The 89,419-nt window shown below is 43.4% G+C and carries 75 protein-coding genes, 1 tRNA gene and 2 pseudogenes; 39 read left to right on the plus strand and 39 right to left on the minus strand.

Annotated features, from left to right (window positions below):
• Nucleotides 1-611 precede the first annotated feature (611 nt).
• From V7K50_RS00260 to psb34, 4 genes and pseudogenes are all read right to left on the minus strand, one after another.
• Nucleotides 612-1,211, minus strand: coding sequence for a TIGR02466 family protein (locus tag V7K50_RS00260; RefSeq protein ID WP_334956145.1), 600 nt, complete (start codon nucleotides 1,209-1,211; stop codon nucleotides 612-614).
• A 403-nt stretch (nucleotides 1,212-1,614) separates the two neighbouring features.
• A pseudogene (locus tag V7K50_RS00265) lies at nucleotides 1,615-2,625 on the minus strand (phytase); the annotation flags it as partial.
• 248 nt (nucleotides 2,626-2,873) lie between these two features.
• Nucleotides 2,874-3,686, minus strand: a complete 813-nt coding sequence (locus tag V7K50_RS00270; RefSeq protein ID WP_334956147.1) for a COP23 domain-containing protein — start codon at nucleotides 3,684-3,686, stop codon at nucleotides 2,874-2,876.
• Between the two features lie 412 nt (nucleotides 3,687-4,098).
• A complete protein-coding gene (gene psb34, locus V7K50_RS00275; protein WP_334956149.1) occupies nucleotides 4,099-4,269 on the minus strand; it encodes a photosystem II assembly protein Psb34 in 171 nt (56 codons plus the stop codon).
• Between the two features lie 492 nt (nucleotides 4,270-4,761).
• On the opposite strand from psb34, the gene psaI reads away from it, so the two are divergent.
• Nucleotides 4,762-4,908, plus strand: coding sequence for a photosystem I reaction center subunit VIII (psaI, locus tag V7K50_RS00280; RefSeq protein ID WP_334803455.1), 147 nt, complete (start codon nucleotides 4,762-4,764; stop codon nucleotides 4,906-4,908).
• A gap of 205 nt (nucleotides 4,909-5,113) precedes the next feature.
• Here psaI and V7K50_RS00285 read toward each other — a convergent pair whose 3' ends face one another.
• The 6 genes from V7K50_RS00285 to V7K50_RS00310 form a co-directional block, all read right to left on the minus strand.
• Nucleotides 5,114-5,233, minus strand: coding sequence for a photosystem II reaction center protein J (locus V7K50_RS00285; RefSeq protein WP_012411803.1), 120 nt, complete (start codon nucleotides 5,231-5,233; stop codon nucleotides 5,114-5,116).
• A gap of 70 nt (nucleotides 5,234-5,303) precedes the next feature.
• Nucleotides 5,304-5,426 (minus strand): photosystem II reaction center protein L, encoded by a 123-nt coding sequence (locus V7K50_RS00290; RefSeq protein WP_094332364.1) that lies wholly within the window; start codon nucleotides 5,424-5,426, stop codon nucleotides 5,304-5,306.
• A gap of 8 nt (nucleotides 5,427-5,434) precedes the next feature.
• Entirely contained in the window at nucleotides 5,435-5,572 is a 138-nt protein-coding gene (gene psbF, locus V7K50_RS00295) for a cytochrome b559 subunit beta (RefSeq protein ID WP_012411801.1), read from the minus strand.
• Nucleotides 5,573-5,581: 9 nt separating this feature from the next.
• A complete protein-coding gene (gene psbE, locus V7K50_RS00300; RefSeq protein ID WP_292719831.1) occupies nucleotides 5,582-5,830 on the minus strand; it encodes a cytochrome b559 subunit alpha in 249 nt (82 codons plus the stop codon).
• A gap of 234 nt (nucleotides 5,831-6,064) precedes the next feature.
• Entirely contained in the window at nucleotides 6,065-7,069 is a 1,005-nt protein-coding gene (locus V7K50_RS00305) for a photosynthesis system II assembly factor Ycf48 (protein WP_334956151.1), read from the minus strand.
• 100 nt (nucleotides 7,070-7,169) lie between these two features.
• Entirely contained in the window at nucleotides 7,170-7,505 is a 336-nt protein-coding gene (locus tag V7K50_RS00310; RefSeq protein WP_334956153.1) for a rubredoxin, read from the minus strand.
• Nucleotides 7,506-7,832: 327 nt separating this feature from the next.
• Between V7K50_RS00310 and ndhC the strand changes: the two genes are divergently transcribed.
• The 3 genes from ndhC to V7K50_RS00325 are packed head-to-tail and all read left to right on the plus strand — an operon-like array spanning nucleotide 7,833 to nucleotide 9,446.
• A complete protein-coding gene (gene ndhC / locus V7K50_RS00315; protein WP_334803458.1) occupies nucleotides 7,833-8,195 on the plus strand; it encodes a photosynthetic/respiratory NAD(P)H-quinone oxidoreductase subunit C in 363 nt (120 codons plus the stop codon).
• A complete protein-coding gene (ndhK, locus tag V7K50_RS00320; RefSeq protein ID WP_334956155.1) occupies nucleotides 8,186-8,923 on the plus strand; it encodes a photosynthetic/respiratory NAD(P)H-quinone oxidoreductase subunit K in 738 nt (245 codons plus the stop codon). Before ndhC ends, ndhK begins: the two co-directional genes overlap by 10 nt.
• On the plus strand, nucleotides 8,916-9,446 hold the full coding sequence (locus V7K50_RS00325) for an NAD(P)H-quinone oxidoreductase subunit J (protein ID WP_292754800.1): 531 nt from the start codon (nucleotides 8,916-8,918) through the stop codon (nucleotides 9,444-9,446). Before ndhK ends, V7K50_RS00325 begins: the two co-directional genes overlap by 8 nt.
• Before the next feature lie 101 nt (nucleotides 9,447-9,547).
• Here the strand turns inward: V7K50_RS00325 and V7K50_RS00330 are convergent, their stop codons facing one another.
• Nucleotides 9,548-10,456: an Rpn family recombination-promoting nuclease/putative transposase gene (locus tag V7K50_RS00330; RefSeq protein WP_334956156.1), complete on the minus strand. Its 909-nt coding sequence runs from the start codon at nucleotides 10,454-10,456 to the stop codon at nucleotides 9,548-9,550.
• A 440-nt stretch (nucleotides 10,457-10,896) separates the two neighbouring features.
• On the opposite strand from V7K50_RS00330, the gene V7K50_RS00335 reads away from it, so the two are divergent.
• Nucleotides 10,897-12,780, plus strand: coding sequence for a bifunctional serine/threonine-protein kinase/formylglycine-generating enzyme family protein (locus V7K50_RS00335; protein ID WP_334956158.1), 1,884 nt, complete (start codon nucleotides 10,897-10,899; stop codon nucleotides 12,778-12,780).
• Between the two features lie 490 nt (nucleotides 12,781-13,270).
• Here V7K50_RS00335 and V7K50_RS30610 read toward each other — a convergent pair.
• A pseudogene (locus V7K50_RS30610) lies at nucleotides 13,271-13,760 on the minus strand (hypothetical protein); the annotation flags it as partial.
• A gap of 321 nt (nucleotides 13,761-14,081) precedes the next feature.
• Between V7K50_RS30610 and V7K50_RS00350 the strand changes: the two are divergent.
• Nucleotides 14,082-14,903 carry an alpha/beta fold hydrolase gene (locus V7K50_RS00350; RefSeq protein ID WP_334956160.1) on the plus strand — a complete coding sequence of 274 codons (822 nt, stop codon included), beginning with the start codon at nucleotides 14,082-14,084 and terminating at the stop codon, nucleotides 14,901-14,903.
• A gap of 195 nt (nucleotides 14,904-15,098) precedes the next feature.
• On the opposite strand, the gene V7K50_RS00355 is transcribed toward V7K50_RS00350, so the two are convergent.
• Nucleotides 15,099-16,721 carry a hydantoinase B/oxoprolinase family protein gene (locus tag V7K50_RS00355; RefSeq protein ID WP_334956162.1) on the minus strand — a complete coding sequence of 541 codons (1,623 nt, stop codon included), beginning with the start codon at nucleotides 16,719-16,721 and terminating at the stop codon, nucleotides 15,099-15,101.
• Nucleotides 16,722-17,039: 318 nt separating this feature from the next.
• The gene (locus tag V7K50_RS00360) at nucleotides 17,040-17,576 is read right to left on the minus strand and encodes a P-loop NTPase family protein (protein WP_334956164.1); all 537 of its coding nucleotides are present in this window, start codon (nucleotides 17,574-17,576) and stop codon (nucleotides 17,040-17,042) included.
• A 250-nt stretch (nucleotides 17,577-17,826) separates the two neighbouring features.
• Between V7K50_RS00360 and V7K50_RS00365 the strand changes: the two genes are divergently transcribed.
• The 4 genes from V7K50_RS00365 to V7K50_RS00380 all read left to right on the plus strand — a co-directional run bounded on the left by V7K50_RS00365 (nucleotide 17,827) and on the right by V7K50_RS00380 (nucleotide 21,795).
• Nucleotides 17,827-18,450, plus strand: a complete 624-nt coding sequence (locus tag V7K50_RS00365) for an adenylate kinase family protein (protein WP_334956166.1) — start codon at nucleotides 17,827-17,829, stop codon at nucleotides 18,448-18,450.
• Between the two features lie 333 nt (nucleotides 18,451-18,783).
• Nucleotides 18,784-19,527, plus strand: a complete 744-nt coding sequence (rph, locus tag V7K50_RS00370) for a ribonuclease PH (RefSeq protein ID WP_334956168.1) — start codon at nucleotides 18,784-18,786, stop codon at nucleotides 19,525-19,527.
• A 270-nt stretch (nucleotides 19,528-19,797) separates the two neighbouring features.
• A complete protein-coding gene (pgl, locus tag V7K50_RS00375; RefSeq protein WP_334956170.1) occupies nucleotides 19,798-20,520 on the plus strand; it encodes a 6-phosphogluconolactonase in 723 nt (240 codons plus the stop codon).
• Nucleotides 20,521-20,922: 402 nt separating this feature from the next.
• A complete protein-coding gene (locus V7K50_RS00380) occupies nucleotides 20,923-21,795 on the plus strand; it encodes an FHA domain-containing protein (protein WP_334956172.1) in 873 nt (290 codons plus the stop codon).
• Nucleotides 21,796-22,883: 1,088 nt separating this feature from the next.
• Here V7K50_RS00380 and V7K50_RS00385 read toward each other — a convergent pair.
• Nucleotides 22,884-25,358: a tetratricopeptide repeat protein gene (locus tag V7K50_RS00385; RefSeq protein WP_334956267.1), complete on the minus strand. Its 2,475-nt coding sequence runs from the start codon at nucleotides 25,356-25,358 to the stop codon at nucleotides 22,884-22,886.
• Nucleotides 25,359-25,805 (minus strand): hypothetical protein, encoded by a 447-nt coding sequence (locus V7K50_RS00390; RefSeq protein ID WP_334956174.1) that lies wholly within the window; start codon nucleotides 25,803-25,805, stop codon nucleotides 25,359-25,361. It lies immediately after the preceding gene.
• Nucleotides 25,806-26,124: 319 nt separating this feature from the next.
• Between V7K50_RS00390 and sat the strand changes: the two genes are divergently transcribed.
• The 5 genes from sat to ureG all read left to right on the plus strand — a co-directional run bounded on the left by sat (nucleotide 26,125) and on the right by ureG (nucleotide 31,858).
• Entirely contained in the window at nucleotides 26,125-27,303 is a 1,179-nt protein-coding gene (gene sat, locus V7K50_RS00395) for a sulfate adenylyltransferase (protein WP_334956176.1), read from the plus strand.
• A gap of 371 nt (nucleotides 27,304-27,674) precedes the next feature.
• A complete protein-coding gene (locus tag V7K50_RS00400; RefSeq protein WP_334956178.1) occupies nucleotides 27,675-29,864 on the plus strand; it encodes a caspase family protein in 2,190 nt (729 codons plus the stop codon).
• Nucleotides 29,865-30,029: 165 nt separating this feature from the next.
• A complete protein-coding gene (ureE, locus tag V7K50_RS00405; protein ID WP_334956268.1) occupies nucleotides 30,030-30,473 on the plus strand; it encodes an urease accessory protein UreE in 444 nt (147 codons plus the stop codon).
• A complete protein-coding gene (locus V7K50_RS00410; protein ID WP_334956180.1) occupies nucleotides 30,448-31,140 on the plus strand; it encodes an urease accessory protein UreF in 693 nt (230 codons plus the stop codon). The genes ureE and V7K50_RS00410 overlap by 26 nt, the downstream gene beginning before the upstream one ends.
• Nucleotides 31,141-31,261: 121 nt before the next feature.
• Nucleotides 31,262-31,858, plus strand: coding sequence for an urease accessory protein UreG (ureG, locus tag V7K50_RS00415; RefSeq protein WP_334956182.1), 597 nt, complete (start codon nucleotides 31,262-31,264; stop codon nucleotides 31,856-31,858).
• Between the two features lie 305 nt (nucleotides 31,859-32,163).
• Here ureG and V7K50_RS00420 read toward each other — a convergent pair whose 3' ends face one another.
• The 5 genes from V7K50_RS00420 to V7K50_RS00440 all read right to left on the minus strand — a co-directional run bounded on the left by V7K50_RS00420 (nucleotide 32,164) and on the right by V7K50_RS00440 (nucleotide 39,626).
• The gene (locus V7K50_RS00420) at nucleotides 32,164-34,050 is read right to left on the minus strand and encodes an ABC transporter ATP-binding protein (protein ID WP_334956184.1); all 1,887 of its coding nucleotides are present in this window, start codon (nucleotides 34,048-34,050) and stop codon (nucleotides 32,164-32,166) included.
• A gap of 282 nt (nucleotides 34,051-34,332) precedes the next feature.
• A complete protein-coding gene (locus V7K50_RS00425; RefSeq protein ID WP_334956186.1) occupies nucleotides 34,333-36,567 on the minus strand; it encodes a glycoside hydrolase in 2,235 nt (744 codons plus the stop codon).
• A 78-nt stretch (nucleotides 36,568-36,645) separates the two neighbouring features.
• On the minus strand, nucleotides 36,646-36,876 hold the full coding sequence (locus V7K50_RS00430) for a NifU family protein (RefSeq protein ID WP_012408256.1): 231 nt from the start codon (nucleotides 36,874-36,876) through the stop codon (nucleotides 36,646-36,648).
• Nucleotides 36,877-37,431: 555 nt separating this feature from the next.
• Nucleotides 37,432-39,216, minus strand: coding sequence for an ATP-binding protein (locus V7K50_RS00435; protein WP_334956188.1), 1,785 nt, complete (start codon nucleotides 39,214-39,216; stop codon nucleotides 37,432-37,434).
• Between the two features lie 173 nt (nucleotides 39,217-39,389).
• Complete coding sequence (locus tag V7K50_RS00440) at nucleotides 39,390-39,626, minus strand: hypothetical protein (protein WP_334956190.1); 237 nt, start codon at nucleotides 39,624-39,626, stop codon at nucleotides 39,390-39,392.
• A 633-nt stretch (nucleotides 39,627-40,259) separates the two neighbouring features.
• Here V7K50_RS00440 and lepA point away from each other — a divergent pair.
• The 3 genes from lepA to V7K50_RS00455 all read left to right on the plus strand — a co-directional run bounded on the left by lepA (nucleotide 40,260) and on the right by V7K50_RS00455 (nucleotide 44,966).
• A complete protein-coding gene (lepA, locus tag V7K50_RS00445) occupies nucleotides 40,260-42,071 on the plus strand; it encodes a translation elongation factor 4 (protein WP_334956192.1) in 1,812 nt (603 codons plus the stop codon).
• A gap of 379 nt (nucleotides 42,072-42,450) precedes the next feature.
• On the plus strand, nucleotides 42,451-43,638 hold the full coding sequence (locus tag V7K50_RS00450) for a glycosyltransferase family 4 protein (protein ID WP_334956194.1): 1,188 nt from the start codon (nucleotides 42,451-42,453) through the stop codon (nucleotides 43,636-43,638).
• A gap of 284 nt (nucleotides 43,639-43,922) precedes the next feature.
• The gene (locus V7K50_RS00455) at nucleotides 43,923-44,966 is read left to right on the plus strand and encodes a cyanophycinase (protein ID WP_334956196.1); all 1,044 of its coding nucleotides are present in this window, start codon (nucleotides 43,923-43,925) and stop codon (nucleotides 44,964-44,966) included.
• Between the two features lie 553 nt (nucleotides 44,967-45,519).
• On the opposite strand, the gene V7K50_RS00460 is transcribed toward V7K50_RS00455, so the two are convergent.
• Nucleotides 45,520-46,782 (minus strand): HhoA/HhoB/HtrA family serine endopeptidase, encoded by a 1,263-nt coding sequence (locus V7K50_RS00460; protein WP_334956198.1) that lies wholly within the window; start codon nucleotides 46,780-46,782, stop codon nucleotides 45,520-45,522.
• A 195-nt stretch (nucleotides 46,783-46,977) separates the two neighbouring features.
• On the opposite strand from V7K50_RS00460, the gene V7K50_RS00465 reads away from it, so the two are divergent.
• Both V7K50_RS00465 and fba read left to right on the plus strand, forming a co-directional pair.
• Nucleotides 46,978-47,880: an ATP adenylyltransferase family protein gene (locus V7K50_RS00465; protein WP_334956200.1), complete on the plus strand. Its 903-nt coding sequence runs from the start codon at nucleotides 46,978-46,980 to the stop codon at nucleotides 47,878-47,880.
• A 288-nt stretch (nucleotides 47,881-48,168) separates the two neighbouring features.
• Entirely contained in the window at nucleotides 48,169-49,248 is a 1,080-nt protein-coding gene (gene fba, locus V7K50_RS00470) for a class II fructose-bisphosphate aldolase (protein ID WP_334956202.1), read from the plus strand.
• A 363-nt stretch (nucleotides 49,249-49,611) separates the two neighbouring features.
• Here fba and V7K50_RS00475 read toward each other — a convergent pair whose 3' ends face one another.
• The 6 genes from V7K50_RS00475 to V7K50_RS00500 all read right to left on the minus strand — a co-directional run bounded on the left by V7K50_RS00475 (nucleotide 49,612) and on the right by V7K50_RS00500 (nucleotide 55,311).
• Nucleotides 49,612-50,424, minus strand: a complete 813-nt coding sequence (locus tag V7K50_RS00475; protein WP_334956204.1) for a carbon-nitrogen hydrolase family protein — start codon at nucleotides 50,422-50,424, stop codon at nucleotides 49,612-49,614.
• 509 nt (nucleotides 50,425-50,933) lie between these two features.
• Nucleotides 50,934-51,257 (minus strand): thioredoxin, encoded by a 324-nt coding sequence (gene trxA, locus V7K50_RS00480; protein ID WP_334800291.1) that lies wholly within the window; start codon nucleotides 51,255-51,257, stop codon nucleotides 50,934-50,936.
• A gap of 452 nt (nucleotides 51,258-51,709) precedes the next feature.
• Nucleotides 51,710-52,873 (minus strand): GuaB3 family IMP dehydrogenase-related protein, encoded by a 1,164-nt coding sequence (locus tag V7K50_RS00485; protein WP_334956206.1) that lies wholly within the window; start codon nucleotides 52,871-52,873, stop codon nucleotides 51,710-51,712.
• Nucleotides 52,874-53,114: 241 nt separating this feature from the next.
• The gene (locus V7K50_RS00490; protein WP_334956270.1) at nucleotides 53,115-53,645 is read right to left on the minus strand and encodes a YdcF family protein; all 531 of its coding nucleotides are present in this window, start codon (nucleotides 53,643-53,645) and stop codon (nucleotides 53,115-53,117) included.
• A 470-nt stretch (nucleotides 53,646-54,115) separates the two neighbouring features.
• Nucleotides 54,116-54,189, minus strand: a tRNA-Arg gene (locus V7K50_RS00495).
• Between the two features lie 33 nt (nucleotides 54,190-54,222).
• Nucleotides 54,223-55,311, minus strand: coding sequence for a tocopherol cyclase family protein (locus tag V7K50_RS00500; protein ID WP_334956208.1), 1,089 nt, complete (start codon nucleotides 55,309-55,311; stop codon nucleotides 54,223-54,225).
• A gap of 32 nt (nucleotides 55,312-55,343) precedes the next feature.
• Between V7K50_RS00500 and V7K50_RS00505 the strand changes: the two genes are divergently transcribed.
• Both V7K50_RS00505 and V7K50_RS00510 read left to right on the plus strand, forming a co-directional pair.
• Nucleotides 55,344-55,973, plus strand: coding sequence for a J domain-containing protein (locus V7K50_RS00505; RefSeq protein WP_334956210.1), 630 nt, complete (start codon nucleotides 55,344-55,346; stop codon nucleotides 55,971-55,973).
• A 495-nt stretch (nucleotides 55,974-56,468) separates the two neighbouring features.
• Complete coding sequence (locus tag V7K50_RS00510) at nucleotides 56,469-56,663, plus strand: hypothetical protein (RefSeq protein WP_334956212.1); 195 nt, start codon at nucleotides 56,469-56,471, stop codon at nucleotides 56,661-56,663.
• A 19-nt stretch (nucleotides 56,664-56,682) separates the two neighbouring features.
• Here V7K50_RS00510 and V7K50_RS00515 read toward each other — a convergent pair whose 3' ends face one another.
• From V7K50_RS00515 to V7K50_RS00525, 3 genes are all read right to left on the minus strand, one after another.
• Nucleotides 56,683-57,378 (minus strand): LapA family protein, encoded by a 696-nt coding sequence (locus V7K50_RS00515; RefSeq protein WP_334956214.1) that lies wholly within the window; start codon nucleotides 57,376-57,378, stop codon nucleotides 56,683-56,685.
• Between the two features lie 306 nt (nucleotides 57,379-57,684).
• Nucleotides 57,685-58,305, minus strand: a complete 621-nt coding sequence (locus V7K50_RS00520; RefSeq protein ID WP_334956216.1) for a flavin prenyltransferase UbiX — start codon at nucleotides 58,303-58,305, stop codon at nucleotides 57,685-57,687.
• Nucleotides 58,306-58,322: 17 nt separating this feature from the next.
• Complete coding sequence (locus V7K50_RS00525) at nucleotides 58,323-60,677, minus strand: ribonuclease R family protein (protein ID WP_334956218.1); 2,355 nt, start codon at nucleotides 60,675-60,677, stop codon at nucleotides 58,323-58,325.
• A 1,030-nt stretch (nucleotides 60,678-61,707) separates the two neighbouring features.
• Here V7K50_RS00525 and V7K50_RS00530 point away from each other — a divergent pair.
• Both V7K50_RS00530 and V7K50_RS00535 read left to right on the plus strand, forming a co-directional pair.
• Entirely contained in the window at nucleotides 61,708-62,592 is an 885-nt protein-coding gene (locus V7K50_RS00530; protein WP_334956220.1) for a hypothetical protein, read from the plus strand.
• A gap of 66 nt (nucleotides 62,593-62,658) precedes the next feature.
• Nucleotides 62,659-63,480, plus strand: coding sequence for a hypothetical protein (locus tag V7K50_RS00535; RefSeq protein ID WP_334956222.1), 822 nt, complete (start codon nucleotides 62,659-62,661; stop codon nucleotides 63,478-63,480).
• Between the two features lie 248 nt (nucleotides 63,481-63,728).
• On the opposite strand, the gene clpP is transcribed toward V7K50_RS00535, so the two are convergent.
• Nucleotides 63,729-64,340, minus strand: a complete 612-nt coding sequence (gene clpP, locus V7K50_RS00540; protein ID WP_334731830.1) for an ATP-dependent Clp endopeptidase proteolytic subunit ClpP — start codon at nucleotides 64,338-64,340, stop codon at nucleotides 63,729-63,731.
• A gap of 441 nt (nucleotides 64,341-64,781) precedes the next feature.
• On the opposite strand from clpP, the gene V7K50_RS00545 reads away from it, so the two are divergent.
• The 4 genes from V7K50_RS00545 to V7K50_RS00560 all read left to right on the plus strand — a co-directional run bounded on the left by V7K50_RS00545 (nucleotide 64,782) and on the right by V7K50_RS00560 (nucleotide 68,851).
• Entirely contained in the window at nucleotides 64,782-64,964 is a 183-nt protein-coding gene (locus tag V7K50_RS00545) for a hypothetical protein (protein ID WP_334956272.1), read from the plus strand.
• Nucleotides 64,965-65,232: 268 nt separating this feature from the next.
• The gene (locus V7K50_RS00550) at nucleotides 65,233-67,290 is read left to right on the plus strand and encodes a thioredoxin domain-containing protein (RefSeq protein WP_334956224.1); all 2,058 of its coding nucleotides are present in this window, start codon (nucleotides 65,233-65,235) and stop codon (nucleotides 67,288-67,290) included.
• A gap of 239 nt (nucleotides 67,291-67,529) precedes the next feature.
• The gene (locus tag V7K50_RS00555; RefSeq protein ID WP_334956226.1) at nucleotides 67,530-68,132 is read left to right on the plus strand and encodes a molybdenum cofactor guanylyltransferase; all 603 of its coding nucleotides are present in this window, start codon (nucleotides 67,530-67,532) and stop codon (nucleotides 68,130-68,132) included.
• A gap of 92 nt (nucleotides 68,133-68,224) precedes the next feature.
• Nucleotides 68,225-68,851 carry a chloramphenicol phosphotransferase CPT family protein gene (locus V7K50_RS00560; protein ID WP_334956228.1) on the plus strand — a complete coding sequence of 209 codons (627 nt, stop codon included), beginning with the start codon at nucleotides 68,225-68,227 and terminating at the stop codon, nucleotides 68,849-68,851.
• Between the two features lie 38 nt (nucleotides 68,852-68,889).
• Here V7K50_RS00560 and V7K50_RS00565 read toward each other — a convergent pair whose 3' ends face one another.
• The 3 genes from V7K50_RS00565 to V7K50_RS00575 all read right to left on the minus strand — a co-directional run bounded on the left by V7K50_RS00565 (nucleotide 68,890) and on the right by V7K50_RS00575 (nucleotide 72,597).
• Complete coding sequence (locus V7K50_RS00565; RefSeq protein WP_334956230.1) at nucleotides 68,890-70,389, minus strand: family 10 glycosylhydrolase; 1,500 nt, start codon at nucleotides 70,387-70,389, stop codon at nucleotides 68,890-68,892.
• 458 nt (nucleotides 70,390-70,847) lie between these two features.
• The gene (gene psb27 / locus V7K50_RS00570; protein WP_334956232.1) at nucleotides 70,848-71,252 is read right to left on the minus strand and encodes a photosystem II protein Psb27; all 405 of its coding nucleotides are present in this window, start codon (nucleotides 71,250-71,252) and stop codon (nucleotides 70,848-70,850) included.
• 253 nt (nucleotides 71,253-71,505) lie between these two features.
• Nucleotides 71,506-72,597, minus strand: coding sequence for an NAD(P)/FAD-dependent oxidoreductase (locus tag V7K50_RS00575; protein WP_334956234.1), 1,092 nt, complete (start codon nucleotides 72,595-72,597; stop codon nucleotides 71,506-71,508).
• A gap of 209 nt (nucleotides 72,598-72,806) precedes the next feature.
• Here V7K50_RS00575 and V7K50_RS00580 point away from each other — a divergent pair, with 209 nt between their 5' ends.
• The 3 genes from V7K50_RS00580 (at nucleotide 72,807) to V7K50_RS00590 (ending at nucleotide 75,789) form a co-directional block, all read left to right on the plus strand.
• Entirely contained in the window at nucleotides 72,807-73,649 is an 843-nt protein-coding gene (locus V7K50_RS00580) for a hypothetical protein (protein WP_334956236.1), read from the plus strand.
• The gene (locus V7K50_RS00585) at nucleotides 73,631-74,989 is read left to right on the plus strand and encodes an O-antigen ligase family protein (RefSeq protein WP_334956238.1); all 1,359 of its coding nucleotides are present in this window, start codon (nucleotides 73,631-73,633) and stop codon (nucleotides 74,987-74,989) included. Before V7K50_RS00580 ends, V7K50_RS00585 begins: the two co-directional genes overlap by 19 nt.
• A gap of 281 nt (nucleotides 74,990-75,270) precedes the next feature.
• Complete coding sequence (locus V7K50_RS00590) at nucleotides 75,271-75,789, plus strand: hypothetical protein (RefSeq protein ID WP_334956241.1); 519 nt, start codon at nucleotides 75,271-75,273, stop codon at nucleotides 75,787-75,789.
• Between the two features lie 37 nt (nucleotides 75,790-75,826).
• On the opposite strand, the gene V7K50_RS00595 is transcribed toward V7K50_RS00590, so the two are convergent.
• Together V7K50_RS00595 and V7K50_RS00600 are read right to left on the minus strand one after the other, a co-directional pair.
• Complete coding sequence (locus tag V7K50_RS00595; protein ID WP_334956243.1) at nucleotides 75,827-76,015, minus strand: DUF6887 family protein; 189 nt, start codon at nucleotides 76,013-76,015, stop codon at nucleotides 75,827-75,829.
• Nucleotides 76,008-76,184: a DUF6888 family protein gene (locus V7K50_RS00600; RefSeq protein WP_334956245.1), complete on the minus strand. Its 177-nt coding sequence runs from the start codon at nucleotides 76,182-76,184 to the stop codon at nucleotides 76,008-76,010. Before V7K50_RS00600 ends, V7K50_RS00595 begins: the two co-directional genes overlap by 8 nt.
• Before the next feature lie 221 nt (nucleotides 76,185-76,405).
• Here V7K50_RS00600 and V7K50_RS00605 point away from each other — a divergent pair, with 221 nt between their 5' ends.
• The 5 genes from V7K50_RS00605 (at nucleotide 76,406) to V7K50_RS00625 (ending at nucleotide 81,611) form a co-directional block, all read left to right on the plus strand.
• The gene (locus tag V7K50_RS00605) at nucleotides 76,406-76,927 is read left to right on the plus strand and encodes a Ycf51 family protein (RefSeq protein WP_334956247.1); all 522 of its coding nucleotides are present in this window, start codon (nucleotides 76,406-76,408) and stop codon (nucleotides 76,925-76,927) included.
• 832 nt (nucleotides 76,928-77,759) lie between these two features.
• Nucleotides 77,760-78,950: an iron-containing alcohol dehydrogenase family protein gene (locus V7K50_RS00610; protein ID WP_334956249.1), complete on the plus strand. Its 1,191-nt coding sequence runs from the start codon at nucleotides 77,760-77,762 to the stop codon at nucleotides 78,948-78,950.
• Nucleotides 78,947-80,179 carry an aspartate aminotransferase gene (locus V7K50_RS00615; protein ID WP_334956251.1) on the plus strand — a complete coding sequence of 411 codons (1,233 nt, stop codon included), beginning with the start codon at nucleotides 78,947-78,949 and terminating at the stop codon, nucleotides 80,177-80,179. Before V7K50_RS00610 ends, V7K50_RS00615 begins: the two co-directional genes overlap by 4 nt.
• An 85-nt stretch (nucleotides 80,180-80,264) precedes the next feature.
• A complete protein-coding gene (locus V7K50_RS00620; RefSeq protein WP_334956253.1) occupies nucleotides 80,265-80,408 on the plus strand; it encodes a hypothetical protein in 144 nt (47 codons plus the stop codon).
• 663 nt (nucleotides 80,409-81,071) lie between these two features.
• Entirely contained in the window at nucleotides 81,072-81,611 is a 540-nt protein-coding gene (locus tag V7K50_RS00625; protein ID WP_334956255.1) for a hypothetical protein, read from the plus strand.
• Nucleotides 81,612-81,649: 38 nt separating this feature from the next.
• On the opposite strand, the gene V7K50_RS00630 is transcribed toward V7K50_RS00625, so the two are convergent.
• A complete protein-coding gene (locus V7K50_RS00630) occupies nucleotides 81,650-85,486 on the minus strand; it encodes a hybrid sensor histidine kinase/response regulator (RefSeq protein WP_334956257.1) in 3,837 nt (1,278 codons plus the stop codon).
• 1 nt (nucleotide 85,487) lies between these two features.
• On the minus strand, nucleotides 85,488-85,802 hold the full coding sequence (locus tag V7K50_RS00635) for a helix-turn-helix domain-containing protein (protein ID WP_334956258.1): 315 nt from the start codon (nucleotides 85,800-85,802) through the stop codon (nucleotides 85,488-85,490).
• Nucleotides 85,803-86,132: 330 nt separating this feature from the next.
• On the opposite strand from V7K50_RS00635, the gene V7K50_RS00640 reads away from it, so the two are divergent.
• The 3 genes from V7K50_RS00640 to V7K50_RS00650 form a co-directional block, all read left to right on the plus strand.
• Nucleotides 86,133-87,164: a 1-acyl-sn-glycerol-3-phosphate acyltransferase gene (locus tag V7K50_RS00640; RefSeq protein WP_334956259.1), complete on the plus strand. Its 1,032-nt coding sequence runs from the start codon at nucleotides 86,133-86,135 to the stop codon at nucleotides 87,162-87,164.
• Nucleotides 87,165-87,251: 87 nt separating this feature from the next.
• Nucleotides 87,252-87,710: a hypothetical protein gene (locus tag V7K50_RS00645; RefSeq protein WP_334956261.1), complete on the plus strand. Its 459-nt coding sequence runs from the start codon at nucleotides 87,252-87,254 to the stop codon at nucleotides 87,708-87,710.
• A 69-nt stretch (nucleotides 87,711-87,779) separates the two neighbouring features.
• On the plus strand, nucleotides 87,780-89,419 hold a 1,640-nt coding region (locus V7K50_RS00650; protein WP_334956263.1), incomplete at its 3' end, for an NACHT domain-containing protein.

Consider the following 89,419-nt stretch of genomic DNA (forward strand, 5'->3'; position numbering starts at 1 on the left):
GCCAACAACTGCCTTCAGTAAATTTACTAGTTTAATTAATCTCACGTTCATTTAATTCCGAATCATAATATACCTCACCCCGCATCCGTGATGAGGTTGTTCGATTTTACTAAGTAATTACTCCTGTTTGTATAGTAATTTTACTTGAATATTGCTCAGTATATTGATAAGAAAAGCTTTGTATGTCAAGCTTTTAGGCAGCTTAGTTGTTCAAAAATCAAATTAGGAGTTCTAATATTATGCACCATTGACACTAAAGTTAACTTGCACAATTACATCGTTGTCATCTTTACAGCAGATTTCAGGTAAATGAAGTACATATATAAAACCCAAAACCTTGTAGAGACGTAGCAGTGCTACGTCTCTACGTGTATTCGATTAGAGCGCAATCGGGAGGCATCATTCTAATCGCCAGGGTAGGTGTGTTTTTACACTCATTGAGATGCTCCCGCGCCATCTGCTGTATCACCACCAAATCTACCAAATAAGCGATCGCTAACTAATCCCCCAATCAGAACATCATTCGCACAGCATTAGCGAGTCATATCTGTGACACATTGCGCCAGCTTACCGGAAGAGATCCGACCATTGGAGTCTCCCAGCATACATTATTATTTTTGTTTAACACCAATATTAAAACTGATACTAACTCTTTCTTCGTCCCTCAAATTGGGTTCCACACCATGCGTCAGCCAACTTGGAAATATAATCATTGTTCCTTCCACAGGTTTGTAAGTTACACTCGGCATTGTCCAAGGAGTAAATTCTAAATACGGTGGTAATATCCGGTGAGCGCCAAGTCTAGGGTCACGAAAGAACAGCCCCCCACAATCTTTAGGTGATTTAATATAATAAACACCACTTAATAATGAGTTAGGGTGATCGTGAACTGAGTTGGAAGCAAATTTTCCATTAATTATTGCCCAACAATTATTAATAGTAGGAATTACTTGCTCTAAATCCCACTTCATAAAATTGGCTATTTCCAAAACATTGTTCATAATAATTTGCATAAAATCTTGAAAATCATCACGCTTGTTCAAATTATCGACACTATGCCAACCAAGTAGATTAGACATTTGTATACCTTGTGGATTTTGAGACTTTTCAACCTCAATTAATTTCAGCAATTTCACATTTAAATGTTGATTATTTTCAACATTTAAATGCCATATCGGTGTGGGAAAACAATCATTTCTAGTACCTTTCATGTTGAATATGCAGTTATTAACAAATCTCAAGAACTTGCTTGGTACTGTAAAATTTACATAGAGAATAGTTTATCATCTCCAAAACCCTTGTAGAGACAATTAGGGACTTCTAGAGAATAAATTACCTAATTTATTCAGATGATATTTTTCTTTTACCCCTACTCCCCTGCCTAGACAGCGATTGATTATTTTTTTTAATTGCAAGTCCCTTATTGCTACTACGACTTTTGAGGGTATTTTTGCCTGAGCGACCGAAGGATAGTTTAGAAGAACCAATACAATACTACTAGCCCTTTCAAGGTGAGTAAAAATTTTGGTCAAAGAATCCCTCTTGACTCTGTGTTCTCTGCGCCTAATAAGGTTAGATAAATTACTTTTAAACCGCAGAGGCAGAGAGGAAATCAGAGATTTTATGAGTTGCTAGTTTGTCGTTGTTGCGATCGCTAGCGACAGCAATATCAATAGATTGACCGCCTAATTTAAAACCGTATTGTAGGTCAATGTTGTTGTAGCGAATACCACCAGGATTAATTGTCTGCAACAAATTACTGACAAGTCATAAACCCGCAGTCCGGCATTTTTGACTGAGGTCAATACTAAACTATCAGCAGAATTTGTGGCATTAACATAGATGGCAGGATCATCAGCATCGGCATTTTGATCTACAGCAGTCAGTTGCACCTTGCAAAGAAACTTCGTAGATTTTGATGGTGTCGCCTGCACCGACTGCAAAGGAACGCTCTAACGCCAGTAAGGTTCCCCGGTCGTCGATCGCGAGTAAATCTGCCAAACCATTGTTACTTGAACCTGTGCTAGGGTTGGACGGTTCGGCGATTGCATCAGTAGTATACAGGTATTCTTTTTCTGGTTGTCCAGTCACCAAATTGTATTGCAGAATCCGGGAAGGGCTGCCACTGGTGAGTGAAGCAATTAATCCATCTTGGGTGAGGGCGTTTTCAGTGGCGGTGTATAGGGTTTTTTGGTCAGGTGTAATGGTGAGGCTTTCAAAGGCTAAGTTATTGTAAACGCCTGATGTCTGCGTGTCCCCAGCATCGACAATACCATCACCGTTCCTGCTGGTGCAGCAGGAATAAAGCCAGCAGCTAAAATAGTTTGTCGTTCAAATCCTACACTAGGAATAGTTTTACCTGCTTCCGTCGGTCTAGCTTGCACATCTGCGAACACCAAGCGATGGTCAGAACTGGGGAATGGAAAAGTACCGACTGGGGAGAATGTCGGGTCATATCTCGCCGTTTACTTTAATGGGTATATCCCAGTGACTTTTGGAAGAGAGGCGTAAAACTGCTAATTCCTGCTCAGAATACCAATCATTTGGCTGTGGTGTTGTCGGATCATCGGGAAGCAAAGCATTGGGCATATCCTTCCACAGAAAATTTTGGAAGGTGCGGATGTTGGCTGCTAGCAAAAGGTTAAAAAAATAAATATTCGACTTGTGTGTACACCGTAGCCTGACGAAGGGAAGACTACAGGGGGGTTACAACTATCTCGAATTCTGCGCGTTTGATTTAGGACTGCTATAGATTTTACGAATGCTGTAAAATAGCCTCTGGTCGATATAACTAAACCAGAGGCCATATTTTAATAGAGTAGAATGTCTGATGCCAATTTGGTCTCAACAGTGTTTAAAAACATAACTACTAATTAACGGAAATTACCAGGGTTTAAGCGAACAGAGTTAGGCTGAGACTGACGGCGAATTGCGACTCCATTCTGCAATTTGTTTCCAGTACCGCCATCTTTGCGATCGAGGAAAGGTTTGAGATTAATCCCACTTCTAGATGAACTAACCCGATTATTGCCATTGCCTAGAAGTGTACGTCCTAAATTATATAAGTCGTTGCCTCCACTACTGCGATCGCCATAAGTGTTAACAGCTATAGTCTGTTGTCCACTGTCAGCAGTAGTCAAGTTCTGAAAAATGCTATTGCGGATAACATAAGGATCTTTCCCACGCGGTACTGTCAGCACAATTCTACAGGTCGAGTTAGCTTCAGTTGTGACGCAGACAATGTTTTCGTTATTTTCTGTTGCTGTCTGGAGTTCTTGTAAACCATCTGGGCGATACTGTTCCAAGCGAGTGGCGATCGCTGCACAACGTTTTTGTGAGTCCCAACCACCACCCAAAGCCGCAGGTGCCGCCCAAGGAAAGAATTGTCCTGGTTGACTTTGTGGCTGATACATGACGGTGTACTGTCCATTATAAGTCTGACAGCTAAACCGATTTGTACCGTCAGCTGAAGTTGAAGGTGGTATGCCTGTCGATGTGTCTATTGGAACTGGCGCTGAAGTGTCACCTGTTGGTATTGGTGCCGATGTACTACCTGATGGTATTGTTGGGACTACTACACTGCCATCGCCAGTAGAATCAGATTGCGCCATTGCTGCGGAATTACCCAGACACAAAGATAAACCAAGACTGCCCAAAGATATCAGTCGCAGCAGTTTTGATGACATAAATCATCCTCCAGTAGAAATAGGTAGGGAATTGATAGTTTAAGTGACGAATATTTCTGGTTTTTGATTCATCAAAAACGCTATTTTTTTCCTCTCTTGCTTTTTTCTCTTCGAGTAGCTTTTTCACCCATGCTTGAATTTCTGAATTCGTGACTTTCGTTTCTCAACCAACAACAGTCTCAGCTGTCGATATATAGCGGTTCTCGTTTACGTGAGGTACACCCGTAGGGGCACGGCACTGCCGTGCCCTTACACCTTGCGATATAATCTTGTACCGCATCTGAATGGGAACCGCTATAATACATTGCCCTTTGGGATGGGTAAAATACAAAAAACCCCGGCGAAACTAACCGAGGTAAGAGAGAGAAGTTTGAATGACGATGAGATACAGCGATATTGAAGTCGAAAAATCTTAGCTAACGCTAAAACCAACCAAAACTAAAGTAGTGACAATTAAAGTCGCAAAAAGACTCTGTAAAACGTATTTACGTTGTTCCCAAATTGCTGGGTACTCAGCGTAGTACATTTTGGGTTCAGCTGCGTAGTTGTTGAGAATGCCGTTTTCGTTAGTGGTGGTATACATAGTTTTTTTTCTTGTTTGTTAACTTATGTAACTAAATCTAACAGTTTTGTTACAAATCGTCAACATGACTTGACAAAAGAATACTGATATTGAATATAAAGCTAACTTATCAACGATCTGACTTCTGACGGGATCTGGAAAACCTTACTTCCATTCCTCTCCCCTAAAATAAATACCTTGCAAAAGTTCCCTAAAAGCCCACCCCCTAAGAGCAGGCTCTTAGGAGACTTTGAAGTAAGTCAAAGGCGGGGTTGGTGAATGATGAGCAATAGGGGGATGCCTACGGCGGCTACGCACACGCCGGCGGGGTTGGGGGGGTTAGGTTTAGGCATTAGCGTTTCCCATATATACGAGAACAGCGAGATATCCCCATATCCTGTTCCTTATCTCCCAATATGGGCTGTGTTAAAAATATGAAAGAATTTCAAAAATCTGGCAGAATTTGCAGTAAGCTCATTTTGAATTGTAGTGTGATTAATAGGAACCATTACTATGGCAGCTTCTTTTTTGCCTTCTGTCTTGGCTAGTACTTCGTACTTGTCTTCTATCTTCGTTCCCATAATTGGTTGGGTTTTGCCAGCTGTTACCTTCGCTTTTCTATTTTTATACATTGAAAGCGACGATATCAGCGATATTTAACTGATACTGATGTAGTCATTAGTCATTAGTCATTTCCAAAAGACAAATGACATAGACGCACCAGCGGCTTCCCGCAGGGTAGGACAAATCACTATTGACCAAAATTAATACCGCCTATCTCATAGAGATAGGCGGTTTTTTTTAACGTTGATTTCTCAACAAATGCTAGAAAATTCTAACTTATAGTGTTCGGTTCAAACGAATATTAAATCGAAGAACCGAGTCCGGCGTAGGCACCATAAAAGAAAATGCCCAAGACTGTAATTATACCTAAACCTGCGATCGTAGCGACGACCCACAGGGGAATTCTCCCACTTCCAGACACAGCTTTTATCCTCCCTTAACAACAAATCAACACAGGTTCAATAAACAAAGATTAACAACAGTGCTTCCAGTTAGTTAAAGAAGTAACTAGAAAACAGAATCCCCAGAACGAAAACTAGTAGTAGTCCCAGGTATAAGGAAGTCCGGTTTAGTTCAACCGGCTGATTATTGGGATTGGGCGATCTTTCTGCCATAATTGCTCCTAACGGTGAATAAATTGCATTGCGGCGATCGCGCCTAAAAAGAATACAGTTGGTACACCTAAGGTGTGAACTGCCAGCCATCTAACGGTAAAAATTGGATAGGTAACTGGTTGATTGATGTTATTGCCGCTAGTCATGATCTCAAACTACTTTCCAATAAATTGTTCAACTTGTTTTTTAGCTTCAAAACGGTTCTTCACAATGGGCACTTCTTGCCGCGTTGGTGTGAAATACTCGTTGGGACGGGGTGTGCCAAAGGCATCATAAGCCAGCCCGGTGCTGACAAATAGCCAACCAGCAATAAACAATGCCGGGATGGTGATGCTATGAATTACCCAGTAACGAACGCTAGTAATAATGTCCGAAAACGGACGTTCTCCAGTGGTACCTGACATTTAGATCCCTACCTTCACAAAGAATGTTATAGAGTTTATTATCCTACAAAGTTAAGAAAGAGTTACAAGTTGCAAAGTTCTTCTCAGAAATAGGTACTGGGGATTGGGGATTGGGTACTGGGGATTGGGTATTAGAGATTGGGTATTAGGTATTGGAGATTGGGTATTAGGTATTGGGAAAACTCGTATCCAGTCCCCAGTCCCTAGTCCCCAGTCCCCACTCCCCACTCCCCACTAAGCGGCTTCAGGGTTTGGTAAATATTTGAGCAAAACGCCGCGATCGCCAATTATAAATCCCCGTTCTGGCTCTAAGAACACAATCTTGTACAAATTGGCAGCCACTTCTTCCACCGCACGGTCTTTTTCCCAGGTTTTGCCACCGTCGCCACTGCGTAGCAAATTACCGCTACCGCCACCTATCCAAATTTCATTGGGTGTGCGATATGCCAAATCCAGTAAACCCCAACTTGTAGATAACTCTGGATATTGTGCCTTTTGCCACTCGTCAGGTTTAGTTTCGTCACTAAACTGAATTTGACCTCCTCTAGCTAGCAACCACAATTGACCATTGTTAGCAAAGCCCATGTTTTCTACCCGCCGAGAACTATTGCGGTTATGGGGTACCCAAGCATCTTGTCCCGGTTCCCAAGTCGAGTAGAAACTACCCTTGGCTGAAACCGCAACATATTTACCATCAGCAGAACGTTCTATGTTACGCACCACACCCACTGCTGATTCAACCTGCGCCTTCCAGTTTTTGCCGCCATCTGTAGTCTTATATATGGCTCCGACATCAGTAGCCATCTCAGCTGTACTGTCTGCCACTGCCTTAATTGCGATCGGGCTACCTGGTAGCTTTTCGCTCAGGGGAATACGCGACCAAGAACCACCTTCATCGGTCGTGTGCAGCAACAGTCCAGGCTCACCGGCAATCCAGCCTTCTTTCCCGGCAAAACTTACTGAGTCAAAGCGATACTTTTGATCATCCAGTTGCAGTGTAATTGGTTTCCAGGTATTACCACCGTCATTGGTTTCCAATAAGGTGGCATTGCTACCTACCAAGTAGCCATGCTCAGAGTTATTAGTGAAAGCAATATCCAAGAGATTCGAGTCTGTTGGCACAGAAATGACTTTCCAAGGGTTATAGCTCACAGACGGGATTTTGCTACAACCTATGCATATTACGACTACTATTAACAAGGCAAATATTCGTTGCCAACTTTTCACAAATGAATGCATCAGTATTTCTTATTTGTTTCTAAATTTTTGTAAGAGTCGTTAGTCAGGATGCTGGGCAATCCTGAGTTTTCATTTTGAATTTTGAATTGCTTAACGGCTGTTACTGTAAGCCGTAGAGACTGATAAAAAACAAGAAGCCAAGAGCCAAAGCGCCAAAAATTAGGATATTCTTTTGAGTTGGCGTTAGCTTGTTGACACCCAAACCATAACCGAGATTTTCTTTGAAGCCGGATGCAGTACCCGCAGGGCCGATATTGGCAAAAGCGGTTTTCTTAGCACTACAAACTGGACAGCGCCAAGTTATAGGCAGTTCTGCAAAGAGTGTCCCAGAAGGAATATCATGGGTGTCGTCTCCCTTCTCAGGTTCGTAAACATAACCGCAGGCGCGACACTCGTAGCGGTCTAACACCGGAGTTTCAACAGCTGGTTCGCTCATGGCTAAAGTCTCACAGAGGAGAATTCTTAAATATACGTTAAAAATTATGACATAATTGTTAGACTTTTCTATCACTACCAAAAACGAATCAAATACCTGAAGTGTATCTGTTTCGCAGATTTCAGAAAAACCAAACAGATATAATGTAAAAGAAAGTTACGCAGTTTGGGGATTGGGTGGGGATTTGGGATTGGTTACTGGGGACTGGGTACTGGGCATTGCTTATCCCCCTTGTCCTCCTTATCTCCCTAGTGCCCCAGTCCCTAGTCCCCAGTCCCCAGTCCCCAGTAACCACTTAAAATACTCCATAAGCGGTAGATACTCATTGTGTTTGTCCTCAACGGTTACGAGTACCTTCTAGGCTTCTTCATCATCTGTAGCCTAGTGCCTGCCTTAGCGCTCTCAGCATCCAAGCTCCTACGACCCAGTAGTTACAGCCCAGAACGGCGCACCACTTATGAATCTGGCATGGAACCCATCGGGGGAGCCTGGATTCAGTTCAACATCCGCTACTACATGTTTGCTCTGGTCTTCGTCGTCTTTGATGTGGAGACTGTTTTCTTGTATCCTTGGGCGGTAGCTTTCCACCGTTTGGGATTATTGGCGTTTATTGAAGCGCTAGTCTTTATTGCAATTCTTGTAGTCGCTTTAGTTTACGCATGGCGTAAAGGAGCTTTGGAATGGTCTTGAATTCTAACTTAACAACTCAGGACAAAGAGCGAATCATCAACCCCATTGAGCGTACTAATGTCACTCAAGACCTTTCAGAAAACGTCATTTTGACGACGGTTGATGATCTCTATGACTGGGCGCGGCTTTCTAGTTTGTGGCCGTTGCTGTTTGGTACTGCTTGCTGCTTTATTGAGTTTGCAGCTTTAATTGGCTCCCGATTTGATTTTGACCGTTTTGGGCTAATTCCCCGTTCTAGCCCCCGCCAAGCCGATTTAATTATTACGGCAGGGACGATTACGATGAAGATGGCTCCTCAACTGGTGCGTCTTTATGAACAAATGCCAGAGCCGAAGTATGTAATTGCGATGGGTGCTTGCACAATTACTGGCGGGATGTTCAGCGTTGATTCCCCTACAGCAGTGCGCGGAGTTGATAAACTGATTCCTGTGGATGTGTATTTGCCTGGTTGTCCTCCCCGTCCAGAAGCAATTATCGACGCAATTATTAAGCTGCGGAAGAAAATTTCCAATGAATCGATGCAAGAGCGGTACAAAATTAAGCAAACCCACCGCTACTACAGCACGACTCATAATTTGAAGCCAGTAGAGGAAATCTTAACTGGTAAGTATTTGCAGTCAGAAACTCGCTATGCACCACCGAAGGAATTGGCGGAAGCGATTGGTATGCCAATACCACCTGCACTGCTGACAGAAAAGGCGCAAAAGGAGGAACAAACCCGTGGCTGAAGAAGAATCTAAACCAGTACCAGCAGCGAAAGAAGAGTCATTGGTACAAGCCGGTAAAGTTTCCCAGTGGTTGACGGAAAATGGCTTTGACCATGAGTTTTTAGCACCAGATAAAAATGGTGTAGAGATAATTAAGGTGGCGGCAGATTTCTTGCTTCCTACCGCTACAGCCCTTTATGCCTACGGGTTTAATTATCTCCAGTTTCAAGGTGGTGTTGACCTTGGACCGGGACAGGAATTTGTAAGTGTGTATCACTTGATTAAAGTCGGTGATAATAGCGATCGCCCCGAAGAAGTTCGAGTTAAAGTGTTCTTACCACGGGAAAACCCCGTAGTGCCTTCTGTGTACTGGATTTGGAAGACCGCAGATTGGCAAGAGCGCGAGTCTTACGATATGTACGGCATTATCTACGAAGGACACCCAAATCTCAAGCGAATTTTAATGCCGGAAGATTGGGTAGGTTGGCCTTTGCGGAAGGATTACATCTCGCCTGATTTCTATGAGTTGCAGGACGCTTATTAGAGATTGCTGAATAGAGATGCAATGAATCGCGTCTGTACAAGATAGTTTCGGCAATGATTAACCCCTTTCCGGTGGCGGAGAGGGGTTATGTTTTTGGTGTTTCATGTCAAATTGGTTGATAAAATCTGCTGTAATTCATTGACTGTATTTACAGTTTTAATTGCCTGTTGAATTGTTTTTAATTTCTGCAAGTCCGTAACTTGAGAGATTATCGGCATCAATTCTAAACCTTGATTGCCAAACTTAATTTCTAATGCTAGTTCAATTCCTGAATATAACTCTTCCTTTCTTCCTCGTTCTTCTCCGCGTGCTTCTCCGCGTGCTTCTCCGCGTGCTTCTCCTCGTTCTTCCCCTTTGCTAAAAATTTCTTGATACCAAGGCGACTGTTCTAAGAGTGCCATATCCCACCTCATAATTTGCTGAACTATTGCACTATCTAATACAAAGGTAGCAAAAAATCCTAATACTGTTTCTAGTTGATTCAATTGTTCATCTGCACGTAATATTCGCAATGCGTCCCGAATCGTAGACTCGTTATCACCTCCTTTAAGGATGGGTACAAATGGAAGTAGTGATGGTAATGGTTGTGCAAAGGCAATGTTTACATCGACTTCCCACAGATTAATGACACGGTAATCTTGAATAGCACGTAAACCAGCAATATTTGATGCATAACTTGTCAATATTTCAGCGTCACTTGCCTTGAGGATATTAATTAGTACTGGGTACGTTGGCAAATTATATTTTTCTTCTGCAAGTGCTGCATAAGCACGCATCCTGCGCGGCATTTCTGGTTGATAGCGCAGTTGTAATTCGTTAAGAACGAGAAATTTTCCATGCTGGGGACTTTCGACACGGATTAAAACATCACTTTCTCGACTTATCCACTGAAATTCTGAGTTGAGAATTTCGCCAGCAACAATATCAGGAATTTGTGTTACCCATTTTACCCAGTTATCAGGTGCAAGGCTGATTAGGCGTTTGGTGCTGACATCGGCGGGTTTGATCATGGGGTTGTAAACGCACTGAAGGTTATAAAATAATTGTACTTAAGAGGATGTTTGAAAAGTGGTTTGGCTGTGATTTTAGGTACTTCTAGATCCCCCCTAACCCCCCTTAAAAAAGGGGGGAACCGGAATCAAAGTCCCCCTTCTTTAAGGGGGATTTAGGGGGATCTAAAACTTTTTATACCGAGAAGAGGACTTTTCAAACATCCTCTAAGACTGGATTACAGATATTCAGATTAGCATCGCACCCAATCTGAGATAATTTGAGACTGTGCGATGTCTACGCAATTACTGAGTAGACAAAACTAAGTACCTTAACCAAACCGTATTGAGAGATGTTGCTCCTCTTCTTTGCGCCGTCTGTGCGTGAAAACAATTATCTTGCCCTAACACCCAGAAATTTGGGACAATAAACCAAAATCCCCACTACCAAGTCAAAAACCATGCCTACGACTGGTACAGTCCTCCGTAACCGCTATAAAATAGTCAAAATCCTCGGAAGTGGCGGATTTGGCGACACTTATTTAGCAGCAGACTTAGACCTACCCAACCAACCCCAATGTGTAGTCAAACACCTCAAACCTAACTCCGACCCCGCAGTATTACAAGTCGTGAGAAGATTATTTGATAGCGAAGCCCAAGTTTTATACCGCTTAGGTAATGATAGCGACCAGATACCGCGACTATTTGCCCACTTTGAAGAACAAGGCGAATTTTATTTAGTCCAAGAATTTGTAGATGGGGAAGATTTAAGCTATGAAGTTATTCCCGGTCAAAAGTTAACAGAAATAGCAGTCACCATACTATTAAAAGAAATCTTAGAAATATTAGCAGTAGTCCACAAAAAAAATATCATTCACCGCGACATCAAGCCACAGAATTTAATGCGTCGTCGGCAAGACGGTAAAATAGTGCTAATTGACTTTGGTGCAGTCAAAGAAGTAAACACCATGATGATGAATCTCCAAGGTCAAACTAGTGTCAGCGTTACCATTGGTAGTCTTGGTTATATGCCAAGTGAACAAGCAGCCGGACAACCAAAGTTAAGCAGCGATGTTTATGCGGTGGGGATGTTAGGGATTCAAGCTTTAACAGGGTTACAACCACACGAACTACCAAAAGACCCTAATGATGGTGAAGTGATTTGGCGCAATTGGGCAAATGTCAGTGAGAAACTGGCAGGTGTTTTAAATAAAATGGTGAGTTATTACTTTCGAGATAGATACCCTTCAGCAGTGGAAGCGTTAGAAGCACTCAAACCGTCAGCGCCACAACAGCCACAATCAACACCAACCATAACAACACCAACCATACAAACACCACCGCCAACAAAAATAATCTCCCCTAACTGGTCACGGCGAAAGGTGATTCAAACTGTTGGGTTTGTGGGTGCTGGGTTGGGTTTGGCAATTGTAGTACCACGTTTTTGGCAGTCTGATTCAGGAGGAACTAAACCAACAAGTAGACCAAGTAGGCTACCATCTATACCAGAAATCACAAAACTTGCTAGTAACCTAAAAACCTTTCAATTTGAAACGGTGATTGTGAATGCACAGGGAAATATCACTAATCGCCGTAATGAACAAGCGAACTATTTTGAAGAAGACTTGGGGAATGGTGTCACGTTGGATATGGTGCAGATACCAGGGGGAACCTTTACGATGGGTTCACCGGAAGGAGAAGCAGAGAGAGGTAAAGATGAAAGTCCACAGCATCAGGTAAAAGTACCTGGGTTCTTTATGGGTAAGTATGAAATCACCCAGGCACACTATCAAGCGATTATGGGGACAAATCCTTCTTATTTCAAAGGTGATAAACGACCTGTAGAAGAAGTAACTTGGGATGAGGCGGTAGAGTTTTGTCAAAAGTTGAGTCAGAAGACAGGAAAAAACTACAGGCTACCCAGTGAAGCCGAATGGGAATATGCTTGTCGTGCAGGGACAACTACACCGTTTTATTTTGGTGAAACCATTACCACAGATTTAGTTAACTATAACGGCAATAATCCTTACGGCTCTGCTCCAAAAGGTGAATCTCGTAAAGAAACAACAAATGTAGGAAAATTTCCACCAAATTCTTTCGGTTTATACGATATGCATGGTAATATATGGGAATGGTGTCAAGATGTGTATAATGATAATTATACAGGCGCACCAACAGATGGTAGTCCGTGGTTAAGTAGTAAACATAATGACATAAGACTAGTGCGTGGCGGTGGTTGGATCTTCGTTGCCGTGATTTGCCGTTCTGCCGATCGGGGTCAGTTCACGCGCGGGTCTAGTAGCTACTATGTTGGTTTTCGCGTGGTGGCGGTGGCTGTGGCGTGAGTACTCCCCAAAGTCAGAGTTGATAAATGGGAATTTACCCTGCGTACATCAGGGAGTCCAGACCTGAACCAGCGAGGAAGGCGACAACCTCCGAATATAAAACCGAGTCGGATAGCTTGGTAGGTTGCAAAACCGAACAGTTGTTCGACTCAATTAATTATTTGATTAAGATAAGACGCGATAAATCGCGTCTGTACAATATACTTTCGGCAAAAACATAACCCCTTTCCGGTGGCGGAGAGGGGTTATGTTTTTGGTGTTTTTATATAAAGTTGGTTGACAAAATTTGCTGTAATTCATTGACTGTATTTACAGTTTTAATTGCCTGGGGAACTCCAAGAAATAAATTATCCAATTTCACTCTCACTCCTTCAAAACGGCTTTTTCTCCCCCTGCCCCCTGCTCCCCTGCCTTAAAAGCGATGGGATATTTATCTGGAAGTCCCCTGTTGAATTGCTTTTAATTTCTGCAAATCCGTAATTTGAGAGATTATTAGTACTGGATATGTTGGCAAATTATATTTTTCTTCTGCAAGTGCTGTGTATGCACGCATCCTGCGCGGCATTTCTGGTTGATATAGGAATCCGATTTGATTTCTGAAAAAATCTAAGTATATGTAGGGGAGCCAGCCGCATGGGCGGGTTTCCCGACTTGAGCGGACTGGCGTTGTGTTACCACGAAGTGTAACGCACCGTATTCTGGGCTTTGGTGCGGCGCTTGGCGACAACACACCCTACGTATTCGTTCAAAAATCAAATATGAATCCTATAGCGCAGTTGTAATTCGTTAAGAACGAGAAATTTTCCATGCTGGGGACTTTCGATACGGATTAAAACATCACTTTCTCGGCTTATCCACTGAAATTCTGAGTTGAGAATTTCGCCAGCAACAATATCAGGAATTTGTGTTACCCATTTTCCCCAGTTATCAGGTGCAAGGCTGATTAAGCGTTTGGTGCTGACATCGGCGGGTTTGATCATGGGGTTGTAAACGCACTCAAAGTTATCAAATAATTATACTTAAGAGGATGTTTGAAAAGTGGTGTGTTGTGATTTTAGGCACTTCTAGATCCCCCCTAACCCCCCTTTTTTAAGGGGGGAACCGGAATCAAAGTCCCCCTTCTTTAAGCAGGGCTGATTGATTCCACAAGAGCGAGAAGTTTGTCAATGTCATGAGAGAGAAATCTTGGTGCAATTGTGATGGAAGCATAACCATTTCGACGGAGTATATTAAGAGCGTTGGCGATGCCTTGCCGAAGGCTTCGCTCGCATAATTGAGAGATTTGCAGGAGCTTATTTACTATGCCCAAGGTTAAGATTAACGGGATTGATTTGTTCTACGACATTAAGGGAACGGGTGAGCCTTTGCTATTAATAGCCGGCTTTCTTTGCGATCATACCTATTGGTCGCTGATCATGCCATCCCTGGTTTCCCAGTATCAAGTCATTCGCTTAGACAACCGAGGTATGGGGAGAAGTTCTGCTCCCGAAAATCCCTATTGTTTGAAACAAATGGCTAGTGATGTTGCAGCATTGCTCGATCGCATCGGCATTAATCAGGTACATCTAGTAGGCCATTCAATGGGTGGCCAGATTGCCCAAGAGCTAGTGTTAGCACACCCTAAAAAGGTACAAAGTCTGATTCTACTTTCATCTTTGGCAAAGGGTGATGCATTATTCAACAGCATCATCGAGACTTGGGGCGACCTTGCTAGTAATGTAGATTTTAAACTTTATGAAAAAGTCGTGTTGCCTTGGATATTTACAGATGAATTCTACTCGATTCCTGGAATGATCGAAGGTCTAATTGAATTTGCCATCAGATATCCTTTCGCGCCTCCAACTCATTCACTTTATCATCACAGCCAAGCCATCCTTAGCAGTGACACAATAGACCGCCTTGAACAAATTCATTGTCCTACTTTAGTTTTGGTTGGTAAACAAGATATTCTCACCCCGCTAAAGTTTTCTCAGCAACTTGCTCAAGGTATTCCCAATGCTGAACTTGTAGTCATTGAACGTGGTGGTCATGGCTTCTTAATTGAGTCGCCTGATGTTCTGGTTTCAGCTATGCTCAATTTCCTGGGTAAGTTGAAGCCAGCTTATAGCAATTTTGGATTTTAGATTTTGGATTTTAGATTTCGGTGAAGCTGCGTGGTGAATTCAGTGTTGGAAAAATTTTGGAAAATGGTATTAGGGACTGATAACAAATAAATTATCCAATCTTGTGGGGTGGGCAACATGAGCGCCTTTGGCTATTGGCGCTCATGTTGCCCGCCCCACAAGAAGTAGTTAAGTATTTTTTTATTTGGAAGTCCCTTAAGAAAATTTACCAAATCCACCACCGCCAGGAGTTTCTATCACAAAAACATCTCCAGTTTTCATCTCTACCGTTGCTGTGCTATCTAAATTCTCTTCAATCCCGTTCTGACGTTGTATCCAGTTGCGTCCTACTTTTCCTCCTTCCCCACCATTTAATCCAAAGGGAGGAACAAGGCGATGACCAGAGAGAATATTAGCTGTCATGGGTTCTAGAAATCGAATGCGGCGGATAACTCCATTACCACCCGAATATTTTCCTTTGCCACCGCTATCGGGACGAAGACTAAAGCTTTCTAAAAGTACAGGATAACGGGTTTCTAAAACTTCTGGATCGGTCAAGCGAGAATTCGTCATGTGGGAATGAACACCATCAGTTCCATCAAAATCAATTCCTGCCCCAGAGCCGCCGCAAATAGTTTCATAATATTGATATTGCTCATTACCAAAAGTAAAATTATTCATCGTTCCTTGAGAAGCAGCCATGACACCCAAAGCACCATATAAAGCATCGACAATGGTTTGAGAAGTTTCTACATTACCCGCGACTACTGCGGCTGGATAGGTTGGGTTGAGCATACAGCCAACCGGGATAATAATTTCTAGAGGATTAAGACACCCAGCATTGAGAGGAATATGATCATCAACTAAAGTACGGAAGACATATAAGACTGCTGCTTGAGTTACAGCTTTGGGTGCATTAAAATTACTATTTAATTGTGGAGAAGTTCCAGTAAAATCAATGGTAGCACTCCGGTTTTCTGAGTGAATCGTCACTTTAACTTGAATTTGTGCCCCATCATCCATTTTATAAGTAAATGAGCCATCCTTGAGAACTGCGATCGCAGTTCTTACAGACTCCTCAGCATTAGCTTGGACGAATTTCATATAAGCTTGAACAGTCTCAAACCCATATTGTGAAACCATTTTACGAAGTTCTTTAACTCCAGTTTCATTTGCAGCAATTTGTGCTTTAAAATCGGCTATATTTTGGTCAGGGTTACGAACCGGATAAGTATGATTTGAGAGATACTGTCTGACTACGGTTTCTCGAAAATTCCCCTCTTCAACCAAGAGGAAATTATCAAAAATAATTCCTTCTTCTTCTACTGTCGTACTATGGGGAGGCATTGAACCGGGAGTAATTCCACCGATATCTGCTTGGTGTCCACGAGAAGCAACAAAAAATAGGGGAGTGGGGAATAGGGAATAGGGAACAGGGAATGAGGATGGGGGAGAGACTTCTTGAATAATTCTCTCTTGTCTCCACTCCCCACTCTCTAGAAAAACAGGGGTAATTGCAGTGACATCAGGGAGATGGGTTCCGCCATTATAGGGATTATTAGATAGATAGATATTTCCCCGTTTCAGGGTGTCGCCTTTGTCATTAATTAAACTGCGGACACTTTCACTCATTGAGCCTAAATGTACGGGAATATGAGGAGCATTAGCGACTAATAATCCAGAAGAGTCAAAAATAGCGCAGGAGAAATCGAGCCTTTCTTTGATATTCACAGATGTTGCTGTGTTTTGCAGAACAATGCCCATTTGTTCGGCGATAAATTGATAAAGGTTTTTGAATATTTCTAAACGAACGGGATCGGGTTGAGATATTGTATACATTTTATGAAGAATTCAGAACTCAGGTGGTCACTGAGCGTAGTCGAAGTGAGTCAGAATTCAGTATGAATTCTGTACGACTGGATGATACTTGGCGATTTGTCGCTCACCGCCTAACTTCGTTGTGGCGGGAGTAAGTAGGTAGACATAATTAAATATAAAATAAACTCCTAGTTTGTAGTGAGCGATTTATCGCTCAGAGCAAGGATTATCAGGACTAAAGTCCTTACTACAAACTTTAAATTTATTTATGCCTAGATACTTACCTTGGAGGTTTAGATGGCAACGTATGACGTTGCCAAAATCGGCGATATATCTCTCTTAAGGTCGATGACTGCGGCGGATTTCTGTAATTTGATCTGCCACATCCAAGAGAGATTTCGGCATCTCTGGCCCTGTGAGAATGATATCGACGTGGGGAGGGCGTTTTGCTAGAAACGCTAAAACTTCCGTTTCAGGAATTAAACCAAAGTTAATCGCTAAACTTAACTCATCTAAAACTACGAGAGAATATTTACTATCACTTACTACCTGCTGTGTATACTGCCACAGCTTTTGTAAGCTTTGGTTTTCCGCCTCGTCTAAATGCGGTGTATCAATACAACGAGGCAAATCACAGCGAATCCAATCTAAATTTTGTCCTAGTTGTATGGGTCTTTCCTGTCCTTGGCGAATTCCTCCTTTGAGGAACTGCACTATTAATACTGGCGTTCCTTGTCCGGCTATTCTCAGTGATTGAGCTATTACACTTGTAAAGAAGTTACGATGAGAGCTAGTGAAAACTTGCACTAGCCCTTCAACTGGGTATGGTAAGGTAAGGATTGAATTGATACTTGGGGTTTCTAGCTGGGCAACCATAGGTTAAGTTCAAAAAGATACAATAATTTTAAGTTTTTCTGCTGGTGTTATTTATTCCAAATCCGCCTGTATAATCAATCTGTTTTTCACAGGTGGGGTGGGTTTGGCAAATTGCAATTCTTAGTCAAACACTAGGCTTATGTTGAAGTCAAGAGTTATTGCCCCTCTTGCTAAATGTTAGATTTGCAGGTTGTTTGGGCAAAACAGACTTAGCAGGTAGTGAATTTGACAGGATGAGGAGTAAAATGTTGTGAGATTGGTGATTCTGGGAGGTTCAGGATCGGGTAAAAGCACTCAAGCACAAAGGCTTTGCAGATATTTTGATATTCCTTTGATTTCTACAGGTGAGATTTTACGGGAAGCAATATCTGGCGACAAGCCGCTACGGTCGTTCCAATGGTCGGAAACTGACCCCCGGACTTCTCTTTCGGTTTACGCTAGCCTGAGTGAACTAGGGTATCACGCACACCCCTATATGCAAAAAGGGGATTTAGTTCCAGATGAAATGATCATTGAATTGATCCGAATTCGCCTCAGACAACCAGATATTAACTGCGATTGGGTTTTAGAAGGTTATCCCCGTACTGCCTTCCAAGCTGAAGAATTAGATTTTTTCTTGGATGATTTAGGACAAAGGTTAGATTGGGTAATTTATCTCCAAGTTCCAGAAGCAGTTATGGTTAGCCGATCCTTGGGGCGATCGCTACCAGATGACCAACCAGAAATCGTGCAGCGCCGTGTAGAATTATTCTACGATCGCACCATTCCCATCCTAGAATACTACGACCGTCGTCGCTGCTTGTTGACCATCAACGGCGACCAGTCACCAGAGATGGTACAGCAAAATATTTTGACTCTCCTTTCAGTTCCTTAGAGAGTGCTGAGTGAGAGAGTTAGGAAAAATTCTTTCCAATGCCCAATCCCCTTTAGGAGTGCTGTTATAGCGGTTCCATTCAGATGCAGTACAACGTTACATCACGAGGTGTAGGGGCACGGCAATGCCGTGCCCCTACGGGTGTACCTCACGTAAACGATAACTGCTATAGCGGATAGCTAAGGTTTAGCCCGTGCTGAGTAAAGAAGTGAGATTCCCCACTCAGCACTCGGAACTCGGAACTCGGAACTCGGAACGGTTTTGCCCAATGCCCAATGCCCAATAACACTAAGGTAATCTTAAGGCAGTATTCTAAAATTTGAGGCAACTCCAATGGCTTGGCAGCGTCCAGATGGCCGTCTTCCTTACGAACTACGTCCCATCAGCTTTTACCCCAATTTCACCCGCTTTGCCCCCGGTTCTGTTCTTGCAAGATGCGGTGATACTCAAGTACTTTGTACCGTTAGCGTTAATAAGGGTGTTCCGAAGTTTCTCGAAGGAACTGGTAAAGGCTGGTTAACTGCTGAGTACCGAATGTTACCATCTGCTACTCAAAAACGCCAAGAAAGGGAATTATTGAAATTATCTGGACGGACGCAAGAAATTCAACGTTTAATTGGCCGCAGCTTACGCGCCGCAGTGGATTTTGAGGCACTGGGAGAACGCACCCTAACTGTGGATGCCGATGTGTTGCAAGCAGACGCAGGAACTCGGACAACAGCCATTACAGGCTCCTTTGTGGCCTTGGCTCATGCAATTTCTAAATTGTTGCAAGAGGGGGTATTAGAGCGATCGCCTTTGTGTGGACAGGTAGCAGCAGTTTCCGTAGGATTACTGGAGGGAGAGCCATTTTTGGATCTTAATTATATCGAAGATGTGTCTGCAACAGTAGATTTTAATGTCGTGATGAATCAACATTTGGGAATCATTGAAGTCCAAGGAACAGCCGAAGAAGGCAGCTTTAGCCGTACTCAGTTGGATCAGTTGCTAGATGTCGCCCAAAAAGGAATTCAAGAATTGTTAATTGCCCAACGGGAAGCGATCGCTAACTGGGAAGATTTGTTTGTGATTAATTAGTTTTATTAATTTTCAATAAGAATTAATAAATGTATCCTTTGTGGCCTTAATCAACAAGGTATCAAGTAACTGGGTGTAAATAAAAATAATCATGAAAGTGGTTGGTAGTTAGTATGACTGACTACTGACAACTTGCCGTTGAAAGTGATAAAGCGCGTCTACATTTTTCCAGCCTACCGAATCCGTGATGTTAAATGTTTCAAAAGTTAAAAAGGGGGATTGTAATAAGTTCGGTATTGTATTGCTGGAAGCTAGCAAGATGATGAAGCCATGAACAAAACCGTTGAAGTTCTATCGGATCAGCCAGCGTTGGTTGCACGAGCGCTAGAATTAATTCTGTCTAAGTTAGAAACTGCCATTGAGCAACGTGGGCAGTTTACCATCGCCTTATCTGGCGGTAGTACACCGAAACCGTTATACGAAGCGATCGCTACTCAAAAACTGCCTTGGGATAAAATTCATGTATTCTGGGGTGATGAGCGTTACGTACCACCGACTCATCCCGATAGCAATGAACTGATGACGCGTCGTGCATGGCTAAATCGTGTTGACATCCCAGCGACTAACGTTCACCCCGTACCAACCTTGGAAAGCAGTCCAGAAGTGGCTGCTGCTAAGTATGAACAACAGATCAAAGAATTTTTCAATTCTTCTGGGGTTGAGTTTCCCGCATTGGATGTAATATTACTAGGAATGGGTGATGATGCACATACCGCATCTTTGTTTCCCCACACAGAGGCTCTCAAAGTACGCGATCGCTTGCTGACTGTGGGTAACAAAGACGGAAACCCTCGGATAAGTTTCACATACCCCTTCATCAACTCTGCTCGTAGCGTGATTTTTCTGGTTGCTGGTGCTAATAAACGACCAGCTTTAGCACAAGTCTTTGCACCCGTAGCCGATGACTTCACTTACCCATCCCGCTTAATTCAGCCCCAAGGGGAACTTTGGTGGCTGTTGGATGCAGCAGCAGGTTTGGAACTTCAACATTAAATAATGGGAACGGGGAATCCCTTCTCTGCGAGACGCTACGCGAACGGCTCCGCTCAGGGCAAGTGGGCATTGGGCATTGATTATTCTCCTTGTCCCCTCTGCTCCCCGCTTTCTGGTGTCTAATTCATCGTTCCATCAGCAGTAATTGCTAGAATCTGAAGTTAGGGCTGCCCTCTGCTTGCCAGTCCTACTATTTTGTCAAGTTGGTTTTGAGGGTTTGTAGTAAGCACTTTAGGGCTTAGAAAGTAAGGACTAAAGTCCTTACCCAACGGGAAAGTTAGTCGCTCATGGGGGAAACCCCCAAGACCGCGCTAACTCACTACGAACTTGCTTACCCATCAATTTAAACTTGACAGACTACTACCTATATTTATGATGATCTTGAACAAAGGCTAAATATTGATGATCGTCTGCCCTAATTGCAATCATCCCAACCCTGATGGCGCTGTCCAGTGTGAAGCTTGCTATACACCGTTACCCGCGACTACTAACTGTCCCAGTTGTGGGGCAACTGTGCAGGCAGATGCTGCATTCTGCGGTCAGTGTGGCTATAACCTCCACTCCGCAGGAGTTCCACACGTTCATACCGCAGTAGCTACAACAGTCACTCCCAATACCCCGGTGGAAGTGCCGCCATTAGTTCCACTCGATCCACTGTTAGAACTTTTACAACCAGATGCTTTGGGAATGGGCAAATCTACTAACTCCCATCCCCCCGAATCATCTTTACCACCAACAGAGGTGACAGTTCCCCCAGAACCAGCGCCAGAGGTATCTGTTGCAGAAAGTAGCCCCCCAGAACCAGCGCCAAACGTCACACCTGAACCTGTAGTCTTTGGACAAAGTATTCCGACTCCACCACCTTTGGAACCAGCGCCAGCCTCTGAAGCCGAAGTACCCCCGCCACCAGCACCAATTGCAACTGCTGCCAGAACGCAATTGCAGCAGGTGACGGCGAAGTTAATCCATGTTCAAACTGATCTGCTAATTGAATTGCCGCAAAATCTCTCTGTGATTCATATTGGGAAGTCCAACGATCGCATTCCCCCAGATATAGATGTTTCAGGATTTCCCAATTCCGAAATTGTCTCGCGGATTCATGCAGATATTCGCGTCGAGGGAGATGCTCATTATGTAGAGGATGTGGGAAGTTCTAATGGCACTTATATTAATAATTTGCCGCTTTTACCAGGGAATCGCCATCGTTTAAGACCAGGCGATCGCATCAGCTTGGGTAAAGGAGACTTAATGACATTCCTCTTTCAATTTGCTTAACTGATTCTCGATCAATTGTGACATCAGTTTAGGCATTTTCTGCCCATCCTCCGCCATCCATTTTGGAGGAGAAACAAAGGAACGGCATCAGACAAGGGACGGATAACTATAGTTCTCGTTTACGTGAGGTACACCCGTAGGGGCACGGCACTGCCGTGCCCCTACATCTCGTGATGTAATGTTGTACCGCATCTGAATGGGAACCGCTATATGTTATTCCCTTTAGATAGTTAACGCGGTGTGCAACTTGCTCTCAAACCTAACCCCCAGCCCCTTCCCTTGTAGGGAAGGGGAGCAAGACTTAAAGCCTCTCTCCGCTTCGGGGAGAGGTTTGGAGAGGGGTTTCAAGAATAAGTTGCACATCGCGTTAGTTAAATGCTGTGTAATAACTCCCCTTGATGGGGAGTATTTTTAACTTTATCCAAAATCCAAAATATAAAATTGCTGGTCATATCATGTCGGTATAAATAGTTATGATTCCCACAGTCATTGCACCCCACCCCCAACCCCTCCCCGCTCTTCGGGAGGGGAGACAAAGCGTAGCTTTGGCGGAGTGGGGTTCTTGGGGTTTAATCAGTAATCAAGCGGACATGATATCAATCAAGCAGATAAACAACTATTAATTTCTTTTATTAACAAAAGGCTCTGTTTTATCAACAAAAACATCCGTTTCATTAACAAAAGGCTCTGTTTCATCAACAAAAGGCTCCGTTTCATCAACAAAAGGCTCCATTTCATCAACAAAAGCATCCGTTTCATCAACAAAAGCATCCGTTTCATCACAAAAACTATAATTTTCGTAATAATCGCTTTTTATGGAATTGCCAAACGCTCAACGGATAACTCGAAAATTGTCTTACACCAAGTTTAATTTTTAATTCAGGTAAAATAACTGTTGACTTTTTACCAGTTGACAAGGTATTATCTAGATAATCCAAAAGGTGCGCGCAGGTATACCCCTTTCTCCAAAGATATTGGTTACTAATTTTTGACTCAGCGAGGCAGCAGTAGAAAAGCAATTAAACCAACAAGAAAACAAAACGCGAATTTTACCCAACGCTGCTGGATAAATTGCATGAATCTCTCTTTTAGGTGGGTGTAGAGTTGATTTCGGCTATGCGACTTTGGGCGTATTCTTGGATTGGTGCATAGTTAATGGTGGTGGCGAGTTCAGCCGCATGAGTTAAGCAATTAATTGCAGCTTCTGAGTCTCCCATGTTTAACTGTGCATTGGCGAGAAATAGCAGATTACGACTTTGATTGTAGATACTGCCAATTTGGATGTAGAGGTTTTGTGCTTGCTGGAGATATTCTAGTCCTTGCTGGGGGTTTTCTTGTAACTTACCCAATTCTTGCAGGATATTGGCTTCCCCCAAGCGTGCGCCGATGTCGCGGTAAAATGACAAAGCGGTTTCGTAGCGTTCTAATGCTTCATCACTGCGTTTGAGGAACTGCAATACATCGCCGATGGCTCTTAATGTATTAGCTTCCCCCAAGCGATCGCCGATGTCGCGGTAAAATGACAAAGCGGTTTCGTAGCGTTGTAATGCTTCATCACGTCGGTCGAGGAACTGCAAAACATCGCCGATAGCTTTTAATGTATTGGCTTCCCCCAAGCGATCGCGGATGTCGCGGTAAAATGACAAAGCGGTTTCGTAGCGTTGTAATGCTTCATCACTGCGTTTGAGGAACTGCAAAACATCGCCGATAGCTTTTAATGTATTGGCTTCCCCCAAGCGATCGCGGATGTCGCGGTAAAATGATAAAGCGGTTTCGTAGCGTTGTAATGCTTCATCACGTCGGTCGAGGAACTGCAAAACATCGCCGATAGCTTTTAATGTATTGGCTTCCCCCAAGCGAGAACCAGTGTCGCGGTAAAATGACAAAGCGGTTTCGTAGCGTTGTAATGCTTGATCACTGCGGTTGAGGAACTGCAAAACATTGCCGATAGCTTGTAATGTATTGGCTTCCCCCAAGCGAGAACCAGTGTCGCGGTAAAATGACAATGCGGTTTCGTAGCGTTGTAATGCTTCATCACGTCGGTCGAGGAACTGCAAAACATCGCCGTACACCTTAAGTAAATCACTGTAGCGTTTTAATTCATCTGGATTTTCTGGCTGTTGCCACTCTTGATCTAAACGCTTATATAATGTCAGACAGGCTGGATAGTAGTAATTTTTTCTTAAAAATTCGTCGCAGTTATCATGATTGTTTTCACGATAATAAACGCTAGAAAAAGCCTGAACATATTCCCCAAGTTCACAGTGATGATGAAAAACTTCTAGATATTCCGCCACCTCATCAAGTTTATCTGTAGATAAAAGTTCCGGTTTCCGGCGTTGTTCGTAATAGGCGATGGCGCATTGATGCGCTTCTGGTGAAGAGGAGTTTTGTAAATAGCTTTGAATTAACGGTTGAAAATAAAACTTCCACACCCCTTGCTGTTTCTTCTCTTGTAACAGAGAACGTTTTGCTAGTTGTCGCAGTTGTATTTCTACCTGACTCTTCACCTCATCTGGAGAAGAAGAGACGAAACCTAACCCCCCAGCCCCCTTCCCTACAAGGGAAGGGGGAGAATTCAAAGCCTCTCTCCTCTTAGGAGAGAGGTTTGGAGAGAGGTTTTCCAAGTCTTGTGATTCTACTTGTTCTTCATCAATGAAGCCAGACATCGCCATTGCTGCTGAACAGTCAAAGGGTAAGCGATACACGCTTAAATACTGCAACAGAGTTTGTAACCTGGGTTCTAAACGCTGAAGACTCGCATCTAAGATTTTAGCAATACTCGCCTCTGGGTCATCTCGGTGCAAGCCTAATATCTCGAAAATATCCTGTTTCAAAACACTAATATTCGCCTCTTCTCCCTCTTCAGCTTTCAGCAACCCCGCCACCAGCTTCAATAACAAAGGATGTCCATCAGCACTCTTGACAAATTCTGCTAAATTTGCATCTGAACCTTGAATTTCTAAAGCTTGTAACAACGCCACCCCTGCATCTGTCAAAAGTCCATCCAGTTTTAACCATTGACTTTGGTTTAGGGTATTGTTTGGTAGCGTTGGTTGTTCGCGGCTAGTCACCAAAATCTTACTTTCACTGCTAGAACCGAACCAACGCAATAAAAATTGATCATAAGCCTGATCTCGCCATTGTCCATCATTGTGCAGCAAAGTTTCTAGGTTATCCAACACCAGCAAATATCGTTCTGTTTGCAAACAATCACAAACCGCAATTAATAAATCTTCTGGTTTTTCCGGCGCTGGTTTCTCCAACTTATCCAATAGCCAGCGTCCCCACACAGCAAAAGGATACGCATCACTAAAAGTTGCCCAAATCCTTTGGGAAAAACTCGCTGCAACTGTTTCACATAATTTAGCAACTAATGCCGACTTTCCATAACCTCCTGTAGCCGTCACACCAATTAGACGCACATTATCTGAATGTAACCATTGCTGCATTTGGTCAAGTTCAGCAGTCCGCCCTTGCCAATAGCTAGTATCTGGATGCAGTGAGTTAATCAGGGGACTGTTGGCATTTGAATTTATCCGTTGCTTTACGGACGACTCCAGTCAACCCTGTGGCGGAGTGCCATAGTAGTGATTTGTATTGCCAAATTGATTAGTGTTGTTATCGCCCGTCTTTGTCTGATAACCAGTGCTATGGTCTTTGTTAATCTGTGTAAGTTGGCTGTTATCTTCCACGCGATGAATATTGATTTCATCAGCAATTTTTTGGACATCTGTGGCAAAGTTGCCGTCAGCTTTCATTACATCCAGGAGATAAACCGCTAATCGCTGTAACGCTTCCTGATTACCTTGTTCAACATCGGTTAAAGCATCCTTAGCGCCAGGATTACCACTGAGTCTTTTCCGAATCGTCTGATACAATTCGTCAATCTTCTTCAGTCCCGTCTCAGTAAACTTCTCACCTAACTTACCTACACTCGACTCAAAGAACTTGCCAAAAGCAACTTTTGCGATCGCTTCTGCTGCTGCTAAAGTAATAAGGCTAACCATATCTTGGTAAATTCCTCAACCAACAACTATATTTTATATTTTGTTCTACGTTTAATTACAGTCTCAAGTATCTAAATTCCACAAATCTTTTAAAACAAACGATAAAGGGAATAACTACAAAGCAATGCCCAAAGTCTTTATCTCTACGTATAGCAGTTATCGTTTACGTGAGGTACACCCGTAGGGGCACGGCATTGCCGTGCCCCTACACCTCGTGATGTAACGTTGTACTGCATCTGAATGGGAACCGCTATACCAGCATTTGGTAAGTTAGTACATAATCTGAAACAATAACAGTAAAAGCAGAGAGGGGATTACATTGAGTCAAAATCCAGATGCTATAGCTCCCCACGGTGGACAGTTGGTTAACCGTATCGCCACACCAGAACAAAGGGCAGAGTTTCTCTCAAAAGCCGAGTTTTTGCCGCGAGTGCAACTTGACGATCGCGCCGTTTCTGATGTAGAAATGATTGCGATCGGTGCTTTTAGCCCGTTGACGGGTTTCATGAACCAGGAAGACTACGATCGCACTGTGACAGAAATGCGACTAGCTAACGGTCTTGTGTGGTCAATCCCCATTACACTATCGGTCAGCGAAGAAGTAGCTTCTCCCCTGAAAGAAGGCGACTTAATCCGTCTGGATAATTCCAGAGGTGAATTTATCGGAGTTTTGCAACTCACCCAAAAATATAACTACGACAAAACCCGCGAAGCAATAAAAGTCTACCGCACTGATGATGTTAATCATCCCGGCGTCCAGGTACTCTATAACCAAGGTACTGTACATCTGGCGGGTGATATTTGGCTACTGGAACGCGAACCTCATCCCCAGTTTCCCACTTACCAAATTGACCCAGTTGCTTCACGGCAACTATTTCAAGACAAGGGTTGGAAAACCATCGTTGGCTTTCAAACTCGTAATCCCATCCACCGCGCCCATGAATATATTCAAAAGTGCGCTTTAGAAATCGTTGATGGTCTATTTTTGCACCCATTAGTCGGGGCGACAAAAGAAGATGATATTGCTGCTGACGTGCGGATGCGCTGCTATGAAATTTTGCTGGAACACTACTACCCCTTAGACAGGGTAACTTTGGCAATAAATCCCGCCGCCATGCGCTATGCGGGACCTCGTGAAGCCATATTCCATGCTTTAGTCCGCAAAAACTACGGCTGTACTCACTTTATCGTCGGACGGGATCATGCTGGCGTTGGTGACTATTACGGCACTTACGATGCTCAGTATATCTTTGAAGAGTTTGCACCAAGTGAATTGGGCATTGTGCCGATGAAATTTGAACACGCTTTTTACTGTATGCGTACTAAGCAGATGGCAACATCTAAAACCAGTCCCAGCAAGCCAGAAGAACGCATTCACCTATCTGGGACAAAAGTTAGGGAAATGCTGCGGCGCGGTGAATTACCCCCACCAGAATTTTCCCGTCCAGAGGTGGCGGCAGAGTTAGCGCGGGCAATGCGGATAGAAGTATCGGTTTAGGGGATTGGGGATTGGGGACTTGTACTGAGTTTCGACTACGCTCAACTACCGCGACTTGTGCCGAGCCTGTCCGAGCGTAGCCGAAGGGCGAAGCCGAGGTAAGCCGAAGTATTGGGGATTGGGCACCTGTACTGAGTTTCGACTACGCTCAACTACCGCGTTCGCGTAGCGTCTCGTAGAGAAGTCCTTGGCGCAGCCTCTCGTAGAGAAGTATTGAGCATTGGTTATTTCTCCCTCATCTCCCTCATCTCCCTCATCTCTCAACTCCTAACTCCCCACACTTTGATCAAGCAAAGACCATCTCTAACTTTACACTACAGAGTTCAGCCCTGTAAGCTGCTAGCTGATGGGCTGAAAACTAATAGCTAATTATGAAACGGCGCACGTTTTTACACAGAATTGGCTCAATACTCGCAGTATTGGGGGTAACTGAAGCTGATTGGTTAACTTTGGGAAATCGCTATTACTATGCTTTGGCAGAACCAAGTACGCGTAAATTGGCATTGCTAATAGGTATTAACCAATACCCACAAATTCCCGCCCTCAGTGGTTGCCTGACGGATGTGGAATTACAAAAAGAACTTTTGATTTATCGCTTTGGTTTCCAAGCTTCAGATATCTTGACTTTAACTGAAGAACAAGCTAGCAGGGAATTCATTGAGGCAGCTTTTTTAGATCACCTGGGCAAGCAAGCTAAAGCCGATGATGTGGTAGTCTTCCACTTTAGCGGCTATGGCAGTCGTGTCAAATTGGAAACATCATCAGAGACAATGCAAAATGCTCTGGTGCCAGCTAATGGAAGTAAATATCCACAAAATAAGCAAATAGTCAACTATATATTAGAAGAAACTCTGCTGTTATTATTGCGATCGCTCCCCACAAACCGAGTAACAGCAGTATTGGATACTAGTTATTATCCGCCAAGCCCAATATTAGGATTAAAAAGTCGCACCCTTCAGGAATCAGTAGAAGCAAAGTTAGCAGCTGAGGAACTCGACTTTTTCCAACAACTTAAAACTCAGGAGTTACTCAACAATCCTGTCGTCTTAGCAGCTACCTCAAATCCCAAGCAGTTGGCGAGAGAAGGACTCTTTTCTGGTTTTAGTGCCGGGTTATTTACCTACGCATTGACACAGTATTTGTGGGAATTCACCCCAGCCACGACAATTCAAGTCGCCCTTTCCCATGTTGAAAATTCTCTATGGAAATTGGGTAGTAAACAGCAGCCAGTGTTATTAAGTAGTCAGAAAAATCAACATCTGGAAAACCTCTCTCCTCAGATGAGAGAGCCTTTGAATTCTCCCCCTTCCCTACTAGGGAAGGGGGCTGGGGGGTTAGGTTTCGCCTTGGCTTTTCCAGACAGCACCATTGGTGCAGAAGGGGTGGTGACAGCTATTGAAGATGACGGCAAAACAGTCCATCTGTGGTTGGCAGGATTACCCCCACAAGTGCTGCTATACTATGGAGTTAATTCTCGATTGACGCTGGCAACAAGAGAAGAATTAGTATTGCGATCGCGGACTGGGTTAACAGCAAAAGCGCAAATTGCCAAAATTGAAGGTGCAAATTCCCTACAAGTTGGGCAACTCGTCCAAGAAGCAGTCCGGGTTTTACCCCGAAATGTTAATTTAACAATAGCTTTGGATACTGGATTAGAAAGAATTGAGCGGGTAGACGCCACAAGTGCCTTTGCGGGATTTTCCCGGATGTCCACCGTAGTAGCAGGAGAAAAACCAGCAGATTATCTATTTGGTAAGCTACAAGAAATTCCTAGTCGTTATGGTGTATTTTCTCTTGGTGGCGAGCTAATTCCCAATACCACGGGTGAAGTAGGAGAAGCAGTAAAATTAACAGTGCAAAGGTTAGCGCCAAAATTATCAACTTTGTTAGCAGCCAAGTTATGGCGACTCACAGAAAATCAAGGTTCTTCTGGCTTGGCTCTCAAAGTAACCTTAGAAATAATTAGTGACGTATCGCCTCACGTCGTCATGCAGCGCGAAACAGTCCGAACTTCCAAAACTGAAACTTCGATCAAAAAATCCCTCCCCACTCCCATAGTGCCTATCGGTAGTCGAATGCAATATCGAGTGGAAAACCAGAGCGATCGCCCAGTATATTTAATCTTGGTGGGATTAAACAATAATCATACAGCGATCGCCTTCTACCCTTGGGAAACCCCTCAAGAACCAAATACTGCCGACACCAAGCCCCTGCTGAAAGAAGTCGTCATCGCTCCAGGTGAAACCCTCACCTTCCCCCAAACTAATGCTGTTTCCCAATGGGTAATTTCCGGGCCAGCTTCTGAGTGCGAACACCAACTGATTTTTAGTACCGCCCCCTTTAGCGGAACTCTCGCCGCCTTGAACACTGCTAAGTATTCCACAGCCGAAGAAGGGCCGATTAGCCCATTGTTGAATTCCTTAGAAGTTGCACAAGCCTTGCTACAAGATATACATAATGCTAGCCCCCTCAAAACGGAGATGAACGGCACAGCAGTCGAGTCATATATATTGGATGTGAATAATTGGGCAAGTCTTAGCTTTAGTTTTCAAGTAGTGTAGGCTAAGAGGATGTTTTAAAAGTCCTCTGCTCGGTAGCAAATACTTTGGGATGCTTCCCTAAATCCCCAAAGATGATGAGGTGAAACTAGTTTACTGGCAAGAGAGCATGATTTAATACAGATCCAACTGCTTTAATGAAAAGTGGAAGTTCAGGCGAAACTTTGGATGCTGACATTTACCCAACTTAAACCACCTAATCAAGATGCCACGGTGACTTTGACTCTGGCGCTGACAGCAGAAGAACGCACCCGCAGTCGTCATCGCTTTGAAGTAGATGGTAAGGTTGTGTTTTTACATTTACCTAGAGGAACTGTCTTACACGATGGCGATATTCTGCAAGAAGAAACCCATAGCAGTTTAATCAGAATTACTGCCAAACCAGAACTAGTGCTGACTGCCTTTGCCCAAGCTCCACTATTATTATTACGGGCGGCGTACCATCTAGGAAATCGCCATATACCTGTGGAAATTACTCCCACTTATTTACGTTTGTCCTCAGATTCAGTTTTACGCACGATGTTGGAACAATTGGGGTTAGAAGTTCAAGAGGAAATTTTACCGTTTCAGCCAGAACTGGGAGCTTATGGACAACACCATCATGCTCAGTGATAGCCATCTTTTGAGTATTTTACAACTGGCTAGCCCCGCTTTACCTGTGGGAGCATATAGTTATTCTGAAGGCTTAGAAATGTTGGTAGAAAATGGTACGATCGCTAACCAGATACATCTCAAACATTGGCTAGAAGCAGAGTTGCTCTACGGGGCAATTCGGTTAGAGGCGGCGGTGATGGTACGATCGCAGCAAGCAGTAAAAATAGGTGATGTTGATTCGCTATGCCGTTGGAATCTGTGGTTATCGGCTGCTAGGGAAACAGAAGAATTACGCGCCTCTAGTTGGCAGATGGGGCGATCGCTCATCCAATTACTTGGTAAACTAGATGCACAGATTCTGCCTATTGTCAATTCTATCGGTAATCCTTGCAATTATGCGATCGCTTTTGGGATTGCTATTGCCCATTGGCAAATCAGCATTAAAGCCGCATTACTGGGATATCTGCATAGTTGGGCAAGTAATTTGATTACTGCTGGTGTGAAACTTATTCCCCTTGGACAAACAGCAGGACAGCAGTTATTGCTAGATTTGCAACCATTATTTAGTACTGCGGCATTAGAAATTCTCGCGTTGGAGGATGATCAACTCGTCTGTTGTAGTTGGGGTTTGTCACTGGCGAGTATGCAGCATGAAACGCAGTATACAAGGTTGTTTAGGAGTTAGGGGCAAAAGAATTTTAGATTTTAAATTTTGGATTTTGGATTGAACAATCTACAATCTACAATCTACAATCTACAATCTACAATCTAAAATCTAAAATCCAAAATCCAAAATGGTATGACTTATGAATGCATTTAGAGTGGGGGTTGCTGGCCCGGTGGGTTCGGGGAAGACGGCTTTGGTGGATGCTTTGTGTAAGGGGTTGCGTGAGCAATATCAGATTGCGGTGGTGACGAATGATATTTATACTCAGGAGGATGCTCAGTTTTTAGTGCGTTCTCAGGCGTTGGCTAGCGATCGCATTTTGGGTGTCGAAACTGGTGGTTGTCCTCACACTGCCATCCGCGAAGATGCTTCGATGAATTTGGCAGCAATTGAACAATTAGAAGAACGTTTTATTGATTTGAATTTAGTCTTTTTGGAAAGTGGCGGCGATAATTTGGCTGCTACTTTTAGTCCCGAATTAGTAGATTTAACTATTTACGTCATTGATGTTGCAGCAGGTGATAAAATTCCCCGCAAAGGTGGTCCCGGCATTACTAAGTCTGATTTGTTGGTGATTAACAAAACTGACTTAGCACCCTATGTTGGTGCAGATTTAAGTGTGATGGAACGAGACGCAAAAAAAATGCGCGGCGAGAAACCTTTTATTTTTACTAATTTAAAAACTCAGTCTGGACTTGCAGATGTAATTAACTTTGTTTGTACAAATATCTGTTAAAGAAGAATTCAGAAGTCAGAATGGGCTAAACGCCCCGCTATCGCTAACAGGAGTCAGAATAAAGACAAATAAATAGACCAGGACTTACGCAAAATCATGAAAAAACGAACCGCAAAGGACGCAAAGGACACAAAGGAATAGGAGTTTCAGAGAGCTTTTGCGTAAGTCCTATAGACATAGGAGTGAAAATGACGTAGGGACAATTCATGAATTCTCCCTACCAAGGATTTCGAGCAACGCAGAATTAATTTTCCCAGATGTCTTGTACAGAATTAATGCTGAATTCTGACTCCTGAATTCTGTTTCTATAAAGCCCTCAGATGCCGACTTCGCACACGTTCGGCACTACCAGTAGGAATTGCAGCAATTAATTTTTGCGTGTATTCCTCTTTGGGTTCCAGGTAAATGCTTTCAGCTGTCCCTTGTTCAACAATTTGACCGCGATTCATAACTAAAATGCGATCGCTCATAAATTTAACCACACTTAAATCGTGAGAAATAAAAATATAAGTAAGCTGAAACTCTGACTGTAACTCTTTGAGGAGATTTAATACCTGCGCCTGTACTGAAACATCCAGCGCTGAAACTGATTCATCGCAGATGATAAACTTAGGATTTAATGCCAGAGAACGGGCTATACAAATCCGTTGGCGTTGACCACCAGAAAACTGATGAGGATAGCGGTTAATCGCATCTGCACTCAACCCTACCCGTTCTAAAAGTTCAACTACTCGCTGGTGTCGTTGTTGCTTGGTCTTACCAACAGCGTGAATTAACAACGGTTCCATCACCGCGTCCCCAACCTTCATTCGTGGATCTAGTGAACTGAAAGGGTTTTGGAAGACTATTTGCATTTCTCGCCGCAGTTTTTGCAACGCTTCTCCTTTGAGGCTAGTAATATCTTGTTTCTCAAAGATAATCTGACCACTCATCGGTTCAATTAATCGCAACAAGGTTCTGCCAAGGGTGGTTTTACCACAACCAGATTCTCCCACTAAACCTAGTGTTTCTCCTGGTTTGACATCAAAGGAAACGCCATTAACAGCCATATTGTAGCGTTTTGTTCCACCAAATACCCCGCGCACTGGAAAACCAACTTTCAGATTGCTGATTTGCAACAGGGGTTCCAATTCATTAAAGTTTGCCAATCTTGCAGCAATCTCTTCAGTGGTGACTTCTATGGGTTGTGCGGGTTCTTTCGCCTGAATTATTACTTGTCCCGTTGGTGTCTCTTCTACACTCATGTAGTCGGAAACGGTGAGTAATTTTTGGGGACGGTGGTCAAGTGAGGGACGACAAGCGATCAAACCCTTAGTATATGGATGCTGGGGATTGCTGAAAATTTGCCGAGAAGCACCAGATTCGACAACTTTGCCTTTATACATCACGGCTACTTCGTCAGCAATTTCCGAAATTAGCCCCAAGTCGTGGGTGATGAAAATCATTGCCATATCACGACTTTGTTGTAATTCTCGAATTAACTCTAAAATTGTGGCTTGTACCGTCACATCCAAAGCTGTGGTTGGTTCATCGGCAATTAAGATTAATGGGTTGCAAGAAATTGCCATTGCAATCATCACCCGTTGCAACTGACCCCCAGAAAGCTGATGGGGGTAACGTTCTAGCATGGCTTCTTTGTGTTCTTTAACCAACTGTGGCAACTTTGATGCATCTAGTTTCGAGGAATTGCTGTTGGTTTGATCCCAAGTTTCGATATACTGCTGCTGGATCTCTTCATCGCTAGCTAGAAGCTTTACTTCTTGTAAACCTGCGATCGCAATTTGTCGTGCTTGGGCTGCTGACACATTTTGATGGCGCATAATTGCTTCTGTTAGCTGAAACCCGATGTTATAAACCGGATTGAGCGAACTCATCGGTTCTTGAAAAATCATGGCGATGTCGCCACCCCGATGTAACTGCATTTGCTCAGGAGGCAATTTTACCAAATCAATGGCGTTACCATTCTCCTGCGGGCGAAACCAGATTTCACCGCCAGTCACTATACCGGGAGTTTGCAACAAACCCATCACAGCTAGTGCTGTCACTGATTTACCACTCCCCGATTCTCCTACTATTCCTAGAGTCTCACCTCGATGCAGCGCAAAGGAAATACCATCTAAAGCTCTGACGCTATTGCCATCACTGGGAAATTCAACTTGTATATTGCGAACCTCTAGGACAGTTTCTCTCATAGGAGTTTGGTATGAATCTTAACTTAAAATTATTTGGATTTTAACAATACACCCATTTTCGATGTAGAACTGCCCGTAATTTCTACAAATTTCGCTGGCTGGAAACGATGTTTTAAAGGAGTTTGAGCTTAAGTTTACACCAATGAGCAATGCTCTTTAACCCTACAACTATTATGTGCTTTTCAAAAATCTTTGCAACAGATAAATCGGCTTGAGGGGCGTACATCTATACGCCCCTAATAGGTATTTCGTGAAATGGTATAACCCCAAAAATATTAAGTTCTAAGGCACCTCAATCGGAATCAAAGCATTTTCTGGCAAGTAGTTGCAAAAACGCCCTTCATCTGCAAGCACCAAAATCAGACGTAGGGGATAATCTGGCGGAACTTGCAAATCTGCCCACGGTACTGCCAACTCTAAACAATTATTTAAAGCTACTTGAGCGCGACTGAAACGGGGATGCCATTGATAATTGTCTCCAGCTTCCCGAAACTGAATCGATTGTGTCAGTAAATTAACTTCAAGAAGATGGTGGAAAAGATAATTCATTGGGGCTGTATCTGGTACATCTGCCAAGGGAACTGGGCTATTAACCATTGTTTTTTCTGGATAAAACCACAGCAAATTTAACTCTGTTGGCAAATCCTGTCCTGGTGCAGCACCACTTTTAAAGTCCAGCCGCAAATAGAAATTCAGGTGATCCACCCCATACCAAAGTCGCTGGATGACACTGCTATTGTGCATCGTTCCCCGCGCCCCACCAATTTCTATGCGTCCAGCTTTGTCCCAATCTTGCTCGTCACCCTTACCATCAATGACGGGATGAATAAATCCTTGTGGGGTTTGGTTTGTCTGTGCTTCGTGGATCTCCACTGGTTGCTTGAGATAGGGCGGTATAGGTTCGTTTAATGCCTTATAAATCCCAAACAGGTGTTCTCGAAATAACTGGTCAAAAATGGCATCTTGATTTGAGGAGTGTCCTGCACCAAACCACCAAAACCAGTCTGAACCCTCTGCGGCATACAATGCTTCCCATGCTTCTGGGTTGTTTTCTTCCGTCGCTTCGGGATGACTTGCCAACAGATTCCTGGCTTCTGTCAAGTAATCCCAAGCACGATTTTTGGCGCGATCGCCGATCCAGGTGGTGAAACTGCCATCCACCCAAGAACCACTATGTAGTTGCCCTCCAGGAATGGTGGCCGTGGCGGGGAATTCTTCCAGAAATTCGGAGACGGTGACGAGTTTAAGGCGGGGTTCATCGCTCAAACTTTGATACAAAGCTTCTAAAAAGGGTTTGCCATCTTCGGGATAAAATTCCCAGCAATTCTCGCCATCTAAGGCAATGGTAACTAGCCAAGGTTGCTCGCTTTGACTATCTCTTTGCATTTTAGCGATCGCTTGCAAATGACCCACTAAGTCTGCTGCTGCCTTTTTTGCTGGCATCGCACTATAAGTAAAGCCAATCAAATCTGATAATCTGTGGTCACGAAACACAATTGACAAATCACCCTCTGCGGTTTGCAGGCGATATGGTTGGTACAACAATTCTGGTTGCTGTACATTCCCTGCCCCATCCCGATGAAAAAAGTGTTTTAGCGTCCACCCTAACACGGCTTCATCTGAGCATATCCACTTAAAGCCTTGGTTAATAATGTGTGGAAGTACCGCCGGACTAACTGACTGTTCCGAAGGCCATAAACCACGAGGGATCTGTCCAAAGCGGTCTTGATAAAAGTTCCAAGCTTTCCGCAAGTGACGGGGAATGTCTTCTGCCCACTGAAATCTCTGGTTAGGTAGCGTCATATTGGGCACAGCTACCCGCCCAGAGTTAGTATCAGCTAATAAGGGCAAAATCGGGTGAGTGTAAGGCGTAGTGGTAACTTCTAACTGCCCCGCCTCCTGCATTTTTCGATGTTGGGGGATAATCCGGCTGAGGATTTCTCGCTGTTTGGAATAAATGCGCTGGCGATCGCTTAAAGTAAAATTTCGACCCTGTTTTAACCAAGTAGCAATTTCCGGGTCATCCCAAAACAACGGATCGATCCAAGCCAAATTGTGCCAAGCTAGCAAATCTCCATAATCTGGCAGTTCCCAATTTGCCAAACACCAAGCTTGTCCTTTTTCCTGCCTTTGCTGATATAACTCAGAATAGCGGGGATGAGGGTCAATCAGGGTATGGTGATTGGCATCGAAAAAGTGTTGGATAATAAACTCACGCTGTTGCTGGGTGAGTTGTTCATCTGGTGTCAAGCTGGCTGTGAGATAAGGGTCAAAAGCAGTGCCAGCAACATAATCTTCCAGTTGCAATATCAGCGATGGAACTAAATTCACCGTTTGGTGTAACTTAGGATAGCGCTCTAAGAGCAATACCAAATCCAAATAATCTTTAGTCCCATGCAAACGCACCCAAGGTAGACGGTAGTGCTGACTCGAAGATAGCGAAACCTCACTACCAGGAGATTTGTACAGTGGCTGATGTTGATGCCAGATAAAAGCAATGTACAGAGGATGGGACATAGAAATAGTTAGGAGTTAAGAATGAGGAGTTAGGAGTTGATTCAAAACTCATAACTCCTAACTCCTAACTCCTAACTTTTACACGACTTGCTCAATTTCTGCAATTTCGGGAATCATTTCCTTCAGGCGGCGCTCAATACCCATTCTCAGGGTCATTGCCGAACTGGGGCAGGAACCACAAGCACCTTGCAACCGCAGTTTTACCACAGGCCCATCAAGTTCTACGAGTTCCACATTGCCGCCATCAGACATGAGATAAGGGCGCATTTCATCTAAGACTGTTTCAACGTTGTCAATTGTAAGTTCCATAGTTTTAGACCTGCTAAGTTAGTGACGGGCATTGGGAATGGGGCATTGGGCATTGGGCATTGGGCATTGAATAATAATCATTCCTGTGCCAGACGCGCCGTTACTCATTAACCATTATCCAAAATTTTATTTTCCAGCTTTGTTAAATCGATCCTAAATCTAATTGCCGCTAGATTGTCAGATGTCAGTTTTTAATGACTTTTGACTAAACCGCTACTGGTTTGAGCAACTTGATATTAGATTAACTAAACAAAGTTTTCGTGTGAGCCTCCTACTTCACTCTAGCCTTTAGGTTCGGCTTTGCAGTCCGACTAAAGGCAGGATTTAACGCTCGTAAGTACATATCCGTAAAAAGAGGTTAATTAAATATCAATTTTTCGTAGGTTGAGTAGAGCAGAGCAAAAGCCAACATTTAGGCGTTTTTTATGTTTTCTTCTTTAACCGAATCTATAATTATACAACTCTGTGGGCCAGAAACAGAATTTTTCCCAGTCTCCAATGTCCAATTTAGTTATTAAAGGAAAAATCTAAATCTAAAATCCTTCGATTGAACGCCTAACTCCTAACTCCTAACTCCGTACTGTTTGTTGAGTCGCTATCGCCAGATAAAAGCATGACTGGTTGTTGATATAGTGGCACTGTAAATGTGACTGTTGAGCCAAGTCCTTCACCCAGACTATAAAAATGTACCTCGCCGCCCATTGCCTCTACTAGCTTCTGGGATATTGCTAGTCCTAAACCTGTACCGCCGTACTGACGAGTGCGGGAGCCATCCACCTGAGAAAATAATTGAAACAGTTTATCTTGTTTATCTAAAGAAACACCTATACCAGTGTCTGCCACACGTACTTTCACCATTCCCGGAAATTCCTGACCTTGAAAGTTCGGCTTCGCTTTTTTGAGTACTAAATCGGCGCTGACGGTGACACCGCCCTCATGGGTAAATTTGATGGCATTACCTAGCAAATTGAGCATAACTTGTAGCAAGCCTTGGTAGTTGCTTTGGACAATGATTTCATCAGAGGTAGCAGGCATTTGCATCCGAAAGCTGAGGTTTTTCGTTTCTGCTTGGGGACGCATGAAACTTTCTACAGCACTGAATAGCTCATTGAGCTTGACTGGAGCGTAAGCTAGCTCCATTTTGCCAGCTTCGATTTTGGCAATGTCCAAAATGTCGTTGATGATATTCAGCAGATGTATCGATAAGTTGTGAGCTTCTGCCAAAAATTGGTTTTGTTCTTCTGGGTCATCTGCCATCCCTTCCAAAATCAGCTTCAAGAAGCCAATCATGCCATTGAGGGGGGTACGAATTTCATGGGATACATTAGCCAGAAACTCGCTTTTGAGACGGGAAGCTTCTTCGGCTTTTTGACGCGCTGCTTCTAATTCTTTATATAAAGTAGCATGAGCGATCGCAGTTCCCAACTGATCTGCTGCTTCTTTTGCCAGTTCTAATTCCGATTCTGTTAATGTGTAGCATTCATCCTGCCAATTCAAGGCAATCAATCCATTGGCTTGGTCTTGATAGCAAGTCGCAACTACCAAAGTTTTCTCCCGTCCAGACCCCATATATCCAGGCACTTCCATTACAACTGGTTGTAGGGTTGCCAAGGCTTGAGCAAAGGCAGGCTCAGAAGCTATATCTATGTCTGAGCCAAGCACTGATTTCAGTTCTGGCTGATGATACTCAGCCATCACTTTCACTTTTGAGCTACAGGGTTGATCGGGACGACAAATAACGCAGCGCTCTAGCCGCAGTGCTTTGCCCAAACTGTCAACTGTTTGCTGCCAAATAATATCTAAATCCAATGTCCGGCGAATATTTCTGGTAATGCGATTTACCAGTTTTTGGTGTTGCTGCGATCTGATTGCCAACTCTATTTGTGTGGGCGTTTTTGATGCTACACGCACTTGTTTTTTGTTGAGTGTCGCTTGCACTAAACGTCCCATCACTAAAACTGTAGTGGCACTGGTTCCCAAACTTGGCATAATCGGACTAATTACTAAGTCCAACTCAAATAATTCCTGGTGGTAACTAAACCAACACTGAAACCTTTCTGGCACCAAACTTGTCAAAATTCGGTGCAATCGTTCCAAATAAGTAACCTTATCCACCGGGGCAAAGGTTTGGGTCTGGTTCAGTTCATCAACTATTTTTTCAGTATTTAACCCCAGGAGTTCGCTGTACTGCCAATAAAAGGTCAGATAGCACCCTGCCCCATCTTGCATATACACCAACTCGGCTCCTAGAGTTGGTAATGAGCCATCAGTCTTACTGGTAATAGATTCCAGCTTTTGGGAAAATACATTCGTCAATTGGGAATTGGCAGTAATAGTCATTAATTGAGTTGGATAGACAAAGGGTGTCCGACCGTAATTTTACTAAAGCCGCTCAAATTTACACATAAATTTTTACAGCTTTTTTGTGTTTTATTTGTTAATTCTTCGTGTTCTGAAATCCAAATTGTCAAACGTTACTTTTTTGAACTTGCATTGACAGCTCACAGATAGCGTCAATCGTTCCATTCACCCCGAGGAGGGACAGGGGTACGTACAGGGGTGCGCGTCAACTCATCATCTCTGAGGATTTCACCGCGTAACCACTGGCGAATCGCCACCTCAATCACTTTACTTGGGTCATTAGTGAGATGCTGAATTTGCTCTAATAACTCGGAGTCTAAGCGGACAGCAATTTCTACCTTATCGGTTTGTGTGTTTTCCGCTTCGGTAGTTTTCTCTTGCATATTCATAGATTTATATACTCTGAATTCTGTGAATTGGTTTTGTCTAAAGTTTTGTAAAGTAGTTATATTCATCTGGGCTAGTTCACTGAAAAAAACTTCAAGGGCATATTTACATACTTCCCCGAAATAGCACCAAAGTAACAGCTTTAAGTTTCAAATCGCATTTTTCATATAACTAACTAGACAATGGCTCTAGAGGTTTTGTCGCTAAATCAGTGATTATGGGTAATTAGAGGTCGTAATTGCCCATGATCCCTACATGATCCCTACATGTACTTATTTACATTTATTGTACGCTCCTAGCTGTTGAATACTTGCAGCGACAAATAGACTTTCATAATATTCTTAAAAGTCCACCTATTGAGATCGAAAGTTAAAGATGGGGATTGGGGATTGGGGATTGGGGATTGGGTACTGGGTACTGGGTATTAGGGATTGGGAATTGCGAATTGGGTTATGAAAACTCTTCCCCAGTTCCCCAGTTCCCCAGTCCCCAGTCCCTAGTCCCCAGTCCCTAGTCCCCACTCCCCAGTCCCTAGTCCCTATTAAAAGCAAGCAGCGTCTTGGCTAAGAAAGCATTAAAATACATTAAGTAAATTGCTCTTTTAACTTTGGTTGCTGCTAAGGCAAAGATAGTATATGACTGACGTTCCCGCAGTTCGCATTCGCAATTTTTGTATTATTGCTCACATCGACCACGGGAAATCAACCCTCGCCGATCGCTTGCTACAAGCTACTGGTACTGTTGAAGACCGACAGATGAAGGAACAGTTTCTCGACAACATGGATCTGGAACGGGAGCGCGGCATTACGATTAAGCTGCAAGCTGCCCGGATGAATTACACAGCCAAAGATGGTCAGCAGTATGTGCTGAATTTAATTGATACTCCGGGTCATGTGGATTTTTCGTATGAAGTCTCGCGCTCTCTTGTTGCTTGTGAAGGAGCGCTATTGGTAGTAGATGCGTCCCAAGGTGTGGAAGCGCAAACTTTAGCAAATGTATATTTAGCGTTAGAGAGTAACCTAGAAATTATCCCGGTTTTGAATAAAATTGATTTGCCTGGAGCAGAACCAGAGCGGGTAATTGGCGAAATTGAAGAAATTATCGGTCTAGATTGCAGTGGTGCGATTCTGGCGTCTGCCAAAGAAGGAATTGGTATTGATGAGATTTTAGAAGCGGTTGTTGAGCGGATACCACCACCGCCTAATACGGTGAATGAACGCTTACGAGCGTTAATTTTTGATAGCTATTACGATAGTTACCGGGGAGTAATTGTGTATTTCCGGGTGATGGATGGCACAGTCAAAAAAGGCGATCGCATCCATTTAATGGCATCTGGTAAAGAATTTGAAATTGATGAGTTAGGCGTTCTTTCTCCGACTCAAAAGCAAGTTGAAGAACTGCACGCTGGCGAAGTAGGCTATTTGGGAGCGGCAATTAGAGCTGTAGCTGATGCACGGGTAGGAGATACAATTACCCTCAGTAAGGCAAAAGCGGAGACACCTTTACCAGGTTACGCAGAAGCTAACCCGATGGTTTTTTGTGGGATGTTCCCCATTGATGCCGATCAATTTGAAGATTTGCGGGAAGCCTTAGAAAAGCTTGAACTCAACGATGCAGCGCTACACTACGAACCAGAAACTTCCAGCGCGATGGGGTTTGGCTTCCGTTGTGGGTTTTTGGGTTTGCTGCACATGGAAATAGTTCAGGAACGCCTAGAGCGAGAGTATAACCTAGATTTGATCATTACAGCCCCCTCGGTGGTTTATAAGGTGATCACCCTGAAAGGTGAGGAACTGTATATCGATAATCCCAGCCGCTTACCTTCTCCCAACGATCGCGAAAGAATTGAAGAACCCTATGTCAAAGTAGAGATGATTACGCCGGAAACTTATGTTGGCGCTTTGATGGAGTTGTCACAAAATCGCCGTGGTATCTTCAAAGATATGAAATATCTTGCCCAAGGACGAACCACACTTACCTATGAGCTACCCTTGGCGGAAGTTGTAACTGACTTTTTTGATCAGATGAAATCGCGATCGCGCGGTTACGCCAGTATGGAATATCACATCATCGGCTACCGTGAAAATCCTCTGGTGAAGCTAGATATCATGATTAACGGCGATCCGGTGGATTCTTTGGCGATGATTGTCCATCGAGATAAAGCTTACAACGTCGGGCGGGCAATGGCAGAAAAACTCAAAGAGCTAATTCCTCGCCATCAATTCAAAGTGCCAATTCAGGCATCTATTGGTAGTAAAGTGATCGCCAGCGAACACATCCCCGCCTTGCGGAAAGATGTGTTAGCCAAGTGCTACGGTGGTGACATCAGCCGGAAGAAGAAACTTTTACAGAAGCAAGCCAAAGGTAAAAAGCGGATGAAATCTGTAGGTACGGTGGACGTACCCCAGGAAGCTTTTATGGCTGTACTGCGCTTGGATCAAAGCTAATTTAATCCTCAGAAACGATTGGCTGGTTGCGGCGACATCTCAAGAGAGAAAAAAGATAAAAGACCTAACCCCCCAGCCCCCTTCCCTACAAGGGAAGGGGGAGTCAAAACTTCTTTGTTTTTAGAGCCTGAGTTGCAAAACGGGCGCTAAATTGTCCGAATGACTAAATGATTAATGACCAATCAAGAGTAACTAATTATACCTTAACTTCTATCCCTAGCCTACAGTTGATAACCTTTGATAAGCTTTAACAAAATCACTGTTAAAAAATCTAAAAATTTTAGTAAAAGTACTCACTGCATTCGCCAGACTTGTATTTTTAGGTAAATGTAGTTATTTAGTTATTTAGATATTTGTAAAGTGTCGGGGAGTCTAGTAGATGAAGATATTGGTACTGAGTTGGGAGTTTCCACCAAGAATTGTTGGAGGAATTGCGCGGCACGTAGCGGAGTTATACCCGGAATTGGTAACGCTAGGGCATGAAGTCCACCTAATTACAGCAGAGTTTGGTCAGGCTTCGATGTATGAGGTGGTTGAAGGAGTAAAAATACATCGAGTGCCAGTGGCACATAGTAATGACTTTTTCCACTGGGTAGTAAATCTCAACCTGAGTATGGGAGATCACGGTGGTAAGTTGATCTTAGAGGAAGGTGCCTTCGATTTAATTCATGCCCATGATTGGTTAGTGGGAGATGCTGCGATCGCTCTCAAGCATAATTTTAAAATACCACTAATTGCCACAATTCACGCTACTGAATACGGACGCTACAACGGTATTAACACAGACATCCAGGGCTATATAAATGGCAAAGAAATCTTGCTGGCTTACAACGCTTGGCGGATTATCGTTTGTAGCGACTATATGCGCCAAGAAGTAGAACGAGCGCTATACAGTCCTTGGGACAAAATCGATGTCATTTATAACGGTATCCGAGCTGAAAAGAAACAGCATCACGTAGATTTTCATGCTCTGGATTTTCGCCGCCAATTTGCCACAGACAATGAGAAAATCGTTTACTACCTGGGTCGTATGACCTACGAAAAAGGTGTACCTATATTGCTCAATGCCGCACCCAAGATCCTTTCCCAAATGGCAGGTAATGTTAAATTTGTCATCGTCGGTGGTGGTAATACTGAGCATCTGAAACGCCAAGCCTGGGATTTAGGAATTTGGCATCATTGCTATTTTACAGGTTTTCTCTCTGATGATTACTTAGATAAATTCCAAACTGTCGCTGACTGTGCTGTTTTTCCTAGTCTTTACGAACCCTTTGGGATTGTGGCTTTAGAAAGCTTTGCTTCTCGTGTCCCTGTAGTAGTTTCTGATACGGGTGGATTTCCGGAAGTGGTGCAACATACCAAAACAGGTGTTGTCACTTGGGTGAACAATCCCGATTCTTTAGCTTGGGGAATTTTAGAAGTGTTGAAAAATCCAGGTTATCGGCAATGGCTGGTGGATAACGCTTACGAGGATTTAGAGCGGCGCTTTAGCTGGCCGAAATTAGCCAAGCAAACAGAGCAAGTTTATCAGCAAGTTGTCCAAGAGCGATCGCAAATTGCCTGGTAAAAATTTTATTTGAACTTGGATAATTTAATCGGCGTTCCCAGTTAATTTGCGTTAAAAAACAGTACAAGCCCTGTACGCTGGAAATTTTACCCACTAAAGTGCCACAGTTAAGCTAATGCGCGTCTCAATTGCATATTTTTCGTTAAGACTGTCATTTGTTATTGATTATTTACAAAAGACGACCGATAAATGACTAATGACAAAGGACAAATTTCACGAATAAATAAGCAATTAAAATGCGTAACAGCCTAGCAATAATTGCAGTTTGCTCCAGAAAGCTTAGTATGACAAAGGCATTCCCAAACGTAGCATGGCGCTTGAAGAGTACAGCAATCCAGTTGTTGAAGATGGGAAGCTTCCTCATAACCCGTTTTATCGCAAACTGGAAACGCTACTTCCTGGGCGACACTGTTGATATCCACCCCTCCCCTTCTTTCGATGTCCGTCCTACCTTAGCAGGTCCAGTCCTGAGCTTAGGTGGGGGTGGTCCCGATGTCGATGATGCTATCCAGTGGATGATTAACCAAGTTAGGGGAAGTACGAACTCCGGCACTAAAGTTAATGTTGTAGTTATCCGCACTAATGGTAATCACGATTACAATCGGCTAATTTATGCCATGAAGGGCGTAAACACTGTGGAAACTCTTTTGGTTAGCAATAGACAAGAGGCAAACAAAGCCGATATTTTTGAAAAAGTCAGAAATGCTGATGTGATTTTCTTTGCTGGTGGCGACCAATGTCAATACATCCGCAACTGGAAAGATACCAAGCTGGAAACTGCCGTTAAGTCAGTTTACCTTAAGGGAGGTGGGATTGGTGGCACTAGCGCCGGTGCAATGATCCAAAGTGAGTATGTTTACGATGCTTGTGCTTCTTCCGAAAAAGGCATTGAAACTAGAGATGCACTAGAAGATCCTTACCGGGACATTACTTTTACTTACAACTTTTTCAATTGGAGTAATTTGAAGGGAACTATCGTAGATACACACTTTGACAGGCGGGAAAGAATGGGTCGAATTATGACTTTTATTGCCCGTCAAATTAAGGATGGTGTATCTAGTAGTGTTTTAGGTATAGCAGTAAGTGAAAGTACATCGGTTCTTGTGGATAAAAACGGTTTGGTAAAAGTTATGGGTAGGGGTGCGGCATACTTTGTACTTGGAAATCATCTGCCGGAAGTATGCGAACCCCGAACGCCTTTGACCTTTTCCAATTACAAAATTTGGAAAGTTCGCAGTGGCGACACCTTTAATCTTAAAAACCGACCAACTTCTGGGTACTATCTCAGGAGTGTCAAGAGGGGACGGATTGATTCAAATCCCTATTGAGTGGGGAAGGTGGCGTCCCCTCTGGGGATAAGGGGTAATGAGGAGTGGGGAAGCAGGGGAAGCAGTGGCAGAAGAATTAACGCTCTTTTATTACTCTGGTCAGATTAAATTTGAAACCCTATTTTGACCTTAGTCCGCGCAGGCGGACGAGAGTTTGTGTAGCCGCGATTTCTAATCGCCTGGATTATTCTCTCTCCAGAGTCATAGAAGAGCGTTAATAACCAATACCCAATGCCCCATGCCCAATAAGAGCAGATCCCGTGAAAAGTATTTAAAGCCGTCCTACTAATAGCAGGACGGCTTTATTTTGAGCTTTCTTTGTTTTCTTGAATTTGGTCAGAAACCAATATTGCGTAGGTTTTGGTGCATAGTCATTAGAGATCCCCCTTAGTCCCCCTTAAAAAGGGGGAAAAATAAGCCATTCTTAGCCCCCCTTTTTAAGCAGGGTTGGGGGGATCGATTCAAAACCTACGCAGTATTTGGTCAGAAGCCCAGATTTTTAAGACTACTCATTTGCTACTCAAAAATCGCTCAAAACGGCTGAATAGAACGCTTATTGTACTTGTGTGGGGAAAGCACCAGGTCGCACAGCTATGTCAAGATTCTGACCATTGCGACGTAATTCCATACGTAAATCGCCCCCGACTTGGCTACTTTCTACTACCTTTTGGACACTGCTGGCATCTGTGACTGCTTGACCACCAAGCTTTTGGATTACATCACCAGCACGTATCCCGGCTTTAGCAGCTGGTGAATTGGGGACAACTTTCACAACTAATACACCTTTATCTTCATCCACACTCAAACCACTATTAGGATCTGAGTTGATAGTTTGTTTTAGCTGAGGCGTTAACCCCACCATCTGAATTCCCAGATAAGGATGTTCTACTTTGCCTGTAGCGATTAGTTGACTGGAAATGCGTTGTGCTGTGTTGATGGGAATAGCAAAACCTAATCCTTGTGCCCCTTGGATAATAGCTGTATTCATGGCAATTACCTCGCCACGGTAATTTAGCAGGGGACCGCCGGAGTTACCGGGATTAATCGCTGCGTCGGTTTGAATATACTCTACTCGCTTATCGGGAGCGCCGATTTGATTGCTACTGCGTCCGGTAGCACTGATGATTCCGGTAGTTACTGTATTATCTAGTCCAAGGGGGTTGCCGATCGCGATCGCCCATTCTCCCGGTTGCAATTTATCTGAGTTACCCAAGGCCACTAACGGTAAGTTGTCTGCCTGAATCTTGACAACAGCAACATCGGTCAAGTCGTCTTTTCCTAACACTTTACCTTTAAAGCTACGCCCATCCTTGAGTGTTACTGTCACCGTATCAGCACCATCGACTACGTGGGCGTTGGTGAGAATACGACCATCAGCACTAATAATAAAACCTGAACCAGTACCCCGTTCTACCCGATTCTGTTGTTCTGGTAATTGAGAGCCAAAGAAGCGTTGAAAAATTGGATCGTTAAATTGATCTGGTATCTGAGTTTTTATGGTTCGGGAAGAGTCAATTCGCACCACGGCTGGCCCAACCTTTTGCACCACCTGGATAACAAAGTTAGGATCTGTACCTGCTGCTAATGGAGGAGCCGCACTTACTCGACTCACTGCCAAATTAGATGCGCTTTCAGACACCTGCTGAGAATGTCCAGCCATATACCCACCGGCCAATGTCATACCCGATCCCAGTAGCACCAACGATAGAGAGGCGGCAGCCTTTTTCCAGGGTGATCGATTATGGTATTTGGTATCAGCAGTGTTGGATAAAATGCTATTTGATGGGTGTTCTCCATCGCGAGGTTGGTTTTGCATTGCGGTCTGGAAGGATATTTAGATGTATTACTAATGTAGATATTATTTATGACAGTTTTGTTGCAGAAGTATTGCGCTATTGTGAAAGGTTTGGTATTTTATCTATCAAATCCCACCTTAACTGAACTGTATTGGAATATAGTCGTTACTAGAGCCGCAGAGATTGCGTGTTTCATCCATGTCTGAAGGAATAAAATGACACAGGGTAAAATCTTACTTCAGCCTGGGACTTTATGGACAAGTGTCAAAAAACAGACTGAACATGCTTTTCAATGTGGGGCGTTGCTATCGATCCCGACAGAATTTGAATTTGTCGAACAGGATAACGTGCGCTTTTTAGTGCGGATTTTGTCTAACCTGAATCGCAAAAAAGCCGCCAAGGAGAAACAGGAAAAACAATCTGCTACCTCTGGTGAAGAGTTTAATCCTTTCTTGCCCTACGAAGAGGATTTATTTGTGGCGGATATCTCCCATACCCACCTATGTATTTTAAATAAATTTAACGTCGTTGATTATCATCTGCTAATTATCACCCGTACTTTCGAGGAGCAGGAAAGCTTACTCACTCTGGAAGATTTTACGGCTATGTGGGCGTGTTTGGCTGATTTTGATGGTTTAGCATTTTATAACAGTGGCAAAAGCGCAGGTGCTAGTCAGCGACACAAGCACTTACAATTAGTTCCCCTACCACTTGCACCTTCAGGGTCGCAGATACCTATTGAACCTCTGCTAACATCAGCACAATTTCAGAACTCGAACGGAACTTCAGTAAAACTTCCTTTTGTACACGCTTTCGCACCCTTAAATTCCAATTGGGTGCAGTCGCCATTGACAGGGGGACAAGCAACACTAGAAGTTTATCGGACTTTGCTAAATGCTGTGGGTTTAGATGCCAAGCAATGTGGTGCTTACAATCTGCTAGTGACACGAGAATGGATGTTAATCGTACCGCGATCGCAGGAACATTTTCAGTCTATCTCAGTGAATTCATTAGGATTCGCCGGTGCCCTGCTAGTGAAAAACGCAGCAGAAATGGAGATTCTTAAAGCCCAAGGTCCGATGACCATCCTCAAGAATGTTGCTATTGAGCATTGCTAAACCCCTACTGCGTGGATCTATTTATCAAGAGTCAAATATAAAAATTGGCTGCCATTGACCATCTGGGATACAGGGCTACCAAAGTCCTTAGGCATGAGGTAGCTCACTATACAGCAGGATAGATCAACCATAAGGCATATTTATATGAACTATGCCGTAAACTTTTTCAACATAGATACACGACACTAGTTATAATTTCCTATAAGTTGAAAAAACTCTTAAGATTTAGCGTGATTATTGCGCTTCTCTCATACCGACTAGCTGACAACCACATTAGGAGGACTATCTATGGCGCTTGTACCACTGCGGCTGCTGTTGGATCACGCAGCTGAAAACGGTTACGGCATCCCAGCTTTCAACGTTAACAATTTGGAGCAGATTCAGGCGATCATGAAGGCTGCTGTCGAGACAGATAGCCCCGTAATTTTGCAAGCTTCACGCGGCGCTCGTAATTATGCAGGAGAAAACTTCCTACGCCACCTGATTTTGGCAGCAGTAGAAACCTATCCTCAGATTCCCATTGTCATGCACCAAGATCATGGTAATGCGCCTTCTACTTGCTACTCAGCAATGAAGAACAACTTCACCAGCGTCATGATGGATGGTTCTTTAGAAGCTGATGCTAAGACCCCTGCTAGCTTCGAGTACAACGTCAATGTTACCCGCGAAGTTGTAAATGTAGCTCATGCTTTGGGTGTCAGCGTTGAAGGTGAACTCGGTTGTTTGGGTTCTCTAGAAACTGGTGCTGGCGAAGCTGAAGATGGTCACGGGTTTGAGGGTACACTCGACCATTCACAACTGCTAACCGACCCCGATGAAGCTGTTGAGTTCGTAGAAGCAACCCAAGTAGATGCTTTGGCTGTTGCCATTGGCACAAGCCACGGTGCTTACAAGTTTACCCGCAAACCAACTGGCGAAATTTTGGCCATCAGCCGCATTGAAGAAATTCACCGCCGTCTGCCTAACACCCACTTGGTAATGCACGGTTCTTCTTCTGTACCTGAAGATTTGCTTGCACTGATTAACCAGTATGGTGGTGCAATTCCTGAAACCTACGGTGTACCTGTAGAAGAAATCCAAAAAGGTATTAAGAGTGGTGTACGTAAAGTAAACATCGACACCGACAACCGTTTGGCTATTACTGCTGCTGTACGTGAAGCTTTAGCTAAAAAACCAGAGGAGTTTGACCCCCGTCACTTCCTCAAGCCTTCTATTACATATATGCAGAAAGTTTGTGCTGAACGCTATCAGCAATTTGGTACTGCTGGCAACGCAAGCAAGATTAAGCAAGTTTCTTTGGAAGATTTTGCTGCTAAGTATGCTAAAGGTGAACTTAACGTTGTTACCAAAGCATCTGCTAAAGTTTAATTTTGACAACAAATGAATAGAGGCATAGCGCTGCTATTCTTCTAAAAAACTGAGGATTTTAACGTTGTCAGAAACCGGGTGTTTACCCGGTTTTTTGTTTTATAGCAGTTCTCAATTACATGGAATACAGACCTAACCCCCAGCCCCTTCCCTGCTAGCGTTGGGGAGCAAAATTCAAAGCCTCTCTCCTTTTAGGAGAGAGGTTTGGAGAGAGGTCAAAACTGTACTGCACCCAAGCGAGAACCGCTATATTCATAAGGGCTGGGCATGGCGCATTGGCCATTGCTCTCCGTGTCCCCAATCCCCAGTCCCCAGTCCCCAATACTTCGGCTTCGCTCAGTACAAGTCCCCAGTCCCCAGTCCCTAGAACACCCGATGCTGTAAAGAGGGCATTTGACGGCGGACTTGTTCGAGTCTGGTGGGCTTAATTTCTGCGATCGCAATTCCCGGTTTCTCGCCAGCATCGGCTAAAATTACACCCCAAGGGTCGATAATCACGGCGTGACCGTGGGTTAAACGGCGGGCGTAGTTATTACCAGTTTGGGCAGGAGCAATGACGTAGGCGGTATTTTCGATGGCTCTGGCTTGTAGTAGTACTTGCCAGTGATCTTTGCCTGTAAAGGCGGTAAAGGCGGCGGGAATAAAGATCACATCGGCTCCCTTCTCTGCCAAATGGCGGTACAGTTCCGGGAAGCGGACATCATAACAAATAGAAAGTCCTAAGTTACCAAGTGTTTCTGAGAAATAGACGGGGGGTAGTTGCGTACCAGCTACAACCGTGCTGGATTCACGATAGGTGTTGCCGTCGGGGACATCAACATCAAATAGGTGTACTTTGTAGTAACGGGCGAGTTCTTCACCACTGGGATCGATGAGTAAAGTGGTGTTATAAACTTTGCCTGTATTGTCTACCGGAAGGGGAAAGCTGCCGCCCAAGATGGTAATTTGAAAGCGTTGAGCCATTTTTTTGAGAAATTTTTCACTTTCAATCGCGATCGCATCACCTTGTGCGAGTTTATCTTTTTCTTCTCCCATATAAGAAAAATTTTCTGGCAAACCTACCAATTCTGCACCTTGACGCACGGCAAGCTCTATTAATTCTTCTGCCTGTGCCAAATTTTTATGTAAATCGGGCACACTGGTTAATTGAATAGCGGCGGCTAAATAAGACTTCATAGATTCAACAACGAATAGTTCATTTATTGAAGATAGATTATCAAAATATATCTCTACTTCAACATCTGTGGAACTTAATTAGAAATTTATCAGCCAAGATTTTCTTCTCAGAGACTTGTTTGATTGCTGATTTTAATCTTACTGTGGGTTCTAGCAAACTGAGCAATGTGATTAAACCCTGATAAAAGCTGTCTGATGTGAATATTTCTGTATTACTAAATTTATTTATGGAGATTGTAATGAGTGAATTTTTAATTTTTAGAGAGGGGACGTGACACAGTTTCTGGGTTTTCTGTTGACAGCACTAACGGTGTAAATTCATATTGCAGGAATTAGGGAGTTATTTTTGAGGTAGAAAACTCCCAAAAATATTCGCAATCGTCAACTGTATACAGATGTAAACAAGTTTGAGATACGAGAAATCCGCCACTCTCAAACTTGTTTATAAAAATTAACCTAAAGTTAGAAAAACATGGATAACTCAAGAGGATTTTATTGCCGATTGAGTTTCAAAGATACTTTTCGAGAGTGGAAGCTAATGTACTTTTAGGCACAGCGCCGACCACCATATCCACTTTTACCCCAGCCTTAAAAATCATTAAAGTCGGAATGCTGCGGATGCCATACTGACTAGCAACATTAGGATTTTCATCTGTATTGACTTTTACGACCTTTATTTGACCTTTGTACTGTTCGGAGATTTCATCGACAACAGGAGCTACCATACGGCATGGTCCGCACCAGGGTGCCCAAAAGTCAACTAAAACTGGTACTTCGCTGTCGAGTACTTCTTGCTTAAAACTAGAATCGGTAACTTGTGCGGCTGTTGACATGCCTAAAACCTTCGCCAATAATAATATCTGAGCTTGGTGAAAATTCTACCATAGCAAAAACCTCAGCTTGGGAGTAGAGGATGTACATTTGCAAAGAAGCTCTAGAATTTATCAACAAGGGGCAAGGGGGCAGAGTCAAAACCGAGTGGAATTGTGGGCAATCTGATTCATCCTTTTCCCTTTGGCCTTTACCCCTCTTTTTTATTTACAAACATAAGGAACCGCCCGAACAGTAGTCCGGGCGGAGTGTGGTGTGAGGAGTGAACGGAAACATGCGTCTCCGCTATCTCCATTGTAGGCGACATATCAAATTTTTCCAGCAATTGTTTAGGGGCTGGAAAAATTTCTTAGGGATTGGGGACTAGGGATTGGGGACTAGGGATTGGGGACTAGGGATTGGGGATTAGAATTAAAATAACTCTTTCCCAGTACACAGTACCCACTCCCCAGCTTTATTTCCCCATCCCTAATTGTTGAGCTTTTTGGTAAACTTTACCCTCGGTTAATAAAGAAGGCGCAATTACAACTTCCACTTGCTGCATTTCTTTAATATTTTTCACTCCCAAGGTGCCCATGCTCGTCTTTAAGGCTCCTAAAAGATTGTGAGTGCCATCATCTAGTCCTGCTGGACCAATGAGTATTTGCTCTAGGCTACCAGTGGTGCCAACACGAATCCTGGTGCCACGGGGCAAGACTGGGCTGGGAGTAGCCATACCCCAATGATAACCTCGTCCTGGGGCTTCTGCGGCTCTGGCAAAGGGGGAGCCAATCATCACGCCATCGGCACCGCAGGCGATGCATTTACAAATATCGCCACCAGTAATTAAACCGCCATCAGCAATAATCGGAATATAGTTACCAGTTTCCTTGTAGTAATCATCTCGTGCGGCGGCACAATCGGCGATCGCAGTCGCCTGTGGCACACCCACACCCAACACCCCACGAGAAGTACAAGCAGCACCAGGCCCAATTCCTACCAATACACCAGCCGCCCCAGCTTTTAACAAATTCAAAGTGACTTCGTAAGTCACGCAATTCCCCAACACCACGGGAATGGGCATGGAACGGCAAAATTCTGCTAAATCAAGTGGTACTAAAGACTCTGGTGACAGATGTGCAGTAGAAACTACCGTAGCCTGCACAAAAAATAAATCTGCCCCAGCTTTTGCCACCGCTTCACCATATTTACTAGCACCGGCTGGTGTTGCACTCACCGCCGCAATTCCACCTTGTTGTTTAATTTCCTGAATACGTTGTTCAATTAATTCTGGTTTTATTGGTTCGGCATAGAGTTCTTGCATCAAGGCAACAAATTCATCTTTCCCCACAGAGGTAATCCGATCTAATATTGGCTCTGGGTCAACATAGCGAGTTTGAATCCCCTCTAAATTGAGGACACCTAATGCTCCTAACTCTGACAAACGTACAGCCATACGAACATCTACTACGCCATCCATTGCACTAGCAATTATCGGGATTTCTCGCTCAATATTGCCAATCCGCCACTTAGTATCTGCCAAACTGGGGTCTAGTGTTCTGTTACCAGGGGCTAGAGCAATTTCATCTATTCCGTAAGCTCTGCGAGCTGTTTTTCCCCGCCCAAGTTGAATTTCCACGCTTTAAATTTTCTCAAATCTGTTTAAGCTAGGGTATCAAATTGTGGGATAACTTGGGGCGTTTTTTTCTGGAACTACACTAGACTAGTCCGAATAGTACAAGTTGCTGTTCAGAACTTTGGTAAATGCAAAGTCAGCAAATGAGGAAAAGTTGTTAATTGGTTTGGACGTTCTATTGTTGCAAATCGATAAACTTCTGAATCCGAAGATTTTCAATTCCAAAATCGAAAATTGATTTGATTTACCGTTTATTTTTAGCGGCATCGACACCAGTGTAACCAGTTGCTAACCAAACTATCGCTCTAGCTCCATCACGAATAGATTTTTCGATAGATTCAGGCGGTTTTTCTGAAGGAACTGGCACTGGTTTTAAATAAATACCCCGACTACCTAAAATAATTTCGCCGATGACACAAGCCCGGCGCATGTGGAAGTCTGAAGTAATCAAATAAACGCTCTTGATGCCGCGAGCTTGCAAATCATCCACCAACGTAGTAAAATTAGTAACTGTATCTACTGCTTGATAATCCAAGTGTAAACGTTTGGGATCAACACCAGCCTTGATAAACACTCGTTGGGTGTATGTCCGTGGACTGCCGCCTGTAATCCAAATCGGTATATTTGGATGCTCACGAACGAATTTTGCTGTAAACTTCTCTCGCTCTAAATGTCTCGTTGAACCACCTAACACGACAACAGCTTGCGGCTGTACAAATTGGTTTTGTACTTCTTTGTATCCCCACCAGGTGATTAGCGGTAGGACAAGAGCCATCAAACGAAAAGATTTACCTGTAAAGAGTAGCTTATTCAAGGCTCAATAACTTAATTTACTTAGTCCAAAATTTTCTCCGACTAGAAGAAAAAACAGTTGATAGTAGAGTAGCAAACTTCCAAGGAATCTGCCCAAATTTATATTTGGTTGATTTTCCGGTGACAGCGCGATTAAGCGTGCTGGAAGTTTTTCCCCTAATTGATGGATTATCCTAACCTGTATCGGACGATTCATCAAAGGGTTCTAACCACTTTATATAGTAGGTTCTCGTTTCAATGGGTACTTGGTGGGTTAGTACGGCTTTGCGCCCCGGCAAGTTGCTATATATTAAAGGAATTTCAAATAAAAAACATCCTAAACTTTCTACTGTTATGGGTGTTTTCACCCACACTAGATTTGGGGCGGGCAGGATGCCTACCCCACAAGATGGATAATTTATTTCTTAGAAGTCCCTAATTGTCTGAATATAACGGGACTGGTGCGACTTGAACGCACGACCTGACGCTTAGGAGGCGTCCGCTCTATCCAACTGAGCTACAACCCCAACTGTGAAGCATATATAATTATAGCAGTAGTTTTAGCGAGATTGCCAAGAATTATCCCAAGATCCGCCGCCTACTTCTAAACCACAAAGATGACTTTCTGCTTTTAGGATTATTTGAGATTTACTCCCATTTAGTTCTCGTAACTCTAAATTTAGTTTTCCTTGCATAGTGTCCCGACAACAGTATCTTAAACCTTCTGCGGTGGGCGCGCGTAGAGGTGTGCCAGCTAGATGGGTGGTTCCTGTCAATTCAATTTCGTAATTTGAGTTAGTAGCTTTCATTTGCCATCGACCCCAAGGCTGAATTTGCCAATCTACTTGTGAATTCCAGGGAACGAATTCATAAAACTTGCCTTGATAGTGTAAGCCAATCATTGCTACAGATTCCATCCACCACAGTACACCCCGCCGTCCACCGCCAGCAGTTAATGCTAAGTCGGGTTCGCCTTCAAAGCAATTACAATTTATCCAAAACCATTTTTCAGGAAAAGCACCACCCCAATTTTTCTCTCCGTAGGCTGGGGCGTTGGTGAATTCATAGATTTTGCCATTCCAGTCAATTTTTCCACTGGCTAGACCGTGAGCCATCAATATCTGCCATCCTGGTTCAAAAATCTGCAAGAATGAAAGCCAGCCGGCGGTTGATTGCTGAATGCTATTTTGATTACCCCAGCCGTATACTGGTTGAATTTCATACTGCCAACGGCAATAATTATTGGTGGCGCGTTCGCAAATTATTCCCTGATTTAAGGTGGCTGTGGCTTGATATCCCTCTTGAACATGATGCTCAAACTCTGCTGGGAGCAAGTATAGGGGAGAAATTTGCAAATCAGTCTTACCCCAATGACCTAAACCCAAAACATCGCGGCTACCCCAAAATTTCTTCACATCAGGAAAAGTCCGACATAAATATTCATCATCTGGTCCGAGGATTTGGGCTGCACCGCCACTGTGGGGTTTACCGCCGATGGGGTCTTCAATTGAGTACATAAAGGCGAATGTTTGCCCAATTTCCGGTAGCGTAATACGGTAATACCAGCCTTCAAAGAAGCGGCGATTACTATCATCCCAGTGATAACCAGAATGGGGTGTTTGGAGAGGATTTACGGGAATAGTTAACATAGATATAGTTGCCGATTTTTTCAGTATGCGCGATGTTTAACGACAAGCCGAAACGTCTACGCTTCGAGATAAATGATGCTTATGAAATTCTGGGACTACAAGCCGGTGCATCTCAAGCACAGGTGAAGCAAACTTACCGTCAACTGGTGAAAATTTGGCATCCCGATGGCTTTGTTGATCAAAAGCAAAAACAGGAAGCTGAAGAAAAAATTAAATTAATCAACGCAGCTTACAACAAGCTCAAATCTGAAACTCTATCCGAGCCTCCTATTTCTGAAAATCCATCTTCATCTTCGCCTAAAAATCCCCCAAAAATATCTGTCAATCGTTGGGATGCAGAAACTTTCTATACTTTAGGAGTAGAGAATGCTACGAGAGGAAGATATGAAGATGCGATCGCAGATTTTACCCACGCAATTCGTCTGAATCCTTACTACATTGACGCATATAAATATCGTGGGCTAGCTTGCTCTCAACTAGGATACGAATATAGAGCCGCTTCAGATTTAAATAAAGCTACACAAATAGAACAAGAATTAAAAAATCCGGGTGCGGCGCGGACATTCCGCTCACCTAGATATGTATCAAAACCTAGACCTCTGGTAAAAAGATTTTGTCAATGGATAAAAAGTTTACTGCGGCTAAATCGGCGTTGGAGATAAGAAGCACACCTCCGATGAAAGATCCAGTTTTCTGCAATTCATATTTAGGATTTTCTGTCAAGGTGTAAGTACTACTTATGTGAAATTACTATAAATAATAAACTATAAATTTATCAGAAATGTAGCAACTTTCTGGAAGTAACCTGGTAATTGCCGCATAGCGATCGCTATCCTTAACAAAAAAATTAACGTAACTTGTTTGAAACTTTATTCAAACAATATCTGTCTATTTAAATAATCAGGATTTCTACTCTGGTGGGTAATTTTAAGTATACACAATACTGTGTTCGTAATAGTACGTGTTCGCTATTGTAAAAGTTCAGTTATAACAAGCCCTACTCAATTAAGTGTTTCTAACCAAGGTGTAAATGATGACTTATTTATTGCGATCGCCAAAAAAATCCTTGCAAAGTTGAAGTTTCGACACAAAAGCTACTGCATATTTCACCCCAATAAGCCTGAATGAATAAATATAGTATGAATGAGGTGTCAACCATGACTCGAATTCGTGACGTTGTACAAATAGCTCTAGCAACTGGCTATTTGACAGTAGAAGCTGAAGATCAACTACGACAACTGTTGACTACCCGATATGACTTGGAAGATTTTAATGCTTTCATGACTTTGCAGGAAGCTGCCATGACTGGTAAGGTCAAGCAGGAGTCTAGAGAGCGGTGTGGCATCAAGTAGAGACGTAGCCTACTACATCTCACCGACGGGGGCGTTTACCATCATCTTCCAAATCATCATCATCCTCAAAAAATTCCCAATCATCATCATCCGCTTTGGTAGTCGGTGGCTGATAAGGGGGGACGATTACTCGGTAATCAGCATCATAAACGGATTCAGTTTTTCCCGCAGCCGTATTTTTTGGCTCGCGGTAGCTGTAGGAGTAAACTGAACCAGACTGAGAACTACTTTTGGCTTCTGATTGACGTTCGTAAGTTTTAGAGTCTCTCGGCTGTTGAGCTTGAGGATTGGGGTTAGGTACTGACTCTGAATTTTCATCAAAGTTCCAATCATCTCCACTGCCATTTGTCTCCCAATCATCAAATACATCACTGCTAGGCTCTTCTCTTTTACTAGCTGGTGGTGGAGGAGTGACAGGGCGAGATGTAGGTTCTTCTCTCCGGGTTGTCTTTGCACGAGGCGAAGTTGCGGTTGCTCTATTAGAAGTTTGTCTTTGTCCTGCAACAAAATAATTGGATAAGTTAAACAACGTAGCAATCAATATAGATGTGAAGCCACCAGTGGCAGTACTGAACAAAATCCATATCGCTAGTGGTAATGGTTGAGTTCGCACGCCCAAAAATACTAGCGATAGGGCAGGTGAGAAATTTTGAACTAACAACAGCGTTAGTCCTCCCAGTAACGCCACCAATAGAATTAAGCGAATTACAGCCATAGCAATTTTGTCAGTTGTCAGTTGTCAGTTGTTAGTTGTCAGTGGTCAGTTGTCAGTAATTAGTCTGATTACTCTTCACTAATTACTGTTCACTGACTACTGACACTATCAGCCATCTCTATCATTACCCTTTTAAGACTATTTTGAAAAAGGGACTGGGGAACCCCAGTCCCCAGCGATGCACTGAGCTTGTCGAAGTGTCCCCAGTCCCCAGTCCCGGAGTACCATTCCTCCCCGACTTCGGCGCAGCAAGTCGGGGAGGAATGGCGCGACCCGGTGAAACTGATGATAGATCGACTGAGGGCATTAACGATGACCTTGCCATCGCTGAATGGGGATGCAGTCAATATCTAGTTGATCTAAAGCACGGGCAACTACAAAATCAACTAAATCCTCGATGGTTTGGGGATTGTGATACCAGGCAGGGATAGCGGGGACAACTCTAACTCCAACTTCTGCTAAAGAGGTTAAGTTACGGAGGTGGATGAGGCTAAAAGGCGTTTCACGTGGGACAATGACCAGCTTTCGCCCTTCTTTGAGTTGGACATCCGCCGCCCGTTCTAGTAAATCGGAACTCAAGCCAACCGCTAGCTTTGCCACTGTACTCATGCTGCATGGAATGATGATCATTCCCAGAGTGGCAAAGGAACCACTAGCAATCCCGGCTCCAACATCACTCCAAGGATGGCAGCGTAGTTTACCAGAAAGTGCAACTCCAGCTTGCTCTCGCCAGAATTGTTCTTGCCCGGTTGGTTCTGCTGGCATCCGAATTTCCTGTTCTGACTGCCAAACCATGTAAGTTGATTTAGAGGCAACCAATTCAACACTGTAATCCGCTTGTAACAGAAACTTGATCGCGCGAACAGCGTAAATCAGACCAGATGCGCCCGATACGCCTAAAATTAGAGGCTTAGTGTGATTTGACACGTAACTTTTACTTAATTTTACTCATCATCAGAGTAAGGGTCTAGGTCATCAGGCTCAATATCATTTGGTAAGTAGAGGTCTGAAAGCTCGTCATGGGAATCATTACCAGTTAAACCTTTGGCTACACCATCGCTGCCGACTGTTACCAAATCAATTTGCTGGCGGTAGTAATCGACACTCTTAACTTGGACGGCGACGCGATCGCCTAATCGATAAGAAGCGCGATTTTTACGCCCAAAAAGTGCCTGTTGTCTGGCGCGATATTCATACCAATCATCTTTGAGAGAACTGACGTGTACCAATCCTTCCACCCGCAAAGGCACACCAGGATTACTGCTGGACTCCACCTCGGCGGCTGGTACTTCAATTTCTACAAAGAAACCATAGGATTGAACCCCGGTAATTACACCTTGAAATACCTGACCGATGCGTTGCTTCATCAGTTGGGCTTTTTGCAGTCCAGCTAAATCGGCTTCAGCTTCTTGGACTTCTTTTTCTCGGTCGTTAATTTGGACAATTACCCTAGTCAAATCGCTTTGGAGTTCTTGTTGCAATTCTGGGGGTAAAACGTTCCAGTTAATTTCCTCATGGCTGGAGGAGTGGCGCAGGTTAACGCGTTCTCTGACACGGGTATTGCGGCGATCGCGCCCGTTTTCGAGTAGTGTGTAATACACTCTCTGCATCAGCAAATCTGGGTAACGCCGCAAGGGAGCGCTAAAGTGGACATATTGCGGTAGTGCCAGACCAAAGTGAGATCCTTTGGTTGTGCTGTACGCAGACGGCTTAAGTGTATCTTGTAATAAGTAGGTAAGAACTTGCTCAGAGACAGATTCCGCAAAAGCTGTGGTCAAATGTTGGTAATCTAAGGGTTGGATATCGACTTCGGGATCTAGTGTGAGGTCAACGCCCAAATTGACTGCCAATTTCAGCATTTCCTGGACATCTTCAACATCGGGTGTACCTTGGACTCGCCAGATAGCGGGAACACCAAGGGCATTTAAGTGAGTTGCGAACAGTTGATTAACTAACAGTACCAACTCCGTGAGTAGCGATCGCACTGGTAAATCATTCACCACCACAGCGCCGAGAATCCCCTCATCATAGTAAGCGTTTTGGCTAGGCGGCAGATTCAACTGGAGGCTACCACGAGTCAAACGTACCTGTTTGACGGCTGTTTGCAAGGCTTGGAGGTCTTGCAGTATTTGGACGACCTGTGGAGATTGATTATGAGCTTCACCTGTGAGGATTGCTTGAGCTTGTTCTGTACTCAGTGCCGTCTCTACGTTGATCACACTGGATTGGATTTCCCATTCCAGTACTTCTCCCGATTGGGGATCAATGGTAATTAAAAAAGAGATGGTTAAGCGATCGCTTCCAGGTATTAAAGAACAGCGTTCTGCCACACCTGCTGGTAATATTGGCAGCACCAACTCTCCCAGATACACTGATTTACCCCGTTTGAGTGCTTCTCTATCTAGGGGTTCGTCAGGTTGGACATAGTGAGAAACATCAGTGATATGAACGCCTAAAAGCCAATTTCCAGCTAAGTTTTTTTCTAAACTAAAAGCGTTTTCGATAACTTTGGTATCGCCATTTACCCCTTCAATGGTGAGAGTAAACAAATTACGCAAATCTAGCCGATTTTTCAGGTCTGCTTTGAGGAGCTTTTTGGGCAACTTAGCGGCGGCTTCTAGGACATTATCTGGAAAAGTCCGGGAAAGGTCGTGTTTGCACGTAACTAAATCTATATCAGCAGCAGCTTCGGCATCGCTACCGAGAACTTGCACCACTCGACCAAGGGGAGGATATTGTGCCAACGGGTAACGCAAAACTTCCACATGAACCAGGTGATCGATCGCTTCTTCTAACTTTGCCTCATTAGGTTGAATCTTGAGTTCAAACAGCAATCGATCGTCTAAAGGCACAGCCCGGAAACCAGTTTCCACCTGCTTAATTCGTGCCAGTAAAGTGTGGTTGGAACGTTCGAGAATCAGCTTCACCTCCCCTTCAGGAGAGCGACGGCGACTGCCTTCTTTGAGAACTCTCACCAAAACGCGATCGCCATTCCAAGCATTACTCAGATGACTTTCGCGGATGTAAATATCCTCAGCACCTTCCACATCTTGAATCGCAAAGCAAAAGCCCTTACTAGAACAACGGAGTTTTGCCTCGATTATTCCCTCTTCTGAGACACGGCGGTACTTGCCCCGTTCTTTCACTAAAATACCGATTTTTTCCAGAACATCTAAAGCAATGTGAAGTTTTTGTAAACTTTTTTCATCTTCACAGCCAAGTTTCTTTTCTAAAACCTTCCGAGCTACCAATTTATCATCGGTGAAATTGGCAAGGAGTGTAGCGATTGAAAATTCCATGCAGTGAACCGACCTTTGGTCAAAACATCATTTGTTGTTTAATCTGGTTCTTTTCTGTATACCCTCACGGCTTACAGAAACAAGCTGGAAACTAATTGCCCTGAAGCAAGCTTCCTAAGTTCTCACGAAAGGAAGCCCGACCCAGCAAGAGCGGGAAACTACTCCCGCAGTTCCTTTGCAAAGAAGCCGACCCAGGAACAACTCTGGGTGTCTACAAACTTCTGACTGCACGATGCTCTCAGAATTGCCTGCGTTCAACTCCCTTCACCTAACCAAACTTCAGATTGCACGCCTGATTAAAATTTAGCCCCGCTAGCTAATTACGCGACGGGTTTTTGAGAAGCTGGGTTTAGAGAACTCTCCATGCTGCCCAAAAGCGCTATGCAGGGGAGCCACTGCGGTGAGGCAGCCCCCGTTTTAGCGGTTCCCGTCGATAGCGCAGCGTTAGCGAGTCTTCTCCCTTGGCCTTAGCCTCTCCCTTTGGGAGAAGGGGAGACGCTTTAGCACAACGAGCGTCTGGGGGACTGCCTTTCCCGAAGGGTCTTAGGGTCACCCCAAGTGGATCAAGTGGCGTGGAAACTACAGGTGTTTGATTGTCTAGAGTGAAGGTAATTTTACGCCATTAGATTCTGATTTTTAACTAGGAGGAACTGCCGGTGAACCCAATTTTCCCACATGTAGAATCGGTAACAATTAGGTAAGCAGCTTAATAAGCAGCGAGGGCGAACCTTATCTCCATTATTGTAGATTTAGAGCGCACTTCCAGAAAATAGTTGTAGATATCGAGTTGGGTAATTAGTATAGCATTGCAAGCAAGACTACCCAGATAAGTTAGCACTAGCTAAAAATTTCGTCAAAAAACACCTACTGCTACAATTAGGACATAAGGCAAAGCAAGAATATTACTTTCAAAGGTACTGGGGATTAGGGATTGGGGATTAGGGATTAGGATTAAAATAATTCTTTCCTAGTTCCCAGTCCCCAGTCCCCAGTCCCCAGTCCCCAAAAGATTTAGATTGGTAGCAGTATTATGTTGGCTCAATTCCAGAGCTTGTATCCCAAAGGTAGTCTGATTTCTGAATTAGTGCAAATTTTTCAAGGAAAATATATTGTTCGGGCAAGCGTGCAAATTGAAGGCGTAACCCGTGCTACAGGTATGGCAGCAGCCGAAACAGTAGAAGCAGCAGAAGACCAAGCCAGAACCAGGGCGTTGATAGTTTTGGGTATTACAAATGCGTCACCAGAATCAGTGGCATTTACCTCAAATCCAATTTCCCCGGCACAGCTAAACCCTTCCTTGAATACCAAAGTAGGATTAAATGAGCCTGCTGCCTATTCCTCTGCAAAAGATCAGGATTTTGTTAGTAGTCAATGGCCAGTGGTCAGTGACAAAGAAATATCTATCCCGCCTTCCAGAGTCCGCAATATCAAACCAGAAGTAGTAACAAGTAACGAACAGTACGAGTACAGCAGTGCTGCGCCCCTAGCAAGCGATACCTATAGCCAGGATTTAGGTCAAAACTTTTCTCTGACTGACAACCGAGAACTAGAATTTGATCCTCCAGTTGAAAGCTTGGAAATAACCTTTGATAACCAGCCTGAAAATCAAACCTTTCCCGCAATTTCTGCCAATAATGTCACACCATTTACACCCCGGAGTTACAGCCCTCAAGAGGATGTCGCCACCCCGACTGTGACAGGAAAGAGAAAGAAGAAAGCTGAACCCGTTGATTTATCGGATGTCATTGCGAAAACAGATGTCGAACTTCAGCGTTTAGGCTGGACACCAGAACAGGGACGGGAGCATTTGATTGAAACCTACGGTAAGCGCGGGCGGACTTTGCTCACTGAAGAAGAATTACACGGATTCCTCAAATACTTACAATCTCAGCCAGACCCAATAGCGGGATTTTGATTAGTCATTGGTCATTTGTAAGGACTAATGAATAATGACGTAGGTTCTTGAAACAGTAACGAAGCTATGGAACCTGTAAATTTTTCTGAAGTAATTGCTCAAATACATGTCGAAAAGGAGCGATTAGGCTGGACAACAGACCAAGTACGAGAACATCTCAAAAAAAACTATGGGGGGCATACTTTGCTGGCAGAAGTAGAATTACTAGACTTCCTCCAATACCTTGCACCTCAACCAACATCAGCATTAGACGAAATTCTGATTGCCAAAATTAATGTTGAAATCGAACGGTTATTGTGGACACAAAAGCAGGGACGGGAACATCTCATAAAAAATTATGGGAAGCGATCGCGTAATTTGCTGACAGAAGTAGAATTATTAGACTTCCTTAAATACCTTGGATCTCAACCTACACCAGCATTAGACGAAGTTCTGATTGCCAAAATTAATGTTGAAATCGAGCGGTTATTTTGGACACAAAAGGAGGAAGAACAGTATTTCATAACAACTTATAACAAGCCTGTTCGCACTTTGCTTACCCAGGAAGAATTACTGGATTTCCTCAGATACTTGGAATCTCACCCCATACCAGAAGACAACTCCGAACTTTACGCGGAATATGAAGAGTTACAAGATTTCTCTAGTGATTCAGAAGAATCAGACAATATAATCACTAAAATGTATCCTGTGCATTTATTGTATCCTGTGGATTTTTTTGAAGTACTGACTAAAACTGATGCTGAAATGCAGCGTTTAGGGTTGACAGTAGAGTGGGGACGGGAACATCTCATAAAAAATTATGGGAAGCGATCGCGTACCTTACTGACAGAAGTAGAATTATTAGACTTCCTCCAATATCTCCAATCTCAGCCAGACCCACTAGTTTGATGGATGAATAAGTTCGTAGTAAAGACTTTAGTCCTTGATTTGAGCGCTAAAGCGCTCACTACGAACCAAGCAAACTTGACTTGACAGACTACTAGCGGGATTTTAGTTAGTCATTTTTGTAAATCGGTATTAAGTACTTGAGCAGAATACCCATTGTAAAAATAACCCCTCTTCAGTTATGAAAAGGGGTTATTTTTAGGGTTTAAGGGAATTTAAAGTGGTAAATCACTATTTACTAATCGTGACTATTAATTAACAACCGCAACTGCTGGACGACTACCGGCGGCGTGACGGTCAATCACTTGGTCAATCAAACCGTATTCCCTGGCTTCCTCTGGCGACATGAAAAAGTCACGTTCAGTATCTTCAGCAATGCGCTCAATTGGTTGACCAGTATGTTCAGCTAAATAGTCATTTAGCCGCTTCTTATGGTACAAAATTTCCCGCGCCTGAATTTCAATATCAGTCGCCTGTCCTTGAGCGCCGCCTAGAGGTTGATGAATCATAATCCGAGAATGGGGTAGACTCATCCGCTTACCTTTAGCACCCGCGCTGAGGAGGAAAGCGCCCATACTCGCCGCCAATCCGGTACAAATTGTACAGACATCAGGGCGAATATGTTTCATAGTGTCAAAAATGCCCATACCAGCCGTCACCGAACCACCGGGAGAATTGATGTACATATATATGTCTTTCTCCGGGTCTTCAGCATCCAAATACAGCAGTTGGGCAACAATCAAGTTAGCAATGTTGTTATCAACTTGTTGTCCCAAAAAGATGATGCGCTCACGTAACAGCCGTGAGTAGATGTCAAAGGCGCGTTCACCTCGACCCGATTGTTCAATAACGATAGGAATCATGGAAGCGTGTTTGTGGCTACTTTAAATACATTTTATCGGTGACAGCACGAAACTGGGGTTTATCTCTACTGTTGCCAGGTAGATAGAAGTAAATCTTTGCCAATTCTGTCTTATACGATAAAGGAGCAAAATGTGCTTTTGCAATAGATTCAACCTCTAAGGGCACTTTTTAGCGAGAAAAGCTGTCTCAGAAAATTAGGGAAGAACAAATCAAAAAACTCCAACTATCGCCAATCTGATGTTTTGGCCTTTGCTGCATAACCTAGGCGATGTGGTAATTAGACCAATAACTGAAATCCGACTTGCTTAGGGAATTATGTTAATTTTCAGTAACATTTTAAATGTTTTTTAGGATTTCCCTCAGCAATTATCAAGTTATTTTTGTTAAATTCGGTAAGTCGATAGTACGAGGTGTATTTAGAATAACCAGTCCTAATTGAAATGCTATCCACCAGAGAGAGACGTGCCATGCTGGAAAAACTTATACAAGCCGCCATCATCACCTTCTTCCTGCACCTGATAGCAGGACTTAGCCCAAATACTATAATTCAGACAAAGACAGCATCACCTATGCAAGAAACGCCACCAAGTATTGTCAGCTTGCTGTTGCGATCTTTTCAATAAGAATGTTTCATAAGTTGTATAGGTGTAAGTAAGTCGGCGCAAATAAACTCAACTATAGCGTTTCTCTGGTGAGTCCAATACAAACCTAACCCCTAACCCCTTACGCCAGGTGCTTCTCCCAGGGGGAGACGCTACGCGTAGCTTGCTTCCCTGGAGGGGTACAAGTCGGCAGAGCCGCCCAACGCACTGGCTCCCCTACTAGCGTTGGGAAGTAAGATTCCTGGGAACAGGGTAGACTGAGCAGAAGGCAACTTACTTGCGTTTGATTATGACTAATCGCCTTGCTGAAGCTAAGAGCCTCTATCTCCGCAAACACGCCGAAAACCCCATTGATTGGTGGCCTTGGTGTGACGAAGCACTTGCAACTGCAAGGGCGCAAAATAAACCGATTTTTCTCTCCATTGGCTATTCTAGTTGCCATTGGTGTACTGTCATGGAAGGCGAGGCTTTTTCTGATATTGCGATCGCTGATTACATGAATACCAATTATCTTCCCATCAAAGTAGACAGGGAAGAAAGACCTGACCTCGATAGCATCTATATGCAAGCTTTGCAGATGATGAGCGGTCAAGGGGGTTGGCCTTTAAATATTTTTCTTTCTCCAGAAGATTTAGTGCCGTTTTACGCTGGTACTTATTTCCCTGTAGACCCGCGCTATGGTCGTCCAGGATTTTTGCAGGTGTTGCAATCCCTTCGCCGTTATTACGATACAGAAAAAGCGGATTTACAGCAACGCAAAGCCCTAATTATTGAGTCTCTCCTCACATCTGCGGTATTGCAAGATGGTACAACAACTGAGCTTGAAGACCATGAATTACTCCGCCAAGGTTGGGAAACTACTACAGGTATAATTACTCCTAATCAATCTGGTAATAGCTTTCCGATGATTCCCTACACAGAATTAGCACTGCGGGGAACTCGATTTAATTTTGAATCTCGCTATGATGGCAAGCAAGTTTGTACCCAGCGAGGATTAGATTTAGCACTGGGCGGCATTTATGACCATGTAGCTGGTGGCTTTCATCGCTATACTGTTGACCCGACTTGGACAGTACCGCATTTTGAAAAGATGCTCTACGACAATGGACAGATTGTGGAGTATCTGGCTTCTCTGTGGAGTGCGGGAGTACAAGAACCAGCATTTGAGAGGGCGGTTGCTGGTACTGTCCAATGGCTGAAGCGGGAAATGACCGCACCTGAAGGTTACTTCTATGCTTCTCAAGATGCCGATAGCTTCACTGAATCCACGGCAATAGAACCAGAGGAAGGAGCTTTTTACGTTTGGAGTTATAGCGAATTAGAAGAACTATTAACACCGGAAGAATTAACGGAATTACAACAACAATTTACTGTTACCCCTAACGGCAACTTTGAAGGACGTAACGTTTTACAAAGAAGGAATTCAGGTCAACTGAGTGCAACCCTGGAAACGATACTGAGTAAGCTGTTTACCGCTCGTTATGGCGTTAGTTCTGAGTCGCTAGAAACTTTTCCCCCCGCTCGTAACAATCAGGAAGCAAAAACCACTAACTGGCCAGGTCGCATTCCTTCGGTGACAGATACGAAAATGATTGTCGCTTGGAATAGTTTGATGATTTCTGGGCTGGCTAGGGCTGCTGGGGTTTTCCAACAACCGTTATATCTGGAATTAGCAGCACGAGCGGCGAATTTTATTTTGGAAAATCAGTTTGTCGATGGGCGTTTCCACCGACTCAACTATCAAGGAGAACCAAGTGTTTTAGCGCAGTCTGAAGATTACGCTTTGTTTATTAAAGCTCTGCTAGATTTACAAGCTTCCAACCCTGAGCAGGAACAATGGTTAGAAAATGCGATCGCTATCCAAGATGAATTCAACGAATTTCTTTGGAGTGTAGAGTTAGGTGGTTATAATAACACATCAAGTAGCTCTAGTCAAGATTTAATTGTCAGAGAGCGTAGTTATGCTGATAATGCTACACCATCAGCCAATGGAATTGCGATCGCTAATCTTGTCCGTCTCGCTTTACTCACCGATAATCTAGATTATTTGGATTTAGCCGAACTTGGTTTAAAAGCTTTTAAGAGTGTAATGCATCGCTCTCCCCAAGCTTGTCCTAGTTTATTTACAGCTTTGGATTGGTATCGTAATTCTACCTTGATTCGCAGCACCACTGAGCAAATAAACTCTTTGATCCCCAGGTTTCTACCAACGGCTGTGTTTGCCATCACATCTGATTTACCAGAGGGAAGCGTGGGATTAGTTTGCCAAGGTTTGAAGTGTCTGGCACCAGCAGAAAGTGTAGAGCATTTATTGCAGCAAGTCGAGAAAAGTCAGGTGAGGGCGTGAAATCGCTCTCAAGAAGGGATTAAATACTCAATATTCTCATTGAGATCCTCAACCGCAAGCCAGCAAGCCAGCCAGGGGTTATAAACCCCCGGCTAAGAGCTTAAGTCCTCTAAAAGAGGACTAAATAAGAATTTCAGTCCATTTACAATGGACTTTGGCTATTAGCCCGCGATTTGAATCGCTGGCGAGTGATGCACACAAGTGCAAAATATATTTCTAACCTATATTTTTGTTGGCGAATGACTATTAACTCATGTAGCAAATTAACCGCCATTGTATTAGCAGGCGGCAAAAGTTCTCGCATGGGTCAAGATAAAGCTTTGATTCCCATTCAAGGGATGCCGTTATTACAGCGAGTTTGTGGGATTGCTCAAAGCTGTTCTGATACGGTTTATATAGTTACTCCCTGGCCAGAACGCTATCAAGACTTGCTTTTGCCTGGTTGTCAGTTTATCCGAGAAGTATCTTTATCTGGAGAATCCCTCGCTCATGGGCCTTTAGTAGGTTTTGCCCAAGGATTAGCCGAAGTGCAGACAGAATGGGTGCTGTTGCTAGCTTGCGATTTGCCGAGATTGCGGGTTGAGGTGTTGCAAGATTGGGTAACTAGACTTGATAGGGTGGGAGATGATAAGGTCGCAGCTTTAGCTGATAATCCAAAAGGCTGGGAACCTCTGTGTGGTTTCTATCGCCGTCGCTGTTTGCCACAACTTTTAGAGTTTATCAACCAAGGGGGGCGATCGTTTCAGCAGTGGCTTCGGCAATATCCTGTAGAAGTTTTGCCCTTACCAGAACCTGAAATGCTATTCAACTGTAATACACCAGAAGACTTAGCTTTAAGTTGAGTTGAGATAGAAGCATTTTCAATTGCCTATTCAACGTTTTAGCCGTAACGTGGAACTGCTAACTATATTTATTAAGAATCCGAGGAGTGATTATGGGGCAGACACCGGAACTAGGACAGATTATCATCCTGAATGGTGTCCCGCGATCGGGGAAATCAAGCATTGTTGCAGTAATCCAAGAGACATTTGATGGTCTGTGGATGAACTTGGGTGTCGATAGGTTTATGCAAATGACTCCCGCACGATACCTGCCTGGGATCGGTCTACGACCAGGGGGAGAACGCCAGGATATTGAACCCCTGGTTCCCATTCTGTACAGCGCCATGTATGAGTCCATCGCTGCCCACAGCCGCTTGGGTCTGAATGTCGTGGTTGATGTCGGACACCATGATGCCTACGCAAGGGAGCGGGGTATTCTAGCTGATAGTGCCCGACGTTTGAACGGATTGCCGGTCTTGTTCGTAGGCGTTCACTGCCCCATCGAGATTATTATGGAACGACGACAAAACACAGGGTGGAACGTGGGAAGTACAGGCGATTCCCCGATGCCACATCCGGTTCAGTTATGGCAAAGTGAAGTCCACATCCCTGGTATCTATGACCTGGAAGTTGATACCTCCTTGTTAAGCCCCGGTGCTTGTGCTGAGGTGATCCGCCAGCACCTTGGAGATAGTCCAGCACCATCGGCATTCCAACGACTCGCTGCACATTATACTTAAGCTGTAGTTATTGCCTTTTGACTACTTCTGCAAGAAGTCTACTTAACTCGACAGAATTTGCGATCGCTATCACTTTCAGGATATTGCCAAGAATAGGCAAAATGGCTAACTCCCTTCAGTTGGGGGGCAAATTTTCGGAGTGCCTGCATTTGCACTTCTAGGGATGGACGATTACTGACGGATTCTCCCCATTTACCTGCTAAAGCCGGCATTATCTGTGTACCCGGTTTTGCCATACTCACAACCCGTTGCACTTGCGCCACAATACAACTGACATCACCACAAGTGCCATAAGCCATAGGATGCCACTCTAATGTACTGGGGAACCGATCCCAAGGTTGTAAACGGGAATCATACCCTTGTCCGACAGTTTGGTTGCCATCAGGGAAAAACACCACTCCTGTAGCAATACCTAGCTGCTTTGCTGGGTAACTAGCGATGGTGACAAAATCTAGAATTCCTTGCATGGCGTGGGCAACGGCAAGCTGCCACAACTCCCATTGTAAAAGCGGTTGTCTATCGGTTGCAGGCAGAATTGAGTTTTCTGGTGGTGGGAGAGGGCGTCCTTGCCAGAGTGGTTCTCCTTCTTGAGGATAAAGTTGATCAACTTCCGCTATATCTCCACTAGTGACGAATCCCTTGGTCAAAAAGCGCCGAATTAAGTCCAGCCCTTTGTAATTCTGTGCCCGTTTAAATAAAGCTTCTTGGGTTGCGGGACTAAATAACCATAAATCTGAAACTTTGGTGGCGATAGAATCACTTCCAGCTTGTCGGGGATAGCGCACGTAGTCCAATAACAAACCATCTGGGCGACGGCGCAAAATTTCTTGTACTAATTGGTAGTAGTCGCGTTTTGCTTGCAGATTGTAAGGGTCGATAAATACTTGAGAGCCATTATCTACCACATATAAACTGGTTTGACCTTTGCCATTACGAGCGATCGCATCTTTTCTGTCTGGACGCTGGGCATAAGTATATCCGAAATTTGCGGTAAACATCCAGGCGTAGACCTTCAAACCACGTTGCCGACCTTTTTTAATTGCTGTGGCGAGTATATCGGTGTTTTCTGCTCCGGGAGTGCGAATCACAGCCGGCCAAACCGTCGGGTTAGCTCTTGCTGGCAATAATACCTGCCCGTCGTAAAATACTTCTAAATAAACTTGGTTATAGCCTCGGTTAACAATTCGATCCATAATCTGATCAATTGTTCCCGGCTTAATGTCACAGGGATACAAGCGCAACCAAATGGCTTGGATTTGCGGCCAAGTCCGAGTGCGGCACTCCTGCAATTCCTGTGCTTGTTTTTGTACTATGCTTTGGTAGAGCGTTTGAGCATCTTGATCGCCTTTGAGGGCTGACAAACGTAAGTTTTCTTTTTCTTGCACCGTCGCTGATGATAACTGACAATACTCACTTACTTGCGCCCTTACTGGTTCGCTCCCAAAGTTGGGGATCAACGAACTACTAGTAAAAATAACAGCGAATAAGCGCCGCCAGAATAATGTTGATCTTGCAAAGTTCAAGGGACGATTAGACATACCTACCAGTAGATGAACAAATTCAAAATTTAAAAGAGTTTCAGTCGGAGTTTAAATATCCGTCTGTAGCTTGCTTCCCCCAGGTTAACTGGGCAAAGACGGAGTGGCTCAGACTCTGAGCTACGTGTTAATGTTCGAGTATTAAACCCTCTAATTTGCGATCGTCATCGATTCCAACTTAGATTATCGCGGTGAATTGTATGAGATTATACATTTAATTAACAACGGTTTTAAAACCTATTTTTTCTAGACTCTTAAAGACCTATTTCTGTTGCCGTATTCTTTTATAAACACATAAACATATAAATGGAAGTTTGACATCCTGACTTTTAGTTTGGAGAGTATCAATCAGTTTAGTTGAAAATTTAAAACTCAGGTTTCAATAAAGTTAACAAAATAGTCAAGAGTCAAAATTATGACTCTTGACTATTGATGATCGAGCAGGCAATAGTTAATAGTTAACCGCCACGCTTCAGCGCCGTCTCTACCTGCTGCAACTCCTTCTCTAGACGATTTTTGAGTTTTTCGGGTACGGGACGATTTGGGTAAGAACTGTAATGTCCAGCCAGGGAGTTGAGGGCTGTTCGGATGGTTGTAAAGGAGCCAAGACCAGAAACAGAGTTAACTCGCTGGTAGCGAGCTGAAAAGTCATTAATTTTTTGACGCGCTTCTGCTTGAACTGCTGCTTTGTCTGGTGAATCTTGTGATATATCCAGAGCTTGTCTCATAACATTGACCACAGCTAAGGTATCTTGACGATAATCCCCAGTCAAACTATCTGGACTGCCAGAACAACCCATTAAGCCGAGAGATACAACCAAAACCAGCGCAAGCAAACGCGACCAATAGCGCTTCATATGCATTAAGTAAAAGAATACGTAAATCAACGTCCATCCTATCTTGGATTGGTAACTTGGGGATCAATTGAGTGCTAAGTGGGCAGTGGAGAGTAGGAATGGGGAGTGAGGAGGGTTGTTTCATTCCCTAAAAGGCGCTGATTTGTAAGCATCTTGGGCAAAAAATCAGGTGATTCAAGAAGAATGCAGAATTCAGCATTCTTTGAGTCGGGTCTATACAATGAGCTACTATCCAATTTATCTCCGACAGATGAATTGATTAGGTAAAAACCTTTAGAAAGTTCACATTATCTAAAGGTAGATGACGCAACTGATGATTAATTTCATCAGCCGTAGCTAATCCTGAAAGCATCGCACTTTCCACAAGATTGCCCCCACACCAATCACCACAGCAAATTAAAGGTAAAGGAGTTTCGGCAGACAAAAAAGCTTCGTGCCAAGGACTGCGAGGAAAGGCATAACGCCAACGATGTACTTGCATCCATTGGGGAGTATTCAGCCAAGAAAGGGACAGAGATTCAGCTGCTCGTTGTAACATATATTGTCCAGCAGGTTGTAAATCCTGTGATTCTAGATGACCTTGGGCAAAATTAGCACTACTTTGCACTACAAAATGTGGTTGCTGAGGGTTTAGACGTTTGCTACTATCCAAACCAATCCATGCTAAATCAGCATCATCCACAAAAGTTAGAGCTTTCCATTGAGGGAGGGGTTGGGATGTAGATGGATATCCAGCGATCGCACTAATTGAAGGATAAAATTCTACGGAGCGCAAGTTATCCAGAAAGGCTCCATCCAATACACTTTCACCCAAGGGTTCTAACAGCATCACCGCTTGGGGTGCAGGAATGGCGACGACTAAAGCTTTTGCAGTTAATTCTTCGTTGCTAGATTCCAGAGTCAAACGCCAACTACTTTCGGGAGTTGGAGTAATAGCGATAACACGCTGATTCAGTAATATTTCTAAACCAGGGGCGAGGGTTTTAGCGATCGCACTCATTCCCTCAGGTGCAACATAACACGGACTGCGGTTTTTGGGTTCAGATAAAGGAACGCCTGCTGTGAGTTCGTAAACCTCCTCTGTCCAAACTTCGAGGATATGGCGCGTAGACGCAGAGCGGCTTGTCGTCAGACATCGCAATATTTCCACAAAACGTCCTAATAGTTCACCCTTTGGCTTCAGGTAACAAGCCCCATGATCAGCCCAAGTTCCATGCAAGCGGCGTGTCGCTAGTCTTCCTCCCAAACCACGCGATTTTTCCACCACTACCACCGAATATCCAGCTTGACTTAACTGCTGGGCGCAGACTAAACCGGCGATTCCGGCACCAATCACTGCAATATCAGTCATAAATCAATAGTTCCTAGTCATTGGTTATTAATTGTCACTTGTACTGAGCGACTTGCCTTGAGCGTTCGCGTAGCGTCTCGTAGAGAAGTCGAAAGGAGCCGAAGTATTAGTTATTCGTTATCATCAAAGGACAAAATTACTACTAATGACTGCTGAAAGCTAATAGTAGAATAAGGTACAGAAAGCTGCACGGAAGGGAGGATGGGAAATTGGATGAAATGAGGGCGGCGCTAGAGTTAGCGACCGAAGAAGAATTGCAAGACTTAACGGCAATTCTATTTAGTCGTAAGTTCAATCCCCTAGACTATGTACACACACCCGAACCCATCGAAGTGCAAAGCCAAGACCGCAAAGCTTGGTTAGATTCACTAGAGGGACGCTTCCGGTTTTTGGCGGCAGATGGGATGACGGTATTACGGGGACGCACAGGCCAGGTAACTTACCGACAAGCCTTAGTCCAAGTATGTAAGTATCTAAAAATTCCCTATTCTAATCGGCTGGCAACCATTGATTTAGAAGCAGAAGTATTTTTGCATCTGCTAGGACAGGTGTGGAAAAAATTACCTGAACAGGAAAAACAAAAATTGACTCTCCGAGTACAACGTCACCTGATCAAATCAGAACTAAAAGAACCGCTACCACTTTTATTGCAGCCTGACCCCTTGGGGTTGCTGTTCAAAGGCAGTAGTGCGATCGCGGTTACTTCTCTTCTCCAGCCACTTGTACTGAAGCAAATTGCCCGTCAATTTGCCATTCACTTTGCTACTTATGAAGTAGCCAAACAAGCTGCAATTACAGGCTCAGAGGCTGCTGCAACGCAATTTCAAAGCTATGTAGCGATGCAAATGGCGCAACGAGGTATGACAGTAAGTGCAGCTCGTTATGGGGCAGCCCGCACCATGTTTGCCGTGATTGGCCCAATCATGTGGACTTGGTTTGTTGCAGATTTAGGGTGGAGAGCGATCGCCACTAACTATGGTCGAATCATCCCTACGATCTTCACCCTAGCTCAAATTCGCCTCACTCGTGAGGAATGTTGGGAGCCAGCTTGAACAAGGTTTTTAACTATTTCAAGTCTTGTTGGCAATCTGCTTGGAACTACTCTCTATGGGCACTGTTAATCTTCCCATTGAGTCCTTTAGTCGGGGCTGTGACTGTCGGTTTTGTCTCATTAATAACTTGGCTCAAACAATCCCGCAAAATTAATCGCCGCCCCCTCAACTGGGGATTTGCCCTTTTGAGTGTATTAATGATCGTGAGTGCTGGGTTTGCCCAAGACAAGACAGCAGCTTTCCTCGGCTTATTTAATTTATTACCATTCTTTTTACTTTTCGCCGCCCATAGCGCCCTGATTCAAACATTTGCCCAATTGCGGCAAATGGCTTGGATGTTGGTGATTGGTTCCATGCCGGTGGTGATTATCGGCTTGGGGCAGTTATTTTTGGGATGGAGTTTTAAGTTCGAGATTTTGTGGGTTGTGTTGAGTTGGACAGTCAGAACAGGAGGAAATCCGCCAGGTCGGATCGCTTCATTTTTCTTGCACGCTAACACCTTTGCAGCTTATCTAACAATAGTTTTCATCCTTGGTTTAGGGTTGTGGTTGGAACAATGGCGATTGGTGATTGGCGATTGGGGATTGGGTATTAGTAAGAATTCACTCTCCAGTCGCCAGTTCCCAGTCCCCTTTCTCTTCCTAACCGTGGCGGTGATTGCGAATTTCATTGCCTTGATTTTCACCAACTCACGTAATGGGTGGGCGATCGCTATTTTTGCCTGTTTAGCTTATGCAGTGTACCAAGGTTGGCGCGTTCTTGTCGGTGGCGTTGCTGCGATCGTCTCTAGTGTACTTTTGGCAGCTTTTGCTCCCTCACCAGTTGCTCAAATTTTTCGGCAGGTAGTTCCTGCATTCTTTTGGGCTAGGTTAAATGACGATATGTATCCAGATAGACCAGTCGCTTTAATGCGAAAAACTCAGTGGGAATTTGCCTGGTCTTTAGCTCAACAACATCCTTGGACTGGCTGGGGGTTACGCAGTTTTGGTACACTTTACACAGCAAAGATGCAGATACCCTTAGGTCATCCCCATAACTTGTTTTTGATGTTATCTGCTGAAACTGGTTTTCCTAGTGCTTTTTTATTTTGTGGCTTACTAGCTTGGATTTTGATTACAGGCGTGCAATTACTGCGAAAGTCAAAATATCTAAATGCAGGAGACAGATTGATATTTTTCAGTTATCTTCTGGCCTTTGTTGGTTGGGTTCTATTGAATACAGTAGATGTAACCCTCTTCGATTTTCGTTTGAATGCGCTTTCATGGTTAATTTTGGCTGCCATTTGTGGAGTAGTAAATGGTTATAACCCAAAAGACAAACTTGCATATCATCAAAATTAGCTATTAGCTTTTTCAGTGTATGCACTGGGGACATCTAGAGTTTGAAGTTAATAAGATTACTATATTCACGTCTGTGAGTGTGACTAATACCTAATTAGTCACTGTTGCTGATTGTTGGGAAGGTGTAGGGACAACCTTTTGGGGTTTTCCTACATGACGGGCATCTCTTGTAGATGCCCTTTTGTATATTTATTATTTTTCTCAGTTAAGCACAATTTAAAAAATATTGAATTTGATCCAATATCTGGAAAAATTTTATCTTTCATGAAGGAATGTAAAACATGGTTGCTGAAATAAAACTAGGTCTTTGTAACCCGCCAGAACCTATTTATTTGTATGTAAAGAAAGGAGAATTAAGCGGAGAATCTTACCTTTGGTATAATTACGATATCAATAATAAAATAACTATTCCTGTACAACAAACAGGGCTGACTGGGTATATATCCGAACTTAAATTAACGACAAAAGAGTTTAGAGAAAGGGACAATATTAAGTTAGACATCGTTGTGAGGGCGGATGAAATTTATATTGTTAGGACTGGAATAGAAACGAACTTTGCTAAAAGTTTTCTTTTGGCTGTATCAGTACTTCAGGACTTTTCCAAGCCCCTGATTATTGCTGCAACTGCTGGAGAAGAGAACGTGGTTTTTTGTAACCTTTACGACGCGGCGACTAAAACCCGGATTCACTCTGAATGGAACAGAGATGCTGATTGGCTAGCAATAATTGATAGTGTTCAAGCTAAATTGCAGACATCTCAAAATTCTCATATCGTATCTGGTGAGCCAATACTGTTCTGAATAACTGAGGAATTTGGAAAAGTAATACCAGTTTGAGCTATGGCTCTAAGCCTTGGCTACGTTTTTCTTGGATGATTTGTTGTAGATCATCTACTGAATTAAGGCGTTTGCCATTAGACTGAACGTGTAATGCTAGGGCGTGAATTGCTTCGGTATCGCCACGATTTTGTAAGATATAATCTCGTAATTGCTTGCGTGTCATTTCTCTAAAGTTAGGCTTATTCATAATCAACCTCTCCTTCTAGATTAATTATTACTACTGTCTCTTCACCTGCTATTACTACGATGTTATCTGTTCGCTCATCTAAGCTAACTAGGTAAACCGGGAGATACATTCGCGTTAGCCAAGTCAAGACTCTGTATAACTGTTTCAATTGTTCTGAGGTTGGCTCCATTTCATCGCTAAACTTAGGCTAAACACAAGTTTAAACTTTATTATGCTCGATAAGCTTTATGGTGTGTTAGCAATTCTTTGTGAAACTGCACAAAATCAGGTTTGGTGATACAACTTGTTCTGAACAAATTGTTTTATGCAACCTCACAGGTAATCGGTGTAAGCTCTCGGTAAAATGGGTGTGTCGGTAACGAAAAAAAAGACGCATCCATAACCAACCTTATGCTCACAACAGCTAACTTTCTTCAGTACACCCAATGGTCAGGTATAGCTACCTTGGCATTTGCTGCCTTAGTAGTTTTGGCTTTTATTTTCAAATGGGGCATCCGCTTTCGGCTGGTGGGTACGACTGGCTTTATGCTGGTGCTGACTGGTGGTTTATTTGGACTCTCAATAGTCCCTTTGAGTCGGACTGTGATTCCCGGAGCAGTGAGGTACACTCTGGTTTATGACAATGGCTCAACCCAAGCGGTAATTGCCACATCACCCCAAATTACACCCACACAATTAGAAGCAACTCTACGTCAAGCAGCTAGTAATCTCTTTTCTTATGGTCGCTCAGGTACACGAGAAGATGAAAATTTGACAGTTCGCGCTCGTACCATCATCCACCCGGAAATAGGGATTTCTGTACCAGTTTACTTGGGTGAGGTGAAGCGATCGCTCGTTTCTCATCAAAATTCCCCAGTCACAGTCCAAATTTACACAGACAATTTCGCTCAATTGCCAAAACCCACCGCTTAAGAAGCAGAGGGAGATGAGGGAGAACAGGGGACAAGTTTTTTCTTTGCCTTTCCCTTGTCTTTTCCCAATGCCCAGAAGACAAAATAATTTACTTTGTATCAGAATAACAAAACTCATTTTGTATTTACTGATACAGTAATGGTTATTTTTAGATTAAGATATTCAAACTTTAGTGGTTCTACTGTGGAAAAAAGTTAATCAGCGTGCGGGTAATGGGTACTGATAGTTGTGATTTGTCAGTTGTTTTCTTAACTACCACTGTTGTCATTTTCAACAATATTTGCAGGGAAAGCAAATGAATCAGTTATAGTGGCGTACATTTGCCACCACATCTATCTGTAGCTGAGGATTGGATTAAATAGCATGACCACTTACACATTATCAATTCTCCTGACTTTTCACGGTATCTGGAAAACCTCACTTCTATTTCTCTCTCCTAAAAGGAGAGAGACTTTGAATTTTCCCCCTTCCCGCGTCGGGAAGGGGGTTAGGGGGTTAGGTTTTTCGTGCGCTTTTCCACATAACGTGAAAAGTCAGATCGATTCTCGATCGCTTTTCTTGAGAATCTGACAATGGTAATGTTAATTAGTTATACGGTTATTCAAAACTTTGATAGTTCGGAATTCCAGGGCAATGGGCATCATAGATTCAAGCAAGGTCGTGAAGCTACTCAATCAGTCGGCAATAGGCTTTGTCTATTTCATTCCTTGGCTCAAACCAAGATAAGCCGGGTGTAAGGTTGGAGCCATCCAAAAACCAGGTTGGCAACAAGTATCCCTGATCACCAGTCTATTTGGTTAAGAAATATCAAAGTTTTGGCAAACTAGATTATATGACCAATACAATTTCCACCCAACCTTCTTTGTCTACTCAAACCTCTAGTTCATTGTTGACGCTCGCAGTTGCCCCAGCGAAAGTAATCCGTGGTTCTGGGGTGTTGCAAGCAGCCGTAGCCGAAATCGCCTGTTTGGGAAGTCGTCCCTTAATTGTGGCAGGTAAGTCTACTCTGGCCATCAGCCAACAAAATTTGCAACCAGTTTTAGAAACGCAACAGTTACATCCTGTTCAAGCTTCTTATGGTGCAGATTGCTGTGAAGCTAGCCTGAAATCTTTAAAGAAAACGGCAAAAGAACATAAAGCTGATGTGATTATTGGTGTCGGTGGCGGCAAAGCCCTGGATACAGCGAAATTAGTCGCGCAGCAGTTACAGTTGCCAGTGGTGACAATTCCGACTTCCGGATCTACCTGTGCCGCTTGGAGTGCCTTGTCGAATGTTTATTCGCAAGATGGGGCGTTTTCATATGATGTGGGACTATCTCGTTGTCCCGATTTACTGATACTCGATTATGAGTTGATTAAAACTGCACCCCAACGGACTTTAGTAGCTGGAATTGGTGATGCGATCGCTAAATGGTATGAAGCCTCAGTTAGCAGTGGGCATTTGCAAGATACTTTAATTATTGCCGCAGTGCAACAAGCGCGAGTTTTGCGAGATATCTTGTTGCAAAAGTCAGCCGCCGCCCTGAAAGAACCAGGTAGTGAAGTTTGGCGAGAAGTGGTAGACGCCACTGTGTTACTCGCTGGGGTAGTTGGCGGACTTGGCGGGGCGCAGTGTCGCACAGTTGCAGCCCATGCCGTGCATAATGGTTTAACGCACATTTCCGGGCATGGCAGTATTCATGGCGAAAAGGTTGCTTTTGGAATTTTGGTACAACTGCGTTTAGAAGAAATGCTACAAGGCAATCAACTAGCAGCATCAGCACGACAACAGTTGTTAAAGTTCTACGCAGAAATTGGACTACCCCAAAAATTAAGTGATTTGGGATTGGGCAATATTACATTAGGCGAGTTGCAAACAGCCGCCGAAATTGCTCTAGTTCCTAATTCTGACATCCATCGACTACCCTTTAAAGTCGCTTTGGAACAGTTGATGGCGGCAATGGTTTCCACCACTGCACCTATAGATAGTAGAGACACTACGAATCGAGTTTCGCCCAAGGGAATCAGTGACGAGGTTTTATGAGTTTAAATTGGATTGTCCCAGCAGAACGTATACAAAAACTACCACCTTATGTATTTGCCCGTTTAGATGAACTGAAAGCTAAAGCACGGGAACAAGGGTTAGATTTAATTGATTTGGGTATGGGAAACCCCGATGGTGCAACGCCAGCACCAGTTGTAGAGGCGGCGATCGCCGCTTTAAAAGATCCCGCCAATCACGGTTATCCGCCCTTTGAGGGCACTGCTAGTTTCCGCCGTGCCATCACCAATTGGTATCATCGCCGTTATGGTGTGGTTCTCGATCCTGATAGCGAAGCCTTGCCATTGCTGGGTTCCAAAGAAGGATTAACTCATTTAGCCCTCGCCTACGTTAACCCTGGCGATTTAGTTCTGGTTCCTTCCCCAGCTTATCCGGCACATTTTCGTGGCCCGGCGATCGCTGGTGGGAAAATTCACAGCTTGATTCTCAAACCAGAAAATGACTGGTTAATCGATTTAGCTGCAATTCCTGATGAGGTTGCTAAACAAGCTAAAATTCTCTATTTCAACTATCCCAGCAATCCTACCGCCGCCACAGCACCGCGCGAATTCTTTGAAGAAATCGTCGCCTTTGCCCGCAAATATGAAATTTTGCTGGTACATGATTTGTGTTACGCCGAGTTAGCTTTTGATGGTTATCAACCCACTAGTTTGTTAGAAATTCCTGGTGCGAAAGATATTGGTGTGGAATTTCACACCTTATCTAAAACCTATAATATGGCTGGTTGGCGTGTTGGGTTTGTGGTAGGTAATCGCCATGTAATTCAAGGTTTGCGGACGCTGAAAACTAACTTGGATTACGGCATTTTTGCCGCATTACAAACAGCAGCCGAAACAGCTTTACAACTGCCTGATGTGTATTTGCACGAGGTACAACAACGCTACCGCACCCGTCGTGATTTTCTGATTCAAGGATTAGGAGAGTTGGGTTGGGATATCCCCAAAACTAAGGCGACAATGTATCTTTGGGTGAAGTGTCCGGTGGGCGTTGGTTCTACAGATTTTGCCTTGAATGTATTGCAGCAAACAGGCGTTGTTTTGACTCCAGGTAATGCCTTTGGGGTTGCAGGTGAGGGTTATGTCAGGATCAGTTTGATTGCCGATTGCGATCGCTTGGGTGAAGCTTTACATCGCTTCAAGCAAGCTGGCATCCGCTATCAACCTGAAAGCGTAGTTTCGACTTCAGGAGCGATCGCCGATCTCGTCAGTTGAGTAGAGTCAGGAAACCCAACATTACATTACTAAAATGATTGCTGATCGTGTTTGGTATAATCTAAAAAAATAGAAAGAGTTAACAATGATTGGTAGTAATATATACATCAGTCAAGAAACTCAAGAATCTCTAATTAAAGCTGCGGCTTTAAAAAAAATGTCTGTTGAAGAACTAGCTTCTTCTATTTTGAGTGAAAGTATCCAAGAAAAGTTGGGGCAAGTTAGGTGAATTCTAGTAATAAATTTACCATAGCCGTTGGTTTCGACTTCGCTCAACCAACTGAGTGGCCGAGAGTTGAGCGACTTGTGCCGAGCCTGTCCTGAGCGTAGCCGAAGGGCGGAGCCGAGGTAAGTCGAAACTCGTAAACATGGTATTTTTTTAATCAGAAATCACCTTAGCTATTCTTCGGAAAAGAAAAGTAAATTTGCCGTTAATCCTTTTGGAGAAATGCAATCCTATGGTTATTTGGCAGATCCGAATGAACCCGTTATTTCTGATGATGATTGGGAAATGAATCAAAATTATGAAGTGAACGATTTGTGATCATTCTTGATACTCATATTTGGGTTTGGTGAAATCACAATGATTCAAAGTTGACTCATCTCCACCGTGAAGCAATAAATAAAGACCTCATGGTTTAGGTGTTTGTTCCATAAGTTTGTTAGAGATTAGCGACTGACAAGAAATAAATTATCCATCTTGTGGGGTGGGCATCCTGCCCGCCCTGAATATGGGACGGGTGCGGACACCCATCCCACAAGAAAATTTTGGATGTTTTTTTATTTGGAAGTCCCTTAGCAATTATCCTGATTGACGACAACAGTAGTGTAATTACTAGATACAGAGTGTTATATAACTCACAACACTAGTTGATTTAGTATAAACAATTTTATGTTGTCTGATTTAGATTTAGTTCGAGAGTTCGTATCCAACTCTATCCAAAAAAAAGATATTTTATTGGCAAATCGTTCTTTAACAGCACAAACAGTTTATAAGACTAACCGTCTGGCAACAAAGGCTGAAGGCGTAATTGCCACTGCCCAATTAAATACCACACAAACTGAATTCTTGATTTTGTCTAACTCATCCCATTGGGAGTTACTAAATCAAGCTTTACCAGAATCTAATTATCTCCTGAAAGGAAACATAGATAGTAGTAGTTTCTATCACTATCAACACTGCGAAATACCTAAAGGCTATAAGTTGCAATGTACTAAATCTGTGTTTTTATGGCGTGCTTGGTGGAAATACCGCAAAAATACTTTACAACTAGGAATTCCATTGGATATTTTAATCCAGACAAGAGATTCATGGTATCCAATCACAGATTTAAACATTAGTGATGGACTTCTGTCTGTTAAAACTTTAGCAAATGAGAGAGAAATTTATGCAGATGATTTAGTGATTTGGTTAAGCAAAATTAGTCATTAGTCATTAGTCATTGCTTAAAGCCCAAGGGTTTTGGCTTTTCAAGCGTGCCATTCATCGTTAATTATTTTTGAATTGTTAATTTTTTTCCCAGCTTCCAAGGATTGTAAGTTAGTTTGCAGGTTGCTACAACTAGAAATTAGGTTAGCGATCGCTCGAAGTAATTTAGCTGGCTCCACTGGTTTGGTGATATGCTGCCAAAATCCGGCGGCAATTGCTTGTTGATAATCAACCTCACCTGCATAAGCGGTGATGGCGATCGCTGGAATTCCTCCTCCTTGTTCTGGTGACATGGCTCTGATTTGACGCATCAGCATATAGCCGTCTACTTCCGGCATTCCAATGTCACTTAACAGCAGATTTGGCTGGAATTGAGGCATAATTCGTAGCGCTTCCATCGCAGATTCCGCCTGGATTACTACCGCGCCAGACTGTTCTAAAATGAAAGCAATTAACTCTCGCGTATCACGCTCATCATCCACAAGCAGAACTTTCAGCCCATTTAGCTCAGGTAAATCACCAGCTTGATAGACAATCTCCTGGCTATTTAGATGCATCTTGATCAGTGGTAGCATGACTATAAAAGTTGCTCCCTGTTCTTCACCCAAACTTTCTGCCTCAACTGTGCCGCCATGTAGCTCGACAATATGACGAACAATAGCTAATCCTAACCCCAGTCCGCCGAATTTTCTGGTAGTTGCGCCATCAGCTTGTCGGAAGTATTCAAATACGAATGGTAAAAAATCTGGACTAATTCCCTTACCTGTATCACGCACTCGAAGTTGAGCCTGAGAACCAACAGATTCTAAACTGATTTCTACCTCTCCACCTTGGGGTGTAAACTTAATCGCATTGGCAAGTAGATTCCAAATAACTTGCTGCAAGCGACTGGAATCACCTATTACGAGAAATTTGGGGTCGTCTCTTTGGTGTGCTTCCAGCGCAACTTGAATTTGGGATTTCAAATTGTCATCCCAATTTTTGTGAGAATTTTCTAATTCCAAATCGTTCGACTGAGCGACTTGTGCCGAGCTTGTCCTGAGCGTAGCCGTTCGCGCAGCGTCTCCGATAGGAGAAGGGCAAAGCCAAGGTAAGCCGAAGTCTGAAATCGTAAATTGCAAATTGATCGATTTGGCTTCAGCAGCTAAACGTACAGTTTCTATGGCGGCGGCGATCGCAGTTACCAGATTTACAGGCGCAATATTCAGGCTAAGTTTACCTTGCAGAATGCGAGAGACATCTAGCAAATCTTCAATTAGTTGGGTTTGAAGCTTGGCATTGCGCTCAATAGTTTCGAGAGCGCGAGTGGTGGTTGCTTCATCATACTTTTTAGTTTGCAGTAACTTTGACCATCCCAGAATCGGGTTTAGCGGCGTGCGGAGTTCGTGGGAAAGAACCGCTAAAAATTCATCTTTGATTCGGTTAGCTTGGATCAATTCTTCTTTGCGTCGCTGTAAGGAAGCCATTAACTGGGCGCGTTCTAGAGCAACCGCCACCTGATCGGAAGTTGCTTGTAATAGAGCAATTTCCCCAGAAGTGAAGCGGGTACGGGTGCGGCTGGCAAAGGAGAGGACACCAAGCAGCTTTCCTTGAGCAATTAGTGGTTGACCTGCATAAGCTGTAATTCCCAAATCACGGAGGATCTGGGCATTTGGATGGGTAGAGTGCAGCACATTATTGATCACAATTTGACGGCGTTCTTCTGCCACCATTCCACACATCCCCTGATTAAATTCCAGATATTGAATTTCTTGAAACACTTCATCAGTAATACCATTCCAAGCTACTAACCGAAATTTCTGCTTATTTTCGTGTGTATCGATTAAATAGTGAAAGTAAAAATGCAAATCCATCTGCGCCGAGAGTTTGCCAAATAAGCTGTTCATTAAATCCAAGGGGCGCTCAGTTGAAAGCAAATCACTGGTTGTTTCAGAAAGCAGTTTCAGTCTTTCACTACGCTCTTGTAAGGCTTGTTCTGCAAGCTGACGTTCCCGAAGGGCGCGTTCGCGTTCGGTGATATCAATTGCAACTCCTCCTACTAGGCGTTGCCCAGAGGCGTCGGCAATGGGAAACTTATATACCAAAAATTCCCCCAGAGTCCCATCTGTGCGTGGAGCAGACTCGATGGTTTCAACCACCTGATTAGTTTGGGCAACCATTCTAATGTTATGGAGGAGGGGTTGAGCGATTTGGGCTGGGTATAGCTCAAAAATGTTTTTATTGATTGCCTTATTTTTTGCTAAATTGAATGTCCTCAGATAAGTTGGACTGACGTAAAGTACACGTCCGTCTGCATTGGTAATCCATGCGGCGGCGGGAATATTGTCCATAAAAGCTTGAAATTGCTCTTGACTCTGACTCAGCGCTTTTTTAGTTTGTTTGAGATCGCTAATATCCAGAATGAATGCAACTGATTTGTGCCGAGATTCTCCTAAAAGGGAATAGCCAACTACAACCGGGACACTGGAACCATCCTTGCGAATACATTCCTTCTCATAAGGAGTACAGGTTCCCTTCGCTCTGGCCTCAGCAATAGCGAGTTCATCTAAATATTGGTACTCAGATGGCGTGATATCAGACCATCGTAATCTACCTGTCTGAATATCCTCCTGGGTATAGCCAACAATTTGCAAAAACTCGTCATTGGCTTCAGTGATGTTACCATTGGTATCACCAAAGAGAATGCCAACTATATTCGCTTTCACAAAACTCCTCAGCCGTTCCTCACTTGCTTGGACTGCCTTCTCTACCTGCTTGCGATCGCTAATATCGCGGAAGAAAATATCCAGACCATTTTCACAAGGGTAGGCGTGAATCTCCAGCCACAAGTCATACTGGGATGGTGAGTAGTAGTGATGCTCGAAGTAAACAGGAATTTGCTCTGCCATCGCCCATCGGTATTGGCGCTCTACATTCGTGCCTACTGATGCGGGCCACTCCTCCCAATGGGACTTACCAATGACCTCTGTCCGGGGTTTGCCGTTAATTCGCTCTGCTTCGGCATTTTGGTAGATAATTCGCCAGTCCCGATCTAGAGTAATAAATGCATTACTCATGTTTTCTAGAGTCCGTGTGACCCGCTCATTGGCTTGGTCTAATGCTGCTTCTGCTTGTTTGCGTTCGCGTAGCGCAGCTTGCTGTTCGCTTAAATCAACAACGAAGCCAATGACCGTTTCTTGAGTGTCTTCCAATACCACAGAACCGAGCAGAACGGGGATGCGATCGCCATCTTTATGAATGTATTCTTTCTCAAAGGGCTTGCATACTCCAGTAATTTTCAGTTCTTTCACTGAACGTTCGCTCAAAAGAAGATACTCTGGTGGGGTGATGTCGCGCCAGTTCATTTGCTGAGTGGAAAAATCTTCTCGCGTATAGCCGATCATCTTCAGAAAAGCATCATTGGCTTCGATGATCGAGCCGTCGTTCATCTCAGTGACGATAACTCCAATAATGTTGGATTCTGCCAGTCGGCTAAACCGCATTTCGCTATTTTGCAACAACTTGAGGCTTGTCTCTGCCTTGTGTCTTGCAGTTCGTAACTCGGAAGAGAGTGCAGTAATTAAGAAGGATACTAGTGAGAATGTGGTTAATCGTACCAAGACTTTCAGGCTGAGTAAATCGAAGGAGTAGACTGGCTCAATCAAAAAATAGAGGGCTGTGGTAACAGATAAGGCGATCGCTAACACTCCAAGTCTCATACCGCCATACCAAGCGCTGACTGCCACCGCAGCATAAAATAATGTAAATACGCTCGGCTCAAAGACTGGCAGCAACAGTTTTGTTAGCAGCAGCGCCGCCATGACTGGCAGAATCATTACACCAAAAGCTATGAACCAAGAACGCATCATCAAAAATTTTTCGGGTACTTTCACCATCATCTTAAAAGTCCTCCCGTTGCTCCGGTTTCGGGAGATACTCGTTCACTAGTCTTTTGCCTGGTTCGCCCATTTTCTCTAACATTTCTTCAATTAGCTTTAGTGCCATCTGTGAAGGCACTGTAGATCCGTTCTCCCAGCGATTGATTGTTCGCAGGGAAACTCCCAACTTCGCTGCAAACTTTTCCTGAGAGAGATTGAGTTGCTGTCGAAGTTCACGGATTAAATCTGAAATTTTTACTGGCTTTACTAGTTCCATAGTAGGAAGAGTAAGACAGGTGTCTCGCCATTTGCCTCCAGCTTGAGGAAGAATTTGCACAATCATCAGTTGTTATCAATTTCATCTTTTGGTAAAACACTAATATTCTGTTGTCAGTGTTCACTGTACAAGGAATCTATAAAATAAATATTAAATTTTGTCTGATGTGTGATCCCAAAATAGTATTATGTAACCTTAATTAATCAAATAGTATTCCTATATATAATAAGTTTTGTTTAATATTTTCCCTTGATAAATTTTCCAAATCATTGCTAGCTTAAGCAACCAAATCTGTAGTTAATTTTACTTTTATGGTAGGATACTAATGATAAAAGTAGAAAGCTAAAATGAATTTTTAATATAACTTTTACCTAATAATATTTAACTGTTTTGATTAATCAACATTCCGAAAACCTCCTAAAAACTCAACTGGAAAAATTACCAGGTGAAGGCTATATATTTAGCTGGTTTGATTGGTTTTGTCTTTGGTATCCTCCAGGTTGGCTAATTTTATTCAACCGCCATTGGCAGCACTATCACACAGATCCAGATGGTTGGAATTGGCTAGAATATGGATTATTTTTAATTCCTGGCGGATTTTATCTGGCGCTGCTGAGTCGTTGGTTGCGTCTGGGTTTTCGTTCACCTCGAAAAGAAGTTGGTGAATTTGATCCCAAATATCAACAAGCTTTTCGCTCAGAAGTTCTTAGCCCCATCGTTAAATACTATTTTCGGGGAGAATTACAACAAGTCGAAAACTCACCGCCAACAGGGCCATTAATTGTGGCAATGAATCACGCCGGAATGTGTTTTCCTTGGGACTTTTTGACATTGGGTTACTTATTAAGTGAAGCCAAAGGATGGGTAGTACAACCCGTAGCAAGTCCAGTATTATTTGAGCATCCTTGGGTGATTTGGTGGCTACCACCTAAATGGTCGCAGGTTTTAGGTGGTGTACGAGCCGAATTCAATGATTTTGAGTCCGCGATCGCTCAAGGTAAAATTCTCTTATATGCACCCGAAGGTATCCGAGGACCGGCGAAGGGTTGGAGAAAACGCTATCAGCTAGAAAAGTTTGATGTGAGTTTTATGAAGTTGAGCGATCGCTATCATATTCCCATTCTCCCAGTAGTTTGCATCGGTAGTGAATTTCTGCATCCTTGGGCTGTTAATTTCACCAAATTACAACAACTAGTTAAATTACCATTCTTGCCTTTCTCGCCTTTGATGTTGGTCTTACTCCTGTTTCCCTCAATGGGAATTTGGGCAATGAGAACTCGTCTGCGTTACTTTATTCAACCCTTAGAACCAGCAGGATTAGACACCGACTCCAACAAAGGGCGTGCAGTAGTTTATCAACAGGCGCAAAAATTACGAGAAAAACTGCAACTTCAAATTAATCAATTTTTGGGTAAATCTTAATACTACAAGCGGAAATTTGTTGAATATCAAAGGTTTAGATGTGGTTCAATAAATGAATTAAAACTCCTGTAAGTTTGTAGGGAATTTATGGTAACTGTAACACTGACAGCTGTTGCTACTGCGATCGCAACTACACTTTGGACTAAAGCACAAGAGAAAATCGGCGAAAACGTTGGTGATGCTACATGGACGCTAGGTGGCAAGTTAATCGGATTACTCCGCCAGAAGCATCAAGCACCATCTCTCACTAGTGCTGGTGAGGGAAATGAACAGCAGCCTTTAGATTGTGGTCAAGCAGTGCTGGAACTGAAAGCCGCAGCAGAATTAGATCCAGAAATTGCTCAAGCTGTTGTGGAAGTAGAAACAGCAGTCAACAAAGATCAATCTGAGACTGCTAAGAAAATTCAAAAATTAGCAGCAGAAATCAAGTCACAGCCATCAGTTGTTAACAATTTTGCAAAGTTGGCAGAAGAAATTAAAGCAGAGAAAGGTGGAATGGTTGCCCAACAAATCACAATTGGGCAACAAAATAATAATTACACCTGACCACAGTCGTCTCAAGGGGAGGATGGGACAAAGTTAACTCCCGATGAGTGGCGTGAAGTTTGCACCGCAATGCTGAAAAGTCAGCAGGAGGCTGCAAAACTCAGACGCAAAGCTACAGAACAAGGTTTTGAAATTAACGTTTATGTTCCCTTGGGCTTGGTGCAACGTAAACAACAGCAACGCCGACAGCCAAATGAAGATCAAGATAAAGAGGATGTTTATAAGTTAAGCGAAGAAGTCATTGCCAAAACCTATGAACATAACGCATTTATCATAGAAGTGATAGCACAACAAGCACAAGGAGACAAAAAGCATGTTGCTATCATCGGCGAACCGGGAGCAGGTAAGACAACTTTATTGAGTACCATTGCTTCCTTTGTTAAAGACGAAACTCAAGATTTAGTTATCTTTATTTCTCTAGCCAATTTACTGAGCAGAACCATTGAAGAATTTTTATTCAAGCAATGGCTTCCTGAAGCGATGAGATTAGTTAAATCTGATATTGTCGTCACACCAGAAATTGAACGTCAATTAATTGAGTGTTTTAGTAAGGGGAGAGTTTGGCTACTGTTAGATGGTGTGGATGAAATAGGTGAAAATTCACCTGTGCAAGCATTAGCAAAAATTAATCAAGAACTGACAGCATCTCTTAGACAGGCGCGGGTGGTGTTAACTTGTCGATTAAATGTTTGGGATGCCAAGGTTAATAATACACTCTCAGGATTTGATACTTATAAAACCCAAGAGTTTAAACCAGAACAAATTGATGACTTTATTCAGCAGTGGTTTGAGTATGCTAAAGATTCCCGAAAAGGAGAGATACTCAAAGCAAAATTAAAAGAAACTAAACATGAAAATGTTCGGAAATTAGTGACAAGTCCTCTGCGTTTGTCGCTATTATGTCAAACTTTTGATCAGGATAGGGAGGGAGAATTACCAGAAACGAAAGCTGCACTTTACGAAAAGTTTACTCGCTATTTCTATGAATGGAAATCAGAGTTATTTTCTAAGCTAGATAAATCTGATAATTTAAAGGATGATTTACACCACTCTTTAAGCCAATTAGCTTTTGCAGGCATTAATAGTAGTGCGAGGTTTCGCTTGCCAAAGAGTTTAGCACTTAAAGAAATGGATGAAAACCTGTTTAAATTAGCCTGTGATGTTGGTTGGTTAAATTTAGTAGAAAGAGTAACGGAAACTGACGAAGAAATTTATGCTTTCTTTCATCCTAACTTTCAGGAATATTTTGCAGCGTTAATGGTGAGTAATTGGCACGATTTTCTTATTCATGTTCCTGGCAACCGAACAGAAGGAACTTATCACATCTTTGAATCACAATGGAGAGAAGTGATTTTGCTGTGGTTGGGACGAAGAGAAGAAACAATAAGACAGCAGCAGCAAGACTTTATTGATGCTTTAGTAAACTTTAAAGACGGATGTAAAGGATTTTATGAATATCGTGCCTATTTTTTAGCAGCCGCAGGAATTGCAGAGTTTAGAGATTATTCTAGAGCGGATGAAATAGTAGCGCAAATTGTCAAGTGGACAATTGATGGTTTAAGTTCAATTAAACAGGAAGCTAGGTCAGCACTGCAACAGACAGACCGTATAAAAGCGATCGCCGCCTTGGTGCAACTGCTGCAATCAACTACTGTGGATGACTACACCCGTAGGCTGGCAGCAGATAGCTTAGGGAAAATCGACACAGG

This window comes from Nostoc sp. (assembly GCF_036917135.1).
In the GTDB taxonomy this organism is placed as follows: Bacteria; Cyanobacteriota; Cyanobacteriia; order Cyanobacteriales; family Nostocaceae; genus Nostoc.

Coding starts and splice junctions, on each gene's coding strand:
- V7K50_RS00550 (WP_334956224.1), top strand. CDS start 65,233: ATGACTAATCGCCTTGCTGAAGCTAAGAGCCTCTATCTCCGCAAACAC.
- V7K50_RS00335 (WP_334956158.1), top strand. CDS start 10,897: ATGCCTACGACTGGTACAGTCCTCCGTAACCGCTATAAAATAGTCAAA.
- V7K50_RS00625 (WP_334956255.1), top strand. CDS start 81,072: ATGTTGTCTGATTTAGATTTAGTTCGAGAGTTCGTATCCAACTCTATC.
- psb34 (WP_334956149.1), bottom strand. CDS start 4,269: ATGTATACCACCACTAACGAAAACGGCATTCTCAACAACTACGCAGCT.
- V7K50_RS00595 (WP_334956243.1), bottom strand. CDS start 76,015: ATGAATAAGCCTAACTTTAGAGAAATGACACGCAAGCAATTACGAGAT.
- V7K50_RS00525 (WP_334956218.1), bottom strand. CDS start 60,677: ATGGAATTTTCAATCGCTACACTCCTTGCCAATTTCACCGATGATAAA.
- V7K50_RS00560 (WP_334956228.1), top strand. CDS start 68,225: ATGGGGCAGACACCGGAACTAGGACAGATTATCATCCTGAATGGTGTC.
- ndhK (WP_334956155.1), top strand. CDS start 8,186: ATGGTCTTGAATTCTAACTTAACAACTCAGGACAAAGAGCGAATCATC.
- trxA (WP_334800291.1), bottom strand. CDS start 51,257: ATGTCAACAGCCGCACAAGTTACCGATTCTAGTTTTAAGCAAGAAGTA.
- V7K50_RS00505 (WP_334956210.1), top strand. CDS start 55,344: ATGTTTAACGACAAGCCGAAACGTCTACGCTTCGAGATAAATGATGCT.
- fba (WP_334956202.1), top strand. CDS start 48,169: ATGGCGCTTGTACCACTGCGGCTGCTGTTGGATCACGCAGCTGAAAAC.
- lepA (WP_334956192.1), top strand. CDS start 40,260: ATGACTGACGTTCCCGCAGTTCGCATTCGCAATTTTTGTATTATTGCT.
- V7K50_RS00390 (WP_334956174.1), bottom strand. CDS start 25,805: ATGGTTAGCCTTATTACTTTAGCAGCAGCAGAAGCGATCGCAAAAGTT.
- V7K50_RS00305 (WP_334956151.1), bottom strand. CDS start 7,069: ATGCATTCATTTGTGAAAAGTTGGCAACGAATATTTGCCTTGTTAATA.
- V7K50_RS00590 (WP_334956241.1), top strand. CDS start 75,271: ATGGTTGCTGAAATAAAACTAGGTCTTTGTAACCCGCCAGAACCTATT.
- ureG (WP_334956182.1), top strand. CDS start 31,262: ATGAATGCATTTAGAGTGGGGGTTGCTGGCCCGGTGGGTTCGGGGAAG.
- V7K50_RS00535 (WP_334956222.1), top strand. CDS start 62,659: ATGGAACCTGTAAATTTTTCTGAAGTAATTGCTCAAATACATGTCGAA.
- V7K50_RS00290 (WP_094332364.1), bottom strand. CDS start 5,426: ATGGCAGAAAGATCGCCCAATCCCAATAATCAGCCGGTTGAACTAAAC.
- V7K50_RS00330 (WP_334956156.1), bottom strand. CDS start 10,456: ATGATCAAACCCGCCGATGTCAGCACCAAACGCCTAATCAGCCTTGCA.
- V7K50_RS00355 (WP_334956162.1), bottom strand. CDS start 16,721: ATGTATACAATATCTCAACCCGATCCCGTTCGTTTAGAAATATTCAAA.
- V7K50_RS00425 (WP_334956186.1), bottom strand. CDS start 36,567: ATGTCCCATCCTCTGTACATTGCTTTTATCTGGCATCAACATCAGCCA.
- V7K50_RS00410 (WP_334956180.1), top strand. CDS start 30,448: ATGGACAACACCATCATGCTCAGTGATAGCCATCTTTTGAGTATTTTA.
- V7K50_RS00440 (WP_334956190.1), bottom strand. CDS start 39,626: ATGAATATGCAAGAGAAAACTACCGAAGCGGAAAACACACAAACCGAT.
- V7K50_RS00605 (WP_334956247.1), top strand. CDS start 76,406: ATGCTCACAACAGCTAACTTTCTTCAGTACACCCAATGGTCAGGTATA.
- V7K50_RS00380 (WP_334956172.1), top strand. CDS start 20,923: ATGATCGTCTGCCCTAATTGCAATCATCCCAACCCTGATGGCGCTGTC.
- V7K50_RS00555 (WP_334956226.1), top strand. CDS start 67,530: ATGACTATTAACTCATGTAGCAAATTAACCGCCATTGTATTAGCAGGC.
- V7K50_RS00420 (WP_334956184.1), bottom strand. CDS start 34,050: ATGAGAGAAACTGTCCTAGAGGTTCGCAATATACAAGTTGAATTTCCC.
- V7K50_RS00515 (WP_334956214.1), bottom strand. CDS start 57,378: ATGGCTGTAATTCGCTTAATTCTATTGGTGGCGTTACTGGGAGGACTA.
- V7K50_RS00475 (WP_334956204.1), bottom strand. CDS start 50,424: ATGAAGTCTTATTTAGCCGCCGCTATTCAATTAACCAGTGTGCCCGAT.
- clpP (WP_334731830.1), bottom strand. CDS start 64,340: ATGATTCCTATCGTTATTGAACAATCGGGTCGAGGTGAACGCGCCTTT.
- V7K50_RS00510 (WP_334956212.1), top strand. CDS start 56,469: ATGACTCGAATTCGTGACGTTGTACAAATAGCTCTAGCAACTGGCTAT.
- V7K50_RS00260 (WP_334956145.1), bottom strand. CDS start 1,211: ATGAAAGGTACTAGAAATGATTGTTTTCCCACACCGATATGGCATTTA.
- V7K50_RS00460 (WP_334956198.1), bottom strand. CDS start 46,782: ATGCAAAACCAACCTCGCGATGGAGAACACCCATCAAATAGCATTTTA.
- V7K50_RS00450 (WP_334956194.1), top strand. CDS start 42,451: ATGAAGATATTGGTACTGAGTTGGGAGTTTCCACCAAGAATTGTTGGA.
- V7K50_RS00620 (WP_334956253.1), top strand. CDS start 80,265: ATGATTGGTAGTAATATATACATCAGTCAAGAAACTCAAGAATCTCTA.
- V7K50_RS00575 (WP_334956234.1), bottom strand. CDS start 72,597: ATGACTGATATTGCAGTGATTGGTGCCGGAATCGCCGGTTTAGTCTGC.
- V7K50_RS00490 (WP_334956270.1), bottom strand. CDS start 53,645: ATGGCTCTTGTCCTACCGCTAATCACCTGGTGGGGATACAAAGAAGTA.
- V7K50_RS00600 (WP_334956245.1), bottom strand. CDS start 76,184: ATGGAGCCAACCTCAGAACAATTGAAACAGTTATACAGAGTCTTGACT.
- V7K50_RS00455 (WP_334956196.1), top strand. CDS start 43,923: ATGACAAAGGCATTCCCAAACGTAGCATGGCGCTTGAAGAGTACAGCA.
- V7K50_RS00465 (WP_334956200.1), top strand. CDS start 46,978: ATGACACAGGGTAAAATCTTACTTCAGCCTGGGACTTTATGGACAAGT.
- V7K50_RS00645 (WP_334956261.1), top strand. CDS start 87,252: ATGGTAACTGTAACACTGACAGCTGTTGCTACTGCGATCGCAACTACA.
- psb27 (WP_334956232.1), bottom strand. CDS start 71,252: ATGCATATGAAGCGCTATTGGTCGCGTTTGCTTGCGCTGGTTTTGGTT.
- V7K50_RS00630 (WP_334956257.1), bottom strand. CDS start 85,486: ATGATGGTGAAAGTACCCGAAAAATTTTTGATGATGCGTTCTTGGTTC.
- V7K50_RS00585 (WP_334956238.1), top strand. CDS start 73,631: ATGTTGGGAGCCAGCTTGAACAAGGTTTTTAACTATTTCAAGTCTTGT.
- psbE (WP_292719831.1), bottom strand. CDS start 5,830: ATGTCAGGTACCACTGGAGAACGTCCGTTTTCGGACATTATTACTAGC.
- V7K50_RS00270 (WP_334956147.1), bottom strand. CDS start 3,686: ATGTCATCAAAACTGCTGCGACTGATATCTTTGGGCAGTCTTGGTTTA.
- psaI (WP_334803455.1), top strand. CDS start 4,762: ATGGCAGCTTCTTTTTTGCCTTCTGTCTTGGCTAGTACTTCGTACTTG.
- pgl (WP_334956170.1), top strand. CDS start 19,798: ATGAACAAAACCGTTGAAGTTCTATCGGATCAGCCAGCGTTGGTTGCA.
- V7K50_RS00545 (WP_334956272.1), top strand. CDS start 64,782: ATGCTATCCACCAGAGAGAGACGTGCCATGCTGGAAAAACTTATACAA.
- V7K50_RS00350 (WP_334956160.1), top strand. CDS start 14,082: ATGCCCAAGGTTAAGATTAACGGGATTGATTTGTTCTACGACATTAAG.
- ureE (WP_334956268.1), top strand. CDS start 30,030: ATGCTGACATTTACCCAACTTAAACCACCTAATCAAGATGCCACGGTG.
- psbF (WP_012411801.1), bottom strand. CDS start 5,572: ATGACTAGCGGCAATAACATCAATCAACCAGTTACCTATCCAATTTTT.
- V7K50_RS00500 (WP_334956208.1), bottom strand. CDS start 55,311: ATGTTAACTATTCCCGTAAATCCTCTCCAAACACCCCATTCTGGTTAT.
- rph (WP_334956168.1), top strand. CDS start 18,784: ATGGCTTGGCAGCGTCCAGATGGCCGTCTTCCTTACGAACTACGTCCC.
- V7K50_RS00400 (WP_334956178.1), top strand. CDS start 27,675: ATGAAACGGCGCACGTTTTTACACAGAATTGGCTCAATACTCGCAGTA.
- V7K50_RS00310 (WP_334956153.1), bottom strand. CDS start 7,505: ATGAGCGAACCAGCTGTTGAAACTCCGGTGTTAGACCGCTACGAGTGT.
- V7K50_RS00610 (WP_334956249.1), top strand. CDS start 77,760: ATGACCAATACAATTTCCACCCAACCTTCTTTGTCTACTCAAACCTCT.
- V7K50_RS00430 (WP_012408256.1), bottom strand. CDS start 36,876: ATGGAACTTACAATTGACAACGTTGAAACAGTCTTAGATGAAATGCGC.
- V7K50_RS00530 (WP_334956220.1), top strand. CDS start 61,708: ATGTTGGCTCAATTCCAGAGCTTGTATCCCAAAGGTAGTCTGATTTCT.
- V7K50_RS00360 (WP_334956164.1), bottom strand. CDS start 17,576: ATGGTTGCCCAGCTAGAAACCCCAAGTATCAATTCAATCCTTACCTTA.
- V7K50_RS00435 (WP_334956188.1), bottom strand. CDS start 39,216: ATGACTATTACTGCCAATTCCCAATTGACGAATGTATTTTCCCAAAAG.
- V7K50_RS00565 (WP_334956230.1), bottom strand. CDS start 70,389: ATGTCTAATCGTCCCTTGAACTTTGCAAGATCAACATTATTCTGGCGG.
- V7K50_RS00615 (WP_334956251.1), top strand. CDS start 78,947: ATGAGTTTAAATTGGATTGTCCCAGCAGAACGTATACAAAAACTACCA.